Source organism: Streptomyces sp. NPDC050856, from assembly GCF_040653855.1.
Taxonomy (GTDB): Bacteria; Actinomycetota; Actinomycetes; order Streptomycetales; family Streptomycetaceae; genus Streptomyces.
The window spans coordinates 1-90760 of record NZ_JBFAGV010000025.1 but is presented as its reverse complement, the minus strand read 5'-3'; the positions used below and the strand labels follow the sequence as shown (position 1 = coordinate 90760).

Below are 90760 nucleotides of genomic sequence, written 5' to 3'. Positions count from 1 at the left end.
GGTACCCGCTCCGCGGGTACCACATCGCTGCGCGATGTGCAAGCGAACCCCCGCGCTGCGCGCGGGGGTTGCGCTCCCGCTCCGCGGGAGCGCTGGCGGGCGGCTGCGCCGCCCGCTCACCCCCGCCTGCTGCGCAGGCGGGGGTGACGGTCCGTCCGCTGCGCTCCCGGACCGGGCGGGGCGTTGCCCCGCTTCCCGGGCTTCCGCTGCGCTCCATCCCGGGTCGGCTCGTCCGCTTCGCTCCCTCGCCTCAACGCCCCTTTCGGCTGCGCCTCCAGGGGTGCTGGGCCCGCTGACGCGGGCCGGTCTGGCAGCAAGGGTGGGGTGTCGCTCGTTCGTGTCGGGTTCTAGTGTGCGCGTGCATCAGGTTGATGCAGCATGTACCGTTGGCGGAAACACAGGACACCCGCCAACGATCCTGGCCGGGTGTTTTCTTACCAGGAGGGTGGTGGCAGGTCGGGGCGGCATACCTCGCAAGCGCCGAGCCTGGCCTGGACGTCGCTGCGTGGGACGGACTCGATGTCGTGGACATCGTGGCCTTTCCAACGGGCATACCGTTGGCCGTCCTTGAGGCCTTCGCAGTTTGGTGTGCGGTGGTAAACGCTGCCGCCCTTCGTGATGTACACCCTTCGGGGGAGGTTTGATTGTGCTGAACGGCAATGGTCGCACTGGGAGGATGGAAGGAACATGACCTCGCAGAAGTCGTTAGCCATGACCAAAATTCTAATGTGCTGCTCCTCTCGTGACCATGTTCTTTTTGGTCAAGGAAGGTCGTGAACCGATGTTGCACCGAGGTCCTCTGACTGGGTGACAGGTGGAGAGGCAGGCTTTCAGAGTAGATTCTGCTCGCCTCTGTAATAATTATCTTTGAACTCAGGAAATAGGAGACATTGAATGCCGGTGATCCAACTCCGGGAACACCAGGTAGACCAGAAAGCGCGTTTCCGTAAGTGGGTGGGATTCCCTGCAAGGTCGTCCGTGCCCCCGCAGGGTGCCCGGGGCACGATCGTGTCAGCGACCGGATCGGGAAAGACGATCACGGCCGCCGCGTGCGCGCTGGAGTCGTTCGCGGACGGCCGGATCCTCGTCACTGTTCCGACTCTGGACCTGCTGGCGCAGACCGCCCAGGCGTGGCGCCTGGTGGGCCACCGGGCCCCGATGGTGGCGGTGTGCTCCCTGGAGAACGACCCGGTGCTGACCAAGCTGGGCGTGCGCACCACCACCAATCCGATCCAGCTCGCGCTGTGGGCCGGATCCGGGCCGGTCGTCGTGTTCGCTACGTACGCCTCTCTCGTGGACCGCGAGGACCCCGAAGACCCGACGGGTCAGCGGAAGGTTCGCGGGCCGCTGGAGGCCGCTCTGGCGGGCGGGGAGCGGCTCTACGGCCAGCGCATGGACGGCTTCGACCTCGCGATCGTGGATGAGGCCCACGGAACCGCCGGTGATCTTGGTCGACCGTGGGCGGCGATCCACGACAACAGCCGTATCCCCGCTGACTTCCGGCTCTACCTGACCGCGACCCCGCGCATCCTCGCCGCTCCCCAACCGCGCAGGGGCGCGGACGGCCAGGAGGCGGAGATCGCGACCATGGCCGACGACCCGACCGGCACCTACGGCGCGTGGCTCGCAGAGCTCGGGCTCTCGGAGGCGATCGAACGGGAAATCCTCGCCGGGTTCGAGATCGACGTCCTGGAGATCCGCGACCCCTCCCCCGTGATCGGTGAGACGGAGGAGGCCCGGCGCGGCCGGCGCCTGGCGCTGCTGCAGACCGCGCTCCTGGAGCACGCCGCCGCGTACAACCTGCGCACCATCATGACGTTCCACCAGAAGGTCGAGGAGGCCGCCGCGTTCGCGGAGAAGCTCCCCGAGACCGCGGCCGAGCTGTACATGAACGACGCCTCGGACGAGGACCTGGCGAAGGCGGAGAAGCTCCCCGCGTCGTCGATCGACGCGGAGTTCTACGAGCTGGAGGCCGGCCGCCACGTACCCCCGGACCGGGTGTGGTCGGCGTGGCTGTGCGGCGACCACCTCGTCTCCGAGCGGCGCGAGGTGCTGCGCCAGTTCGCAGGCGGCATCGACGCGGCCGGGCGCCGGGTGCACCGCGCCTTCCTCGCCAGCGTTCGCGTGCTCGGGGAAGGCGTGGACATCACCGGCGAACGGGGAGTCGACTCGATCTGCTTCGCCGACACCCGCGGCTCCCAGGTCGAGATCGTGCAGAACATCGGCCGGGCGCTCCGGCTCAACAAGGACGGCCGCACCAAGGTGGCCAGGATCATCGTGCCGGTGTTCCTGGAGCCCGGCGAGGACCCCACCGACATGGTCGCCAGCGCCTCGTTCCGCCCCCTTGTAGCCGTATTGCAGGGGCTGCGTTCGCATGACGAACGTCTGGTCGAGCAGCTCGCTTCCCGGGCGCTCACGAGCGGCAAGCGCAAGGTCCACGTCCGGCGCGACGAGGACGGGCGGATCGTCGGGACCGGCGGCGAGAGCGAGGACCAGGAGCAGGACGACGACATCCAGGCCGCCGCCGAAGCGGCCCTGCTCCACTTCTCCAGTCCGCGCGACGCCGCGACGATCGCGGCGTTCCTGCGTACGCGGGTCTACCGGCCCGAGTCCCTGGTGTGGTTGGAGGGCTACCAGGCGCTGCTGCGGTGGCGGAAGGAGAACGAGATCACCGGTCTCTACGCCGTTCCGTATGACGTCGAGGGCGAGGTCGGCGTCACCAAGGACTTCCCGCTGGGGCGATGGGTGCATCAGCAGCGGAAGGCGCTGCGGGCCGGGGAGCTGGAGGAGCGGCGCAAGACGCTGCTGGACGCGCCGGAGGCCGGGATGGTCTGGGAACCGGGCGAAGAGGCGTGGGAGAACAAGCTCGCCGCGCTGCGGTCCTACCGGCGGGCCATGGGACACCTCGCGCCGCGTCAGGACGCGGTGTGGGGCGAGGGCGAGGCGATGATGCCGGTCGGCCAGCACATGGCCAACCTCCGCCGCAAGGGCGGCCTCGGCAAGGACCCGAAGCGAGCGGCGGAGCGCGCGCAGCAGCTGGCCGCGGTCGATGAGGACTGGAACTGCCCGTGGCCGCTGGACTGGCAGCGGCACTACCGCGTCCTCGCCGACCTCGCCGAGGACGAGCCTGGCGGGGTGCTGCCGGCCATCGAACCCGGAGTGCTGTTCGAAGGCGACGACATCGGACGGTGGCTCCAGCGGCAGAAAAAGCCCGCCACCTGGAAGCTGCTGTCGACCGAGCAGCAGGAACGGCTGTGGAAGCTGGGCGTGCAGCCCGACCAGACTCCTACCGCCCCGGCAGTCGCTCGTACGACGAAAGCCCCGAGCAAAGCCCAGCAGGCATTCCAGCGGGGCCTGACGGCCCTCACGCAGTGGGTAGAGCGGGAAGGCACGGACCGGCCCGTACCAAGGGCCCACAGCGAACACATCACAGTCCACGGCGAGGCAGAGCCGGTGACCGTGAAACTCGGCGTATGGATCTCGAACACACGCGCGAGGCGGGACCGGTTGGGCGCCGAACAGCTCGCCGCCCTGCGGGAGCTCGGCATCAAGTGGGTGTGACACGCCGCCTCGCTCGTTGTTGAGCTGGAAGGTCAACAAAGGCCCCGGGACGTCGTAACCCCGGGGCTTTTGTCTGCTTTCTAGCGCCGGACCCGGTGCCACGTGGGTCGCAACACAGGGCCGCTGATGGCTGTGGGCCAGGGTTTATCCAGGTCAGGGGTACAACACGTCTGGGGAGCGAGGCGGTGGATGCTCCACGGTCCAGCGCCGTTCAATGTTCTGACTGGGCGGAAATACGCCGTACTCCAAGATGTACTGAGGACCAGAGTGCGTCTGCCCGTCCCACGGCTTGGGCTGACCCGGGCTGTTCGGCTCCCAATGCTTCCAGGGATCGTGCTCCGGGTGGTGGATCACGAACTGGTCAGCCACGTCGTACGCCACCTCCACGAGCGCGAAGCCGATGGCGCCCTTCGCGTGCATCAAGTGGTCCACGTGCTTACGCCGGTCGGTGCCCCGAGTAGCAGGGCCAGGCAGGAACAGAAAGCGGTGAGGATCCAGCGGAAGCAGGATGTCGCTCAGTGCGGCGGCGCGCAGCTGGTCTTCGTCGTCGGGGCGGTTCCATATGGCGATCGGGGTATCGCTGGTTAGCAGGCACATGTCGCTGAAGCCCAGCGCCCACGGACGTGCTTCCAAGATGAGCGCCAACCTGACGGTGTTCTCAACGATGTAGCGCAGGTGGGGGTTGTTCTGTGCGAGCGTGTGCACTTCTTGCGGGAGGCCGGTGATGTCCGGTGCTTCGGTCTGCAGGTGGGTAAGCCTTTTCCGCTGGCGCGTTGTGCGCAAGATCTGGGCAGCCATCCACCAGGCGAGGACATGGCGCTGGTCCGGTCTCAACGGCCAGTGCGGTGTGAGCGCCCAGTCCGGATCGTTCAGGAGGACCTTCAGGACTGTTTCGGCGTGTCCCTCAAGGGAGGTAAACAGTTCCTCAACAGCGTGGTGAGGGACCCCTTCGGCACTGATACCCCAGTAGTAGCCGGTCTCAGCGGCTATGCCGGTAGGCGTCACGGGAAACGGCTCATTGATCTTGTCGAGCCGTCGCACTTTCAGCTCGTACTTGCGGCGTGCTACGTGCTGGGCGAAGTGCTTCAGGTACATCTGCGGCACTGTGTGATCCCGGGTGCCGCCTGCCTTGGCCGCACGCTTCCCCGACGACGCCTTACCCACCGGCTGCCCTCCCCTGTTTGGCTTTTCACGCCAGTCATACACGCAACCAAACAGAGAGTGTCAGTGATTTGCGGGCACTGCAGGCTGTCTACTGGCTGGCCTGGTGCTGTGACTCGGCATGCTGGGCGAGCGCGCTGAGTGCGTCACCGGTCAGCGTGAGTACCTGCACGAACTGCTCATCGGGTCTCAATGCGTCAAGGCCGGCGCGCGTGAGGGTGGCGTGCCAGTCCTTCCCGCGCAGATGGGCCGGCCCGGTGGAGCGGAGGCCTTGCAGGACGCGCAACGGGCGGATCAGCGCGTCGCTGTCACCTCCGCTGGAGGAGACCCATGCTTCGAGGCAGTTGATGCTTTGCGCCTTGGAGTCGGTCACTCCGGGAAGGCGCCGGAGGGCCTTGACGTTCAGGTAGTCGATGACGCCTTTGGCGAGCAGCAGTATGAGGGTGTCGGCTTCGTGCTGCTCACTGCTGGTGGGCATGTGCAGGCCCTCGAAAGCGATTTGGTCGGCGGGGTGCCATGGCTTGTAGACCGCTTGTCCCAGAAGCGTTCCCAGGGCGGCGCTGAAGTGCTCTCGTGCGGCGAACAGTCGGCGTAGCGGGTCGGGCGGTCCATCGGTCCACCGGCCGAGGATGTCGCGGTCAAAGCGGCCCTCGTCGCGTCCTCCGGTGGGCGGGACGTTGAAGCTGAGCCAGTGATCGCGTTCTTCGGCTGGCAGGTCACGTCCGAGGTCTCCGAGGTAGACCTCGATGAGACCGTCGGGGTTGGTGCCGATGGAGATGCCCCAGAGTCCCAGGCAGCTCAGGCGGCCGTTCTCGATGCGGTAGCGGGACGGCTGAGAGGTGTACCGGTTGAGGACCTCGCGCCGGAAGTAGACCCGCGTCACGTAGTGCGGGGTGCCGCGGTCGGTGAAGTAGTTGCTCAGCTTGTCGGGCTCGCACGTGGAGGTGATGCGCTCCCCGGTGTTGGGGTCGATGGCGACCGTAAATTCCGGGAACCGGCGTTCGGAGGTGTGAGGGCGGGCCAGGTCGGCCGGTTCTGCCTCGATGGGCAGCACGATCTGCTTTCCGACCAGCCGTACGAAACCCGGGCGGTCCACGGAGTGGATGTCTCCGCTGTGGAAGGCGAAGTGCCGCAGGTCGGAGCGGTCGCTTGCGTCGATCGCCGGGTCGGGGACGTGATCGAGACGGGTGACCCGGTCATGCTGGATCACCAGCAAGCGGCTCCGTGCGGCGAGGTAGCGGCGCAAGGGCATGGCCGCGATGTCGATGCGCAGCTCGGTGTCGGTGCGTCGGGTGCGTACCAGTTCGTGGTCACGACCGGCGTCGTCTAGGTAGTACCAGGAGCCGTCGTTCCTGGGGATGGCGTCGAAGTACCACAGGAACGAGGGGGTGAACTCCAGCGTCGGTTCGGCGAGCCCGTGATGGGTGCGGAGCTGTACGAAGAACTCCGCGTGCTCCTCTTCGTCTCGCAGCCCCTCCTCGAAGACCGTGCGCTCCTCCGAGTAGACGGTGCTGATCCCAGCGGCGCCGATCGCGGCCTGACTCCAGGTGTACTCCTGCAGAGCATGTTCCCTCGCCGCAGGACGGGTCAGATAGCTGCTGACCCCCCAATCAAAACTGTCCTGGACGGGCTTACCGAGGACCGTGACCCACTCGGTGGGCGTGGCGGTGAGCGGAGCCAGGTACCCATCCGGCCTCGCGTATTCGGGAAGGTCATCGCAGCTTCCACTGCTGTAGATCATCGCCACGACCACAAGTGTAGAAAAGAGGAGGTCGGCCCGGCGCGCGGTTTTCGCCCGAGCGGTATCTCAGCGTGGGCTACCACTTGCAGCGGTGCGGCAGCTGGCGAGCGGCCCGGATGTCGCCTCGCCCCTGTCCTTGCTCTTACTGCGTGGACGTTCACGCTACGCACCGTCGTCGATGTGCAGCGTCCAGCGAGACGTGAAGCCGCTGTGGGATCCGAGTCGGGTGGCAAGTCCGCGCAGCGCCGCGTAGCCGTCGTCGCGTTCATCAGTGTTGCCGGCGCTGAGCAGCTGTTCGCAGGGATTAATGAGGTGGGTTTGGACAAGCCCAGGGCCATCGTGGTCCACCGTGCTCGCCCACCAGTCGCAGCCAGTCCGGGTAAACGTGACGAGCTGAGCTACGTCTTCTCCTGCGTGCTGGCAGGTGTCGCGGGCGTGATGGATGGCCAAGCCGGCGCGACGCAGTTCCCGCGCGAGAATGCCGACGCTGTGGGCCGAGGTGTTGGCGAGCCGGTCGCGTGCTGCGCGGGCCATCTCAGAAAAGGCATAGGACTCGTAGCCAGGGAGGTTGGTGGCGAGGAGGCTTCGGACTTCGTCGGTGCCGAAGAGTTCTGCGACCCGATCAGTGCTCGATCTCATGGTGGTCCTTCTTGTCGGCCCCGCGCCGGTCACCACCGTCCTCCGCGAGTGGCTCTCGCACAACACTGAGTCGTGTGACCGTGGTCACAGCGCGGCGGACCTGGGCAGGCCCGTGGTGGCACCGGCTGCGGAGGGGGTCACACGGCCTGGATGGGTGGGGCGTCCAGGCAGTCCAGGCCTCCATCCGGCGGGAGTCTCCCGCCTCACCCGTTGGTGGGACTCCGTACCGAAGGACAGCACCGGGCGCCGGCGACGTCCGTCCTGACGCGCGCCGCCAGCTTGTCGCCAGTGCCCCCCGAGGGGCTCGTAGCCTGCGTCAGCCGACGCCGTCCCGAGAATGCAGAAACTGGCAGGCAGGGGCGGGCGATGCGGGAGAACTGACGCTATGGACTGCGGGGGGCTGGCCCTGCCGACTGGCCACTGGGAGAGGCGGACGTGGGACAGATCGAGCAGGGACTGGAGCGCGCGTTGCGCACCCGTCCCATTCCCTCAAGCACTGAGGCCCGCCTGCGGTTTCTGCTGACGGCGCACCGGGGTTCCACCCGGAAGGTGGCCACGGTGCTGGGCGTCTCGCAGCGCACTGTGCAGCGGTGGATGACGAAGAAGCCAGGCGCGCGTCGCCCCCCGGGTCCGACGCAGGTTCGGGCGATCGAGGAAGCAGTCCTGGCTCGGTGGCAGCCCCGGATACGGGCCCGTCGGCGCGCCCAGGCCGAGAGGGAGGGCTTCGTCTTCCATACCAGGGCGCGGTTCGGGTTCGCGGCTTCAGCAGGCTCCTCGGACGACCCGCGGGTGCGGTGGATTACCCAGGACCTGCCGGGAGAGGTAGCTCGGGAGCTGTTCGCCGCCCGGGATGCCGGCGCGGGCGAGCAGCAGCAGACGGTGATCCTCGCCCGCGCGCTCGGGCACGCCTACTTCCGTGACGGGGGCCGCCGGGCCCACGGTCTGCACATCGCTTTCAGCGATGGCGAGTTCGCCGACTTCTCGATCGGCTGAGCCCGGCCCGTCGCGCGTAACCACGTCAGGGTGTTCAGCGTCGTGAGAGCCTGACGCGACTGGTCGGCACCGCTTGATACCTCTCGGCTTCCTGCCGCTCGCGCCAGTCCCACTCCACACGGCCGACTGGGCCTTTGCGGCGGGCTGCGGGCGGCTGGGGCGGGCGCAGTCTGGCCATCTCCGCCACGCGCAGCAGGTGTCCGCGGTCACCGGGCGCGGCGAGCAGTTCCTGGTCTTCGCCGGAGACGAGCCGGGTGAAGCAGGCCGCGGCCCTAAGGAAGATGCCCGCCCAGGGTGGTACGGGGTAGGCGGCGCAGCCGTCGGTGTAGCGGGCGCGGTCGTGGAGGGCGAGCGTGGCCGCGGCGGTGTCGTAGTCGCGGGGGCGTGCGGTGGCGAGTTGCTGGAGGGAGGCGCCGGTGAACAGCGCGGCGGCGACGGCCGCGGCCAGGCGCGGATGTGCGATCGCCGCGTGCAGGCGGTGGGCGACTCGCTGGGCGGTGTGCTCGGTGAGAGGAGCGGGCGGTGGGCGGTGCCGCCAGGCGATCGGCGGTGGCGTGCACGGGTCGGCGCAGGGGCGGGGGCTGTCGTAGGAGATGAGGCGTTCCAGTGCGGGCAGGGTGAGCCACGGACCGGTCGGCCCGGCAGGCTCGTCTGCGAGTGGGGGTTCGGTGACTGGTGTGCCGTAGTAGTGGCGGCGGGCTGCGTCGAGGTTGCTGGTGAGGGAGTAGTCGGCCGTCTGCAGGGCCTGGTGCAGGGCGGCGGGAAGGTGGGGGCGGTGGCAGACCAGGGTCAGGTGGATACCGGTGAGGGCACGCAGCTCCAGGAGGCGAATTGTGCGGCGGGTGGTGAGGCGGTGGGCGCGTAGGACGGTCAGCCGGGTGAGGGGCAGGGCGGTCATCCATGCGGCAGCGGCTTCCCAGGCGGGCTGGCGCCCGGCGGGGAAGCGCCCGGTGAGCAGGGGCGGTTTGCCCAGGGCGGCGAGAAGGTCGTGGGCGAGGCCGGTCTCGCTGGTGGTGCCCGGGCCGGGGTGCAAAGTGATCCGGCCGGACGGCAGGTGGTGGGCGGCCAGGGCGGTGCGGGTGTGGATGACGTCGTCATGGCGGTCGATGACCACGGTGACGGGCGGCGGTGGCGCGGCCAGGGGCATGGGTGGTGTGGTGGTCAGGCGAGGCGGCTGAAGGCCCAGCGAAGCAGTTCCTGGACCTTGGCGGCCAGATGAGGCCACAGGGTGGTCAGGTCGCGTTGGACTCGTGCGGCCAGGGCTGCGGGATCGTTCGCGGTCCACTGGTGGGCGGTGCCGATCGCATCGGCATCCTTCGCACGCGACGTGCTCTTGCGGGGAAGGCTCCGGAGGTAACCCGCGCGGTGAAGGTCACGGGGCCGGGCGGGCGCGGCAGGAACAGCAGCGGGTGGTGCGGGGTGAAGCCGAAGTGGCCGATCCGGGCCGCGGGCTCCTCGTCGAACAGTTGTGGCTCGGTCCACACCCCGACGCTGACCACCAGCCAGGCGTGCCCGTGGTCGGGGCCGGTGCACAGCCACAGGTCGAAGGTGCCGACACTGCTCGATAAAGCCAAGCGCGGTGAGGTTCCGGCGGGCGACGGTTCCCAACGGGACATGCATCGCCCCGCGATATTTGCTGCCTCAGGACCAACGCGTGAGGTGGGGCAATGCGGCACGCAACAGTGGGCGTGGACATCGGTGGCACGAAGTTGCTCATGCTGGCCGAAGGGCCGGATCTTGAGACACCGATCACGCGGCGCCTAGCCACCGGGCCCTCGACCAGTTCTGGAGACATCGAGGTAGCCGTCCAGGCGTTCCTTGCTGACAACTACCTGAAGCCCACGGCGCTGGGGATCGCAGTCCCTGGGCTTGTGGAGCACGGGCAGGTGAAGATCTCCGACGTCCTGCCACAGCTCAGAGGCTGGCAGGGAATCCTTGACGGCGCCCCTCAGTTGCTCGTCAACGATATTCGGGGCGCTCTCGCCCAGGAAACGGCCGGTCTCCCTCGGACCTCATCCGCCGTGGTGATCGTCTGTGGGACCGCAGTGGGCTCGGCCTACTTGTGTGAGGGACGAGTCGTTCGCGGCTCGCGGGGATGGGCTGGTGAGGTCGGCAGCATGCCCATGTCGACGCCTGAAGGCGTCAAACGGCTCGACGACGTGGCCGGCGGCGCCGCGATCGTGCATGCGCTGGGCAAGCCTCCAGAGCAGATCCATGCCGCGCTCGCCCAGGGCGATCGCCGCGCGAAGCACGTTGTGAAGGCAGCAAGCGAGGCATTCGGACTCGCCATCGCCTCGCTGGTCAACATCCTCAACCCCGACGTAGTACGAATCGCCGGCGGCACCCTTGGCTACTCGGGCTACTGGGACATCGCACTGGAGACAGCCCGGGTCCACAGCCTCCCCGAGTTGTGGGACGTGTGCACCGTCGCCCAAATCCAGGCCACGGAACTGGTCGTCGCCCGAGGCGCCATGCGTCTCGCCATCGCGTCCGCCGACGGCCAAGCGTGGATCCAGCAATACATCTGAGCTTGTTCTTTAACCTAGGGCTGTGCCGTGGCGGGTGCTCGTCAGCGCGTTGCGGCTGAGCTCTGCGAGATGAGCGTCCAGTGGCTGGAGTCGTCCTGGCAAGGGCTCTCGAAGGTCCCACCATCGGATGGCCGCGATCTCGTCGTTGGGCTGGAATAGCGGCGAGACGTCAGCGACCTGGCCGGTGAACAGGGCACCGTATTCGGCACGCTCGTCGGGTGCCAGGGTGAAGCCCGCGAAGCCGACGAAGCAGAGTTGTCCGTGGGGCACGTGACTGGTTTCCTCCAGCAACTCGCGCGCGGCTGCCTGGCGAGCAGTCTCGCCGGGATCGATCCGCCCGCCTGGCAGTTCCCACGTCTCCCGGAACCGGTTGAAGGCCATCAAGACGCGGCTGCCGTGCCACAGGGCCACCAGCGCAACCGGCAGGGGTGCATCACCAGGCGGCTTGTCTTCCGCTCCTCGGACGAAGGTGACCAGGGCGTTGCCGCGGTCGTCAACGGCGAGCGGTGGAGAGTCGGGAGCAGCCACCTCGACATGATGCCCGCCTGCTCTGGTGATACCCCGACTCGTGCGTGCCGATCTCCGAACAGTTTCTCGAACGGGTTCGCTCAGGTGGGTGTTCGCCGGACGCTGAGACGGCCTTCGTCTGATCATGTGCTCCGGCCAAGGGGCACTGATGACGACGGAGGCCGTGAGGGTGAGTCTGCTGCCTGAAGCTGGTGTGGGGAAGGCGTTCGCGGAAGCGTCACGCTTCCGCGACGACTTCTTCGACTGCCTGACCGCGCGCGGGGACACGTTGTTCGAGCTGACCGATGCGCTGTTGTGTGCGGACGGGCCAGTGACCACGCCAGTGGACCTCACGCTGACGGCCGAGCACCGGCGCGGTCATGGCGCGATGTACGACGCGCTGAACAGCGGGAACATCGACGTGTCGCGGCTGCGGCGGGTGCTGGCCGGGCTGCCGCAGCTCCGGGCAGCCGACGGGCGCCTGGTCCTGGCGGTGGACATCACCCACTGGCTCCGGCCGGACGCTCCGACCAGTGCGGACCGACGTGAACGGCTACGGCCGGACACCGGATCGGCGTCTTGCCCGTGAACAGCCGCGCGGGGCCCGGGCGCCGGCGACTCCCGGCCACGCCTTGCGCACTCCCGCCGCGCCTGTGCCGCGGGAGTGCCGCGGACCGCCCCGCCCCTGCTTCACCAGGGGCGGGGCGGCGGTAAGGGACGGGGTGTCGTCCCATGCGGGGCTGGTCCGGTCATTCCCCCGCAGGGTCGGTTCAGCAGGGAAGAGTGGACTTCCCGGCGGCGCCGGTCGCGCCGGTGGTGCCGTCGGTATCGAAAGTGGCGGCGGTGCCGTTGCCGCCGGGCTTGCCGGGACACACCGGGCTGGCGGCACCGCCCGCACCGCCTGTGCCGCCCTTGCGGCCACCGCCCACCGTGGACGCCCCACCGTTACCGCCCTTGCCGCCGGCGATGCCGCTACCCGCGTCGCCGACCCCGCCGACGCCGCCCTTGCCTCCCTTGCCGCCGAGGGTGGCGCCGCCACCCAAGCCGCCGCTGCCGCCGTTGCCGTTGGCGCCCCCGGCGCCCCCGGCGCCGCCCGCACCGCCGACACTGGCGCTGCCGCTCGCGTCGCCGCCGGCGCCGCCGGTGCCTCCGTTTCCGTTCGCGCCGGCGGCACCGCCGGTCCCGCCGAGGCCGCCGATCCCGCCACTGGTGCCCGTGCCGTTCGCTCCGTTGGCCCCGGGAAGGCCCAGGAGGCTGAATCCGCTGAGGGAGCGGGCGCTACCCCTCTCAGCGAAGCCCGCCGCGGAAGCCAGGGCGGGGGTGGCGGTGAGACCGGCCACGGTGATCGCGGCGACCAGAAGGGTCCGGGGAAGAGCAGTCGTGCGCATGAAGCGCATGAGGAAACCTCTCGAAGTGCGCGACCGCAGATGCTCCACGGCCGACATCCTCAACCTACCCGCGAACACACCACCACATATTTCGCATGATGATCCAATGGCGCTAAACAGACCTTCTGGTCGATAATTGACCTTAACGTACCTGCGCTTGGCACTACCCGTGACCACAGGACCTGCCCCGACACCTGCCACAGAGCAACGTCATCAGCTCAGCGACGCCGCCCACGAGCCGCTCGAGCTCCTAGATACGGTGACACCCTCCCGGAGCCGGGTGGCCACCTTCAGGTGCCGACGCCGGCACCCGACCCGGGGCAGTACCCGGAGCGGGGGCCGTGTTCGTTTCTGCGCCCGCGAAGAAGTGACGGCCCCTCGGGGCCACGGAGCGGCGGCGGGGGCTTCTGAGAGGCGATCCAGCCGCCCGCAGCCGGCGCGTACCAAGCGGACGCCGGTTCTTGACGCAGCACACGACCCCCTCCATCGGTGTCGGCCCGGCCCGCAAACAGCGGCGGACAGCCGGGAAGTCGGCGGCTGCCCGACGGCACCCGGCGGGCGAGTCGGCACCCTGCTTGATGATCTGGAACAGCGGCTTGGTGCCCGCGTCCGGGATGCGGTCGCGCAGCACGATCTCCACCGCGATCAGAGAGTGCATGACCGCCACGGTGCTATGCGGCGTCGAAGTGGTGGGCTCGACCCCCGCGCCACTCGACCCAGTGCGGGTCGTCCAGTAGGGCGTCCGGGTCCTGCACGCCAGCAGCCTCAAGGAACACGATCAGGTCGTGGTCGGAGTGCGCCAGCCCGAGGATCTCGTCCCGTCCGTGCCGGTGCACGGTGACGCGCCGACCGCCTGTCTCGGACGGCTGGTGTACGACGATCGGCGCGCTGCCCATGAGCACAAGGGTGCACCGGCTGGCGGGGCGACGCACCCAGGCGGTTGATGCATTCGGCACACTTTTATGTGCCGTTTACATGGCTGATTTGGGGTAGTCGGGGGCTGAGAGCGTTGATCTTGACGCGGCGCTTCCGCGCTCGTGGAGTGCACGAGGTGCTTTGCACGGACTGGATGGACGCATCGCCATGAGCATGGAAAACCCCGCTCGGTAACCCGGCACCAGTACTCGGGCAGCGACCCTGTCGCGCATCGGCCCCGCCGTCTGTCGACCGAGACGAAGTCGGCTCTGAAGACGACCGAATTCTTCACCTACCTCGCCTCCGTGGTCGCGGTACTGATCGCTTCCATGGTCGTGGGCACCGAAGAGGGACACGCCGACTACTTCCGCGCCGACAAGGCATGGCTGTACATCGTGATCCTGACCGTCGGCTGCATGATCAGCCGCGGGCTGGCCAAGTCCGGCAGCCGCGACCCCTACGACGAATCCCACTGACCCGGCGGGGAAAGACAGCATCCGGTGCGCTGCACGCCACCACCCGACGTGTAGCGCCATGGCGGAGCGGATGAGCGCGCGCCGCGACCAGTACGTTGGTCGCGGCGCGCGCTTGGCCATGCCCGCGCCGGCCGCGGCAGAAAGGCCGGGCCGTGCAGTGCTAGCCAGCTGGTAGTGCCGCCCCTTGCGAGCGAGAGGTCTCAGGCGGTGGTGCGGTTGCCTTGGCGTGCGGCAAGCGCGGCGTCGGCGCTGGGATGGGCGGGCAGGAAGGTGTCCACCCCAGTGACGCTGAGCAGGCGGCCCAGCCGGTCGGGGATTGCCGCCAGTGCCAAGGAGCCGTCGGCGTCCTTGGCGCAGCGCCATATGCCGACGAGGGCGCCCAGCCCTGAGGAGTCACAGAAAGTGACGCCCGCCAGGTCGGCGATCAGGTCGGGGTGTCCGGCTGCGATGAGTTCCAGAGCGCGGGCCCGGACGGTGGGTGCGGCGGCGATGTCGAATTCGCCGGACAGTGCGATTACGGCCAGGGTGCCGTCGGTGTGCGGGACGTGGATGTGGAGTGCGTCGGTCATGGGCGTCGGTTCTCCTGCCCGACGGAGGCGTCGGCGGTCGGGGCGGCGGCGCTGCGGGCGGTGGTGGTGACGCCCGCGAGAGCGGTGTCCGCGGTGGGGACGGACAGAGCCAGTAGCGCCACGTCGTCGCGTTCGGTGTCTGGGAGGGTGTCCAGGAGCGCGACGGTGTCGTCGATCAGGGCGCCGGCCTTGACCGGCGTTGGCCGCCGGGCGAGGAAGTCGGTCAGGCCCGTGTCGGCGAGCATGTCGCCATCGGCGGTGCGGGCCTCGGTCAGCCCGTCGGTGTACAGCAGCAGTCCCTGGCCGGGTGCCAGGTGCAGGGTGCGTGAGGCGAAGGCGGCTTCGGCGATCGCGCCGACCAGCATGCCGCCCTTGGCGCGGACCGCCTCCACCCGTACCCCGCCGTCCTCGGCAGGGGTGAGGTGGTAGGCGGGCGGGTGGCCGCCTGTGGCCAGCGTGACCGTGAAACCACCGTCCGGGGTCGGATCGAGCAGGCCGAAGACGGCGGTGCAGAAGCGGGTACCCACCGCCGGGTCCAGCAGCAGCGCGGTATTCAGGGCTTTGAGCGCGGCCGTGGGGTCGGCGTCGACGAGGGCCGCGGCCCGCAGCGTGTAGCGGATCAGTGAGGTGACCGAGGCGGCTTCGGCTCCCTTACCGCATACATCGCCCAGGAAGAACGCCCACCGGCCCCCGCCGATCGGAAAGACGTCGTAGAAGTCGCCGCCCACTTCCTGCGGGGAGGCAGTCTTGTAGTGGCAGGCCAACTCCAGCCCCGGCACCGCGGGCAGCACGGGAGGCACCAAGGTCCGCTGCAGGGTGGAGGCGAACGCGGCGATGGCCACCTTGTCCCGCTCCGCACGCTGCCGGGCCTCCTCCTCCGCCTGGCGCTTCTCCTGCTCCACCTTGCGGCGCTCCTGCTCGGCACGCACCACCTGCAACGCCGACAGCCGCAACTCCAACTGGTCACGCACCACCGCCGCCAGGTCCGCCAGCGTGGCCGAATCCGCCTCGCTGATCTCACGGGGGCGGGTATCCAGGACATTGACCGTGCCCAGCCGGTACCCGTCGGCGGTGATGATCGGAGCGGCGGCGTAGAACCGCACCCCCATCGGGCCGGCGACCAGCGGGTTGGAGCAGGCGACCGGATCGAGCAGGGTGTCAGGGATGACGGTGGTGTCATCCGTCAGGACCGCCGAGGCGCACAGACCCGGATCGCGGCCGATCTCGGTGACACCTTCCAGGCCGTGCGTGGCCTTGAACCAGATCCGGTCCTCATCCACGATCGTCACCGTCGCCACCGGCACCTCGAACAGACGCGCCGCCAGCGCCGCGACCCGGTCGTAAGCGCCGTCCGGAGGCGTATCGAGAATGTCGTAACGGCGCACCGCCGCCAACCGCGCCGCCTCGACCGACGCGGCCAGAGGATCGTGCGGTGCTATCGCAGGCGGACTCGCTTGCTCCGGCATAACCCTCGTCTCGCTCATCCCCCAGGAAGACGCCGACCAGACAGTCAGCACCCCCAGCACTGTACCGACATGCCCCAGCGCACCCGATCCGACGACGAGCTTCGTTGAAACGGCCGCCGAAGCACCGACCGCAAGTGGGCGCAGTGATCACAAACAGGCGAAACGTGACGGCCTTCGTGGCCCGGCGGTTCGCCGACCGCGGCCTGCTGGTCGACCTGAGCGAGAACCCGGACAGAGACGCTGCACCACCCCGGCCAGGTCGACCAGGTCTGCCGCCCCGAGGACCTGGCGGACCTGGTCGCCGCCGACACCCCGCTCGGACCCGAGCAGGCCGCCGCCCGGCTTGGGGTGCGCAGGGTCGAGTGCGACTGGATGGTGCGGCTCGGCCGGGTCCGCTCCCCGCCGTCGATCAAGGTCCGCTTCAGCACGAGCCGGGCCAGGGCCGTCGACGTCGCGCTCTACACCACGGCGTCCGTCGACGCGGTCGTCCCCGCACACCCGGAAATCGACTGGAAGCAGCTGCGCACGATGGAGAAAGGCCGGCGCTCGCCGCGCTGGCGCAGCAGGCCGCCCCGGCCTGACCCGAGCAGCTGCTCGTCGACGCCGCCCCTCTCCGTGTCCGGCGGGAGGGGCGGCGTCGACGTGTGTGGTCAGCCGCGGCGGCGGAACAGCCCGCGGAGTTTGCCCGGCTCCTGGTCGTGCTCCGGCTCCGGTGGCCTGGCGGCCTGGAGGCGGGCGACTTCGACGGCTGCTTCCTTACGGGCGACGTCCTCGGCGTGGCAGGTGCCGCACACCGACAGGTCACCGGCGCTCCAGGCCGTCCTCGCGGTGGTCTCCTCCCAGCGCTGGTCGGTGAACTTCTGTCCGCACCGCTTGCACACCGGCCGCCACGCCTCCCGCTCAGCGGCACGGCGCCGCTCGTCCTCCGCTTCGGCGCGGGCGTACTGGCGGCAGTAGAGAGCGTCGCCGTCGGGGTTGTCGAGCGCATCGGTCAAGGTCTGTTCGTCCGCGCGCCCCAGGCACTGCCACACCGCCGCCTCCACGCCGTGCTCCGCCAGCTGCTCCAGAGCGGTGACGACGACCGGCACGGCCTGGCTGTAGTCCTTCGCCCTGATCGCCCCGCGGTAGTAGCTCTCGTACCGGCGCGGCGCCCAGAAGCGGCGGCCGGCTTCCTCGAGGACCTTCACCGTGTTGTCGACCTTCGCCTCGGTGGTGTCGGCGAACACGAACGCGAGTGGCACCAGGCCCTGCCGGCCGGTGGACGAATAGACCCGCCGCCACAGCCGCTTCTCATGGCCGACATCCTCAATCGCGCCCGGCTGGGAGCGGACATGAGTCACAGTGAGCCTGTCCGCGTCCGGTGCCAGCAGCCGGCCCCACTCCCAGTACCGGCGCAGCTTGGTCACCAGGTCGTGCGCGTCCTCGGTGCGGCGGTCGATCTCTAGCAGCATCACCGGCACCCCCGCCGTCGGTGCCCGCACCACCAGGTCCGCCCGCTGGACGTACCCGTTGCCAAGCCGGTGCGGAATCTCGGTGGCGAAGCCGAGCCTGTACCCGATCCCAGCACGGTGAAGTTCGGCGGCCGTCGAGGTGACCACTGCGGCGTGGTCGTCGTAGCCGGCGCCGAGCAGCTCCCCCGGTGTCCGGGTCGTACTTCTCCTCACGCAGCGCCGAGACCCGTCAGCCGCGCCCACCGATACGACGACCGCTACCAGGGCGATCCAATCTCCTTCGTCCATGGCGGGAAGCTACCTACCGAGAGGGCAGGCAGGCGGCACGACGAAGCCCGGGCGAGGGGACGACGACGGCGACGCGGCACCCGAAAGGACAGCGACTCAACGACCGTTGCCGCCGTACTCACCGGGAAACCGACACAGTCCGCGCGCTCCAGCACGGGACGGGGCCGCGGGCCCCGCAACAGGCCGGCCGGCGGGCAGGAGACGGGCCGTCAGGCGCGGAGAGCGGCGCACCACTGCTGCTGCGGCTTCCCGCATCGTGCGACTGGCTGCCTGCTCAAAAAGCCCTGACCAGGCCGACGTCTCCCCGAGCTCTTCCACGGCGGAGTCTTACCCCGCCGTCCGGTGGGCCGGCCGGTGTGCCACCGGGAGCCAAAGTCCTCGACACCGTGGGCCCGGGTGAGACCTTCACCGTCACGCTCCTGGCCTCGAACACCTGCGCTGAGCCCGCGCCCGTAGCGCAGAGCTCCGCGCCAAGCGCCGACTCTGCGCTACGGGCAGCGCCGTCTCCCTCACCGGCTCTGAACCTTGGTGCGGCGCGCGGCCACCTACATCAGACGGCGCGGACGCTGCGAAGGCATGGGCTCGTAGCTACTCTTTCGACGGGCGGTCGTACACGGCGGCGAGCACCGCGGCAGCCGAGCTCGCCACTACGAGGTCCGAGTCACGGCGGGCCGTCCCGGCACCGAACCGCCGGTTGACCAGGTGCCACCGCAGTCTCCACAGCGGCCGACGGCCGCCAGTCAGCATCGTGTGTACGTCCCCAATTGAACAGCCACCAAGGCACGCCCGGCGTGAACAGCTGGGCACTGTGTTGTCATCGAGCGCGGTGAACTTAACCTGCCGGGTCTGCTGAGCGTCGCTATATGGCTGCCCTCTGGTGACGCCTGGTGCCAGCGAGGGCACCCGGCAGTGACTGCCCCACGCTCGTTTCTACGGCTCCGGACGTACGACGGTCCGCCGATGGAGTCGGCGGACCGTCATGCAGGGCGGGACTAAGGAGCGTCGATACGTGGATACCTGCGGGCCTACGAGCGTTCTTTCCGCCTCCGACGCTTCTTGTGGTGTGCGGTTGCAGTGGAGACGAGTATCACCACGGTAGCCACGCCAGCCATCCAAAGCCAGGAATGCGACTTACTCCAACCGCGCTGCCACGGGTACATGAAGACGAGCGCGACGGCCATCATCACAAGCAGTCCTGCAACTGTCCGCATGATCTTCTTTGGCTTCATGGGCCTCCACCTACGTGGTTATCTCGTGATCGTTGCTGTCAGCCGGCGGAGCCGCCACGGAAGATCGGCATGAAGGGCGATACAAGACCGCTGGCGACGCCTGCCAACGTGGCGCCCTCTGTGTCTGCACCCACTGCGGCAGCAGTTCCGCCAGCGGCTGCACCGCCCCAGAGCCCTGCGGTCACAGCGCCGGCCGCTAGGCAGGCAGCGCCAGCGGTTGCGCCGCATGCCGCGCCAACTACACCGGCTGCCGCCGCAACCCCTGCTGCCGTGCCCACTGCGACAGCCACGCTCTTCCAATCAAGCAAACCTGTGGGGTCAATATTGTTGACAGGATCGCCACTGGCGTAGAGGTAAGGGTTGTCTTCCTGGCCCGACGGGTCGGGTTGGGTGAAGCGGCTGGTGTTGGGGTCGTAGTAGCGGGCGCCCATCTTGTACAGCCCGGTGGGGTCGGCGTAGGTGCCGGCGAAGCGGTAGGGCTGGGGGATGGTTTCGGTGGTGGTGGGGCGGGCGCGGCCGGTGGGGTTGTAGGCGTAGGTGTGGGTGCGTGTGCCCTGCTCGTCGACGAGGCCGAGGACGTTGCCGGTCGCGTCGGTGAGGTAGTAGTAGCTCTTGCCCCCGGTTCGCATGGAGGTGAGTGTGCCCGCGGGTTCGCGGATGAATCCGGTGTCGGCTCCGGCGGTGGTGGTTCCGGTCAGGCCGAGGGCGGTGTGGTGGAACCAGGTGTCGCCGAGTTTGGTGCGTTCGCTGTTGTCGGTGCCGGCGTGGACGGCGTCGCGTGCGGTGCCGGAGGTGGTGATGGTCTTCAGCTGGCTGTGGTCACTCCAGGTTTCGGAGGAGCGGGCGTAGCCGGTGCCGGGGGTGGCGGCGGTTTCGTTTCCGGATTTGTCGTAGGCCCAGCCGTCGGTGGAGCCGCCCTTCGAGATGAGCTGGGAGGCGTCGTTGTAGCCGAAGGTCGCCGTGGTGGGACAACTGGTTGCGGAGGAGTCGTAGTGGGTGAGGTTGCCCGCCTTGTCCCAGCAGTACAGCCAGGACGCCTTGCGGGCACCGGCCGCGTCGGCTTCCTTGGCGTACGACAGCCGCCCCTGGGAGTCGTAGGAGTAGCTGGTGGTCAGCTTGGTGGCGTTGTCGGTGCGGGTGCGGATCTTGGTGCCGTCGGTAGCGCTCCCGGTGCCGTAACCGTAGGTGTAGGACAGGTCGACCAGGGTCGTCGTTCCTGAGACGGCCTTGATGGCCTTGGGGCGGCTGGATTCGTCGAGGGTGACGGTCTGGGTGGTGCCGCCGGGGTAGACGGTCTTGGTGCGCTTGTCGTTGTTGTTGTAGTCGTGGTCGGTCTTCTTACCTGCAGGGTCGGTCAGGAAGTCCAGACGGCCGGCCGCGTCCCAGGTGTAGTCGGTCTTGCCGTTGGGGTCGGTGTAGTAGTCGACCTCCCCGCCGGGCATGTAGGCCAGTACGGTCTGGGCGCCGTTCTGGAGCGTGCGGGTGGCTTCTCGGTTGAGTTTGTCGAACGTCCAGCTCGTGGTGCCGGAGGCGTCGGTGCGGGTGGTGAGGTTGCCGTCCCCGTCGTAGCCGTAGGTGACGGTCATGGTGGTGGAGGACACCTTCCGCACGCGGTCGCGGGTGTCGTATACGTACACGCTCTTGATGCCCCGGCCGTCCGTGACGGTTTCGACCCGCCCGAGCGCGTCATACGTATAGGTGACAGCCCCCAGCGGGGCGGGCGGGGTCACCTTCGACAGGTTGCCCTTGGTGTCGTAGGTGAAGGAGGTGATCTTGCCGTTGGCGTCCTTCGCCGTGCACCGCTGGCCCTCGAACCCGCCGCAGGTCGGTGTGGCCTTGTTGTACGTGTACGACCGCTGACCGCCGGCCGTGCCGGTGGTGGTCACGGTCTGGGTGTTGCCGTTGGTGTCGTAGGTGTAGTCCTCCTTCTGACCGTCCGGGGTGCTGAAGTCCTTGGGCAAGTCGGTACCGGCGATCGTCTGGTAGGCCGAGACGGCTGCCGTCGCTCCGGTGGGAAGCTTGGCGGAGGAGGGGTTGTTACGGGCGTCCCAGCCGTAGGCGGTGACATTCGCTCCCGTTCCGTCGGCGCCGGTACCCATGGCGTCGGTGGCGGTCTGCACCAGGTGGTTCTTGTAGGTCTTCGAGCGGGAGTGGCCGAGCGGGTCGGTGACCTTGGTGATCTCACCGTCCGCGTTGTGCGTGTGGACGGTCTTGTCGCCCTCGGGGTCGGTCACCGTAGTGGTACCCGCGTCCGAGGGGGTGGCGCCGGAGTAGTCGTAGCGCCAGGTCGGGCCCGTGTGGCCCGTGCTGGTCGACTCCGTTGCCCGCTGCACCGAGCGCACCCGGTTGTGGGCGTCGTAGGTGAACAGGGTGATGGTGCCCTCGGGGGTGGTGACCTTGGTCAGGCGGCGGGAGGAGTCGTACTCGTACGACGTCGCCTTGCCCGCCGTGTCGGTGGCCCTCGCGAGGTCGCCGGCCGGGTTGAGGTCGAAGACGGCGGTGCGGCCGGTGTGGTCCTTGGCCTGCCACTGCGAGGCGTCGGTCTTCACCAGGTCGATCCAGCGCCCGGAGCGGGTCTCGGTCAGCTTGAAGCCCTTGTGCTCGGCCGTTTCGTCGTGCTGGTCGACGGTGATCGTGCCGTTGTTCTTGTCCGTGACCTTCGTCAGCGTGCCGTGGGCGTTGTAGGTGTCCTTCGAACCGGACTTGCGGTCGGTCAGCGTGTAGGTGCCGTCCGCGTTCTTCCTCAGGTCCTTGGAGTAGCCGGCCGGCGTGGTGAAGGAGCCGTCGGCGTTCTTCGCGAACCGCACCGCGTCACCGGTCGCGTCGTAGATGACGACCTCGGTCGACAGGATCTGCGCGTAGCGCTCGTACCCCTGCCACCACCGCTGGGAGACCTTCCCCCACGGGGCGTCCAGGGAGTTGTAGGTGCGGGTGAGCTGAAGCTTCTGACCCACGCCGGCGATGCTGAAGTCGGTGGCGGCCAGCATGAGGTTGCCGTTGGACAGGTTCACCCTCGCGACCAGAGCATCGTTGAGGCGCGTGTCGGAGAGCTCGTGCCAGGGGACCTCGCCCTGACCTTCGGGCACGTACGTCGTCTCTGCGGCCGCCGCAGCGACGCCGCTGCGCGCGGCCGGAGCGTTCTGCGTCGCCTTGCCCGTGGCGCGTGCCTTCTGGGCGGCGCGCCAGGCGGCCCGTTCGGCCGACGGTTCGGCTTCCGCCTCCGAGGGCGGGGCCTTCGTCACGCCGGCCGGGACCGGGGGCGCTTCGGCCTTGTTCGGCGTCGTCCACGGGGTCGTCGCCTCGGGCAGCTGCGGCTCGGGCATCGGAGCCGCGAAGGCAGGCGAGGCGGAGACGACCAGCGACACCGCCGTCACGGCCGCGGCCAGGGCCGAGCGAGAGGTTCTGCGGGCACGCCGAAAAGACGTGCCGGAAGCACGTGAACGCATCAACTTCCCCCCACAGGAAGACTCACCACAGCGACCCCAATGGCCACCGGGCGCCCACAAGCTTCCACAAGTCGTTGACCACTCGCGGCGCCATGCCCCCGATATTCGAACGTATGCGCACCGGAATCAGCCCCGCCACTTTCGTCGGGTAAAGGTGAAATAATCCACCCAATCGGGCGCTTGCAAGACCAAGCTGCGGGCTTGGCAGTTCACCGCACTGGAGCAATCTGGCGCGAAGTATTCGATCGCCCGCACCATTTACGGGGCGTCAACAAGCCCCCCGGCACACCCTCGACGCCGCGGCCCGCACGCGAAGAGATGAACCGGTACGAAGGCCCGCGGAACCCTGCGGTCGACGCTGCGGAGAAGGCGGTGCTGCTCCGCCTCGCTGCCGCGCGCCCCAACACGACCGTCACCTACGAGCCCGCCATGTAGCGGCTCGACCCTGGGCCCCCCGAGGGTTCGGGTGCAGGTATCCGTCATGGATCCGGGCCAGGCAGTCGTCAGCCGCCTGACCCAAGTCGGGTCTTCGGCTTGCCGGTTGCGGCATCGAATTGAGTGTCCAGGAGGAACAGCCCGGACTGGGATCAGGTGGTTCGCAGGGCTCCCTCGAGGCGGATCTCGCTGTCAGCCGCTGCTGAGCAGGTGCCGGTCACCTGGCACTTGTTCGCCTCGAGATCGGGGACGGCGATCTGGTACGCCTCGTCAGCGTCTCCGGCGGGGCGTAGCAGCGGCCGCTGTCGATGGCTTCACGGCCTGCCGCTCGCCTGCTTTGCAGCGCGGGTGGCCTGGCGGGCGACGAGCCGGGCCTATCCGCTGACTGACCTCACCAAGCCCTGATCACGACATGGCGTCTGCGGCACGGGCGGGCGCGGTGAGGCGCGGCGGGACTCGTGACGCAGCGCACATAAAGTTTTCGTCAGTTGGCGTACAACCATCCCCGCACGTCGCAGGTCATGCATGCGGAATCTACGGCCACACCCGTGACACCCCGCACCGGGTCGGCCCACACGACACCGTGCCGCTCCAGGCGGCACGCCCGGACTTCACTGAGGTCTTCATGAAGCTTCGCCGCGCCATGGCGGTCGCTGCCGCGACCGCCGTCATAGCCCCTGCCGCCTTCCTGGCGGCTCCGGCCGCGTACGCGACGGACGGCACCACCAGCACGACCTCGACCTCCGGCGCCACGGGCGAGACGGAGAGCGCCACGCCCGACGGCACGACGACCGACGACGCCCCGAAGACGGACGACGGCACGGCGACGACCGAGGACGGCACGGCGACCGAGGACGGTTCGAAGACCGGCGACGGTGCCGCCACCGAGGACGGCACGAAGACCGAGGACGAGCCCAAGACGGACGACGGCTCGAAGACCGAGGACGACACGACCACGGGCGGCGCCGAGGACGGCGCCGAGAAGCCGGGCACCGAGACCGGCAAGGACGAGGGCAAGGGCGAGGGCGAGGTCGGCTCCAAGCCCGGCGACGATGAGTGGTCGCCGTACGACTGCTCGGAGTTCAACCTTGACGAGAACCTCAAGGTGAACCTCACCGGCCTGCCCAGCAAGATCGTGGCCGGCTCCGGCTGGCACGACTTCGAGTTCTCGGTCACGAATGGTTCGGACGCCGACCTGAAGAAGGTCTACGTCGAGACGTTCACCGACTACGACAGCGCTGACGAGACGCTGAACGACGGCCTGGCGGAGGTTCAGTACAAGGACCCCGAGACCGGCGAGTGGACGGACTCCTACCAGGACTCCTACCAGGACGAGGAGGGGAACTTCGTCTACACCGGCTCCTTCGTCGGCATGATCGACAAGATCGAGAAGGGCGCCACGGTCGACATGGACCTGCGTGTCCGCGTCGACGCCAAGGCGCCGGCCGGCTCCTCGTTCGCCTTCAGCAGCGCCATCTACGCCGGTGAGGGCACGGCCTGCTACGGCAATGGCGATGAGTACGTGTTCACCGTCCTGGCAGCGGGCAGCAACGCCGGCGACGTGGACGAGGCCAAGCCGAGCGGCGAGAAGCCGGACGGCAAGAAGCCGGGCGACGCCAAGCCGCAGGGTGGGGCGAAGCCGCTTCCGGTCACCGGCAACCTCGCCGAGACCGGTTCCAACTCGATGCTGCCGACCATCGGTATCGCCGGTGGTATCGCCATCGTCGCCGGTGCCGGTGTCGTCTTCGCGCTGAAGCGCCGTAACAGCGGTGCCACCGCGTAACACGCGCACCACCGCATAGACCAGGCAGCTTTTCACCTGGCCGCAGACGCGGACGACGCCAGGCCGGGGCTTCGGGTGACAGAGGCCCCGGCCGGGGTTGCGATCACATGGTGCGCTTCGGACGGGTTCACCGCGCTGGCCGCTGATCAGTCCGGCGCCTCGGGTGACAGCATGAAGACCATCGTGCAGGCGGCGATCTCGGGCTTGCTGGTGCAGCTGGGACACACGGTCACGCGACCGTCCGACGACGCTGACCTACTTGTTCTTGCCGCGGCCCCCGAAGGGGTGTGGACGATCGCGTATTTCCCCAGGGGTAAGTTCACGTAATTCCCCAGGGCCTGGCGTTGATCTGGGGACTGCTATCCCCGAGCAGCTTCCCCAAGCATGCTGTCCTGAGGCGGAGACTGGGCTTCGACGATGAGTACTGTCATGCCGGTGTCCGCACAGGGACATCCACCGGCGGATACATCAGGGGGACCGGCCCGACTCCCAGGGCTAAACCATCGGAACCTGCGCCACGGATTACGTACCTGCCCGGCTTGAGACTGGCGGCCATAGAGCCTCCCACTGTCAGACGTCATCGACGGTGTCACGGTACGTAATGCTTCAGCCACTTCTGAGACACGGCTGCGAATTTCACCTCGCGAACTGATAACCGATTCGGCCTGGCCATCGACGCGGATCACTGCGTCACCGGGGCTTCCCGACATTACTCGTATGCGGATCGAGAACACCGCCAGCCAGCTGACCGAGGGCCGGTCGTAGGCGATGCCCGGCAGGATGAGTGCGATCGCGTAGCGACGACGCTCACCCCGTCTGCCTGGGGAAGCGCCCTGTGAGCCTTTAGACCTCACAGGGCGGGGTTGACGTGACACAGGTGAGCGGGGGGCATTCGGCTGGCCTGTGGCCTGAGGGTGGGCCGCTGACTGGCATGGAGGCGTCAACGGGATGAGAGCCCGTTTCACTCGCAGGAGCGCGTGTCGTGATGGCTCGGGGTGGGGTTTCAGTCATTCGGCCGCCAGCCCTCCAGTGCCGCGGTCGAGTGTGGGACTGATCCGGCCGTGTGAGCGGCAAGGCCAGGCGACGGCGCGCCGGGTGCTGCCCGGTCGGCCGTGAAGCAAACGGGCTGGCCAGGGTTGTCCTATACACACAACAAGGCACTTTCCGTGTACACATCGCCACGCTTTGCTTTCCCTGTCGGACGCCGCCCGGCCCGCCCGCGCTTCGCGACCGGCCGGCGGCGCATCCCCGTTCGGGAGGGAACCCACCGCATGGCCAATGAGCTGCACTACGGCGACCGCATCCACCTGCAGAACCTCTTCCAGGGAGACGGCGGCTACCTGGACTCCAACGGCAACGCCACAGCCCCCGGCGCGAAGTTCAACGTGTACACCGCCGCCACCCCCAACCGCGGCGAGGGAACCGGCACCTGGGAGATCGTCTCCGGCTCCTGCGCCGCCACCGGCGCCCCGGTCAAAAGCGGCGACATCATCTACCTGCGCAACCTCTACAACGGCAACGGCGGCTACCTCGACATCAACGGCGGCGCCAACCCGGGCCAGAAGAACGCCGGCAGCCTCTACGACGTCACCACCGCCTGGGGCAAGGACCGCGACGAGAACAGCAGCCGCTGGCAGATCTTCGACCAGACCACCAGCCCCCTGGACGGCCTGGTCCGCTTCAACGACACCGTCCTGCTGTGGAACACCTTCAAGGGCCGCGGCGGCTTCCTGGAAACCAACGGCAACGGCACCGTCGCCGGCGCCCGCTACGAAGTGGACACCAACCCCTACTTCAACCGCGCCGCGGACGTCACCCTCTGGAAGATCCTGCGCGCCTAACCCGCCACCGAGGAACCGTGTGCGGGGCTGGCCGTCGCGACCCCGCACACGGACCGCGGCCGCAATTTGCCGGTTCGCCGCGCGTTCGGCTGCGTTCTTCGGGTCCGGAAACGGGTGTGCCGAAGCGCGGTAGTTATCACCACATCGGCTCGCTACATGTCGTCTACAGCACCGGAGGCACGGTTGCTGTCCCCCGACCCGATCGACGCCGGCCAGGTATGGCCCGGGGCTTGGGCGCCGGGACCCTTCGCCCGGCGCGGCGAGCGGGCCCGCGCCGGGCGGCGTCAGTGACGGTCAGCGGGCGCAGAGGGCGCTGGCGGCCCCACGGCCCTTCTGGAAGCGGGCTCCCCATCCGGCACCGTCGCTGGTGGGTCCATTGGCGGCAACGATGTCGGCGACCGCCTCGGAAACCGTGCCGGGTTGTTGAACTCCCCCACCCCCTGGTACCACCGCCGTGGGGCGCCCGGCGCTTGCGTGAGTGAGCGGCGTACACCGCACCGTGCGGTTGCGCCTCAGTGCGCCGCCCGTCGACGTGTGCCGCTCACCAGGCAGCCGGGCTGACCATGGCACTGTCGCGCCAGGTTGCCAGCGGCGCGCCAGGCAGGTGTGCGGCCTCATCCGAGGGAGCACGGAAGTGGAACTGCACCAGACCGTGGAAGCGGGAACGCTGCGGACGCAGGAGGACGCCTACCGGCAAGCCTTCACACGGTTCCTCGCCGGAACGGACGAGAAGACTGTCACCCACGCCTACCTGCAGGACATTGTGGAACAGCTGCCCGCCCGGCGGGTGCTGCTGGGCGTAGGCGCCGCCGACGGCACCACGACCCGGCAACTCGCCCCGCACTTCGAGCGGACCGTCTGTATCGAGCCCAGCGAGCCGATGCGGCGCGCCCTGACACTGGCATGCCCACAGGCCCACGTGCTGGCCGAGCCCGTCCTGGAGGCTCGATCGACGCGCGGGCCGACCTGGCCCTGCTCTCCCACGTGCTGTACTACGTCCCGCGCGCCCAATGGGTGGCGACGGTGTCACGCATCATGGAATGGCTGGCGCCAGGCGGTCTCCTGCTCGTCCTGCTGCAGAACCCCGACGAGGCCTGCATGCGCATGGTGCACCACTTCACCTCACTCCGCTTCGACCTGAGGGAACTGGCCGCCGAACTGACCGCCCTTCGGCCCGGCCTGCTCGGCGGCATCGAACTGGACACCGTGCCCGCCCGATACCGCAGCCGCGACCTGGACGAGACCGTCACCGTCGCCGACTTCCACCTCAGCCACCCCGGCGCAACCTCCCCCACCCGGGACGCCGTCAAAACATACGTCCAACAGCACCTGCACGACGGCGACGGCGGATACGTCCTGCGCCACGACCAGCACGTACTACGCCTCCAACGACCCGGCCCGTAGCGCCCCCGCGCCGACACCCAAGGCGCTACGACAGCGCGGAACCCGGGCGGCAGGCCGGAACCGAACGGACCCCGCTGCGGATCGAGAACACCGCCGCCCCGCTGACCCAAGGCAGGCCATAGGCAGAGCGCCGACCGACGTCAGGACGTGTCGCCGCAGCAGTAGAAGCGGCACGCGACGCCGGACCCCTGCGCGCACGGCTTACCTAGGCGCGGGTCGTACAGGGCGCGCCGCCGGGCTACCGGGAGAGCTCCGCGGTCAGAGCGACGACGTCGTCGACTTCCTCGGTCCGCCACCCCTGGATGTCCAGCAGCAGGCCGTCCAGCGGGCCGCCGACCAGTTCGGCGTAGTCCCGGCCGGGCAGCGGGCCCGGGTGGTCGTGGTCGGTGCCGTAGACCCGGCGGCGCAGCAGCGGCTCGTCATCACGGTCCATCCGTTCAGCCTTGCAGCCGTCACTGACAGCCGGACCCGGTCACGTCACCCCCTGCGGAAGCGGGAAAGCCAGGCGCCGCCGGCTGCTTCGGCGGCGGCTTCCTCGCGGGCGACGTCGCCGGGCGTGGTCGGCCGGGCACCGCGCTCAGTCATGCTGTGTGTCGCCCGGGCCGGTTGGCAGCAGTGTGGCAGTTCAGTGGCTGGTCAGCTTCCGGAGTGTCCCGCCGGCAGCCGGCGGGTTCAGGGGTCGCCCCGCTCAAGCGGTGGTCAGCCGGTGGTGAGGTGACCGTCCCACCATTGGCGTTCACTCTTGCGGGGGTCGCTCACGGCCTGGTGGGTGGTGGTGTCGTTGTCGGCGTAGGCCATGACCTGGCGTGTGGTGGTGTCATAGGGGTCCCAGGAGGCGGTGCCTGTCTTGGCGAAGCTGGCCCAGGCGCTGTGCAGGGCGGTGGCCAGGGTCTGGGGTGCGTGGTTGCCGGTCAGCTTCTTGCTGTCGTCCAGGGCGAGGGTGTCCCAGGCGAAGGGCAGGTCGACGCTGTGACACGCGCCGATCTTTACCCGCCGGTCGTTGGGGGTGACCGGGGAGCGCCATCCGAACTCGTAGAGGTAGGTGGGCGCGGCGCCGGGGGTCGTGGTGCGGGCTTCGGCGACGCGGTAGGTGGGGATGCGGAACATGCGGTCGGTCAGCAGTGCGCAGGCGATGCCGCAGGCGGCGTTGCGGGGGTAGGTGTTGGTGTCGCCCTTTTCGTACTCGTCCCAGGTGCCGGTGGGGATGCTGTAGGCCTTGAGGTGATTGTTGTAGGCCAGCTTGGTGTCCAGAGCGACCAGGACAGTGGTGACGATGAAGAGGCGGAACTCCTCGGTGGTGGTGCCCATCAGCAACGGAATGTTGCTGCCGGCGCCGTCGGCGATGGCGTCGATCGGCCGACTGGACAGTACGTCGGCGTCGATGACGGGCATGAACGACAGGCCGCAGGAGGCCAGAGTGCTGGCACCGTACTTGGTGGCGTCGGGGCTCTGGCTGATGTCGGCGCTGACGGTGTTCTGTGCCGTGAGGAGTTCTTCGGTGTTCACGCCGGCCAGGGCCGCGGTGGTGGCTTGGATGCCGAGTTTGTCGGCGACGGCCTTGAGGACCTTGGTGGCGTCGGTGGTGGTTTGGCCGAGGTGGGCGGTGCCGCTTTGCACGATCGCTTTGTGGAACAGGCCGTCGTCGCGGGACAGGAGTGCCAGGACGCTCATCGCGCCGGCGGACTCGCCAGCCACGGTGACGTTGCCCGGGTCACCGCCGAAGGCCGCGATGTTCTCGCGTACCCAGGTCAGGGCGGCGATCTGGTCGAGCAGCCCGCGGTTGGCCGGCTGGGGTGCGTCGGGGAGGTAGCCGAAGCCGTAGACGCCCAGGCGGTAGTTGATGCTCACGCACACGACGCCGTCGCGGGCGAAGGTGGCGCCGTCGTAGGTGGGCACGGCCGAGGATCCGGTGGTGAACCCGCCGCCGTGGATCCATACCAGGACCGGCAGGGACGCGGTGGTGTCCGGCGTCCAGACGTTCAGGTTCAGCCAGTCCTCCCCCACGATGTCCGGGTCGGAGGTGATCTCGCCGAGGCGCCCTCCCAGGGGCGGCTTCGGCGCGGTGGGACCGTGGGTGTCCGCGACGCGCACACCCTCCCACGGCTCCGGTGCCTGCGGGGCGGCGAAGAGCAGGTCACCGGCGGGCGCGGCGGCGTATGGGATACCCAAGAACGCAGTGATGCCGCCGCTTACCAGGCCGGACACGCTGCCGTAGGCGGTCGGGACCGTAGGGGCAGTCTCCTCGGACATAGGACTCCTTCAGCCGGCCTACCGTGCGCTCACAGGTGCCGGCCCCCATGACAGCGGCCCAACCTTCCCGGCCGAGGCGCCGGGGACGTACCCACCCCACACACCGACACACGCAATGACAGAAAGTAGCCGACCTTGTGCTGATCCGACCGAACCCACAGCTCACCCGGACACGATCCGGTCGGTCCGCATCGGCACACGGGCCCGGATTCGCACCGGCGAAGGCCCAAAAGGCGCCATCACCCACGAGCGGATTGCAGAGCGGCCCATGGGCCTGCGAGCCAAAGCCGGCGAGAACCTTCGCCGAATCGGCCCGCTGCTCGGCCCGACGGATGAGCCCGAGGACTGCCGCCTGTCGGTACAACCCCCTCCCTGCTCTTCGCCGAGCGCGGCAGCGCCGGGGCGGGCCAGGCCGGGTTCCACCGCCAGGCCGTCCACGCGGCGGCGTCGGCGAACGGGCCGGAGCGCTCGGCGAGCATCGCGAGGACCTGGTCGCGGGCGGCGTCCACGGCCTGGTGCTCGGTGTCGGTGACGATGCCGAGCCGCCGCACGTGCGTGTACTCGTCTTCGTCCTTCCACCGCCAGCTGGTCAGGTCGGGGTCGATGACCAGGTCCACGGTGAGGTCGAAGGTGTCGAACCCGTACGTCGTACGGCGGGTGGGGTGCTCGAAGTTCACGTACCAGTTCCGCAGCCCGGCGCTCGTGTAGAAGGCGTTGACGCTGAACCATGCCGCCGGCGGCTTCCACAGCAGCAGCTCGGTCTCCTGCCACACTGCGGCCGCCAGCTCCCACACGCCGGTCGCCATCGCGTCCACGCCTCCGTGCGCACCGACCGGTCGCCGTCGGTGCGGGCCTTGACGTACAGGGCGGGCCAGCGGGTCTCGGCTCCCGGCGGGCAGGCGGCCACCAGGGCCTCGCTGGTGTCGGCGACGACGCGCAGCGCGTGCTCGCTCCACACGCGGCCTGAGCCGTGTACGTCGCGCCGTACGACCGTCTCGCCAGCCTTGAAACTCTCCACCGGCTCCTCCTCCCCGACGGCCCGCCCGGGACGCCTGGCGGGGTGGGCACCACCTCAGCGCGGTCCGGCCGGGTTGGGCAAGCCGCCGTTCGGGGCGGCTTGCCCAGGCTCCCCTTGGGCTTGCCCCAGCCTCCTGTTTCAGGCTTGCCCGGCGGCCGGCTCCCACAGGGGTCGGGCAAACCCAGTGCCGTCGCAGTGGAAGCGCCGGCCGCCCCCGGGGGTGCTGCGGGCACCGATGGTGCCGGCGGCGTGGCGGAAGAGCCGGGTGAGGCCGGTGGTGTGCGCCGCGTGGAACGGGAGTTCCTGCCGTCTGCCGAGCGTGACCTCCAGCGCGACGCCGGGGCCGGTGAAGTGGGCGTGCATGCCCCCGGTGATCGCACGGAGCGTCTCGTTCAGTTCGTGCATCGTCTCCGCGCCGGACAACTGCACGCGGGCCGCGAGGGCGGTGTCGGTGGCTGCGGCGAAGGACAGCAGTCCGACCGGGCGGGCGAGTGGCCCGACGCGGCCCACGGCGGCGGGGTGGGTGTGCTGGAGCTCGGACAGGGCGTGCCACAGGTCGCCCGGCAGATCCTGGGGCGTGGTCTCTTCTCGGCTGCGTCTCATGCGGCCTGTGTAGAGCCTGCGGTGGGCTGGTGCCGTCGGATGGGCCCGTCCGTCCCGCCCGGTGGCGCGGTGACTTCGGGACCGGTCCCGCTGTGCGGCCTGGCGGCTGCCGACCGCACAGCGGGCTCGTGCGGTCAGGTGCGCCGGCGGAACCAGCCGCGGCCCCGATCCGGCTTCTGGTCGTCCTCCGGCCGCCGGGCCGCGTGCCGGCTACCGGCGGCGTCCGAACAGGCCGCGACCCTTCTTCGCTTCCGCTTCGGCCGCCTCCCGAGCCGCGGCTTCCTCAGCCTGGCACTGCGCGGCCCTCTCCGCCTGCACCTGCTCCCAGTGTTCGTGCAGGCACGGTCCGCAGAGCTCGCGGTGCTGCTGCGCCGGGTAGTGCCGGATCGTGTCCCAGCGCTCATCGGTGAACTTCGCTCCGCAGCGTCTGCACACGGGCCGCTGCGCCTCGCGGGCCGCGGCTTCGCGCTCCTTCTGGCGCTTGCGGGCCTGCTCTGCCTGCACCACGTACAGCCGGTCACCGTCGGGGTTGTCCAGGGCCTCCGTCAGCGTCTGCCACTCATCGCGCCCGAGCCTGCGCCACACCTTCCCCGCCGCCCCATCCGGATCGGCCGTGATCCGCTCCAATTCGGTGACGACCACGGGCACCGCCTGGTGGTAGTCGACAGCCGTGATGCCCCCGCCCGCGTACTGGGTGCCGGCGAAGTAGGAACGGGCGGCCTGCTCCAGCCGCCGCATCCTGCTGGCCCGCTGCGCCTTCGTCTTACCCGTGAACACGAACGCGAGGGGCACGTAGCCCTCGCGGCCGGTCGCCGGGTAGACCCGCGACCACAGCCGGAAGTCGTGCACCGCCGCCCCGTCGCGCCGGGCCGCGTGCGCCTTGACCTTGTCGGCCTTCGGCGCCAGGAGCTCGAACCATTCGGTGTAGCGGCGCACCTTGTCCACCAGGACGTCGACGGGCTCGGTCACGCGGTCGACCTCCAGGAGCATCGCGGGCACACCCGCGTCCGGGGCGCGCATCGTCAGGTCGGCGTACTGGGTGTAGCGGTACGGGAGGCGGTGGGCGATCTCGGTCTGCCAGGACAGCGGCGTGCCGAACCCGGCCCCGGTGAGGACCGCGGCGGTCATCGTGACGGCGGCGGCGTGTTCGTCGTAGCCCTCGCCGGTGACCGGCTCTCCGTCGTCGTCGACCTCGAGCTTGCGCAGCGCGGAGACCCGGACGTTCCCCGGCAGCAGCTGCTTGGCTTCCTTGTGTCCTCGCTCAGTGAGCACCCACAGCTGGTGGTTCGACTCCAGCCGCGTCTCCACCCGGACCTTCCCGTCGTCCTTGAGGGCGTTGAGGGTGTCCCTCGTGCACCGGTCGTGCGAGTCACCGGGGCGCAGCATCCGCCATAGGTGTTCAGCGGTAGCCCTCTGGAAGATCCCGAGAGCCTTCAGCACTTCCTTCTTCCTGGTGTGGGTTGGCTTCCATGTCTGCTTCAAAGACTTAGAAGAGTTGTCGAACGTGCCGGGGGTCCTGTTATGCCGGGGCTGACCTGCGGGTACGCGCCTGGCAGGCGAAGAGGCCGTGGAGGGGGCAATGGAGGGGCCCGTGGAGGGGGCTGGCGGCACCTGGTCCAGGTCCTCGCCGGGCGCCTGGTCGTCGGTCTCCTGCGGTTCGCGGGCGGGGTCGGGCGTGAAGTCGGCGGGCACAGTGTCCTCGATTCCTCCGGCCGGCTGGCCGGGACGGTGAGCGTCCGGCCCGCACGCCGATGTGCGCACGGGCCGGAGCCACCGTCGGGAAGACCCCCTTGTCCGCTGTCTGACGCTCAACACCGATCGGTGTCTTCTATGCCTCAGAAACGCCTTGTCCGGGGCGATTTGTTCGTGACCAGCACCACACGCGCCCCTTGAAGTTGCCGGGTCCGGCGGGGAGGGAGAGCTCTCCCTCCCGAGCACCGGCCTCTGTCCACAAGGCCACCGCTGGAGGCTCCTCTTGAGGCCGCCGCGATCAGCGAGGCGGCCCGTACGTGAGGAGCTGTCATGCCCGAGAACACCGTCACCACGCCGCTCGCTCCGATGGAGCTGGACGACGTCGCCGCCGCCTTCGCCTACATCCGGGCGATGCATGCCGACGACATCGACACCGCCTGCGCGATTGCCGACGACACGGGCCCGGAGCTGCACCGGCTGCTCCTGGACGTCGCCGCGCGCGTCTTCATCCCCGTCACCGCCGCGGACGACCACGACGGGGAGCCGTGCGCGCACTCCTTCCTGGCCGCAGCGCTCGGACGCCTGCTGCTGGAGCTCCTGTGCCACAGCGTGTGCCTGGCCAATGCGCCGGGCATCGCCGACACCATCGTCCGCTTCACCGAGAACATCCTCACCGAGGACCACGGCGACGTCGCCGACGTCCTGCGCCAGCCGGAGGCCGCGGGGATGAAGCAGGCGATGGAGGCGCACCCGGCGCACCGCACCACCGCGTAGCCGCACCTCCGGGACGGCGGTGGTGCGGTGCGGCGCGCATCCCCGGCGCACCGCACCACCGTGGTGCGCTCCATCGGAACCACCGCACTGCACCGCTCCACCGTGGTGCGCTCCACCGCGCCATGGCACCGCACCGCCGGGAGCCGGCGGTTTGGTCCCCCGGCGTCGCCGCACCGCGCCGGGGCGCGCCACGGCCGGGCGGGCTCCTCTATCACACGCCCCCTTGACCGTGGCCTGATCGCGTGCCGAAACCGGCGATGTCAAGGGGAATCGTCGCGGTAGCAGAGCTGGACAAGGGGGTCGCGCGCGTCCGATCGCACCCGGACAAGGGGTCGCCGGCGGCGGGCGCACCGGTGCGGTGCGGAGCGTCGGGTGCGGCGCACCGGCGCGCGAGAGAGTGCCGGGCATCGTCGGAGTGGTGCGGTGCCGGACGCGGTGGCGCACCATCGCGGTGCGCACCACGGTGGGGTCCATCGTCGTCCGGCGCACCGGAGTGGGCTCCACTCGGTGGGGTCCACTCCGGTGGGGCCCATCGGGTGGAGTCCACTGAGTGGAGCCCACTCGATGTTCTGCATCCGGTGGCGATGCGCGACATCGGGTGGACTCCACTCAGTGGACGGTGTGCCCGACCTCCTCACCACAGCCAGGCGTTTGAGTGCCTCACCCGGGACAGGGCGCGGGCATCGCGGCGCGCGGCAGCGTTGCCGATCCGGTTCTGCCGAGAGCGAGGCCGGCGCGAGTTCCCCGCGGCGAGGCGGCGCTTGGCGGCTTCCTGGAGTCGCTTCCGCTGCTTGCGCAGCTCCGCCTTCTTCGCCGCCTTCGATTTCGGCTTCCGGGGGCGCTTCCAGATCGGCTGCCACCCCACGGGCTCGTCGACTTCGGGCTCCTGGTCCTCGGTGAGCGCGGCGGCCATCTGCTCGCGGGCGGCACGGGCGCGGGCGAGTGCGTCGTCGGGGTTGGGGCGTTCTTCCGGGGTGCTCACGTGACTCCTCCTGTGGTTCGGCCCGGTGTGTGCTGGGTGCCGGGTTGCTGGGTGTGCTGCGGCGGGACCGCCGCCGGGGCGGGCTGTGGACGCAGGCCGTGGGTGGCTTCGCGTGCCCGCTTGCTGTCCTGGAGCGTGGCGGCCACCTGTGCGGCGGCGGCTTCGAGGGTCTGGCGGGTCTGTTCCACCGTGTCGATGCCGGTCTCCGGCTCCAGGAGGCGGCCGTTCTTCGGGCCGGTGCGGAACGGCCGCGGGTGTGACCTCGAGGCGGCGGGCACCGCGACGGTGTACGGGCGGGGGCGGGAGCCCAGGCGCTCCGCTCGCCGCGCGGCGCGGACCCGGGCGGCCAGGGCGTCGGCGGCGAGGCGGGCCCGTTCGTACGGGGCCGCCGTGCGGCTGCGGGTCAGCGGGCGCAGCACGGCCTGGTCCTCAGTGTCGCCCGGGTAGAGGGCGCGCAGATCGGCGGTCATCCTCCGGCCGCGCCCGACGGGGCGGGTGTAGCCGTCGACGACCCTCTGCACGATTCGTTCGTCCAGGCCCGCCTGGTGGGGTCGGCCGCGCAGGACGTAGGAGAGGTGACGGCGGGCTTCGGCGAGCAGGTGGTGGCGCGCGAAGGCGCCGCGCATCACGTACACCACGGCGACGACGTCGACGGCCGCCAGGACGACGTCGACCACCGGCCGCACCCGCGCCCACACCGCCGCGGCCGCCGCCCGCGCCCGCTCTGCGAGCCGGTAGACGGTGCAGGCGCCGAACGCCCGGATCGCCGAGTCCCGCCATCGCGTCCGCAGCTCGGTCAGCGACAGCAGCTCGGTGCGCTTGGGCGGGCGGGTCTGGTCGGCGGCCTGGCAGGCCAGCGCGTAGGCGGCCCGCTCCCCCGGCGCGTGCCCTTGGCGTTCCTCGTACTTGGCCGTCAGGACCGGCAGCGCGTCCTCAATCTGCTGGCGGCGGGTCGACTGCCAGCCGATCAGCCGCCGGTCGATCCCGGCGATGTCCATGACGGGCCGGCGGCCGGGTGTCACCTCGCGCGGCTCCCACGCCCACCCGAGCCGGGCGGACACCTCCTCCATGAAGTACAGGATGTAGAGAGTGTCGGCCGCGACGATGTGGGCCAGCGTCGAGTCCGCCGACAGGTTGCCCCACGTCCCCTTGGCATCCGGCCGCCGGGCACGGATCGACACAAGCGCATGATCGTGAAGAAGGGGCTTCGACTCGGCAGCTCTGGACTCGTAGTGCCGGAAGACCGCGACGATCAGCCCGTCCTTGACCCGGGCGCGCTGCTTGCCACCGCCTTTCCAGCGGATCTGCGCGACCGCATCCTCCAGCCACGCCAGCGTCTTGTCCCGGGCGATGTCCTGGCACAGCTCCAGCACCAGGCGGGTCTCGTAGTCAGCCAGCGCCCACGCGATGTGTGCCGTCGGAGGGGGCCGGAACACCAGGTGCATGCCGAGCCAGGGGACGCGCTCCTTGGCCTTGTCGGTCTCGGGCGAGCGGTTGTGCTCGATGGGCCTGCCCAGCACGGTCGCCCGCCGGGCGCGGGCCGGGCTCTTGCCCTGCGCCAGGAGCTCGCGCTCGATCCGGTCGGCGTCCGGGTGCCGGCCCTCCCCCAGGAGCAGCTCGGCCTGCCGCTCGCTCACCACGTCCCCGGCCCTGAGACCGACCGCGGCCAGGCCCCGGCCCTTCCAGATCCCGGGCGGGACACCGGCTTCGTCCTGGGCGGCGCGCAGCGACGTGCCCGCGGCACGGTGGCCGTCGCCGACCATCACACCGCGGAAGAGATAGCGCCCGTCTCCCGGGCGGATCTTCGTTTGGCTGATCATCGGGCCATGGAACCCCGGTACTGACGTGTGAAGAAGCGCGATCCGGGGTCCTTCCCGCCGGGCGGGAGGGCATCACCAAGTCTTTACCGAAGCGCCCGCCAGGCGGGCCGTTCGATCAGCCCGAGACGGTAAGCCGCCGGTGTGTGCACTCTCCCGCCCATGCATACGACAAGAACCGGAATCGCCTGCGCTCTCTGCCACACGCCCACCACGGAGTTGGTGTACCTGGTCCTCAGTGCCCAGTGGTCCTTCCCTCAGCGAGAGGTCGTCCAGGACCGCTGGTGCCCCGCCGGCTGCCACCAGCTCCACCCCGTCGAGTGGAAGGAGGCGATGCCGCTACTGCCCGGCGACGACGCCTGACGGTGCCGTGCGAATACTGCGCACGCGCCCCTGCAGGTCCTGTCCGACACAGGTACACAGAGCTGGTGCCGCCAAAAACACGGGACTTCCCCAATTGAGGAAGTCCCGCTCAACGGCTGGGGCCGCCCTCAACGAGAGCTGTCCGTGCCCTGCGAATGCTGCGTCCGGACCACACGAGCCCCACCCACCCCGAAATCGCACTCCAACCGACTCCACCGTCGTCGAGCGCACACCAGCGCACAACTCCCCCGACAGCCCACCACCGCTGAGCGCACCACGTCACCCCGTAATCGTTCTCGGCACCACCCAGCGGGACGTTGGGAGCAAATGCGATCAAAGTGCCCAAGGGGGAAAGTGGGTGAATGGCACCCACGATCGCCGCTGCCGCTGGCGACCCATTTGAGCCCAGCTCTGGGCTCAGGGCGTTGCTGGCCTCCATCGCTCGGACTCAGCGACAGCTGGAACCGTTGATGCAGACCCAGCGCCAGCTGGGGCCCGTTCTTGCGCACCAACGCCGCATCGCGGCTCTGGCGGCGTCGTCGGCTGGGATTCAGTCATTGGGCCGGGTGCTTGGCGCGATAGATCGCTCAGGCTTCCAGCAAATCGCGGAACGGATGTCTGCGATCAGGCAGCTGACGGACAGCACGCAATCTTGGCAGCAGCAGAGCGCGCAACTACGAAGCGGGCTGAACCTGATCAAGACCCAGGCGCCAGCTGGGCTGTGGTTCTCCGCCCAGACATACCAGCACGCGGAGCATCTGCTTGATCACATAGCCCAGAGCCCTCCGGATCAGTGGCCGGAGAGCGTTGAGGACGACCTTCTTCCGGAGGCGGAACCTGAGCTGGAGGAGATGGTCCGAGCCTTCCAGCCAGCCGTCCGAGGCATGGCTGCGGAGACGGCGAGAAGTGTCGTGATCGGATATGTCGCGACTGTGGTCTTCCTGCTCGTCATCCAGCTTTCAATAACCCATCCCGAAATGGCTGAGCTGCTGATCGGCAGTTCCGGGCTCGACGCTCTGACCAGTGCCGCCGCAGCAGGTTGGGCCACTGGCAAGGTTTGGGATCGGCTTCATCCCAGTGAGGGCGAGACCCCGTCCTCGGGCGACTAGGCCCAGGAGGGAGCCAGGCACCCGAGAGCCGCTAGTTCAGAGAAGGCCAGCGATACGCCCCGGCGTACACCACGTCATCTGGCGCCGCATCGGCACCCACGACATTCCACCGGCCCCTGACACTGCCCGGACCGCGTCGTGAGCAGCGGGAAGGCGGTCAGCCGCTGGCGGGCTCGGCGCCCGCACCGAAAGGCGGGACATCCGTGACCGCGACGTCCAACCGGACCCGCGCGAAGCGCACCGGATGCCGCCACGAGCCGCGCTCCTGCGCCGTGTCCACCATGATCTCAGCGACCAGCGCCGGTTCGACCAGCACGACGTCCAGCGGCGTACGCGACCTCCAGGAGGTCGTGAACCGCACGCCCTCCCACGGGTGCCAGGACCCTGCCGGTGTCAGCCGCTCGGCAAGGTCGCGAGCCGCGTCCGGCCGCAGCGGCGTACTGCGGCCGACCGGACGGAGCGCTCCCTTCGCGTCGAGGCGGCCCAGCACGAGCGTCTGCGGCCGCCGCACGGTGCCGGTGATCGCGCCGACCACGGCTTCGGTGGTGTCGCGGCGGCGCACCTTGTAGAGGGCGCGGGCTCCCGGCAGATACCGCTGGCCACTCCCCCGGATCACCAGACCTTCGACGCCGGGCACCTGCGTCCAGGACGTCAGCCACTCCCGTGCCGTCACCACCTCCGTCGTGTCCGGGCAGAGCGTCCACGGGGCGCTCAACCCGCGCTCGGTGAACAGCTCCTCCAGCTGCGCGCGCCGCTCGCCGTACGGGACATGCAGCAGCTCCTGGCCGTCGATCTGGAGAAGGTCGAAGGCGATGAAATGCGCCGGCATCTCCTGGGCGAGGCGCGCGGCGGTCCTGCCGCCGGAGACCGCGCGCCGCTGCAGCGCCTCGAACGACATCTGGCCCTCCACCCACACGACCAGCTCGCCATCGAGGACCAGGCCGGCGGGCAGGTGCGCGGCCGCGGCCACGAGTTCCGGGAACCGGCTCTGCAGAAGGCTGCCCCGGCGGGACTGCACCAGCAGCGGGCCGGGCGCCGGCCACGGCGTGAAGACAAGCGCCCGGTAACCGTCGAACTTCGGCTGGAACCGCAGCTCACCGGGCAGCGCGCCCGGCGCGGGCACCGTGTCACGGGCCTGCGCCAGCATCGGTTCCACCGGCGGCCGAAGGACCATACGCCCGGTCTACTGGCTGACCGGGGGGATGACACGGCTCCCCGACAAAGGGGGTGCGGCCCGCCCGGTCCTGTCAGCGAAGCGCGGCTGCCTCCTCCTGTTTACGGCCGGGCCACGGTCCGCGCGACCGGCCCAGATCGAGTCGGCGGCTCGAGTCCCTCGTACGGGTTGTCTGCCCGTTGATCGGCGAACCGGTCGGTTGGGTGGAGCCGTCAGTCGGGGCATGGAGATGGATGATCAGCACATCGCGGAGCCCGGGCTCGTGGTCCTGGACGTTGCCGCTGCGGACGAGGACACCGTCCGTACGGTGATGGAGGGCCTCCAGCGAAAGTGGGCGACCTCCGGCATCACGCCGGTGTGGCGTACGCCGGGCGAGGCCGGTGTCCGGGCGCGGGTGTACGCGGACGTACACCGTTCCGGCACCACTCACTAGCAGAACGAGGGCCGCTCGTACGGCCCGAGCAGCTCATGATCGTCCTCCCCATTTCGCGGAGCGCTCGTCGGGTGCGATGAACGCCCCCGTTTCGATACCCCATTCCACCTTCTGCAGAAAGGCCCTTGGTGAGCCGTACCGTACGCACCACCGCACTCGCTTCCACCGCCCTCGCGCTGGTGGCCCTGGCCACGCCCAGCCAGGCCGCCTCCACCACCGGTGCCCTGATGCTCACGCACGTGCGGCCCAACGCCGCCGGAGCCGACACCCGCGACGGCGCACAGCTGAACCTCAACGGCGAGTACTTCATCATCAAGAACGTCACCACCAGGACCGTCAACACCGGCGGCTACGTTCCTGACATCACCACCAACTCTTACGGGCGGGCGCTGCCCTCCTACAGCCTGGCGGCCGGAGCGAGGGCGTACGTGCACACCGGCAGCGGCCGCCACTACCGCGACAGCAGCGGCGCGCACCACATCTACCGCGGCTACGCCCGCCACGTCCTGCTCAACACCAGCACCGTCAAGAACCCGGACCTTCGGCTGAAGAAGCCCGGCAGCCCGGACAACAACACAAGCACCGGCAGCATCACCACCTGCAACTGGAACACCGCCGCCGACGACACCACCTACGCCTGCTGACACCGCCGCAGGCCCCGTGCCGCGGCAGTTTCGGGGCTGGGCGCAGGTCGACTCGGCGTAGTCGATGTCGGTGACCGCACCCAGCCCTTGTGCTCGGCGGCCGCCTATCACCATGGGCGCGTTCCGGAGGTGCCGGCTACAGCTCGGTCCTCCAGCGGGGCGACAGCGGTTCGCCGTGATCCGACGCCGCCATGCCGAGGACCCTACTGATTCGGTTCCTCGCCCGCGCCCGCGCCGGTGCGCAGCTGGAGCGCTGTGCTGGTCACCCGATCGTGCCTTTCTGGCGAGGCGCCGTTGGCGGCCGAGGTGTTGAGGTTTAGGGTCGGCATCGTGCCGGTCAGCGAAGGCCCGGCGAGCCACCCCGTTATCCCCGGACTGGCGAGTGGTGTGTGTAGAGGGTGTGGGGCGCCCACTTCGTTCTCATGGAACCGTCATCGCGATATGCGTGCGACCGTCTGCTGACCGGGCAGCTCAAGGACGAAGCATCATGTCTCATTCCTCACGCCGGTCCCTCGCCAGCCTGCGGGCGCGCTACACCGGTGAAAGCTCCTGCGCAGCGGCACTCGGCGTTGCGCGAGGGGCTGGCAGCATCGGTCTGGATCACTGCACGTCAGCACAGCGCCGTCTGCGCTTCCTCTTGGCTCTCGGAATGCTCAACGAGGGGCTGTGGCAGGCATGGCCTGGCGAGTGGGCTATTAACGGGATCGTCAGGTATGAACTCGTGATCGCCCCGCAGAACGAACACCTGGCCTTCGTGTGTGCCACTCCGTACAACGCTGTCCGCTGGTTGGTGACGACCGGCCCGGAGGGCACGGTGAGAAGGCTGCCTGGGCTGCGCCTTGAGGAACAGATCGGTGACACCTACCGGCTGCGCCACCTGCCGACCGGAGCCACGATGTCAGTCACCGCCCAGACGAGTACACGCCCCGACTCTGACTCTGGTCATGAAGTGCGAGACCGGCGCATGTGGCGTACGGACACACCTCTGAATGATGCCGAGCGGGACGCGTTGGCTGACCTGCCTTCCGCTTGCCCCGCCAGCGAGGTCCTTCTTGCCGGACTGCTCGTGCGTCTTTGCCTGCGGGATCCGGGCCGGGCCTGGGCGGTGGGCACCTTCTTCGACGACCCCCTCAACCGGGAGAAGGCTTTGCTCCCGGGCGCAGTCTCGCGCCGGCTGTGGGGCAACGGCACCCGCTGGGAGCTCGAATGGAGCTCCTACCCCTACGAAGAGGACCTGGTGTCGGCCCTGACGGACCCCGTCGCCGGCCTGAGCGGTGCAAAGGCGGCCAAGGTGCGGCGGGGGTGGGACATCACGTTCGATGACGCGCTGCTCGCCCTTAGGCCACGCCGGTAGCTCCATTCCGGGCTGTTCCGGGGGTGTTGCCTTGTCACCGCACGGAAGGTGAGTAAGGTACCCGCATGACCGCCCCTTACAGTCCCGACGATCGGGAAAAGGTAGTTGCCAAGTTGCCTGCCGCTCTTCGGCAGGAACTCAAGATCCGCGCAGCCGAGTTGGGCGTGGACATCAAGGATGCCGTCACCGAAGGTGTCCACGCCTGGCGAACCGAAGAGTCGCCCCGTGCACAGGTCGATACCGCAGGCGGGGCCTCGTTCGCCACATACCTTCCTACCGGGCTGTACGGGGAGTTCAAGGAGGACTGCAAGTCGCGTGGCATTGCCTTCAACCAGGGCATCGCCCAGTCGATCCGCCTGTGGCTCGACTCCCACCCGTCTCCCAGGCGCGTCCCCCGCACGACCGGCGCCCGTCGCCTGATCTTCGGCAACCAGAAGGGAGGCGTCGGCAAGACTGCAACGTCCGCCGGCGTCGCAGAAGCACTCGCCGAAGCCGGTCAGCGCGTGCTGCTGATCGACTTCGACCCCCAGTGTCACCTGACGAAGCAGCTCGGTTTCCCGATGCTCGACATCGACGACCCCAGCCTGGCCAAGCACATGCTGGGTGACAGCAACGGCAAGCTGCGCGACCTCCTCGTCCCGATAGAGGAAGGGAGCTTCGGCGGCCGGCTCTTCCTTCTGCCCGGCTGCAAGGACGCGTTCCTGCTGGACGCCAAGCTGGCCACCACCCGACACGTGCGGATCAAGGAAACAGCCCTGGAGAAGGCACTCGAACCGCTGGAGAGCGAGTTCGACTACATCGTCATCGACTGCCCACCCAGCCTCGGCTACTCCATGGACACCGCCCTGTACTACGGGCGCACCCGCGACGGCGAAGAGCCCAACGCCTCCGGCGTGCTGATCCCCGTCCTGGCCGAGGACTCCTCCGCTGACGCCTACGACATGCTCTTCGACCAGATCGAGGACCTGACCGCCGACCTCGATATCGACATCGCCAAGCTCGGATTCATCGTGAACATGTACGACAGCCGCAAGGGCTACATCGCCACCTCCTCCCTCGACAGCTGGAAAGCCATCGGGGACCCACCGGTCCTCGGCGTCGTCCCAGAGCGCAAGGAACAGCGTGAAGCTGCCCGCCTCAAGCAACCGCTGCTGACCTCTGCACCTGACTGCGAACAATCCGAAGTCATGCGCACGATCGCCCGGACGGTGAACGGATGAAAGCCGCCGACCGCCTTGGCACCGGAGTGTCATTCGGAAACGTGCCGCGCGGCCGCAGCGCCCGTGGCCGCGCCAAAGCCATCGCTCAAGGCGACATGCCGACATACGAGCTGGTGCGCCTGCGCTTGAGCGATGTTGCCCCGACTCCGCTCAACCCGCGCCGGAACTTCGGCACGGACGAAGAACTCACCCGCTTCGGCGAGGAACTGCGCTCCGCGCAGCTCGCTGCCTGCGTCGCCGTCACACGACCTAAGTACCTCACACTGTGGCCAGACCACGCGGACCATATCGGTGACGCCGAGTACGTCCTGATCAACGGTGAGCGTCGCTACCGCAGCGCTGAGCATGTCGGGCTGGAAGCTCTGGACTTCGTAGTCCGTGATGACCTCGCGTCGTCTCGCGAGGGGTTCATCGACCACCTCCTCAAGGAGAACCTTGAGCGGGAAGACTTCGACGTCATCGAGCGGGCACGGGGTGTCCAGCAACTAGTGAACGTCTGCGCCGAAGAGTCGGAGAAGGGCGCCAGGACTAGGGCAGCGGAACGGCTCGGCAAGGACCGCTCATGGGTGACGAACCAGCTGGCGCTGTTGGAACTGCCTGACGAAATTCAAGCAATGCTCAGCTCTGGTGATATGCCCGAACGGGATGGCCGTGCTCTGGCCCGCCACCGCAGGGAACATCCCGAACTGGACGCCGCTGGGCTGATCACTCACCTCAAGGAGACGAAGGAGAAGGAGGCTCAGGCCAAGGCGCAGGAGAAGGCCATACTCCAGGCCGTACGGCAGAAGGCGGTCGACAGCCGGCCTGCCTTGGCGCTGCCTACGGACAACGGCAGCGAGCCCTCAGGCACCACCCCTCCGGACGAGAACGCGTTGTCCGCGGACAACGAAGGTGACTCCCCCGGCACACCACTGCGCACTGGGGCTGCAGCGTTGTCCAGGGACAACAATGAGCCGAGCAGCAGGGCGTCGACAGACGGACCTCAGGAGCAGAAGTCGAGTGTGTTGTCCGCGGACAACACAAAGCGTTCCGAGCAGGAGCACAACTCAGACGGGCCGTTGTCCACGGACAACGACTCTCTCGTCGCGTCGGCGAACGCACACTCAAAGGAACCTGGCGGCCAAGAAACGTCCCTGCCCTGGGACGACCCGCAGGCCGTCTTCGAGACGCTGATGCAGAACATGCGACGCGCCCACCGCGTCGAACTGACCCGACTGCTCATCAGCGCTCACAAGCCCCCAGCTCCGTAGCCAACGGCCGCTCACTGTTGTCCACGGACAACGCCTGACAGTAAAAGGAAGGGTCCGGTTCCTCCAGCTAGGAACCGGGTCTTCCCGGTTGTCGGCCAGGGACCCCCGGGTGAGGAGATGACCGCCCCGGTTGTTGACCAAGTCCATGAACCGACATCAGAGACGGTCAAAGTGCGCTGCCCATCGCAGCGGAAGTGCTGTCATCGAACGGACGCGGGGTGTCCAGCGCTCGTGGATGTCTGCGCTAAGGAGTCGGAGCAGGAGCCAGGGCTCGGGCAGCCGAGCGGCTCGGCAAGGACCGCTCATGGGTGACGAACCAGCCGGTCCTGTTGGAGCTGCCTGACGAGCTCCCGGCCATGCTCAGTTCCGGCGATATGCCCGAGCGGGATGGTCGCGCTCCGGCCCGCCATCGCAAGAAACACCCGAGCTGGACGCTGCTGGGCAGATCACTCACCTGAAGGAAGTGAAGGAGAAGGGGCCCAGGCCAAGGTGCAGGAGAAGGCCGTACGGCAGAAGACAGCCGATAAACCCGCTGGGGCGCCGCCTGGACAGGACGGCAGCGAGCCAACGGAGGCCGCTCCACCGGACAAGAAGGCGTTGTCCACCGACAACAACAGCGACTCCCCCAGCACATCGCCGCCTGCAAAAGCTGCGGCGTTGTCCACGGGCAACACCGGTCCGGGCAGCAGTACGTCGGCAGACGGGCCTCAGGAACAAGAGGCCAGTCCGTTGTCCGCGGACAACACAGGACGTCCCGAGCAAGAGCAGAACTCAGACAGGCCGTTGTCCACGGACAACGAACCGCCCATCGCGTCGTCGAACGCGTAGCCGAAGGGGACGGTGGGCGAGGACACGTCTCTGCCCTGGGACGATCCCCGAGCCGTCTTCGAGGCGCCGATGCGGAACGCAGCGTGCCCACAGGGTCGAGCTGACCCGGTTGCTCGTCAGCGCTCACACGCCCCCGGCTCCATAATCAGCGACCGGTTGTTGTTGTCCGCGGACAACAACAACCGGAAAGGGCAAGGCCCGGCTCCTGGAGCACTAGGAGCCGGACCTCCCTGGCGCCGCCGAGGCCCTGTCTGGCAGCTGCCTCTCCTAGGCGCTGCCTTGGATCCGATGGCGTGTACACCCGGGGTGTCTCCACCCGGATGACGCATCGCCGCACCGGCCGACCGCGAGCTGCGGAGCGGTGATCGACTGCTCCGATCGAGTCCAGGAGGTCGACGTCGGCGAAGCTAAAGTACGCCGCCAATGGCGGTGGAGGACTAACCTGCGGACACCGGTCCCGCGAAGGCCCGGACAGAGTGGCTCGTCTGCTGCAGCCACCAACAGAGGGTGTGGTGCGCCCGCTTCGCAAGAACCGTCCGACAGACCTCTTCCCGAGGTCATCCTCGGCTGCCCGAGCCTGAACGAAAGCACCTGCCATGCCACACTCCCGACACCGATCACTGGCGCTCGAGCGCAGCGCGTACACGCGCGAATCAACATCCGCTGCCGCCCGGGGAACAACCAGAGACGGGCAACTCGGCCTCGATCACTGCACTACGGCTCAGCGCCGACTCCGCGCACTGCTAGCACTCTCGGTCCTGAACTGCGGACCCCGAGCCGCGTGGCTGGCCGAGACATCCTTGTACGAGCTCAGCCTGTACACCTTTGCCCTATCCCCCCGATACGACGATCTCGTCGTCATCTCACAGGCCGGCATCAACATCGGTAACCGTCTCCTGCCGGCACGAAAACCTGAAGAGCTCTGCCTGCCGGGCATGCGGCTCCAGCAGTACACAGGCGACAGCCTCCACATGCTGCATCTGCCGTCCGGAGCCCGCATGACCGCGACCACCCACCCTGACGGGCATTCGCGCCAACGCCCCGTGGACCAGGACTGGTGGTGGGACGCGTCGGTACCGCTGACTATGCGTGAACGGCAGACCTTGGCCGCCCTGCCCGCCATGACTCCTGACGCCGAAACTCTGCTCGCGGCCCTCGCCGTGCGCTTTTGTCTGCGCGACCCTAACGGCCGGTGGGACGTCGGGATGTGGTTCAACGATCCCCTGTCGCATCTCCGCACGAGCAAGCGCAGCGGCGGCCACTCCCGGCGTCTGGATGGCGAGGGGGACCACTGGACACTCCAGTGGACCTCCCTCCCCTACCCGGAAGACCTCCTGCAAGCGCTCACCGACACCCAAGCCGGTCTCAACGGTGCCACAGCCATGCACAGGGGCGACGTGTGCGAGATCCGCTTCGGGAGCGCTGTCCTCACCCTGCGACCATCGGCGCCCCGTTGTTCGCACCTGCCTATCCCCGAGGGTCGCGACGAGCGTGGTCGCGCTGCTGCCGCGCGGCCAAGCGATCCGCCACGGCCTTAACCGGCAAGGCCAGCGCTCGGCACCGCAGCAGGCCGGACCCAGACCTTCCGATTCCCGAAACGCAGAAAGGCCCGTACTCCCCCGCAGCTTCCGGGGGAGTACGGGCCTCTTCGGCTCGCTGGCAGGCGTCAGAGCACCCATGTTGCGTGCACACCGTGGTCGTTCCATTCGCATCCGCAGGGGGTGATCCGGGCGGGGATGGCTCAGGATCACGGCGTGCGTGTGGACGGCGCGTGGGATGTGGGGGATGAGCTCCGTCGGGTCGTCACCGGGGTAGAGGTGGAGGTTCTTCTAGCCGTGGATGCGGTCCATGTATGCGGCGGCGACCTCGATGACGGCCAGCCACGGCTCGTGTTCGAGGGCGACGAACGCGGACGGGTAGACGCCTTCGTCGTCGTGCGGGCCACCGATGCCGGTGATGTGCAGGCCGCCGTGAGCGAGGAAGCGGTCTGCCCCGCGTCCGTGTCCCCGGGGGTCAGGGTGGGCGGTGCCGTCGGCTTCTTCGTGCGTCTCGATCTCGTACCAGGCCGTGGTCATGCGGTGGCCAGCCCTTCGACGGCAGCGTCCAGGAGCGCGACAGCATCGGTCTCGTAGGGGTCGGCGAACAACTGATGGTCGCTCACGTCGAACAGGGCCGGCCGCGCCAAGACCCTGTAACCGTGCACGATGGTGGTCTCCCGCCCGTCAAGCGCGGCGGCGAGTCGGTCGGCGTCCCGGGAGGCGTGGCGGGCCTGGGTGTACGGGCCGATGCGCAGCATCGTGTAGCCCTTCCCGTCGGCCTTCCTGGCCTCGATGTAGATGGCGTAGTGCGCGGGGTCCATGCCGACGTCGTCCGGAAGGTCAAGGCCCGCCGCGGCGTGGGTGAGCGGCGCGTAGACCGGGTTCCACACGCCGAGGATCTTGCTGGTGTCGCAGCGCAGCCAGCCCAGCTTCCGGTAGCGGTCACCGTAGGGCGTGTACGGGGCGCCGGGATGTTGCAGGGCAACGGCGATGAGGTCGGGGCCGTGGTCGTCACCGGTCCGGGGGTGGGCTCGCTCGATGAACGGCCCGACCCGCACGGCGACGTCCTGGTTGCGGCCTGGGGTCCAGGGCTCGGGGGAGCGGAGGGCGGCGACGGCGTCGAGGTGCGCGCGGAACGCGTCGACGGCGGCCTGGTCCTCGGGGGTGAGGGTGCCGGGGGCGTTGCCGCAGCGGCGGAAGAAGGAGGGGTGCTTCATCGTGCGGGGTCCTGTTCGCGGGCGGGGTGGGTCCAGGGCAGGGCGAGGCCGTCGCCAGCGCGGCGAGGCACGAGGTGGCCGTGGAGGTGGAGGACGGTCTGGGTGGCGTCGGGGCCGCAGCTGGTGAGGTAGTTCCACTGGCCGCCGAGCTCCTGGGCGAGTTCGGCGGCGCGCAGCTGCACAGTGGCGGAGACGACCGGGTCGGTCGTGAAGTCGGCGACGTGGCCGCGGGGGAGGACCAGGAGGTGGCCCTCGGTGCAGCCGCCGCTGCGGGGCACGATCGCGAGGGCGTCGGCCCACTCGCGGACGATCTGCGCCGGTGCGCCGTCGTGGATGATCCGGCAGAACGGGCAGTCCGGCCGCGGGTGCTTGCGGGGCACCGGCGGCCGGTTGATGTGGTGGTGGGTCACCTGGACACGGGCGCCGGCCTCCTGCATCCGGTGACCGATGGCGTCGGCGATGGCGGGTGCCCTGTGCCTCCCGTACCAACAGTTCACCAGGAGCTGGACCGGGCGGCCGTGCGCGGCACCGCGGAGCGCGGTCAGTTCGTGGACGGCGTCGTTGATGATGCGGGTCGCGCCCGGGGTGTTTAGGACGTAGTCGCGTACGCCGGCGTCCCGTCCGGTCTGCTGGGCGACGACGTCGGCCAGGGCCGGGTCGTCCGGCGGGTTCAGCAGCTCGTTCGTCAGGTTGATGCCGAGGACGGCGGCGCGGTAGCGGGGCGGGGGCGGGTCCTGCCAGCGGGCGCCGAAGGAGTCTATGAACACGTCAGGGATCGTCACGGAGCCTCCAGGCTCGATATCGGGTGAGACACGGGAGCGCCGCCCCGGCCGGGAAGGTCGGGGCGGCGCTCCTGTGTCGTGGGTCAGTGAGTGGTGGTGTCGGTGACCACGAGGAACTGGTCGCTGCCGAGGTCCATGACGACCCGGGCGTCGGTGCCCTGGGCTCGCTGGGCGGCGGCGAACTCGTCGGCGGGCCAGGAGCCGCGGGGGTGGCCGGCGGGGAACCGTTCGAGAACGGTGCGCTGCGCGGGGAGGGTGGTCGTCATCGGGTGTCACCTTCCTCGTAGGCGTCGATGAGGTCGCTGATCGCGTCGGGGTTGGCGGCCTCGCCGACCCAGCGGCCGGACGCGGTGAACACCGGGACCTGGTCGCGGTCGACGTCGAAGACGACGAGGTAGCTCCCGAACCGCTCCAGTACGAGGCCGTAGACCACGGGGGCCGGGGCGGCCTCGAGGACCTCCAGGCCGTCGACGGTGAAGTGGGCCGGAGCCTGGGGGACGTCGGGCTGGACGAGGGTGCCGGTGACGCGCAGGAGGTCGCCGGGCTGGATCTCGCGCAGCAGTACGTCGGCGAGGTCGGGGTCGGCGGTGGTGCAGGCGTACACGGTGTCCGGGGTGTCGGGGGTGATCCGGTCCGCGTCGGCGGGGGAGTGGGTCAGGTCGAAGCGGGCGGTGCCCCAGCCGGTGCCGGGGGCCGGGATCGCGTCGACGTAGCCGTCTATGGCCAGGTGCGTCTGGGGGTTCATCAGCGGGCCTCCGCCAGAGTCTCGGTGGAGCGAGGGGAGCGGGGTCGGGGGGAGCGCTGTGCCAGAACGAGCAGCTCGCGGTTGCGGCGCTGCTGCTCGGGGGTGAGGGGCCGGACCGGCGGGCCGGACCGGTGCCAGAGCGGCGAGGCCGGCGGCTCCGGGTAGGCGAGGGCGTTGTCGACGTCGGGCTGGGTGCTGCTCATGGGGGCCTCCGTCTGGAGGAGAGGTCAGGCGTGGTCGGTCGTCTGGCCGCCTTTGGCCGGGTCGGAGACGAACCGGGTCTCGCCGGGGTGCCGCGAGTTCCAGAGCTCCGCGCAGACCTTGTGCACGGGCTCTTTGGCGTGGGACCTCAGCGGGGTGGTGGTGCCGCACAGCACGCACGGGGCGGGCGGCCCGAAGTGCGAGGAGTGGCGCCAGTTCAGGAGCTGGACCGGCGCCACGGGCTGCTCCGGCGGCGTGGGCACCGCGTGCGGGTGGCGGCGCCGGGCGGTCACGGCCGCAGGTCGGGCAGCTGCTGGAGGACCAAGGCGACGAGTTCCGGCGTCGGTCTCCACGCGGGGAGCGCGCCCGCGGCGGGCACGGGCAGGGGCAGCTCGCGGACGTCGTCGAGGACCAGGTGGTGCGCGCCGCGCTGTGCCCAGAGGCTGGTGCAGCGCTCGGGCCCCTGGTCGAGGTGGCAGTCGGTGAGCCGGGCGACGCCGATGACCGCGCCGCGGTGGAGCTCGCGGCCGCGGATGGCGGTGGCCACCAGCGGGTCACGCAGCAGGGCGGGGTCCGGCTTCGCCTTCCCGGCATGGATGAGGACCCAGCCCCGCCACGGCCAGTTAGCGGGCCTGTTCTCAGGGCACTTCCCGGCGAGGATGCAGGTCGCCCAGGGCTGGCGGATCGTGATGCCGCGGATCCAGTCGCCGCCCTCCAGTCCGGCGGCGCTCACGCGGCACGCGCCAGGAGGTGCGTACCACGGCGGCCGACGCGGCGGCCGTTGACGGTCTCCGCGTACGCGTCGGCCCGCGTCGCGAGATAGGGGAACGTCTCCCGCCCCTTCTTGACCTTGTACATGGCGGCGTCCGCGCCGCGCAGGATCGTGCGGGCCGTCTCGCCGGGCAGGTCGACGGCGCGGGCGATGCCGAAGGAGACGTCCAGGCGCAGCGTGTGCTGTTCGTGCTGAAAGGGTTGTTGCAGCTGCTCGCGCAGTCCGGCGATCTCGGTGAGCGCGGTCGCCGGAGGGAGCACGACGGAGACGGCGAATTCGTCGCCGCCCAGCCGGGCCGCGACCGCTTGGCGGCTCGCGCTCCAATGGGCGAGGCGTCGGCCGATGGTCTGGATGACGGCGTCGCCCGCGGCGTGCCCGTAGGTGTCGTTGACGGCCTTGAAGCCGACCCCGTCCAGCATCAGGACGTGCAGGGCGTCGCGGCGCCGGGTGCGCAGGAGCCGCTCGCCGTGCGCGAGGAGCTCGGGCCGTTTGGGCAGGCCGGTGAGCTGGTCGCGGCGGGCGTCGGCCAGGCGCCGGTGGAGCGTCAGGGCGTGGACGGTCCAGCCGGTCAGCGGGAGAGCGGCGGTGGTCAGCAAGAGCGCGCGCTGCCCGATGCGGGCCTGAACGCGCAGGAGGGAGGACATACTTGGGTTCTCCGTCTCGTCTCGTACGGGATGGATGGGCCCGGGACAGCCGTCCAAGCTGGCCAGCGTGCGCGGCTGTCCCGGGGCAGAGCTACAGCTCGAAGTCGTCTTCGTCGGCGACGCGGATCCAGCTGTAGGGGTCGTTCCAGCGGCCGGCGGTCGCCGCCTTCCAGTCGAGCTCCCAGCCGGGCCGGTAGCCGCAAGCTCCCCAGCCGTCCGGCCGCCCGTGGGGAATCTCGAGTCCGGCCTCCGCCGCAGCGCGCGCCGCGTCGTAGACCTCATGCGCGATCCGCACGGCGGCGCTGCGGCTGTCGGCCCGGCCGGTGAAGACGTGTACGCCTTCCAGGCCGGGCGTCTCAGTGCTCCGTATCGGGATGTCGACCTCGTAGTGCGGGTGGGGGGCCATGACGTCATCTCCTCTCTCGTGCTCGCAGGTGGTGAGGGGCCACCGCGACCGCCCCGGCCCCGGCGGGTGCGGGGTCGGGGCGGCACGGAGGGCGCTCACAACGGGCGGGTCAGCCAGCGGATCTCGATGGCTCGATGGCAGCCCGCAGGTGCGTACGGGCCTGGGCCATCAGGACCTTCCGCGTGGGGGGCCGGTCAGGTGAGAGCGCTGGCGGCGGCCAGCAGGAGCAGGGCGAGGGCGGCGAGGCTCAGATCGACCGCGCGGCGCAGGAGCTGGTACTTGCGGACCGCGAGGACGGACAGCACCCGGATGCGTGCGGCGCGGGTGTCGCCGTGCATGCAGGCGCGGATCTCGTCCTCGTCGAGGCGGGCCCAGTACGGGAAGGACGCGTTGTCGTCGCCGCGCAGGCGCGGGCGGACCACCAGGAGCAGCAGACCGGCGGCCGCGGCCAGGGCGAGGACAGCGGTCGCGCCGAAGACCTTGGTGAGCAGCGGCAGGTCCTTGTCCGCGGCGGATGCGAGGCCGGCGAGGACGGCACCGTTGAAGGCCAGCAGTAAGGACGACTTGCTGTCCGTGCGGGCGATCTCTCCGGCGACGGTCGCGCAGCCGGTGTCCAGGTTCTTGTCGGTGTCGGAGACGGGGGCGGGGAAGGTCATGTGTGCGGTACTCCTTGTCACGGGAAGTGCCTGGCGGCCCGCACCGGGGGCGCGGGCCGCCAAGGGGCAGGCTTCGGGTTCAGAAGGGTGGTTGAGGGGTCGCTGAATCACGCGGCCAGCAGGTGGGCGGGCGCAGGAGCGATGTAGGTGGCCGGGTCGGCCGGGGTGCCGTCGTGACACTCCAAGCAGCTGTCGAGCGAGGTCGGTACTGGCGGAGATCACTTGTTCCCGAGCGGTCGTATTCCTTGTCGACGCGGTGTTCGTGGTGTCTGAGGGAGTACACGGGCTGAGCGAGATGGAGCGGACGGTGGCACCGGAGCGGTAGGGCTCGGGCTTGGTGCTGCACCAATGCTGGCGTCGCCAACCGATGCCCTTCCTGCGGCCCACGGTCAGAGTCGTCCTGCCTGGCCGAAGGGTGGACACTGAGAAAGGGGCCTTGACCGATGACCTCCAACGTCGGTAGGTAGTGATGCAGCTCGAATCAGCTAGAACCCTCAAAGAGGAAATGCTTGACTTCGTAAGAGGAGAAAAGCTATTTGAGAGTCGGGAAGCATTCTGGTGGAGTCAGGGAGCTGCTGACGGTCAGCACCCGGAACCGGTAACATCTGGAATCATCCTTGGCGTCACGTTGGGGCATGGCGATTACCGCCTCGGCGTAAGAACTCAGAATGAGACCCCGGAGACGTGGCGCACCGTAGACGCCATCTGCGAAAAGGCCTGCGGTGAGGTAGATGTCAGGCCACTGGGCCCTGTTTATGCGCAGTGCGAGTGTGGACCGCTTCGCTACGGCATTTCAGTCGGACATCCGGAAGGCCCAGACGGCACGATTGGACCGTTTGTCGTTCCGCGCGAAAATGGAAAGCTTCACCTCCTATCAAATAACCACGTGCTCGCCGCAAGCAATATTGGCGTACGCGGGGACGTGATTACACACCCCGGGAAGAAGGATGGCGGCAGCCCCGAGGAAGATCGAATAGGCACCTTGGCCTGGTGCGAACGCCTTGAACCTCACGGGGTTCCGAATGATCTAGACGCTGCGGCTTGCCTGCTGGATGAGGGCCTCGATGTGGACTTGACAGTGCGAGGTATGCCTGTATCTGGGCCGGTCGACGTCACAGTTCCTCTTGAGGTGGAGAAGGTTGGCAAGAGGACGGGGCCGACAACAGGGCATGTGATCATGGCCGACATGGAGCCGGTGGAGATTGGAGGGTACGGAAACAATCTTGGAAAGATCGCACTCAGGGGGCAGATGGAGGTCAGGCGACCTGACGGCTCTCCATTCAGCCTGCCCGGGGACAGCGGGGCCCTGGTCTACGAAAAGGGCACAGGGGTTGCCATTGGCCTTCTGGTTGGCGGTAGCGTAAGAGGTGGCGCTCATGCCACACTCGTGACCCCGCTCAAGAGGGTTCTTGATCGCCTAAGCGCCCGGCTCGCTACCTGACCGTTGGAGTACATATGACCACGCTGGATGGTGTGCGTACTGCGAAGCAGGAGCTCTCCGCGAACCTCGCCAATGATCCACGAGTCAGGTATCTCGGAGTGGGCTTCGAGGGCGACGAGTACGTAATCATGGTCGCCGTTGCGGATCCCGAGGCGCGGCCTGATCTCCCGGACGTCTTCCACGGGGTGCCGGTCAGAGTTATCGAGGCGGCTGAGTTCACAGCTCAGGCCGGTTGAGCGGCCGCGGTCCCATACCGCGCTTCCTCGTATGACCTAGTCCCGCTGGCGTGAGCATCACTCGGCAGGCACCGTAGATAGCATGCCAAGCAATCGCGCGGATCGCCCGGGCCGAACGCCAAGCCAGCAGCGCACCCCCGGAAAAGCGGAGCGACGCTCGATCGTACTCAGCTCGGTGATCATCGTAGGTTTGATCATCGCTTTGGCGGGAGTCGTCTTTGCAGCGCTCGGAATCGGGCATGTCGGCGTAATCGACGGCGAAGCAGAAGGGGTCAAGCTTAAAACCACCAGCCTGGGTGTCTTCATGATCTTGACGGGCGCGCTTCTTGCCGGCTTTGTGGCTACAAATTTGCCCGAGGGCTACGTGATTCATGGAGATACTCCGGAAACTAAGGCCCAGAAGGTATTGCGCCTGCTGACTAGCCGGGGAGTTAAGCCGTACCTGGTCTTGTGCGCTTTTGGCGTACTACTGCTGCTGATTTCCATTCTCCTTACCGGGTGACACTAGTCGTTACAAGCAGCGGTTCAGGCCCACACGCGCTGAACGCGACAGCACCAGCTGATTGATTAAACAGCCTCATCAACAGTCGGCGATCTCCGTGATGCACATGGCACAGCGCGGCGAGCAGTGCCAGCCGCCGCAGCGGATTCATCCGCGCCAGCTCACCAGCGGCGGTGGCAATTCCGGCCGAATCCTGCAGCACGAAGTAGTAGCGGCGGCGGCAGATGCCGCATGTCTGTCTGGCGGCCATGGCCTTGTCGAGCGCGTACTCCTTGGCGAGCGTCATCGGCCTCACCGGCAGGGCCTTCGCGATCTCGTACAGCAGGCCGTTCTTGGGGCCGCGGGTTTCGACTTCCGCGACCGGGGCCTGGCCTCCGGGCCGCAGGCCCATGGCCCGCAGCTGGCGTTTCGTGGCAAGCCCGGAGGGAGCGCACAGACGCTTGAACACCGGGATCGTCGATGCGGGTTCGGCCGGGGCGTACGGATCGACGTCGACCAGGTCCTCGTCCTGGCCGTCCATCACGCGCCCCAGGCACCGGGAAGTCGGCGGGGCGGCAGCGGATAGCGGGGGCCGGGACGGGAGGGGCGCGGGCGTCCGATCCTGCGGCGCGGCCGGGGGATGATCACGGTGTGTCCTCCAACGGGTCGGTGGCGGGCAGTGCTGCGCCCCGCCGACGGCTGGTCCGTCGACGGGGCGATGGGTGAGGCGGGTGGCCGGTCGGCCTGTCCGGTCCTCGCCGACCCGGGATGGGTGGGCGAGGACCAGGCGGAGCGACCGGAGGTCAGCGCTTCTGGAGCGGATGGACGTTGTCGGGCTCGTCGTCGCCGGGGTTGGTGGGGGCCGTGATGGTGGCGTGGATGTGGAGCTCGGGGCGGAAGTCGGGCTGGAAGACCGGGGCGGCGGGCGGGTAGTTGTGGATGACGGGCCGCAGGCTCAGGCCGCACAGGGCGAAGAAGCTGGCCAGGGCCCAGATGAGGACAGCCAGGCCCGTGGCGAGGGGACGACCGTCAACCGGGGACGCAGCCCACACCATGGCCGCAGAACTACCGCCCCACAGCACCCAGGTGATCCGAGCCCCGGCGTTGCCGACGAATCCGCCGACGAGCCCGAACAGCCCGGCGAGCTCCCAGAAGGTGTAGACGGCGGAGCCGGTGACGCCAAGGCCGACGGTGTGCTGGCCGATGTAGGAGCGGACCGGGTTGTCGACCACGCCCCACAACTCACTGGAGGCGCTGGCGCCGGCCTGGGTGGCAGGGACCGTGTCGGCCAGGCGATGCAGGGCGGCGTCGAAGATACCGCCCGCGGTGTCGAGCAAAACGATGAGCGCGCACATCCCCGCGAGGGCGAGCAGCGCCTTGATCCAGTTCTTCATGTCGTGCCATCCCGCCGTCGGAGCCTGGCGCAGTTCCTCCCACCGCTCGTACAGGAAGCCGCCCTCCTCCCAAGAGGCGTCCCACCAGTCGCGCAGGTCGGCGAGGCGGGAGGCGGCGGGCTGGGTGGCGGGGTCGGTCGGGTTGTTCTGCGGGGTCTGGTCGCTGGTGTGCACGGTCGACGAGCTCCTTCGGCTGGAGGGTTGGGTTGTGCGGGGAACGGGCTGGTCCGGCTCCCTGCCCGCGCCCGGCCCCCGGTGGGGTGCGGGAGGGGACAGGCAGACGTCAGCGTCAGCAGTTGTCGTGCGGGAGCTGGTTGGTGGTGCGGCCGAACCAGCGGGTGTCGGTGTGCAGCTCGTTGTGCTGCAGGTAGGTCGGCCCGTGGTGCTCGTGGATGGTGGTGCTGGGCAGAGCGGAGGCGCCGTCGCGCACAGCACGCCCGATCATCCGGGCGGCGATGCCGATGGTGCCGACAAGTCCGGCCGGTGCGGCGGCTGCGATGGCGAGGGTGGTGGCGTCGACGCTGGAGAGCGACCACAGCACCAGGGAGAAGGCGGCACCGACGGGCAGGGAGCCGATCGAGTAGGCCAGGACGAGCGAGGCGTGGTCGGTGGCCTTCTGGGACATCGGCGGCCGTCCGGGCTGGACGTACGGCATGGCGTGTCCTCGGGTCGGCTCGGTGACGATGTCGCGGTAGCTGGTGGCGGTGGGGGTGTTGCTGCTGTACGCCTCGGCCAGCAGGCGGGCCGCTTCGAACGCTTCCTGTGCTGTCACCGGGGCCTGTTCCGCGCTGTCGCGCTGGTCGGCCATGACGTGGCTCCTTCCTGCCTCGGTCATGAGCACGCCCAGAGGCGGCCCGCGGGGGTGCGGGCCGCCTCTGGGCGTGCGGGTGGGGCTACTTGCTCGAGACGGAGTTGACGGTGTCGCTTGCGGTCTTGGCGCCGGTGCCGATGACGTCCTGGACCTTGGCGACGGCGGTGGCACCCCAGGGGGTGGCGACCACGAGGATCCAGAACACGGAGACGGCGAGGAACTCCCGCTTGCGGAAGGAGGAGTCCTTCTTGAACCAGATACCGAGGCCGATCGCGGCGATGGTGAACAGGCCGGTGAGGGTGAGCGTCATGGGTGTACTCCCGATTCGGTGAGACGGGGTGATGGGTGGGGTGCGGTCAGGCGTCGAGGCGTTCGGCGGTGTGCCAGTCGCGTTCGATCTTGTGGAGCTTGCCGAGGCGCTCCAGGCGCTTGGTGGCGCCTGCGACGTTGGTCGGCTTGAGTTCGGTGACCTCGGCGATCTGCTTGTTGCGGCGGGCGCCGGAGTCGACCGCTTCCCACACGAGCTGGGAGCGGGTCGGGGGGACGAGCTCGTCCAGGTCCTCGTCGTCGACGTCTGCGTCAGCCGGGCCGTGCGCATGCTTCAGGTCGATGACCTTCGCCTTGCCGGGGTTCTTGGCTTGCTCCTCCTTGACGAGTTCGCGCAGGAACTGCTCCTCGTCGGCGGCGTCCAGGTGCCGGTACTCCTCCCGGCGCAGGTAGGCCGCTCCGGCGACGTCTGCTTCGCGGTCGGTGAGTGTGGGGAGCGGGAACTGGCGGCTGACGCGGGCGGGGTTGGTGTGGAACATGGCCCTGGACTGGGTGTACTGGGCCTTGCCGTCGGCGATGTAGAACAGGCCGGCGGTCTCCGATCCGTCCGGGAACCGCTCCGGGAGCGGGGAGAGCCGGTACTCGGGGGTGCGTGAGCCGAGCGACATGATGTCCACGTCCGACCTCGCGGTGCGGAAGAGGGCGATGTTGCCGGACTGGAGCATGTCGCGGATCGCGTTCGCGCTGGCGTCCGCGCCGATGGAGTCCAGGTTCGGGATCTGGACCCAGATCCGGGCGGCCATCCCGGCCGCGCGGGAGAGTCGGCCGACGCTGGACACCGACCGCAGGAGCGGCTTGACGTGGTCGGCCTGGGGGTCCTTGAGGATCATCTCGTTGAACTCGTCCCAGGTGATGACCACCGGCGCGAACGGCTCGAACGGCACGAAGAAGCTCCGGCCGTTCTCGGTGTAGCCCTCCGCGTCGAGCCACTGCATGGTCATCTGCTCGGAGTAGCGGAACTCCGAGACGGCGTTGGCGGCCTGCCCCATGAGCATCGCGCCGTAGAACGACTTGACGATCCAGTCCAGGTCGTTCATCCACGGGGCGTAGCCGGCGCCGCCCTTGCCGTCGGCGAGCCAGGAGACGAACCCGTTCATCCGCTGGGCGATCTGCAGGTCCTCCTCCAGCGAGGTCTTGCCCGCGCCGGTGGTGCCCGAGCCGAAGGAGTGGACCGCGGACGCCGACGCCCCGCCGCTGAGGCCCCGGCGCTTGGGGTCGAACTTCAGCAGCCGCCACTTCGCCGGGGCGCCGTACAGGTCGCGGCCGACGGTGACGTAGCCCTGGTCGTCCATGCGCAGGGCGTCCAGGTCCAGCGGCACCCCGCCGGCGAGCGGGTTGATCGACATGTCGTTGACCTCGATCCTGCGGGCGTCGAGCACCCGCAGGTGCAGCCGGGCCGCGCTGTCCTCTCCTTCCATGTCGAGGGCCTGGGCGATGCTGCGCGGCTGGACCTCGGAGACACCGGCGCCACGCCGGGGCAGCAGGATCTTGAACTTCCGGCCGAACGGCGTGTCCTCCACGTCGTACAGCTGGCTGCCCGGGTAGGGGCTGAACTCCTTCCACACCGACGGGAGGTCGTCCTCGTCCAGCTCGGTGACCTTGGCGCGCAGGCGGACGGTGAGCTTGGCGCGGGAGGCCGGCATGTCGTCGGGCCGGTAGATGTTGACCGCGCGCGGCGGTACGTCGAACGCGATCGACACCGCGTCTTGCGCGAGCGACGTGGCGGGTTTGGCGGTGGTGGAGACGATGACGGCGGTCAGCTTGTCGTCGTCCAGGTGGACGCTGGCGAGCTTGGAGGCGGGCAGCGGGCCGCGGTCGCAGGCGATCCATTCCGCCCACCGGGCCAGGTACCAGTCCTCGCCCACGGCCTGCTGGTCCTCAGCGGGGTTGGCGGGGTCGGGCTTCGCCCACACCCGTGCGCCCCAGGTCGCCGCGATCGAGCCGACGACCAGGTGCGCCCACCAGGGCATGTCCACGAATCCCGTGGCGGGGATCGCAGCGAGGGGCCCAGCCCGCAGGGCCATCTCCGCCGGGCTGTAGCGGCGCCACCAGCCGGTGTTCCAGTCGGGCAGCGCTTTCTCCCACGCGGCCCGCAGCAGCTCGCAGCGGGCCCGGCGGGCGTCGGCGGTGACCTCGCGGACCAGTGCGGGCCGCTGGGCGTGCGCGTACCACCCGTCGCCGACACCGATCGTGTCGACGAGCAGGCCGTCCGCTCCGACCGTCGGCGGCAGGCTGTGGTCCTGGGCGAGGCGGGTACGCATGCGGCGCAGGGTGCGCCGGTAGCCGCGGCGGCTGGAGCGGCACATCCACTCCCACGGCTCGCCGTTGCCCGGAAGCCACCGCCAGGGGCCGGGCAGCATGCCCAGCGCCGCCCAGCCCGCCGCCACCCCGGTCGCACCGAAGGTCGTGACGAGCAGCTGCCCGTCGGTCATGAGCGTGGGCGCGAGGCCGAGCGCGGCCCCGGCATACAGGCCGGGGGAGCGCTGCAGTTCGGCGACCCGCGCCCGGATGCCGGTCAGCTCCTGGGTGGTGTCGTCGTCCTTGTCTTGTGTCTGGGGCGCGGTCGTGGTCGCCATCGGCCTTCTCCCTAGGCGCGAAGGAGCGGCCGGGACCGCCCGCGGCGGCCCCGGCCGCTGCGGGTGGGGTGGGGTGCGCCTAGCGGCGCTGGATGAACTCGCGGTCGGCCATCTGCACGTTGTGCGTGCGGTTGGCCTCCGCCATACGGCCGTGCTGGGCTCGCGTCTCGCCGTCCAGGCCCTGCGCGGCGGTGGACAGGGAGTCGGAGGCGGAGACGATCTGGCCGACGTTGCCCGCCATGGCGTTCGACAGGGTCGCGATCTCCATGTAGGCGGTGGTGGTCGGCTCGTCGACGTTGAGGACGGTCATCGCCTCGGACAGGTAGCGGGCCGAGTCGGCCCGCTCGCTGAACCGGGCCTCGAGCCGCTCGACCGCGGCCCGGGTGCGGGCGGCGCGCACACCGTAGGCGGTGGCGCGGGCGAGGACGGCGACGTAGGCGACGGCCGCCCCGGCCTTCTGGGTGACGCTCATGCGTTGGCTCCTCGGGTCTCGTAGGTCTCGGCGTGGGCGCTGGTGTCCTCGCCGTCGACCTGGTCGGAGATGTAGAAGTCGCGGTCGGCGACGGACTCCATGTCGGCGGCGATGTCGGCGTAGAGGCCCTGGCCGGCCTCCAGCAGGGCCTTGGCCTTCACGACGGCCTCGCCCTGGGAGATCGTGTTGCGCTCCAGCTCGTCGAGCTGGGTGAGCAGCACCTGGTACTGCTCGCGGCAGCGGGTGACCCAGCCGGTGACGGTCGTACCGGCGCCGACGCTCTCCAGTTGCGCGACGAGGTCGTCGGCGCGGCCGATCTCGCGCTCGCAGCGCTGCCGGATCCGGCCGTAGACCTGCACGTCGTCCTCGCACATGAGCGACAGTTCGTCGCTCTCGTCCATGACGGAGTCGTAGCTCACTTCTGCTGCCATTCGGCCAACCCCTCCTCGGGTGTCCATGGTTGTTTTTGAGCCACCGGAACTGGTGGGCTCCGGGACTGATTCGGGCCCCGCCGCAGGGACCGGCTCCGGCGCGGGTTCGGGAGCCGCCGGTTCGGGAGCGCGGGGCCCCGGCACGGACGCGGGGGCTTCTGCCGCCCTCTCAGGGGCTGTTGGAGCCTCGGAGGCCCCGGTGGTGCCCGCGCCGTCTGCAGCGGGCTCTGTGGCCCCTTCTGGCGGTTTCTCGGCGGCCTCGGGCTCCGGGGCCGTCTCGGGCTTCACCAGCGTCACGCCCGACGGTGCGCCGCTGCCCGCCGTGGGCGGGGATGTCGGCATGGGCGGATGGGCGGGCATCGGTGGTGCGTCCGGCGCAGTGAGCACTGGTGCGGGGTCGGGCTCGCCGGCGGCCTGGCGGCGCTTGCGGTACTCCCGCAGAGCGCCGCGGCCGGTGTCCTTGCCCCAGGCGACGCTGCGGGCGGCCCAGCCGCCCACGCTTCGGCCCACCGGGGTCGCGATGCGGGCGACCGGGGTGTGGCCGCGGTAGCCCGCCCGGAACGCCTCCGGCACTGTGAGCGGGCCTGCTGTCGTGGCCGGCTCCTTCCACGGCGAGGCGCCCGTGGTGGTCCTCGGCGGGGCGGTGGTGCCGTGCTTGTCGGCGATCTTCCGCACGGCCTTCTCGTGACGGACCTGCTCACGGATCAGGTCGCGCTGCGCCGGGCTGATGCCCAGCTTCGCTTGTTCGCTCTGCGCCCCTGCGGCCCATGCCAGCAGGCAGGCGGCGAGCAGAATCTCCATCGCGTTCCCTTCACGGTCTGCGACCGGGGAGGGTGAACGCGGCCCTCGTACGCGTACGTACGCGTGTAGGGCCGGGGAACGTTCACCTTCCCCGCGGGTGAATGAATGAGTGAACGATCACCGTGTGTAGCGTTCGGTGATCTTCTGGACGGCGTCGCCGACCTCGCGCCAGGCGCGGTTGGCGACGGCCGGGTCGACGTCGCGCAGCACGCCGCGCAGCCGGTCCAGGCGCTTGATCGCGCCCTCCTTCGGGGAGCGGCCGTCGGCCTTGCGGATCTCTTTGTTCCAGTACGCGGAGCCGCTCATCGTGCGGTGTCTCCTCCCGTCGTTCGGGGGGTGGTTCGGTGGGGCTGGGCGGTGCTCACCGGAGGGCTCGCCGGGTCTGCGTTCCGGGTCTGCGGCCGGGGCCGCTCGTCGGGTCGCTCGTCGGGTCTGCCGGGCGGGTCTGCTGCCGCCGGTCGACTGCGTGAAGCGGTTCCGGCAGTCGCGGCGAGGGTCAGTCCGGCGGGTGGCCGGGCTGACCCTCACCGGTGGTGCCGGAGAGGGGTTCAGGGGCGGGTGCGGCGGTGCGGGAGGCGCGGGTGGCACCACCAGCAGCCGGGGCCGTGGTCGTGCTCGGTGCGGGAGTGGACGGCCAGAAACGGCGTCGCCACCACGACGGCCAGGGCCGCCAGGGCGAGGACCACGCCCATCGCGAACTGCCAGGTGCTCATGCCGGACTCCTCGGGTCGGTGCGGGTGGGTTCGACTGCTCCGGCAGTCGCGGCGAAAGCCGGACCGGCGGGTGCCGGGCCGGCCTTCACCGGTGGTGCCGGAGAGGGGGGTTTCAGGACTTCGGACCGGCCTCCTCCTCGTCCTCTTCGTCCGCATTCGCGTCCTCGTCGGAGTGGCTGGATTCCGCCTCTTCGGTCTTCTTGGCGGCCTGGTTGGCGTCGCTCTCCTCGCGCGACATCAGCTCGCCCCAAGTACGGCGGATGCGCTCCTCGCCTCCGACGAAGCCAGCGTCGCGGAAGTCGGCGACGGCCTGGCGGTAGGAGGTAGGCGGGTCGTCGCGGTAGCGCAGGTGCCGCAGGACGACGAGCAGCTGCTCGTCGGTGAGGCGCTCGCCGGTCTCGGGGACCGGGACACCCGCGACGACCGCGACCTCCTCAAGGGTCACGGTCGTCTTCGGCGCCACCGGGGGCGTGACGGACTCGGCCGCGGCGGCGCCGTCCGTGACGGTTTCCGTCACAGGGCCCGTGCCGGACACCGGGTTCGTCGCGCTGCCCGTGACGGAATCCGTCGCGGGGGGCGCGACGGCGGCGCCGTCCGTGCCTGTGACGGTTCCGGCCGGGTGCGACGGTTCGGCGGGCGCCGGGCCGCTGACCTGCGTGACGACGTCCCTGGAGGCCGTGGCGGCGCCGTGACGGGCTGCCGATTCCGTCACGGCGGGCGCCCCGGCCGGTGCGACGGACGCATCGTTCCGTGCCCCCGGTTCGAGGGCGGGCGTGACGGATGCGGTCAGTTCCGGGGTGGCCGGTGTGACGGGCAGGCCGAACATCTTGGCCAGGGCCGTGTCGGCTCCCTCGCCCAGCCTGTCGCGCTGCACGCTCACCAGGCCGGCGCCCAGGTCGTCATCACCGACGCCGACCTTGCGCACCAGCCGCCACGAGGCGAGCTCCGACATCTTGCGGTACCAGCCCCAGGGGTGACCGGCCGCCAGTGCCCGCAGCACCGCCAGGCGCTGCATCGTGGAGGCGTTGCGGCGCCGGGCCTCGGCGTCGACGCCTGTGCAGTAGACGACGACCCGGCGGGCGATCAGGCCCAGGCCCTCGGAGGCCGCGATCATCGCGAGCGGCGTGACGGCGTAGACCATCCGCTCCTCGCCCGTGTCGGCGACGACCGCGCCGGTCGCGGCGGCGACCATGGGCAGCAGCCACAGGCCCAGGCGGACCATGCGGGGCGAGGACTGCCCCAGCAGGGTCACCAGGACCATGACCAGGGCCAGGATGAGCGTGCCGCCCTCGCCGGCCACCACGACGCCGAGCGCCGTGGCGTTACGGGGGAACTCGGTCTTGATGTTGGTGAACGTGCCCCAGGCGCCCAGGCCGCCGACGACGAGCATCGGCACGGTGGCGGCGATCAGGATGCCGGTGCGCAGCGTGCCCAGCTCCCGGGTGGGCGGGTCTCCGTTCTTCTCGGCGGGTTCGGTGTTCTCCGTGGTCTGCACGGTGTCTCCTTCGAAGGGGTCTGTCAGACGGTCTGGGAGTCGCCGGCGAGCCGGGCGACCTCCCTCAGGCGATCGCGCTGCTGCTCGATCTCGGTGGTGAGCGCGCGGACCGTCGGGGTCTGGTGCTGCCAGGAGTAGGAGCGGGGCGTGTAGTCGTCGGGCCAGTGGATGTCCCAGCCGGAGGCGTCCAGGCCGAGCTCCTTGGCGACCGTGGTCAGCTCCAGTTCGTGCTCCTCGGTCGCGGCGCGGCGCTGCTCGGCGGCGAGCAGGGACAGCTCCTCGGCGACCGCGTCCCACGCCGACGCCGCCGCGAGCGCGGTCTGCTCGGCCTCGGTGAGCCGGAGCAGCTGCGCGCGCCACATCCCGTCCGGGGAGTGACGGAACGCCTCGAACGTCTCGCGCAGCAGGGCCTCGGCTTCCTTCCACGCCTGCCACAGCGGGGCGGCCCGGCGCATCACCGGCGCGGCCTGGATCCGCAGCCGCCCCTGCGACCACAGCGACTCGGCCACGGTGTACTGGGCGTCCAGCTCGCGCTTCTGCTCGTACGTCAGCGCCGGGTCGTTCCACGCTTCACGCGGCATCTCCGGACGCGGCTCGCGGCCGGTGAAGGTGCGGAAGTAGAAGGTGACGGAGCCGAACGTCGACGGCTCGGCCCGCAGGTAGTGGGGGTGGGCGTAGCGGGCGATGTCGACGGCCGGGGAGAGGACCGGCTTCGCGGACGCGGCCGCCACGGCGGCGGCGTCGCGGATGTCCTGGGGGAGCCGGCTGGTCTCGTCGAGCAGCAAGCGCGGCAGGCGGCCGTGGTCGTCGAGGGGGTGCTTGAGCGGGATCGTGCGCGTCATCGCGTTCCTCCAGCGAGCGGGGTTCGTCCAGGGCCTTCCCGGACGGGGCAGTACGACAAGACCGGCGGCCCGTCAGGCGGGCGGCCGGTCTCGGTTGGTGCGGTCAGGCGGACACGGACTTCGGTCTCGCTCCCGGCAGGCGGGAACGACAGCCGGGCCCTCGGTGTCAGGCGGCGTCCGTGAACTGGTCGCGGGCCGTGCGGCGGCGCAGGGCGCGGCGCTCGTCCTCGGACAGCCCGCCCCACACGCCGTACTCCTCGCCGCGCTCCAGGGCGTCGTTGCCGCACTGGATCAGCTGGGGGCAGACCGCGCACAGGCGCTTGGCCTCGGCGATCTGCAGGAGCGCGGGCCCGGTGTTGCCGTTCGGGAAGAAGAGGTCGGGGTCGTCCGAGTTCTCGCAGGCCGGGCGGGGCTGGGCGGGCGCCTCCTTCGTGGAGGTGGGCGCGTAGTGGCGGGTGGGTACGACGTACTTCATCAAGGGCCTCCAGGTCAGGTCCTGTGCAAGAAGCAGCCCCGGGGTGTCGCCCCCGGGGCTGTTGCTGTGTCGACGGCCGTACCGGCCGGAGCGAGGTGGTTTCCCGGCGCTCTCCACCGGCCCCGCCCGAGGGGGCGCGGGACCGATGGGCAATGCCGGGTGGCACTACTTCTGGTGGTTCTCCGAGCGCTTGTTCGTCTCGGCCAGCTTGCGCAGCATCTCCGCGCGCTGTTCGTCGGTCATGCCGCCCACTCCCCCCAGGCCGATCCGGCGCCGACCAGGGCCAGGACCGGCGTGAGCGAGGTGGCGCACCGGCACTGCCAGTACTCGCAGATCGGGCAGCGGTCCTCGGCGGCCCGCGCCGGACTGGCCAGCTTGACGAGCTCGTGGGGCCGGTGCAGCTCCTCGGGCTCGTAGCCCTGGGCCTCGTCCTCCTCGTGGACGTCGTCGATGACTCCGGCCCGGACGGACAGGCCGGTGCGGACAGCGGGCCGCTCGCCGCAGCGGCAGGTCTCGAACGTGCCGGTGCAGCGGGGGCAGTTGCCGGTCAGGCGCGGGAGGGTGTGTGGGATGCTGGAGGGGTTCAAGAGGGCCTCCTAACAGGTCCTGCGATCGGCCTCCGGATGCACCCCGGGGGCCGATCTGTGTTTCGGGTGACTGCCGGACGAGCAGCCACGGCCCCGGCCGTCCCCAGTCGGGGACGGCCGAGGCCGTGGTCAATCGCCCAGATCTGCGGGTCAGGCGGCGAGTGCGGACCTGTTGCAGCGGGTGGTGTACGCGGCGGCGGTCTCGCCCGGGGCCGGGGCGGGCAGCGTGGCCCTGACCTCAGCCACCAGGGCGGTGTGCGCGGGCTGGTCTGCCGGGGTCAGGGGGCGGCGCCAAACCGTGGCCAGGTGCGTGTAGGCGGCGCGGGTGAGGTGCTCCTCGAGGACGTCGCTCGCGCACCGGTGCTGGGCGGCGTTGGCCAGGGCGCGAAGGGTGCCGGTGGCCAGGGCGCGGACGGAGCGGCGGTCCCCGGCGGTCTGGGGGGCCATGGCCAGCGAGGCGCCGACGGGTCCGTCGACGGCCGCACCGCGAGCCGTGGGGATCGCGTCGGCCGGGACCCTGCGAGCGGCGTCGGCCCGGCGGGCAGCGGGCACCGCACGCTCCCACTGGGCTCGCCGATCGGCGGGGCGCTCCTGCGGCCGGGCGACCTTGAGGGTCTGGACGGTGGCGCGGCGGTGGCGAGTGAGATCGACGGCGAGGCGCTCCTCTCGCGCCCAGTCCCTGTACTGGCGGCGCCAGGCGTAGTCGGTGATGTCCACGTCGACGAGGCGGTTGCTGGAGCGGCAGCGGATCGCGTCGGCGACGCCGGCCTTGCCGGTGTGGTGCGGGACCGTCTTGAGCAGGTAGGTGCCACGGTGGGGGGTCACGGCCACCCAGGTGCCGCAGTCCGGGCACACCACCGAGATGCGGCGGGTCTGCGTGGACTCCACCGTTCGCATGTCGATGTGTCCGGGCGACAGGGTCGAGAGGACGATCGCGTCGAGGGGGCTGACGCGGGAAGTACGGGTGCGGCCCTTGCGCTTAGCGGCCTTGGGCATGGCGAACTCAGGCATGGCGACTCCTCGTCAAGGAGAGAGGGAGGGGTGTTCGCGGGGGGCGGATGCTCTCTCCACCCACCAGGTCCGCGAGCCAGCGGCCCGAGTCCCGGCGGATAGACAGCGCATCAGCGCTGAGGTCGTGCAAGCAGTCCTGCCGGCCGGGGGGTTTGATCGTGCTACCGCCTCCGACCACCTGCCCGCCTCCGAAGAGACGAGCCGCAAACTGCGGCGGTGCTGGGCGCTTGACAAGCCGATATAGCGAACGCAACCAAGCGATTTAGCGCCCTAAACCGCTCGACTACCGAAACCATAGGCCTCGTCACGGCGCGCGTCAACCACCTTGAACCCGTGAGGTTTAATGGGGTAAACATGACCCTACGAAGGGAGGCACGTATGGAAGCGCACGATGTAGCTCCAGCCGCGCTGAGAGACCAGCTCGATGCGGCTTTCGACGTCGCCTTGTCCCAGCTGAAGGAGCTCCCTGACCCTCTGGAGCGCGCGAAGGTCGCACATGGTCTCGCTGGCCGTGTACAGGACTACGGCAACGAGTTTCAGGCGGTCCGCAACGAGGCGATGAACGAGACGCTGCGTGTGGGCCGGTTGAACAGCACTCAGCTGGCGTCCGAACTCGGCATCAGCAAGGGACGCGTAAGCCAGCTCGCCAAGGGAGCTCCGCCGGAGAGGCTCTTCCTCGGCTCGGGCAAGGTCATCGTGGCGCTGGCCGAGAAGCTGGAAGACGGCAACGACAAGGATGGCAAGAAGAAGGCCATCCAGGGCCCCGTGATCGCCACCGAAGACGTCCAGACCTACGAACGTCTGCGGGAGCTGGCCGAAGAGGTCGGGTTGGAAGTCAGCTTCGAGCGGATCCCGCTCGGCGGCAACGTCCGGCTCAACCGCAACAACCTCGTGGTCATCTGCGGCCCTCGGCTGTCGCCCCTCATCGAACAGATCCTTGAAGGGGATCCCCACCTGCGGTTCGGCAAGGATGATAACGGCTGGTACCTCACCGACCGCAACACCGGCCAGATCTACCGCTCACCGATGGACCGGGGCGAGAACAGCGACATCGCATACTTCGGCCGGCTCCCGCGCCCCGACGGCAAGGGAACCTTCCTTTATGTCGCCGGCATCCACGCGCGCGGCTCCGGTGGCGTCGTTCACTGGCTCAACCAGGAGCTGGCCACCGTGCACCGCGAGCTCAAGGCGCGACGGTTCTCGACCCTCATCTCCAGCCGCTTTGACCCGGAGACCCTCGAGATCGTCGCGAGCGAGCAAATCACGCCGTTCTACCGCCCGGAAGGGGCCTGACGTGCAGGTATCCATGGCTTCGACCCAAGGTGTGGGCACCGCGAACGAGGACACTGTCCACGTCAGCCCTACCGGGGTCGTCGTGCTGGACGGCCTGTCCGCGCCCAAGGACTTGCCCATGGGGTGTATCCACGGCACCCCATGGTTCGTGCGGCAGCTCGGCACATGCTTGATCAACCTGATCGGCGACGACGCGGTGTCGCTGCGCGAGGCGCTGCGAAGCGCTATCTCCGAGGTCAATGACCTCCATCGTGACACCTGCGCGTTGGACCAGGAAGCCGTCCCGGCATCGACCGTCGTGATGATCCGTGAGCGGGGGGACGTCCTCGACTACCTCGTGCTCTCCGACAACGTGCTAGTGCTTGACCTCGGCGACGAGGGCATCCGGACCATCACCGACAAGCGAGTCGAAGAGGTGGCCGGCGCGGAGATGGAGGCCGCGCTCCAAGGGCCGACGGGTACTCCCGAGCACGCCGCTCGTGTCTCCGCGCTCGTCACCGTCCAACGGCATCTCCGGAACCGGCCTGGCGGATACTGGGTCGCGGCAACCGACCCGGCTGCGGCTGACGAAGCGATTACCGGGAGCATCGACCTTGCCCAGGTCCGTCAGGCCGCTCTACTCACGGACGGCGCGAGTCGACTCGTTGACAGCTTCGGCGCTCTGAGCTGGGAGCAACTCCTCGATCTGCTGCGCGTCGAGGGGCCGGCGGCCCTGATCGCGCGCACTCGGGAAGTCGAGCTTGCTGACCCGGCGGGCGAGCGCTGGCCGCGGTTCAAGCGATCCGATGACGCGACCGCCGCGTACGCGCGCATCGGTCGGCCCGTGTCGCTCTCCTCTGGAGGCCAGCGCCTGGAACGCGGGCGCCGTACTGGTTCTTCATGGGGTGCGGGAGAACGCTCCGACGGACACACCGCCGCCGTCGTCTCCGCCCCGCAGAACGTTGCTGCGGCACTGGGGGTGGAAGCTGGCGACGACGTCATCCGGCGAACCCGCGTCTACCGTGACCGGCACGGCGTCGTTGCACACTCGACCTCGTGGATCCAGCTCGAGTTCGCCCAGGCCGTGCCCGCGCTCCTCCGCAACGAACGCCTGATCGGCGGCACGTCCCTCGACCTCATCGCCCAGGAAACGGGTCGGCAGGCTGTGAAGCGTACGGACGAAACCACGGCCCGCATCGCCACCGCCGAGGACGCCCAGCTCCTGGAGCTCCAGCCCGATACGAACGAAGCGATCCTCGTCCTCTCCGCTCGGTTCGTCGACCGCGAAGGCCGGCCTCTGGAGTACGGCGTGGATCTGGGCGCTCCCGGCCGTACGCGCGTCGAAACGGCGGACATGACGTGCTGACCTCGACTTGTACCTCGGCTATGGGCGGAGACGTGCCGCGCAAGTCACGTGTCGTTCTGATGGCGGGGATGCCGGGCGCCGGTAAGACGACGTTGGCAAGAGCCCTCGTAGCCGCGGGGTTCACACGGCTGTGTCCTGATGAGGAGATGTTCCGTCGCTACGGCCGGTACGGCGTCGACTTCCCCAGGGGGCAATTCCGGGTTCGGGAAGCTCCCGTCCTTGAAGATGTCGCTGGTGAACTCCGAGGACTGGTGGAGTCCGGTGATGACGTCGTGGTCGACCACGGCTTCTGGACACCAGAAGAGCGGGCCGAATGGCAGGCTCTAGTCGTAGGGGCCGGTGGCGTCCCCACCCTGGTGTACCTGCCGGTGCCGCATGAAGTGCGATGGTCACGAATCCGCGAGCGGAACCAGCTCGCTGATGTCGACGCCAACTCCATCGAGTTCAGCGAGCAGGACCTGTTGCGCTTCGCCACGCGCTTCCATCCTCCGACTGAGGATGAGCCGCATGTTGTATATGACGAGCGACCCGAAGCCCTGCTTGCACAGCTCCGCTACGGCCTGCCTTCCGCGAAGGAGGACCGACAGTGACCTGCCTTCAAACCGGTCGGGCTTATCTGATCAACTTTCTCGGACCGCGTCTCCCGTTCGACGGACGCGGTAATTCGGGCACGCAGCGTTTCCCCCTTATCCCTATGTCGTCACAGGGGGTTAGGGTGATCGCAGATGTGACCGCTGGCAACAAAGAGTCCTCCGTGGCCGGGCGCGGCCTTGGAGGACTCCTGGACGGGATTCCCGTCCGCACGATGCACCTAATAGGAGGTGATCGCGGGATGCAGCGTACCCGCGCGCGGAAACTCCACCGCGCAACTACGCCGTTTACAGCCGTGATCGCTTCCACCCTGCAGGTGTGCGGGCACGCCGACTCCGCCTCTGTTGTCGAGGGGGTCGGCGTGACGTAACCGCCATGGCCGCGCTGCTTCGGCGGACTAACCATCCGCTCGGCCGCGCCGGCCTCGTCCTGACCGGACTCACTGTCCAGGTCAACGCTCAGTCCCGGTCTCACCCCGGTCCTGAGCTTCGGCTCATCGAGCCAGATACCCATCGCACCACCAGGCCACTAACCACGGCCACCACAGCCGCGCAGCACCCGCTGTGCGTGTCACACAGGGCCCCCACCACAGGGGCTCTGCAGACCCAAGGAGAGGAGGTCGCCCCACTGCCCTTGGTGTCACCCGCCTCGCTTCACGAAGAAGCGGGGCCTCCATCCACTCGCTGACTATCCCGTTCGCACGGGGCGGTCCGGCTCGCATATGAGAGTTGGTGTCTTCGCCATAGTGCCCGATCTGGTGTCCCCTGAAAAGTCGAGCGCCGTCCGTTTCGGTGCGATTCGCGTGGTTCGCGCGTTTCAAGTGACGGAACAGACGTCCGCGATCCCCCCCTTCGCGCCTTTTGGTCAGGAAGAGGGTCTTCCTGCAGGAAGCCACAACCCGGCCGGGTCTGTCCGGTCAGTGTCCGCCCGCGTCCGCAACAGCTCCGTCGGGGTCGTCATCGAGGGGGTCGTCCCGTGTGGCGGGACGCGATCCGAGGTTTCTGCCCGCCGTGCGGGAGCGCTGGGGGCAATCGGGGCTCGACGGTCTCTGTCCACAGGGCGGCCGGTCCAGGCTGCCGAGGTGATCACTTCTCGCGCCGCTGTACCCAGCCCTCGCTTCGCCCCCCAGGGGGGTGTCCGCTCTGACGCGTACACCTGCCCCATGACTCAGACGAGCAGTTCCTATGCCCGGCAGCGCCAACGGCGCGCGCGCCGTTTCCAGCCGCGGCCACTGGCGGTGCGTCGTTCAGTCGGCGGGTGCGTCCGCTTTCATTTCCACGAAGGTCCACTGGCCGTCAGTGGCCGAGAGTGGTGTGCCTGGAGGCACGGTCGTCCACAGGGAGCCGTCGTCAGCGATCAGGAGCAGTCCCTGCGCGTGGAGGGAGTGCAGAGTGTCGCGGGCCTCGGTCTGTGCGGAGCCCATGGACTGGGCCAGGTCAGTGGCCAGGCTGGTGTCCTCGAGAATCAGGTCGAGATGGCCTGCGGCGCCAAGCGGGATGTACGGCCCGTAGATGCGGCGGTAGTCCAAAAGGAGCTGCATGGTGCGGGCTTCGCCCGACTCAGGCCCGAATGCTGTGGCGATTGTGCTCATCACCTCGTTGTCGGAGCCGACCGGGCGTTCCCAGTCCTCGTAGAAGACGCCGGGCGGCTTCATGTCGTACAGGGTCTTGGGCTGTCGGGGGCGGGGAGTTCGAACGGGGCGGGGGCCGATCCGCTGTGTGGCGGCCGCTCTCCGGGCGGACTCTCGGGCTCGGCGGGCTGCAGGGTCCTTCTTCTTGGCTGCCATGTCCCGCACAACGATCGGTTCGGCAGCAGGTTCCCGTTCACCTCGGTGTGCTGCGTGGACGGGGGTGCGTCCCTGTGATGTCGAGGGCGACGCGCGTCGCGATGCAGCCCGACCCGGCCAACGACCGTGGGAACGACTCTGCAATCCTTCCGCGGCAGCGGGCCGCGCTGCGGTCGGTGCAGGCCTTCGGCAAGCCGGGTGACGGCGGCTTGGACGACCCGCTGCGCCTTGGTCGCGCGATGCGGCTGCGGTTGCTCGCCGCGGTCCAGGCGCTGCTGGCGGACCCGTCGATCGCCGGGCAGTCGGACGTGGCGAAGTTGGCGGCCGTGGTGCTGTACGCGAAGTCGCGGGCGCCGAAGGGTGCGAAGAACGACAACCAGACGTCGATCTGGGTTGCGGAGCTGGGCCGGTGGATGGGCGTGGGCGAGTCCACGGTCAACCGCCGGGTGCTGGTGCCGCTGCGTGCGTCCGACGGGCTGCACACGCAGGTGGTACGGGACGCGAAGGGGCACCCGACCGGGCTGGACTGCCTCGTCATGCCGCTGTGGAACGCCCGCAAGAACGGCGGAGCCGCGCACCCTCTGGCGCTGTCGAAGGCGGAGCTGGCGACGCTGCTGCACCTCATCGAGGCGCTGTTCGGGCCCGGCTGGACGCCGGAGGACAAGGAGCCGACGCCGCCGGGGCTGCTGGCCGGCCGTACGGGCAAGGGCGCGGCAACCGACCGGCTCGGGCTGCTGCTGATGGTGCTGAACACGCGGGCGTCGGGCTGGCTGCAGCTGTGCGGCGGGTCGGTGAAGGCGAAGGAGGGGCGCGGGGCAGCGACGCTGGCCCGGCTGCTGGGCTGCTCGCCGTCGGGGGCCCGGAAGGTCTTGGCGCGGCTGACGGAGGCCGGTGTCGTGGCGCGGGAGCACCGGGACACGGCGACGCGTATGCGCGGCAAGGGCAGGGTCATGTTCCTGCCGGTCGCCCACGCCTACGGCCGCCGCCCCCGCTTCCTGGAGGCCGTTCAGGAGCCCAAGCCCTCATTTTCGGTGCGTCCCGATAGTGCAGTCGGAGATCATGGTCAGGCCGATGAGGCTGCCGCCCTTGGTACGTCTGGGATCGGCGGTGTTGAGGGCACCGGGGATGCGGCGGTTCAGGAGCGTCCCGATGGTGCAGAGCTCCACGCAGTCCACGCTTATGTGGTTACTCCTGTAGTTCCTCCGCAGCTTGATTGTGGTTTTTCCGGCGAAGGCCGTGGGGGTGAAGGCCGTCGGCCGGAGCGCGCGGGCGCGGGCGAGGACCAGGCCGCCGACGGCGAGGACGCCGCTGCCGGTTCGACGTCGCCGGTGGCTGAGGGCGGCCCGCTTCGCGGGGAACAGCCGAAGGAGTCCCCGGTCGATGAGCAGGATGGGCAGCGTGCTGCCGGGGCTGGTGCCGGTGGCCGGCCGAAGGCCGTGGGTTGGGAAAAGGCGCAGCAGCAGCGGAGGGTGGGCCTTCCGGCTGATCTTGGTCTGCGGGTGGCTCTGGGGCCGGTCTCCGGGCTGTGGGAGCGGCTGAGTGGTTGGCAGCAGGACCAGGTCGAGGCTGCGGTCAAGGCGGAGGTGAAGCGGCTGGCGGGCATGCTGGAGCAGCCGGAGGCCGCGCCGCGGCTGCTGGCCGACCGGCTCACCGACCGGCTGAAGGAGACCGGTGGCGAGGCCATGGTCGACAAGCCGTACCCGTGGCTTATCCGGCGTGGCCTGGTGCAGCGTCAGGCGTGCTCGGACCGCCGGTGCGATGACGGGATCCGGCTGGACACCGACGGGGAGTGCGAGAACTGCGGCAACGTGATCCACATCCGCCGGGCCCGCCGCGCTCGGATCGCGGCGGAGGTCGACCGGGAACTGCCCGGTCTGAGCGAGGGCGAGCGCCGCCGGGTCCTCGAGGAGCGGCTGCGCGAGCAGGCGGCCATCGAGGCGGAGGACTTCGTGTGGCGCCGTGAGCAGGCCCGCGCGGAGCAGGCCCGCCGGGATGCGGACCGTGCGGCTGCCCAGGAGCAGGCGGAGCGCGAGCGGCAGGCCGCGGCCGCCGCTGACGCGGTCCGTCAGGCCCTGCCGTGTGAAGACTGCGGGCTCCAGCGGTCGGCCGGGCTGTGCGAGGCATGCGGCTACCGGCGTCGGACCGAGGCCCTGATCGTGGAGGCCGGACTGGTCGCAGCCACCTGGTCCGCCGACCTGGACGACCCGGCCAGTGTCGCGGCCGCCACCGCCGAAGTCCGCACGACCATCGGTCAGAGCATTGCCACCGAATGGCAGGACTTCCTGCAGATCACCGACGTGGCCGCCCTGGAAGCCAATCCGAAGGCAGCTGAGGACGCGTACGCATTCGCCGCGCTCCAGACCGCACAGCAGGCCGTCCAGGAGCACCGGCAGTACGCCCTGGCGATGCTGGGTCGGACCGAGGAGGCCAAAGCGGAGGTCCGGCGGGCGTACAAGACCGAGCAGGGCCGCCACTGGTTCAAGCACAACCCCACCGGCGCGGACGCCGTCGCGGCGGCGACGAAGGCCGCCGACTCCGCCCGGGAGCGCACTGCCGAGTGCTTGCTGGCGACCCGGCTGGAGCAGCTGCGCGAGCAGCTGGCGGCGCGCACCGAGCAGGCCGCGGCCGCGCCGTGGACGGACCGGCTGCACGAGCTCGCCGCGCGCACGCTGGACGGCGAGGCGGCAGGGGCGGTGATCGCGTGAGCACCGAGCTGAGCGGCGTCGACCTCGCGCGCCAAGCCCTGGTCGCGGCCCGGGAGGCGGCGAAGAAGAACGGCGCCACCCGTACGGCGAAGACGAAGCGGCGCACCGGCACCGTCGTACGCCGCGACGGCCGTGAACCGCTCGGGCTCGGTGCGGCGATCGGCATGATGATGACCGAGCGCGGCATGGTCGCCCCGACCGCCGGCGGCAGCGTCATCGCCCAGTGGGAGGCCACCCTCTCCGCGGCCGCGCCCGAGCTCACTGGGCACGTCCAGGCCGTGGCATTCGACGCGGACACCGGCCGCCTGGACGTCGTCCCCGACGCCCCGGCGTACGGCACGAAGCTGCGCTGGAGCGCACCGAAGCTGATCGCGGCGGCCAACGCCAAGGTGCCCGGCGCGAACGTCCGCGCCCTGCGCGTCCTGCCGCCCGGCCTCGGGAAGGCCGGCCCCGCCACGGCGGCCGCCGATCCGGCCCCGCCATCGCCCCTGCCCACCGTCCCCGCGCGCCGCTCCGCTCCGTCTGACGGCTACCGCCGCGCGATCGAGGCACACCGTCAGGCGGCGCCGCTGTCCCGCGTGGACCCGGCCATCGCCCAGGCGATGGAGCGGCAGAACACCGCGCTGCGCGAGCTGTCCCGCCGCGCGTTTCCCGAGCCCGACGTCGTCCCGGACGATGCGCCGGCCCCGATCGAGCAGGCCCGCGTACAGCGCCGCCGCCAAACCGCGGCGACCGAGGCAGCCGCCCTGCGCCGGGCCCGCGCCGAACGAGTGGGAACGCTGTCCCCCGAGACCTCGCTCCGGTCGTGGGGTAGGACGGCATGAGTGGTCACCGAGCGCGTCGGCCGGAACGTACCCGAGTGGGCGCCGCTCGGGCACACGGCTATACGCGCAGGTTAGAGGTCATTGTCAGTGGTGGCCTGTACGGTCCTGGGCTAGTTGATGGGTTGCCAGGTCAAGGCCGGGGAGGTGGGTTGGTGGAGCAGGAGGTGCTTCGGGCGTTCAAGTTCGCGCTGGACCCGACCCCCTCGCAGGCCGAGGTGCTGGCCCGACATGCGGGTGCCGCGCGGTGGGCGTTCAACTACGCGCTCGCGGCGAAGGTGTCCGCGCATCAGCGGTGGCGCGCCGAAGTGGCTGAGCTCGTCGAGCAGGGTGCGCCGGAGGTGGAGGCGCGGCGGCGGGTGAAGGTGCCGGTGCCGTCGAAGCCGGCGATTCAGAAGCGGTTGAACGAGGTCAAGGGTGATTCCCGGATTGATGGCCGGTTGCCGGAGGGGGTGGCGGGGCCGGAGCGGCCGTGTCCGTGGTGGCATGAGGTCAACACGTACGCGTTCCAGTCGGCGTTCATCGACGCGGACCGGGCGTGGCAGAACTGGCTCGACTCCCTGCGCGGCGCCCGGGCCGGGCGGAAGGTCGGCTACCCGCGGTTCAAGAAGAAGGGTCGCTCACGCGACTCCTTCCGCCTTCACCACGACGTGAAGAAGCCGGGCATCCGCCTGGCGACGTATCGGCGGCTGCGCTTGCCGAAGATCGGCGAGGTGCGGCTGCACGAGTCCGGCAAACGCCTGGGCCGGCTCGTCGAGCGCGGGCAGGCGATCGTACAGTCCGTGACTATCTCCCGGGCCGGACACCGCTGGTACGCCTCCGTGCTGTGCAAGCTCACCATGACCATCCCCGAGCGGCCGTCGCGCCGACAGCGCGACCGCGGGACCGTCGGCGTCGACCTCGGCGTCAAAACCCTCGCAGCCCTCTCCCAGCCCCTCGACCCCGACGTTCCGGCCAGTGCCCTGATCGCGAACCCGCGCCACCTCGCCCGCGTCGAGCACCGCCTGGTGAAGGCGCAGCGGGCTCTTGCCCGGACCGAGAAGGGCTCGAGCCGCCGGGAGAAGGCACGGCGACGGGTCGCCCGACTGCACCACGAGGTCGCCGTACGGCGCGAAGGCGCGCTGCACGCGCTCACCAAGCGGCTCGCCACCGGGTTCGCCGTCGTCGCCGTCGAGGACCTCAACGTCGCCGGGATGACGGCGAGCGCCCGCGGCACCCTTCAAGCGCCCGGGCGGCGGGTGCGGCAGAAAGCCGGCCTGAACCGGGCCGTCCTCGACGCCTCCCCAGGCGAGTTCCGCCGCCAGCTCACCTACAAAATGAGCTGGTACGGATCCAAGCTGGCGGTCCTGGACCGCTGGTTCCCCTCCAGCAAGACCTGCTCGGCCTGCGGATGGCAAAACCCACGCCTCACGCTCGCCGACAGGACGTTCCACTGCCCCGACTGCGGGCTGACAATCGACCGGGACCTCAACGCCGCCCGGAACATCGCCCAGCACGCCGTCCAGGCAGACGCACCACCCGTCGCCCCCGGTAAAGGGGAGACGCAAAACGCCCGCCGAGCCCCCGCAAGACCACCCAGCCCACGGGCCGGGCGGCAGGAGGCGATGAAACGGGAAGACACCGGCCCACCCCGGCCGGTGCCACCTCAGCGGAGCGATCCACTGACGCTCTTCACCCTCAACGACCCAGGACACGAAACGGCAAAGCGGCCCTAACGCCGCAGGTCAGGAAGTGTCCCGGACGTACGGGCGAGGAGCGACCGTAGTACCGGCAGTAGAAGAACCATCAGCACCAGTCCCGGCCGTACGCGCGAGGAGCGACCGAAGTCGGCCTTCCACGGGCGTGCCCCGGTCGGACTGGCCGGCGCCTTCCAGAGTCTGCTGGCCGACCGGGGCTGGGACGTCCCGGCCGCCGGCGGCAGCATCGTGGACCGCTGGCCCGACATCGCCACCTCTGTCGCCCCCAAGCTGGCCGCACACACCACCGGCGTCGCCTTCGACCCGGAGACCGGGCAGCTCGACCTGCTCCCCGACTCGCCCGCCTACGCCACACAGCTGCGCCTGATGACACCCCGGATCATCACCGCCGCCAACGAGCAGGCGAGCGCGGCCGCCGTTCGCACGATCCGGGTCCGGCAGCCAGGCACGCTCCCCGCCACCCTGGCCCCCGCGCCCGCCACCGGTACGGCGCCCGCACCCGCCGGGCCGGTCAGGACACGTGAGACCGCCTCCGAGGGCTTCCGGCGTACGCTCGCCGCCCACCACGAGGTGTGGACGCCGTTCCAGCAGGACCCCGCCCTCGCCGCCGCCGTGACGCGCCAGGAACAGGTCCGCCGCGACCTCGCCGCCACCGTCTTCCCCGACCCCGAGGACGATCAAGAGGACGAAGCGCCGACGTCGCTCGAGGACGTCCGTGCCCAGCAGCGCCAGGCCGCCGAAACCGTCCGCATCGCCGCGATCCTGCGTGCCCGCGCCGAGCGGGCCGGACGGCCGGTGCCAGCCACGTCTCCCGCCCTGCGCCATGCCGGGTGAGGCACCGATCCGTACAGCGCACCACCCAATCGAGGACAGCACCCCCGGTCGACCAGACCCGATCACAACGCTAGGTTCCTGAACGGAGGTTCGACACGTGAGGTTACAAATTGCGATCGAGTGGATGCCGATGCCGGCGTACTGGCCCGGGTGTCCCGACTCGGCGGGCATCGTTAGGCAGCACACCGCAACCGTCCGGGACGGGGCGGCCGTGCGCGCGAGGGCAGGAGAAGACCGGTGAGCGACCGCAGCGCCATCGAGTGGACCGAGGCGACCTGGAACCCGACGACCGGCTGCGACCGCGTCTCCTCAGGATGCGACAACTGTTACGCCCTGACCCTGGCCAAGCGCCTGAAGGCCATGGGCGCCGCGAAGTACCAGAATGACGGGGATCCCCGCACCTCTGGGCCGGGCTTCGACGTGACGTTGCACCCGGACGCCCTGGACGTGCCCTACGGGTGGAAGAGCCCGCGGACGGTGTTCGTCAATTCGATGTCCGACCTGTTCCATGCCCGGGTGCCGCTCGCCTACGTCCGGCAGGTCTTCCAGGTCATCGCCGACACCCCGCAGCACACCTACCAGGTCCTCACCAAACGCGCCCGGCGCCTGCGCCAGGTCGCCCCGCGGCTGGAGTGGCCGGACAACTTGTGGATGGGCGTCTCTGTCGAGACGGAGAAGGAATTGGTCCGCATCGACGACCTGCGGGGCGTGCCGGCAGCCGTGCGGTTTCTGTCCTGCGAGCCGCTGCTGGGCCCGCTGCCCGGTCTGAACCTGAACGGCATCCACTGGGTGATTGCCGGCGGCGAGTCCGGCCCTGGCCACCGGCCCATCGACCCGGCCTGGGTCACCCAGATCCGCGACGCCTGCCAAGACGCTGGCGTCGCCTTCTTCTTCAAACAATGGGGCGGCCGGACGCCTAAGGCCGGCGGCCGCCTTCTTGAGGGCCAGACCTGGGACCAGATGCCGTTGCCCGTCGCCGCCTAATGGGACCGAACGGTTGTGGCAGGGTCATCAGGCCCTGCCACAACGTCAGGCTGCGAGGTTTCCGGGGTAGAGGGTGATCTCCCGGATCTTCTTCACGCCCACTCCATCGCTCGGCGTCTTTCCCTGCTCGTGCAGGAGTCGTACAGCCTTGCGCACTACTGGTTCGGTGACCTGTCCGTAGAAAGACCCGAAGACCTCCAGGGTGTGGTCGACCAGCTTCACCGGCCGACGCGTCCGCGCCAGCAGCTTCGCCAGGTTCTCGGCGATCTCCGGCACTGCCTTCGTCTCGACCTCCTGTGGGTCCGGACGCGTAACCGAGGCCAGCGAGAACAACGCGTCGTCAGCCTCCTCTCGCGTCTCCAGCGTCTCCCACCATGTCGCCCGGGCACGGGCGACGGTGTCGCCGAACACCCACAAGCCGTACGGGCTGCGGGTGGCGAACACCAGCCGGTACACGGCCCGCTTCCGCGGCGAGTGCGACACCGGCACCGACTGCACGAGCATCCCGGTACGCCGCTCCAGACGCCGGGCGTACTCGGCCGCCACCGCCTCGATCGCATCCTCCGCGGCGCCGTCCTTGCCTCGGGAGGCCACAGCGTCGGCGAAGTACTCGCGCCACCATGTCCCGCCGCACACGTCGTCGAACCGCTGCAGCGACCTCTCGTTGCCCTTCGGAGAGCGGACGTGCCCGCCCAGACGCCAAACAGCCATCATGCTGAAGTTCATCAGCAGCTCCGTCGCTGGCCGCTTGTGTGGCCGCTTGCGCGCAAGCACCTCCACGAGCCGGTCCTGCGGCAGAGCCAGCCCACACGGATCCAGGAACAGAAACAGCGGCTCCCGCACCGCCCGCTCGACGACCTGGTCAAGGACGCCGTCCACCTCGCCGCGGTGGGCATGCGCCCGGACCCCGCGAGCCAGGTACTGCTGGACGACCTCGTGTAACCGGTCGAACGACTTCGCCTGAGGCTCCGAGAAGTAGCACTCCAGCGTCAGTCCGGGCTTGGCGCGCAAGTACGAGGCGACTCTCAGCGCAATCTCCGCGGACGCCGGCTCACCGTTCTCGTAGCGGCCTTCGCCCGCGTACCCGTCCAGATAGACCACGCGCTTGTCGTGCGACTGCGTGCCCGTCATCCCGCCGAACTGCGGCAGATACCGCTTGAGCAGATCGTGCTTGAACACGCTGGGCAGCGCCTTGTCCGCCCAGTAGTCCCCACCCGTCCCTGACGACATCCCCACCCCCGACTTCGCAGTGTCCGCCTGATCACAGATGGTGAAGCACAGCGTGGAACCCGGCAAGACCATGTGCGGAGCAAGCACGAGGGCAGCGCCGCAGCGGTACCGCACGTCACCCTTTGGCCCTCACCAGCGATAAATGCTTCTATCCCACCGACCAGATACCTGTGGTGGGGCGAAGGACGGGGGGCACCTTCGCGGGCCTGGCTGCCGCCCGCGCTTACAAGAATCGACAACAGGCTCCTGGCCGGCTTCCCCCCTCTACTGCACGGTCAGCAAGCTGGTGGTGTCGTGTAGGGGTCGGCTCTTCGCGCCTACGGGTCGGTACATCCTCGGCCCCTGGGGGCCTCCGGTGCACCGACGGGGCGCTCAGGTAATCGGGCGACCGCGGCCTGTTGGGGGAGTTAAGGAGCAGCGTGGCGAAGGCCGGTGTGGGCTGACGGAGGCACACGTGGCGGGTATGTCGTCGGCTGCGGTCGCGTCGTGGCGGGCTTTCGTCGGCTGAGGACGGGGCGAGTGGGCGAGGCTTTTTGTCGACCAGTGGGTAGGGAGTGCGGTGGTGAGCGCGCCGCGGGGGCACTGAGCGATGCCTCGCGCGACTGCCTTCGCGGGACATGGTGTGTGGGGTGGGCCCGTCGCAGGCAGTGGCCTGTCCTAATGCTGAAGAGAGCGCAGGCATCAAAAGTACCCTGACCTGCAAGAATGTCCGTCTTCCTCAGGATCTGACGATCTGGCACCCAGTCCCCACCACCGTGCACCCGGTTTTGAAGAGCGGGGCAGGCAGTTCGTGGAGCCCTGGTGCCCATGTCGTGGAAACCGTGACTGCGGCTGCAGGATCTGACCAGATTGACGTCAGGTTCATCAGTGTCCGCTACGTCCCCGCCACACGGAGGAGGGATGGGGCGATGCCGGGTTGAGTGACACGCCCTGGAGGCGGAGTTCATGAACTCCGTGCTCATGTACGTTAAGTTCATCTGGTCGGCCTGAGGTCGCCGTTCATGCACGGTGAGGCAATGCCCGCTTTGGAGGGCCCATTGGGAGCAGTACGCAGACTCGTTGACGCGGACACGGGCGAGGCCATCCCGTATGCGCCCTACGCCTTCTCCGGTGAGCACATCCAGGTCGACAAGGCGAGAGTCGCAGCGATCACGGAGAGCAAGGAATTCACCCCGAGCCAGAAGTACCTGGTGCTCTGGTGGATCGGCGTCTCTCCCCAGGGCATGGCACCGTTGAGGGCTACCGGCGCGGACATCGCAAGGAAGGTCGGGATGACCGCCGACGCTGTCGGCAAGATCAACCGGAAGCTGCTCAAGCGGCGCATCCTGATCGAGCGCGGGCGGATCGGTAACTACAGGCTCTACCGGATCAGCCCCTACATTGCCTTTCACGGGACCGGGATCGAGCAACGGGAAGCGATCAAGACCTGCAACCCGCCGGACATCCCCGGCTTCGACAACACGACCGCTTCACGGTGGGAGGCCCAGTGAACAACGACGACAAGCGAAAGCTCCTGGACATCCTCCACCGCACCGCCGGCATGACCGCCAACCAACGCCTGGTCGTCATGCTCTACGCCATGCACCCCACCGACCGCGCCGGCGCCGTCATCGAGACCGGCGCCAACCTCGCCGAGCTCGTCGGCATGTCCCCCACCGTGTTCTCGCGCACCCGGCGCCAAGTCGTGAAGGCCGGATGGCTCGAGGAATCCGAGCGGCTCGCACACATCAGTTACTACCGGCTCAGCGCGAAGAGCACCGGCGAGCATGTTGTCGTCCCCCTGCGCCGCGCAACCTGAACGGCACCCGAGGGCAAGAGCTCATGTACGTGGGGTCAATGAGTACCGATCCCGGGATCGGTACTCATTGACCCCACGTACATGAGCCTTCTCCGCTTCAGGCACGAACCCTGCGAGGCCGCGATCGCTCGGGTGGTGACGGGCTGGGCTGGTGAGCGCGTCGGGCACCGGTTCGGGTGGTGCGCACCTCGGCCTGTGCAGGCTGGCGTACTGTACGAGGTAAGAAGGAGGCCACCGTGGACGCCACCCTCAAAACCGTCATCGACGGAAAACTCGTGGAGCTTCCCGGCACCATCGCAGCCATCCGCGCCACGATGGACGCAGGCCAGGCAGCTGAGTTCGACCGTGAGATCGAGCATGTTCCCGCAGCCGAGCTTCCCGCAGCCCTGGTCCGATGGGCGCTCGTCGGTACCGGCGCCGACAACGAGGATGACGTCCTCTTCGAGCGCCTGGCCTGCGGCGAGGACATTGGCGCCATCGAAGCCACTCCCGGCTCGGAGGTAGCGTGAGCCGCTACCGCCTCCAGTACGCCCCGCCCGCCGACCAGGCACGCCGCGCGATGCCCCAGACATTACGGATCGCCTTCGACGCCGGAATGCAGCGCTTGGCTTCCGATCCGTACGGACATCACTCCACGCCGGTCAAAGATGACAGCGACCGGCGCGAAGCCACCATCAGTGGGGTCGTCGTCCGCTACTACGTCAGCGCCGCCGTAATGACCGTTACCGTCGTCCGCGTCGTCTTTGTCTAACCCCGCATGGTGGCGGCCAACGCACCCCGTGGGCGGATCAGCAGGCCGAACTTGCCGTCCGACCGTTGCCCGCGAGATCCCAGCGATGATCGCGAAAGCAAGCAGCAGCCCGCTGCGTTGATCGTTCCCCAAGCCGAAGCGCCGGAGCCGGGCGTCGGCATGGCACCTGCTCTCTCGCACTGCTGCGGAAGCCATAGCGTACTGATGCCCTGGCTAGTCGCGGTCGTCAATTCGCCGAAGCTGCGAGCTGGCCAGACGGTGCCGCCGAGTATCAGGGCGTCTGCACTTTCGCGGGCATGACCTCCAGGGAGTCGAGGAGCTGACCGAAGGTGATCTTCTCGTCGTCGTAGTCGAAGGTCATGGCCGCGGCGAGGGCCTCCCACCGCTGCGGGCTGCGCCCGCAGTGCTCCAGCAGGATCGTCAGGGCGACTTCGGGCTCGTGGCGGGCGAGGACCTCGTCGGCGGGGATCTGACGCAGGTGCTCCAGGGTGCGGTAGCGGGACTTCACCACGGCGCGGTAGACCTCGGAGCGGGAGAGGATCTCACCGGCGGCGGGGGAGTCGAGCCAGGACTGCAGGACGGCTGCGGGGTCGGGGTGCTTGCCGAGTTCCTCGTCGTCCACCAGCCGCACCACACCGTCGTCCTCGTCTTCGGGCACCGGGACGGCGGCCGCCGCGGCCAGGAACCAGTCGGGGCCGCCGGCCTTCTCGGCGATCCAGGCCAGTTCGGCCGGGTGCAGCCCGCCCAGGACGTCCGCGACGGCGGCGTGCGGGGTGTGCGGATTGGCCGCGAGGACGGTCAGGGCCTGGACCCGGCGATGCTCGGAGTGGCGTTCCAGGAACCGGGCCGGGCGGTCGTGGTCCGGATCGACGTTGTCAAGGACGCGGATCAAAGTCCGGCTCGGCGTGGGGGAGACGACGGCCGGCTGATCCAGCCGGGCGAGCTGGGCACAGGCCCCGGCGAGGTGGTCGGGATTGGCGCTGAGGAGGGCCAGGTCCTCGGCGAGACGCAGGACGCGGCCGTCGAACTCGTAGTCGCCCTCCTGCTTGTCGGACCAGCTGAGCAGCCGGCCGCGGGTGACGAGAGCGTCGGCGGCCGCGTGCAGCTGGTCGGCGGCGAGGTCGGCCAGGCGCGGGTTGTTGCGGACGCGGTTTGCGATGTGGTGCAGGGTCCGGCGGGCGGTCACCTGCGGGTTGGGCAGGTCGGCCAGTTCGGGCAGGCACAAGGCCGGAAGGCAGGCGAGCAGCAGATCCTCGCTAAGGGCGGGAGCCGGGTCGGCGGGCAGTTCCTCGCCATCCGGGTCGGCGGCGCGATACCGGGCGTCCTCGAGGGCCTGCGTCTCGGCCTGGTCCAGCAGCAGGTGCTGGACAGCCGCCCCGAACACGGGGTGCGCGGTGAGCTGCGCCCACCGCTCAGGACACCGGGCCAGCATCGCCCAGCCGGCGCGGCCGCCCAGCTCCAGCGACCAGTCCTTCGAGAACGCGGACACCGCCTCCCAGCCCTCTTCGGGCTCCGGGTGAAGCAGGTACGCGGCGAGCGGGGTGAGGCAGGCTTCCAGGACGGCGTTGAACAGTTCCGGCGGCACGGGCGGGGCCGGCGCGGCGCCCTTGGTGCGGGTGTAGCGGTCGGGGTCCCAGTCCCGGACGACCTGCTCCACCTCATGGTCGGACAGGCGGGGCAGGAGCGCGATGGCCGCCTCGACCTGGTCGGGGTGCCGTGCCAGAGCGGAGAGCAGCCCGGCCCAGGCCCGGCGGTGCCGCAGGATGGCGGGCACGTCGGCGGCGGTCACGGTGCCGTCGGCCGCCAGGGCGGCCAGCGTCTTCTCATCGGCGTGCACCAGGAGCCGGCCGCGCAGCCGCTTGGCAGAGGTCCGGGCCAGCAGCGCAGGTAGCGCGGCCTTGAGGGCTTCCTCCCGCCACCGGTCGGCCTGGTCGTCGAAGCCGTCCGGCGTCGCCGCCGGGGCACACAAGGCCCCGATCACTGTCTTGAGGGCTTCCCTAGGGAGGTCCTCGCTCATCGCGAGATCCCGCCACAGCGGGTATGTACGGGCGTTGACCATCCTCGTATCCCCTCCCACGACTGACCGGGCGTCACTGCCTGGTCGCGATCCGTGGAACGACCGTACGGTGCACCCGGGCCCGAGCGGGCGCGATCCTTGAAGTCGCCTCGCCTTCATGCACTGCCCCGGGCCATGTGAGGGCGCTACGGTCAAAAGCGCGGGATGAGTACGGGCATGGAGGAGACGGCGGTGTGCAGCCCCATCACCGCGTCACGGCCCCTGCCTTCAACAGACCCGGCGCACGGACGGACACCGACGTTTCCCCCAGTTGGCATACCGCGTCCAGCTGGCCGGCTCCATCCCAGGCGGTGCCTTACGGCGTAAGGAACACATCGCGGCAGCGCGTGCAGGGCGCGCACGTTCGGCGTCCCAGCCTCCGCCCCTGAGCGTGTCCCGCTTGCCGGCCGCAGCCCCGCCGGGCCCGCAGTCAAGGCGGCACGTGCCGCTCCAGGATGTCGTCCCACTGGTGAAACCCGACAGCACAGTCCAAGACGTCGGGCACGACCGCTGCCGCTGCCCCAGCCGGCGGCTTCCAGACGCACCGGCCACCGGCGCCCCGACACCCGCTCGCTCACCGCGCGGCCTGCGTCCCCCGACCTACGTCCCTGATAGCCACCGCCCCTTCCCGGCACTGAACGTGCACGGACGCGGCGAACCCACCGTACGCGGCACGACGGCTCCGACCGGTGAAGTCGCCTCGCTCGCCACCCTGGAACGGTATTCGGCCAGGTCCGATGGCTTTGTGCCATTCGTCGGCAACCCGCCACCAACATCACCAAGGCACCGCTACACAAGAAGGCTGGGGTGGCGCACTGCCGTCCCGACGTGAGGGCCGGTCGTTGGGGGAGGTCTGGACGGTTGGTGACCATCAACGTGGCCGTGCTGCTCGCGGTCATCGTCTTCTTCCGGTTGCGGCGCCGTACGCAGGCCCGCAGCCGAAACGAGGAGAGGACCACTGCCGTCATCGTCCTGGCGCTGGGCGTCCTGCTCGCTCCCACCCCGGTCGGTCAGGGAATCGCGGACGTCCTGGGTCAGCTCGTGAGCGGCGTCGCGCAGGCCGGCCGATGAGCCCCCGCACACGCAAGGGCCGGTCGGCGCCAGCCGGCCCACACCGCGCGGTCACGGGTTGGGGGAGTGGGGGAGTGATGGCAGCACGTCGACGGCGCCGGCGCTTGAAGAAGAGCACGCGCAGGCAGTTGCAGGGCTGGGGTGCGGTGGTGGCAGTGGCCGCCGCGGTGTGGGTGGCCGGGAACTGGTCGGTGGTGTGGCCCGTCCTGGTGGCCGTGCTCGCCGCGGCCTTGGCGGGCGGGGCCGGCTGGGCGCTGCTGCGGGCGCACCGTCGCACGGTCAGCCAGGACCGCGCGTGGCGGGCGCGGGAGGAGGCCCGTGCGCGGGAGTTGTCGATGGCCGAGGTCGACGCGTTGTCGTGGCAGGAATTCGAGACGTACGTCGCCGACCTGTGCCGGCGGGACGGCTGCACGAAGGTCGTCGTCAGCGGCAAGAGCGGCGACCTGGGCGCGGATGTCGTCGGCTACCTGGCCGACGGCCGCAAGCTGGTCATACAGTGCAAAAAGTATGCGGCGCACCGGAGCGTGTCCTCGCAGGACATGCAGAAATTCGTCGGCACCGCCCGTCTCGAGCACGGCGCGGACGTCGCCTTGTTCGTCACCACCTGCCGCGCGTTCACGAAGGACGCGCTGGGCCTGGCGCTGCGCCAGGACATCGTGGCCCTGCACCGCGATTTGCTGGGCTCCTGGGTCAAGGGCGCTCACCTGGAGAACCTGATCCCGCTGAACGGCAGCGGCGGCGGCACCAGGCGGCGCCCCTCTGCCTGACCGTGGCACCCGGTTATGGCCGCCTGAAGAAGGACGGAAGGCCGGGCCAAGGAAGACAGTGGCCCCGGTGGCGGGTCACACTGGGACCGTCCCCGGAGGAGGTGAAAGGACCGTGAGTGTCGCGCACTGCCACGTCGGGCCTTGGACACTGTACGAAGTCCTGGCCCTGCCCGAGGACAGCACGCAGCGCGTCGAGCTGGTCGGAGGGCAGCTGATGATGGGCCCCGCCCCCGGGCTGGCGCACCAGCGCGCCTCACACCGGCTGCACAACCTCCTGGAGCAGGCCGCCGCAGCCACCGGCGCGAACGTGGAAATCTTCGAGGGGATCAACGTCATCGTCCTCGACGGGCTGCTCATCCCGGACCTGGCGATCGTCGACGCCGCGGCCGCCGAGGAAGCAGGTGTGGCCGTCTCCGCGCACGACGTGCTGGCCGTGGTGGAAATCGCCTCGCCCTCGACCCGGGTCACCGACCGCAAACTCAAGCCCGCGCTGTACGCGGCCGCCGGCATCGAGCATTACCGGCGCATCGAGCTGGACCCTGCCCCGCAGCTCCTGGTCGGCCGCCGCCAGGGCGGCCCCTACACCGACCACGAATTCCTGGCAGGCACCACCGCCCGGATCGAGGAGCCATTCCCGCTCGGCTTCGACCCTGGAACCCTCATCCGCAGGTAGTTCCGGCCGCCATATGGGCGATGGCCAGCAAGAAGCACGCTCGGATGATCGTGATGCCGGGACTCTGCACCGGCTTTCCGCTGGATCTGACCACGCACGACGGCCGACTCGGCTTGGATGGTGCCTCGTATCGATCACCAGGTGGAGTGAGAGGGACCCTGTTCGTGGTGTTCAAACGTTCCGGGAGCGCGACGCGGCTGTTGTGGAACGCGGTGGCCACCAGGCCGTCCCAGTTCCTGGGAGCGCAGCGGCGCCAGGGCTGGGTGCTGTACCGCTGGGAGACGGAGTTCGGGATCGTCGTGCTCGCCCATGCGGTGGGCGGTGAGATGGGGATGACGTTCCCGGGCCTCGCCCTGCTGCACGAGCTGGCCCATGACGCCGTGGCCCTGGCCGTGGTCGAACCCGACTACAGCCCTCCCGACGGACCGAGCCTGGAGGCGATCGACGCCGCCGGCCCGGACAAGCACTACGGCACCACCTGGCACCGCCTGGAACGGGTACTCGGCATGCCCGCCCCCTACTGGCATACGAATCTGCGCGACCCCGAGCTGATGATGGCCTGGAAGCCCGGCGCGCCAACCTTGCACGTACCGGCCGTCGCCACTCCGAACCCGGCGCCGCTGCTGCGCCTGGCCGCGGACGAACGCGACGACTCCCACGCGGCCGCGGCCGCGCTCGAGGTCGCACGGCGCGCCCTGTGGATCTGCGCGGACTCCGCACACAAGGAGATCACCAACTATGTCGATGCCAGCGACGGCATCGCGGTGGCCGCCCGCCCCGTCATGCCGCACCCGCCGCAGCCAGTCGCCGAGGAGGTCCTGCGTGACGGCTGGAGGAGCATCCTGCACCGCACCGACTTCCTCGCCGTCGAATGCGCCCGCCTGGGACACGTCCTGGGCGCCACCCGGTACTTCCCCGGCTCATGCAAGGTCACTGTGGACCCGTCCTCCTGCGCTCAGGCCGAGCAGTGGGCGTCCCGGCTGCAGCCCAGCCCTCGTACCGCGCTCGCCACCTACCTCGGCGACGAACGGGAGCAGGACATCCTCATCGACCCGGTGACCGACATGCCCGCCGTGCGCACCACCGACGGGATGATCGAGACCGTCGCCCCGCAGCGGCTGTCGGCGCACTCACCGCTCGCCGCGCTGACCATCGGCCGCGGCTCGGTGTGGGTGACCACCCAGGACGGAACGGTGTTTCTCGCGCCGCAGGTCGGCGGCGGTTACACCTACGGCTACAGCGGCGGCGGACCGATGGCACTGGCCAGACTCATCGACCTGCTCCTGGACGACATCACTCACCGCGCCCCCGGCTACGACGGACCATGGCCGTCGGCCGGCCTGCGCCACGCCACCGGAGAAGGCTGGAAGGGCCGCACCCCTCCTTTCACCCTGACCCGGGCGGAGCTCGAAGCACTGCGCGACGGATGATCCACGAGCGCTGACGGACGGGTGCTGTACCTCAAGCCCGGAGGGGACATGATGACGCAGTGAGTCTGGATCTGAGCAACTACGAACTCCGCTGGCCTACCTCGCTGTTCGTGTCCGAAGGTGAGCGGGTCCTTCGGTCGTCGAGCACCTCATGGCAGGAGCAGACGATATGGCTGCTGACGGAGGCCCTGGCCGGCACCACAGCGGTGGCCGACTTCGAGGACCTGTCCAATCGCCCCGCGCCCTCGGACGACCCTTGGGCCAGCACTACCCCCGGCTGGGAGAAGCGGGGCGGGATGGACAAGCGGGACTGGCTGACGGAGCTGGTCAGCCGCGCAGCCGAACTGCGCCATGCAGCCGATCCGCGACCGTACTGGCCACAACGGCAAGGCCGCGGCCTCTCACACGACGGCAGCACCCCGCGCGACACCCGCCGTGACTTCGCCCGGATCATCAGCGACTTCGCCGACAACGGCTACCTGGTGGAGGTCTTCGGCGAGGAATGCGTCGACGACCCCAACGATCTGCCGGACGCCTCGCAAGTGATCGAACGGCGACTCGGCATCCCCGACCTGTGGCCGCTGGCCCCTGAGACGTGGGACGAGGACACCTTCTTCGGTCTGATCGAGGTCTTCCACGACCTGGTCAGCCGGCCCCGCACCCGCCGCTTCCACCCCTGGAACAGCTGTGGGTGGCACCACTCGGAGTTCCACAACGGCCCCGCCCGCATCCTGTACCGAGGCAAAGTCAACGAGCTGCTGCGCGAGGCCGGCATCGACTACGAGCTGGCTGCCGAAGGCGAGGACCTCGGGCGCCTAGTCGCCGTCACCGACGACGCCCGCAGCACCCTGGTGCACCAGGCGCTCAACGACAGCGCCCCGGACATCACCACCCGGGTCCGCCACGCGATCGCCCTGTTCCGCGGACGGGACACAACGGTGGAGAGCAAGCGGTCGGCCATCGTCACCCTCGCGGGCATCCTCGAGGAACGCCGCGCCCTGCTCAAAGACCAGCTCGGTAAGGACGAGGGAGCGCTGTTCGAGATCGCCAACCGCTACGACCTGCGCCACCGCAAGGCAGACCAGCGCGGTGACTACGACGAAGCGTTCCTGGACTGGATCTTCTGGTGGTACCTCGGAACGGTGGAGCTGACCAACCGGCTCATCGCGTCACGGACCGCTCACTGATCCCTGCGCACCATCACCCGAATCCGTGGTCGAAGCCCTTCAGGACCGGGTCAAGCTCGGCGGCCGCGCCGCACAGCGAGCACAGCCGGACACCCGGCTGCGCGGCTGCGTCCAGCGCCCGGTCCAGCGGCAGCACCGGCGCCCCGGCCGGGACCTCTTCGCAGTCGACGGCGCCGGCTCTCGGAGGTGGCAGCCCGCCATGGCGTCACCGTCCCGCAGGTGGCGCTTGCCTGGTTGCTGGCTCGTTCGGACAACATCCTGCTCATCCCCGGCACCGGGTCGCTAGTGACCTGAGTCGGAGATTCATCGTTGGTTCGGTATGAGTCGTCCGGGTCCCACCGATGCAGGTCGGGAGGACACGTCGAGGTGAATGCGTCGCATGGAGTCCCCTTGGATAGATGCTGACTCCATGGAGACCTCCCCTCCGCCGGAGAATGATCGTGAGCCGGGGCGCACGTCTACGCCGTGGTGGAAGCACTTGTGGGTGTGGCTTGCAGGGCTCGTAGGCGCCGTTGTCACAGGGGTCGTGGTGTCGCTGGTCACCGGTCTGATCGGTGACGACGGCTCTGGGACGGGCCCACCAGAGAAGCCGGCGCTCACCGAGGAGAGGTACGTCAGGCCCTTCACCGAGGAAGGCAAGCTGCGAAAGCCGTACACGGTGGCAAAACGGATGACCGGGGGCTGCCCCATGAATTCGTACTACTCATCCGACCCCGAAGCACTGCGCTGCACCACCGACGAGAGTCATTTCGACCCGTGTTGGGCTGAAGGATCGAGCGCGGCTTGTTTGCAAAGTCCATGGGACAACGACGTCGCGGTAATCGACAACCCTGTTGTTACCGCAACACCTCAGTCTACGGTTACCAATGGACTGCCCTGGGCCATGGAGATTCGTGACCCGACCAGCCCATCCAGCATCTTGCGGTGCGTTTTCGCAGGTGGTGCCACCGAAACGGTAGCCGGGATGCGCGTCAACTGGCGTTGCCACAAGTCCGGCTCTCGCGATACGTGGGCGGGAGACGCTCTTGGTGAGCCCTCACGCTCCTCGACCGAGCCATGGACTGTCGACTACTCTTCGGAAAACAGCGCCGAAGTGCGGAAATCTACCATCGTTACTGTCTGGCACTAAAGGACCCGGCGAATGCTTCTGCCTCGCTTGGAACTCGCGGTGGCATGGGCCCCCGGGCGCCTTCGCCAGCCGGGGTGGGGGACATCGGCGCCACCGAAGCGGTCAACGAGGTCATCCAGGGGTCCGAGGCACTAGTCTTCTGAGTCAGGAATTCTGTTTAGATATGAGGCGAGGCGTTCGAGGATCTCGTCCGCCGTCTTGGTCCAGACGTAGGGCTTGGGGTCGG

85 protein-coding genes and 5 pseudogenes are annotated in these 90760 nt (G+C 69.5%); 41 read left to right on the top strand and 49 right to left on the bottom strand.

The genetic code is table 11. The annotated features are described in order from the left end of the window. Positions 1-894 precede the first annotated feature (894 nt). Entirely contained in the window at positions 895-3561 is a 2667-nt protein-coding gene (locus tag AB0H53_RS21735) for a Helicase associated domain protein (protein WP_362115678.1), read from the top strand. 153 nt (positions 3562-3714) lie between these two features. Here the strand turns inward: AB0H53_RS21735 and AB0H53_RS21730 are convergent, their stop codons facing one another. From AB0H53_RS21730 to AB0H53_RS21720, 3 genes are all read right to left on the bottom strand, one after another. Beyond that, positions 3715-4665, bottom strand: coding sequence for a DUF4238 domain-containing protein (locus tag AB0H53_RS21730; RefSeq protein WP_362115693.1), 951 nt, complete (start codon positions 4663-4665; stop codon positions 3715-3717). Positions 4666-4813: 148 nt separating this feature from the next. Beyond that, entirely contained in the window at positions 4814-6463 is a 1650-nt protein-coding gene (locus tag AB0H53_RS21725; RefSeq protein ID WP_362115690.1) for a hypothetical protein, read from the bottom strand. 162 nt (positions 6464-6625) lie between these two features. Then, positions 6626-7102, bottom strand: coding sequence for a hypothetical protein (locus AB0H53_RS21720; protein WP_362115675.1), 477 nt, complete (start codon positions 7100-7102; stop codon positions 6626-6628). A gap of 435 nt (positions 7103-7537) precedes the next feature. On the opposite strand from AB0H53_RS21720, the gene AB0H53_RS21715 reads away from it, so the two are divergent. Continuing rightward, positions 7538-8095 (top strand): helix-turn-helix domain-containing protein, encoded by a 558-nt coding sequence (locus AB0H53_RS21715; RefSeq protein WP_362115672.1) that lies wholly within the window; start codon positions 7538-7540, stop codon positions 8093-8095. 34 nt (positions 8096-8129) lie between these two features. Here the strand turns inward: AB0H53_RS21715 and AB0H53_RS21710 are convergent, their stop codons facing one another. Continuing rightward, positions 8130-9242: a hypothetical protein gene (locus tag AB0H53_RS21710; protein WP_362115669.1), complete on the bottom strand. Its 1113-nt coding sequence runs from the start codon at positions 9240-9242 to the stop codon at positions 8130-8132. Positions 9243-9327: 85 nt separating this feature from the next. Next, positions 9328-9669 carry a hypothetical protein gene (locus AB0H53_RS21705; protein ID WP_362115666.1) on the bottom strand — a complete coding sequence of 114 codons (342 nt, stop codon included), beginning with the start codon at positions 9667-9669 and terminating at the stop codon, positions 9328-9330. A gap of 93 nt (positions 9670-9762) precedes the next feature. Here AB0H53_RS21705 and AB0H53_RS21700 point away from each other — a divergent pair, with 93 nt between their 5' ends. Next, on the top strand, positions 9763-10623 hold the full coding sequence (locus tag AB0H53_RS21700) for an ROK family protein (protein ID WP_362115663.1): 861 nt from the start codon (positions 9763-9765) through the stop codon (positions 10621-10623). Positions 10624-10632: 9 nt separating this feature from the next. Here the strand turns inward: AB0H53_RS21700 and AB0H53_RS21695 are convergent, their stop codons facing one another. Beyond that, a complete protein-coding gene (locus AB0H53_RS21695) occupies positions 10633-11151 on the bottom strand; it encodes an NUDIX hydrolase (RefSeq protein ID WP_362115660.1) in 519 nt (172 codons plus the stop codon). Between the two features lie 148 nt (positions 11152-11299). Between AB0H53_RS21695 and AB0H53_RS21690 the strand changes: the two are divergent. After that, positions 11300-11674, top strand: a pseudogene (locus AB0H53_RS21690) (transposase); the annotation flags it as partial. Between the two features lie 226 nt (positions 11675-11900). Here the strand turns inward: AB0H53_RS21690 and AB0H53_RS21685 are convergent. Both AB0H53_RS21685 and AB0H53_RS21680 read right to left on the bottom strand, forming a co-directional pair. Beyond that, positions 11901-12518, bottom strand: a complete 618-nt coding sequence (locus AB0H53_RS21685) for a hypothetical protein (RefSeq protein ID WP_344366988.1) — start codon at positions 12516-12518, stop codon at positions 11901-11903. 671 nt (positions 12519-13189) lie between these two features. Next, the gene (locus AB0H53_RS21680) at positions 13190-13414 is read right to left on the bottom strand and encodes a hypothetical protein (protein ID WP_362115656.1); all 225 of its coding nucleotides are present in this window, start codon (positions 13412-13414) and stop codon (positions 13190-13192) included. A gap of 324 nt (positions 13415-13738) precedes the next feature. On the opposite strand from AB0H53_RS21680, the gene AB0H53_RS21675 reads away from it, so the two are divergent. Then, positions 13739-13909 (top strand): hypothetical protein, encoded by a 171-nt coding sequence (locus tag AB0H53_RS21675; protein WP_362115653.1) that lies wholly within the window; start codon positions 13739-13741, stop codon positions 13907-13909. A 200-nt stretch (positions 13910-14109) separates the two neighbouring features. Here the strand turns inward: AB0H53_RS21675 and AB0H53_RS21670 are convergent, their stop codons facing one another. After that, positions 14110-14478, bottom strand: coding sequence for an STAS domain-containing protein (locus AB0H53_RS21670; RefSeq protein ID WP_362115650.1), 369 nt, complete (start codon positions 14476-14478; stop codon positions 14110-14112). Next, the gene (locus AB0H53_RS21665; protein ID WP_362115647.1) at positions 14475-15863 is read right to left on the bottom strand and encodes a SpoIIE family protein phosphatase; all 1389 of its coding nucleotides are present in this window, start codon (positions 15861-15863) and stop codon (positions 14475-14477) included. Before AB0H53_RS21665 ends, AB0H53_RS21670 begins: the two co-directional genes overlap by 4 nt. A gap of 224 nt (positions 15864-16087) precedes the next feature. Here AB0H53_RS21665 and AB0H53_RS21660 point away from each other — a divergent pair. Continuing rightward, positions 16088-16525, top strand: a pseudogene (locus tag AB0H53_RS21660) (hypothetical protein); the annotation flags it as partial. A gap of 69 nt (positions 16526-16594) precedes the next feature. Here the strand turns inward: AB0H53_RS21660 and AB0H53_RS21655 are convergent. Beyond that, positions 16595-17683, bottom strand: coding sequence for a hypothetical protein (locus AB0H53_RS21655; protein ID WP_362115644.1), 1089 nt, complete (start codon positions 17681-17683; stop codon positions 16595-16597). 1267 nt (positions 17684-18950) lie between these two features. Further along, on the bottom strand, positions 18951-22235 hold the full coding sequence (locus tag AB0H53_RS21650; RefSeq protein WP_362115641.1) for an RHS repeat-associated core domain-containing protein: 3285 nt from the start codon (positions 22233-22235) through the stop codon (positions 18951-18953). Positions 22236-23418: 1183 nt separating this feature from the next. Here AB0H53_RS21650 and AB0H53_RS21645 point away from each other — a divergent pair. From AB0H53_RS21645 to AB0H53_RS21630, 4 genes are all read left to right on the top strand, one after another. Next, entirely contained in the window at positions 23419-24576 is a 1158-nt protein-coding gene (locus tag AB0H53_RS21645; RefSeq protein ID WP_362115638.1) for an LPXTG cell wall anchor domain-containing protein, read from the top strand. A 171-nt stretch (positions 24577-24747) separates the two neighbouring features. Beyond that, positions 24748-24903, top strand: coding sequence for a hypothetical protein (locus AB0H53_RS21640; RefSeq protein WP_362115635.1), 156 nt, complete (start codon positions 24748-24750; stop codon positions 24901-24903). A 944-nt stretch (positions 24904-25847) separates the two neighbouring features. Continuing rightward, entirely contained in the window at positions 25848-26417 is a 570-nt protein-coding gene (locus AB0H53_RS21635; RefSeq protein WP_362115632.1) for a hypothetical protein, read from the top strand. A 903-nt stretch (positions 26418-27320) separates the two neighbouring features. After that, positions 27321-27821: a class I SAM-dependent methyltransferase gene (locus tag AB0H53_RS21630; RefSeq protein ID WP_362115629.1), complete on the top strand. Its 501-nt coding sequence runs from the start codon at positions 27321-27323 to the stop codon at positions 27819-27821. 140 nt (positions 27822-27961) lie between these two features. Here AB0H53_RS21630 and AB0H53_RS21625 read toward each other — a convergent pair. The 5 genes and pseudogenes from AB0H53_RS21625 to AB0H53_RS21605 all read right to left on the bottom strand — a co-directional run bounded on the left by AB0H53_RS21625 (position 27962) and on the right by AB0H53_RS21605 (position 33078). Further along, positions 27962-28254, bottom strand: a pseudogene (locus AB0H53_RS21625) (hypothetical protein). A 266-nt stretch (positions 28255-28520) separates the two neighbouring features. Further along, complete coding sequence (locus tag AB0H53_RS21620; RefSeq protein WP_362115626.1) at positions 28521-30071, bottom strand: carboxylesterase family protein; 1551 nt, start codon at positions 30069-30071, stop codon at positions 28521-28523. 239 nt (positions 30072-30310) lie between these two features. Next, entirely contained in the window at positions 30311-30877 is a 567-nt protein-coding gene (locus AB0H53_RS21615; RefSeq protein WP_362115623.1) for a DUF402 domain-containing protein, read from the bottom strand. A 350-nt stretch (positions 30878-31227) separates the two neighbouring features. After that, a complete protein-coding gene (locus AB0H53_RS21610; protein ID WP_362115621.1) occupies positions 31228-31692 on the bottom strand; it encodes a hypothetical protein in 465 nt (154 codons plus the stop codon). Between the two features lie 210 nt (positions 31693-31902). Then, complete coding sequence (locus AB0H53_RS21605; protein WP_362115618.1) at positions 31903-33078, bottom strand: replication-relaxation family protein; 1176 nt, start codon at positions 33076-33078, stop codon at positions 31903-31905. Between the two features lie 636 nt (positions 33079-33714). Here AB0H53_RS21605 and AB0H53_RS21600 point away from each other — a divergent pair. Beyond that, complete coding sequence (locus tag AB0H53_RS21600) at positions 33715-34158, top strand: hypothetical protein (protein ID WP_362115615.1); 444 nt, start codon at positions 33715-33717, stop codon at positions 34156-34158. Positions 34159-34792: 634 nt separating this feature from the next. Here AB0H53_RS21600 and AB0H53_RS21595 read toward each other — a convergent pair. Beyond that, positions 34793-35140 carry a hypothetical protein gene (locus AB0H53_RS21595; RefSeq protein ID WP_362115613.1) on the bottom strand — a complete coding sequence of 116 codons (348 nt, stop codon included), beginning with the start codon at positions 35138-35140 and terminating at the stop codon, positions 34793-34795. After that, complete coding sequence (gene mobF, locus AB0H53_RS21590; protein WP_362115610.1) at positions 35137-36960, bottom strand: MobF family relaxase; 1824 nt, start codon at positions 36958-36960, stop codon at positions 35137-35139. The genes AB0H53_RS21595 and mobF overlap by 4 nt, the downstream gene beginning before the upstream one ends. 159 nt (positions 36961-37119) lie before the next feature. On the opposite strand from mobF, the gene AB0H53_RS21585 reads away from it, so the two are divergent. Both AB0H53_RS21585 and AB0H53_RS21580 read left to right on the top strand, forming a co-directional pair. Continuing rightward, positions 37120-37320 (top strand): hypothetical protein, encoded by a 201-nt coding sequence (locus tag AB0H53_RS21585; protein WP_362115607.1) that lies wholly within the window; start codon positions 37120-37122, stop codon positions 37318-37320. A 470-nt stretch (positions 37321-37790) separates the two neighbouring features. Next, the gene (locus AB0H53_RS21580; RefSeq protein ID WP_362115604.1) at positions 37791-38429 is read left to right on the top strand and encodes a hypothetical protein; all 639 of its coding nucleotides are present in this window, start codon (positions 37791-37793) and stop codon (positions 38427-38429) included. 157 nt (positions 38430-38586) lie between these two features. On the opposite strand, the gene AB0H53_RS21575 is transcribed toward AB0H53_RS21580, so the two are convergent. Then, entirely contained in the window at positions 38587-39603 is a 1017-nt protein-coding gene (locus tag AB0H53_RS21575) for an ATP-dependent DNA ligase (protein WP_362115601.1), read from the bottom strand. A gap of 223 nt (positions 39604-39826) precedes the next feature. Here AB0H53_RS21575 and AB0H53_RS21570 point away from each other — a divergent pair, with 223 nt between their 5' ends. The 7 genes from AB0H53_RS21570 (at position 39827) to AB0H53_RS21540 (ending at position 46870) form a co-directional block, all read left to right on the top strand. Then, positions 39827-40036 carry a DUF6207 family protein gene (locus AB0H53_RS21570; RefSeq protein WP_362115598.1) on the top strand — a complete coding sequence of 70 codons (210 nt, stop codon included), beginning with the start codon at positions 39827-39829 and terminating at the stop codon, positions 40034-40036. Between the two features lie 128 nt (positions 40037-40164). Beyond that, positions 40165-40680, top strand: a complete 516-nt coding sequence (locus AB0H53_RS21565) for a hypothetical protein (protein WP_362115595.1) — start codon at positions 40165-40167, stop codon at positions 40678-40680. A 649-nt stretch (positions 40681-41329) separates the two neighbouring features. Continuing rightward, on the top strand, positions 41330-42034 hold the full coding sequence (locus AB0H53_RS21560; protein WP_362115592.1) for a hypothetical protein: 705 nt from the start codon (positions 41330-41332) through the stop codon (positions 42032-42034). 65 nt (positions 42035-42099) lie between these two features. Then, complete coding sequence (locus AB0H53_RS21555; protein WP_362115589.1) at positions 42100-43254, top strand: ParA family protein; 1155 nt, start codon at positions 42100-42102, stop codon at positions 43252-43254. Beyond that, positions 43251-44504 (top strand): ParB/RepB/Spo0J family partition protein, encoded by a 1254-nt coding sequence (locus AB0H53_RS21550; RefSeq protein ID WP_362115586.1) that lies wholly within the window; start codon positions 43251-43253, stop codon positions 44502-44504. Before AB0H53_RS21555 ends, AB0H53_RS21550 begins: the two co-directional genes overlap by 4 nt. A gap of 308 nt (positions 44505-44812) precedes the next feature. Then, entirely contained in the window at positions 44813-44962 is a 150-nt protein-coding gene (locus AB0H53_RS21545) for a hypothetical protein (protein ID WP_362115583.1), read from the top strand. Between the two features lie 1170 nt (positions 44963-46132). After that, on the top strand, positions 46133-46870 hold the full coding sequence (locus AB0H53_RS21540; protein WP_362115580.1) for a hypothetical protein: 738 nt from the start codon (positions 46133-46135) through the stop codon (positions 46868-46870). 291 nt (positions 46871-47161) lie between these two features. Here the strand turns inward: AB0H53_RS21540 and AB0H53_RS21535 are convergent, their stop codons facing one another. From AB0H53_RS21535 to AB0H53_RS21485, 11 genes are all read right to left on the bottom strand, one after another. Further along, positions 47162-47407 (bottom strand): hypothetical protein, encoded by a 246-nt coding sequence (locus tag AB0H53_RS21535; RefSeq protein ID WP_362115577.1) that lies wholly within the window; start codon positions 47405-47407, stop codon positions 47162-47164. Then, positions 47404-48087 carry a hypothetical protein gene (locus tag AB0H53_RS21530; RefSeq protein ID WP_362115574.1) on the bottom strand — a complete coding sequence of 228 codons (684 nt, stop codon included), beginning with the start codon at positions 48085-48087 and terminating at the stop codon, positions 47404-47406. Before AB0H53_RS21530 ends, AB0H53_RS21535 begins: the two co-directional genes overlap by 4 nt. Next, positions 48084-48869: an HIT domain-containing protein gene (locus tag AB0H53_RS21525; protein WP_362115571.1), complete on the bottom strand. Its 786-nt coding sequence runs from the start codon at positions 48867-48869 to the stop codon at positions 48084-48086. The genes AB0H53_RS21530 and AB0H53_RS21525 overlap by 4 nt, the downstream gene beginning before the upstream one ends. A gap of 83 nt (positions 48870-48952) precedes the next feature. Then, positions 48953-49135, bottom strand: a complete 183-nt coding sequence (locus tag AB0H53_RS21520; RefSeq protein ID WP_362115568.1) for a hypothetical protein — start codon at positions 49133-49135, stop codon at positions 48953-48955. After that, the gene (locus AB0H53_RS21515) at positions 49132-49614 is read right to left on the bottom strand and encodes a hypothetical protein (RefSeq protein ID WP_362115565.1); all 483 of its coding nucleotides are present in this window, start codon (positions 49612-49614) and stop codon (positions 49132-49134) included. Before AB0H53_RS21515 ends, AB0H53_RS21520 begins: the two co-directional genes overlap by 4 nt. After that, positions 49614-49817, bottom strand: coding sequence for a hypothetical protein (locus tag AB0H53_RS21510; protein WP_362115562.1), 204 nt, complete (start codon positions 49815-49817; stop codon positions 49614-49616). Before AB0H53_RS21510 ends, AB0H53_RS21515 begins: the two co-directional genes overlap by 1 nt. Positions 49818-49841: 24 nt before the next feature. After that, positions 49842-50078: a hypothetical protein gene (locus tag AB0H53_RS21505; protein WP_362115559.1), complete on the bottom strand. Its 237-nt coding sequence runs from the start codon at positions 50076-50078 to the stop codon at positions 49842-49844. Between the two features lie 26 nt (positions 50079-50104). Beyond that, complete coding sequence (locus AB0H53_RS21500; RefSeq protein WP_362115556.1) at positions 50105-50548, bottom strand: hypothetical protein; 444 nt, start codon at positions 50546-50548, stop codon at positions 50105-50107. Next, a complete protein-coding gene (locus AB0H53_RS21495; protein ID WP_362115553.1) occupies positions 50545-51231 on the bottom strand; it encodes a GGDEF domain-containing protein in 687 nt (228 codons plus the stop codon). Before AB0H53_RS21495 ends, AB0H53_RS21500 begins: the two co-directional genes overlap by 4 nt. Before the next feature lie 91 nt (positions 51232-51322). Further along, on the bottom strand, positions 51323-51637 hold the full coding sequence (locus AB0H53_RS21490; protein ID WP_362115550.1) for a hypothetical protein: 315 nt from the start codon (positions 51635-51637) through the stop codon (positions 51323-51325). A 194-nt stretch (positions 51638-51831) separates the two neighbouring features. After that, a complete protein-coding gene (locus AB0H53_RS21485; protein WP_362115547.1) occupies positions 51832-52293 on the bottom strand; it encodes a Pycsar system effector family protein in 462 nt (153 codons plus the stop codon). Positions 52294-52762: 469 nt separating this feature from the next. On the opposite strand from AB0H53_RS21485, the gene AB0H53_RS21480 reads away from it, so the two are divergent. From AB0H53_RS21480 to AB0H53_RS21470, 3 genes are all read left to right on the top strand, one after another. Further along, the gene (locus AB0H53_RS21480; RefSeq protein WP_362115544.1) at positions 52763-53734 is read left to right on the top strand and encodes a hypothetical protein; all 972 of its coding nucleotides are present in this window, start codon (positions 52763-52765) and stop codon (positions 53732-53734) included. Between the two features lie 14 nt (positions 53735-53748). Next, positions 53749-53970 carry a hypothetical protein gene (locus tag AB0H53_RS21475; protein ID WP_362115541.1) on the top strand — a complete coding sequence of 74 codons (222 nt, stop codon included), beginning with the start codon at positions 53749-53751 and terminating at the stop codon, positions 53968-53970. Positions 53971-54052: 82 nt separating this feature from the next. Continuing rightward, positions 54053-54472: a hypothetical protein gene (locus AB0H53_RS21470; RefSeq protein ID WP_362115538.1), complete on the top strand. Its 420-nt coding sequence runs from the start codon at positions 54053-54055 to the stop codon at positions 54470-54472. On the opposite strand, the gene AB0H53_RS21465 is transcribed toward AB0H53_RS21470, so the two are convergent. The 14 genes from AB0H53_RS21465 to AB0H53_RS21400 all read right to left on the bottom strand — a co-directional run bounded on the left by AB0H53_RS21465 (position 54462) and on the right by AB0H53_RS21400 (position 66386). Beyond that, the gene (locus AB0H53_RS21465) at positions 54462-54992 is read right to left on the bottom strand and encodes an RRQRL motif-containing zinc-binding protein (RefSeq protein ID WP_362115535.1); all 531 of its coding nucleotides are present in this window, start codon (positions 54990-54992) and stop codon (positions 54462-54464) included. The two genes, AB0H53_RS21470 and AB0H53_RS21465, sit on opposite strands and share 11 nt — an antisense overlap. Before the next feature lie 262 nt (positions 54993-55254). Then, on the bottom strand, positions 55255-56019 hold the full coding sequence (locus tag AB0H53_RS21460; protein ID WP_362115532.1) for a hypothetical protein: 765 nt from the start codon (positions 56017-56019) through the stop codon (positions 55255-55257). Between the two features lie 115 nt (positions 56020-56134). Further along, positions 56135-56653, bottom strand: coding sequence for a hypothetical protein (locus tag AB0H53_RS21455; protein ID WP_362115529.1), 519 nt, complete (start codon positions 56651-56653; stop codon positions 56135-56137). Between the two features lie 85 nt (positions 56654-56738). Continuing rightward, entirely contained in the window at positions 56739-56966 is a 228-nt protein-coding gene (locus AB0H53_RS21450) for a hypothetical protein (protein ID WP_362115526.1), read from the bottom strand. Between the two features lie 46 nt (positions 56967-57012). Next, entirely contained in the window at positions 57013-59559 is a 2547-nt protein-coding gene (locus tag AB0H53_RS21445) for a hypothetical protein (protein WP_362115523.1), read from the bottom strand. A gap of 79 nt (positions 59560-59638) precedes the next feature. Then, complete coding sequence (locus tag AB0H53_RS21440) at positions 59639-60031, bottom strand: hypothetical protein (RefSeq protein WP_362115520.1); 393 nt, start codon at positions 60029-60031, stop codon at positions 59639-59641. Beyond that, positions 60028-60462, bottom strand: a complete 435-nt coding sequence (locus tag AB0H53_RS21435) for a hypothetical protein (RefSeq protein ID WP_362115517.1) — start codon at positions 60460-60462, stop codon at positions 60028-60030. The genes AB0H53_RS21440 and AB0H53_RS21435 overlap by 4 nt, the downstream gene beginning before the upstream one ends. Positions 60463-61380: 918 nt before the next feature. Beyond that, a complete protein-coding gene (locus tag AB0H53_RS21430) occupies positions 61381-61569 on the bottom strand; it encodes a hypothetical protein (RefSeq protein WP_362115515.1) in 189 nt (62 codons plus the stop codon). A 242-nt stretch (positions 61570-61811) separates the two neighbouring features. Then, positions 61812-61976, bottom strand: coding sequence for a hypothetical protein (locus tag AB0H53_RS21425; RefSeq protein ID WP_362115513.1), 165 nt, complete (start codon positions 61974-61976; stop codon positions 61812-61814). 112 nt (positions 61977-62088) lie between these two features. Continuing rightward, positions 62089-63471 carry a hypothetical protein gene (locus AB0H53_RS21420; RefSeq protein ID WP_362115510.1) on the bottom strand — a complete coding sequence of 461 codons (1383 nt, stop codon included), beginning with the start codon at positions 63469-63471 and terminating at the stop codon, positions 62089-62091. Positions 63472-63494: 23 nt separating this feature from the next. Beyond that, positions 63495-64313, bottom strand: coding sequence for a hypothetical protein (locus AB0H53_RS21415; protein ID WP_362115507.1), 819 nt, complete (start codon positions 64311-64313; stop codon positions 63495-63497). A 166-nt stretch (positions 64314-64479) separates the two neighbouring features. Further along, the gene (locus AB0H53_RS21410) at positions 64480-64788 is read right to left on the bottom strand and encodes a WhiB family transcriptional regulator (RefSeq protein WP_362115504.1); all 309 of its coding nucleotides are present in this window, start codon (positions 64786-64788) and stop codon (positions 64480-64482) included. 239 nt (positions 64789-65027) lie between these two features. Continuing rightward, entirely contained in the window at positions 65028-65375 is a 348-nt protein-coding gene (locus tag AB0H53_RS21405) for a hypothetical protein (protein ID WP_362115501.1), read from the bottom strand. Between the two features lie 150 nt (positions 65376-65525). Beyond that, positions 65526-66386 carry a hypothetical protein gene (locus tag AB0H53_RS21400; protein ID WP_362115498.1) on the bottom strand — a complete coding sequence of 287 codons (861 nt, stop codon included), beginning with the start codon at positions 66384-66386 and terminating at the stop codon, positions 65526-65528. 378 nt (positions 66387-66764) lie between these two features. Here AB0H53_RS21400 and AB0H53_RS21395 point away from each other — a divergent pair, with 378 nt between their 5' ends. From AB0H53_RS21395 to AB0H53_RS21385, 3 genes are read left to right on the top strand one after another with little or no spacing between them, the layout of a single operon-like run. Continuing rightward, the gene (locus tag AB0H53_RS21395) at positions 66765-67679 is read left to right on the top strand and encodes a sigma-70 family RNA polymerase sigma factor (RefSeq protein ID WP_362115495.1); all 915 of its coding nucleotides are present in this window, start codon (positions 66765-66767) and stop codon (positions 67677-67679) included. A 1-nt stretch (position 67680) separates the two neighbouring features. Beyond that, positions 67681-69024, top strand: a complete 1344-nt coding sequence (locus AB0H53_RS21390; RefSeq protein ID WP_362115492.1) for a UTRA domain-containing protein — start codon at positions 67681-67683, stop codon at positions 69022-69024. Between the two features lie 20 nt (positions 69025-69044). Continuing rightward, entirely contained in the window at positions 69045-69614 is a 570-nt protein-coding gene (locus tag AB0H53_RS21385) for an ATP-binding protein (protein ID WP_362115489.1), read from the top strand. A 1247-nt stretch (positions 69615-70861) separates the two neighbouring features. On the opposite strand, the gene AB0H53_RS21380 is transcribed toward AB0H53_RS21385, so the two are convergent. Next, complete coding sequence (locus tag AB0H53_RS21380) at positions 70862-71269, bottom strand: hypothetical protein (RefSeq protein WP_362115486.1); 408 nt, start codon at positions 71267-71269, stop codon at positions 70862-70864. Positions 71270-71502: 233 nt separating this feature from the next. On the opposite strand from AB0H53_RS21380, the gene AB0H53_RS21375 reads away from it, so the two are divergent. The 5 genes from AB0H53_RS21375 (at position 71503) to AB0H53_RS21355 (ending at position 78442) form a co-directional block, all read left to right on the top strand. Then, positions 71503-74106: a hypothetical protein gene (locus AB0H53_RS21375; protein WP_362115483.1), complete on the top strand. Its 2604-nt coding sequence runs from the start codon at positions 71503-71505 to the stop codon at positions 74104-74106. Continuing rightward, a complete protein-coding gene (locus AB0H53_RS21370) occupies positions 74103-74930 on the top strand; it encodes a DUF721 domain-containing protein (protein ID WP_362115480.1) in 828 nt (275 codons plus the stop codon). Before AB0H53_RS21375 ends, AB0H53_RS21370 begins: the two co-directional genes overlap by 4 nt. Positions 74931-75082: 152 nt before the next feature. Next, on the top strand, positions 75083-76642 hold the full coding sequence (locus tag AB0H53_RS21365) for an RNA-guided endonuclease TnpB family protein (protein ID WP_362115477.1): 1560 nt from the start codon (positions 75083-75085) through the stop codon (positions 76640-76642). A gap of 69 nt (positions 76643-76711) precedes the next feature. After that, positions 76712-77458 (top strand): DUF721 domain-containing protein, encoded by a 747-nt coding sequence (locus AB0H53_RS21360; protein ID WP_362115687.1) that lies wholly within the window; start codon positions 76712-76714, stop codon positions 77456-77458. 237 nt (positions 77459-77695) lie between these two features. Next, positions 77696-78442 (top strand): phage Gp37/Gp68 family protein, encoded by a 747-nt coding sequence (locus AB0H53_RS21355; protein ID WP_362115474.1) that lies wholly within the window; start codon positions 77696-77698, stop codon positions 78440-78442. A 45-nt stretch (positions 78443-78487) separates the two neighbouring features. Here the strand turns inward: AB0H53_RS21355 and tcmP are convergent, their stop codons facing one another. Beyond that, positions 78488-79621, bottom strand: a complete 1134-nt coding sequence (gene tcmP, locus AB0H53_RS21350) for a three-Cys-motif partner protein TcmP (protein ID WP_362115471.1) — start codon at positions 79619-79621, stop codon at positions 78488-78490. A gap of 1088 nt (positions 79622-80709) precedes the next feature. Between tcmP and AB0H53_RS21345 the strand changes: the two genes are divergently transcribed. From AB0H53_RS21345 to AB0H53_RS21330, 4 genes are all read left to right on the top strand, one after another. Beyond that, the gene (locus AB0H53_RS21345; protein ID WP_362115684.1) at positions 80710-81162 is read left to right on the top strand and encodes a MarR family transcriptional regulator; all 453 of its coding nucleotides are present in this window, start codon (positions 80710-80712) and stop codon (positions 81160-81162) included. Continuing rightward, positions 81159-81470: a replication initiation protein, RepL2 gene (locus tag AB0H53_RS21340; protein WP_362115468.1), complete on the top strand. Its 312-nt coding sequence runs from the start codon at positions 81159-81161 to the stop codon at positions 81468-81470. Before AB0H53_RS21345 ends, AB0H53_RS21340 begins: the two co-directional genes overlap by 4 nt. A gap of 236 nt (positions 81471-81706) precedes the next feature. Then, on the top strand, positions 81707-81979 hold the full coding sequence (locus AB0H53_RS21335) for a hypothetical protein (RefSeq protein ID WP_362115465.1): 273 nt from the start codon (positions 81707-81709) through the stop codon (positions 81977-81979). Between the two features lie 50 nt (positions 81980-82029). Further along, positions 82030-82221, top strand: coding sequence for a hypothetical protein (locus AB0H53_RS21330; protein ID WP_362115681.1), 192 nt, complete (start codon positions 82030-82032; stop codon positions 82219-82221). Between the two features lie 271 nt (positions 82222-82492). On the opposite strand, the gene AB0H53_RS21325 is transcribed toward AB0H53_RS21330, so the two are convergent. After that, the gene (locus AB0H53_RS21325) at positions 82493-84238 is read right to left on the bottom strand and encodes a hypothetical protein (RefSeq protein ID WP_362115462.1); all 1746 of its coding nucleotides are present in this window, start codon (positions 84236-84238) and stop codon (positions 82493-82495) included. Between the two features lie 900 nt (positions 84239-85138). Here AB0H53_RS21325 and AB0H53_RS21320 point away from each other — a divergent pair. The 5 genes from AB0H53_RS21320 (at position 85139) to AB0H53_RS21300 (ending at position 89405) form a co-directional block, all read left to right on the top strand. Then, on the top strand, positions 85139-85348 hold the full coding sequence (locus tag AB0H53_RS21320) for a hypothetical protein (protein ID WP_362115459.1): 210 nt from the start codon (positions 85139-85141) through the stop codon (positions 85346-85348). Positions 85349-85425: 77 nt separating this feature from the next. Beyond that, positions 85426-86115, top strand: a complete 690-nt coding sequence (locus AB0H53_RS21315) for a restriction endonuclease (protein WP_362115456.1) — start codon at positions 85426-85428, stop codon at positions 86113-86115. Positions 86116-86227: 112 nt separating this feature from the next. Beyond that, positions 86228-86788, top strand: a complete 561-nt coding sequence (locus tag AB0H53_RS21310) for a Uma2 family endonuclease (protein WP_362115453.1) — start codon at positions 86228-86230, stop codon at positions 86786-86788. Between the two features lie 167 nt (positions 86789-86955). After that, positions 86956-88218 (top strand): hypothetical protein, encoded by a 1263-nt coding sequence (locus tag AB0H53_RS21305; RefSeq protein WP_362115450.1) that lies wholly within the window; start codon positions 86956-86958, stop codon positions 88216-88218. A gap of 59 nt (positions 88219-88277) precedes the next feature. Further along, a complete protein-coding gene (locus AB0H53_RS21300) occupies positions 88278-89405 on the top strand; it encodes a hypothetical protein (RefSeq protein ID WP_362115447.1) in 1128 nt (375 codons plus the stop codon). A gap of 13 nt (positions 89406-89418) precedes the next feature. On the opposite strand, the pseudogene AB0H53_RS21295 reads toward AB0H53_RS21300, so the two are convergent. Further along, positions 89419-89577 (bottom strand): annotated as a pseudogene (locus tag AB0H53_RS21295) (DUF6233 domain-containing protein); the annotation flags it as partial. A 2-nt stretch (positions 89578-89579) separates the two neighbouring features. Here AB0H53_RS21295 and AB0H53_RS21290 point away from each other — a divergent pair. Next, positions 89580-89690, top strand: a pseudogene (locus tag AB0H53_RS21290) (aldo/keto reductase); the annotation flags it as partial. Positions 89691-90760 lie beyond the last annotated feature (1070 nt).

What these genes read in the sequence shown, in the direction of transcription:
- AB0H53_RS21735 (WP_362115678.1), top strand. Translation starts at nt 895, where the DNA reads ATGCCGGTGATCCAACTCCGGGAACACCAGGTAGACCAGAAAGCGCGT.
- AB0H53_RS21725 (WP_362115690.1), bottom strand. Translation starts at nt 6,463, where the DNA reads ATGATCTACAGCAGTGGAAGCTGCGATGACCTTCCCGAATACGCGAGG.
- AB0H53_RS21720 (WP_362115675.1), bottom strand. Translation starts at nt 7,102, where the DNA reads ATGAGATCGAGCACTGATCGGGTCGCAGAACTCTTCGGCACCGACGAA.
- AB0H53_RS21710 (WP_362115669.1), bottom strand. Translation starts at nt 9,242, where the DNA reads ATGCCCCTGGCCGCGCCACCGCCGCCCGTCACCGTGGTCATCGACCGC.
- AB0H53_RS21700 (WP_362115663.1), top strand. Translation starts at nt 9,763, where the DNA reads ATGCGGCACGCAACAGTGGGCGTGGACATCGGTGGCACGAAGTTGCTC.
- AB0H53_RS21685 (WP_344366988.1), bottom strand. Translation starts at nt 12,518, where the DNA reads ATGCGCACGACTGCTCTTCCCCGGACCCTTCTGGTCGCCGCGATCACC.
- AB0H53_RS21680 (WP_362115656.1), bottom strand. Translation starts at nt 13,414, where the DNA reads ATGGGCAGCGCGCCGATCGTCGTACACCAGCCGTCCGAGACAGGCGGT.
- AB0H53_RS21670 (WP_362115650.1), bottom strand. Translation starts at nt 14,478, where the DNA reads ATGACCGACGCACTCCACATCCACGTCCCGCACACCGACGGCACCCTG.
- AB0H53_RS21655 (WP_362115644.1), bottom strand. Translation starts at nt 17,683, where the DNA reads ATGGACGAAGGAGATTGGATCGCCCTGGTAGCGGTCGTCGTATCGGTG.
- AB0H53_RS21650 (WP_362115641.1), bottom strand. Translation starts at nt 22,235, where the DNA reads ATGCCCGAGCCGCAGCTGCCCGAGGCGACGACCCCGTGGACGACGCCG.
- AB0H53_RS21645 (WP_362115638.1), top strand. Translation starts at nt 23,419, where the DNA reads ATGAAGCTTCGCCGCGCCATGGCGGTCGCTGCCGCGACCGCCGTCATA.
- AB0H53_RS21640 (WP_362115635.1), top strand. Translation starts at nt 24,748, where the DNA reads ATGAAGACCATCGTGCAGGCGGCGATCTCGGGCTTGCTGGTGCAGCTG.
- AB0H53_RS21635 (WP_362115632.1), top strand. Translation starts at nt 25,848, where the DNA reads ATGGCCAATGAGCTGCACTACGGCGACCGCATCCACCTGCAGAACCTC.
- AB0H53_RS21630 (WP_362115629.1), top strand. Translation starts at nt 27,321, where the DNA reads ATGCCCACAGGCCCACGTGCTGGCCGAGCCCGTCCTGGAGGCTCGATC.
- AB0H53_RS21620 (WP_362115626.1), bottom strand. Translation starts at nt 30,071, where the DNA reads ATGTCCGAGGAGACTGCCCCTACGGTCCCGACCGCCTACGGCAGCGTG.
- AB0H53_RS21615 (WP_362115623.1), bottom strand. Translation starts at nt 30,877, where the DNA reads ATGGCGACCGGCGTGTGGGAGCTGGCGGCCGCAGTGTGGCAGGAGACC.
- AB0H53_RS21610 (WP_362115621.1), bottom strand. Translation starts at nt 31,692, where the DNA reads ATGAGACGCAGCCGAGAAGAGACCACGCCCCAGGATCTGCCGGGCGAC.
- AB0H53_RS21605 (WP_362115618.1), bottom strand. Translation starts at nt 33,078, where the DNA reads ATGCTGCGCCCCGGTGACTCGCACGACCGGTGCACGAGGGACACCCTC.
- AB0H53_RS21600 (WP_362115615.1), top strand. Translation starts at nt 33,715, where the DNA reads ATGCCCGAGAACACCGTCACCACGCCGCTCGCTCCGATGGAGCTGGAC.
- mobF (WP_362115610.1), bottom strand. Translation starts at nt 36,960, where the DNA reads ATGATCAGCCAAACGAAGATCCGCCCGGGAGACGGGCGCTATCTCTTC.
- AB0H53_RS21585 (WP_362115607.1), top strand. Translation starts at nt 37,120, where the DNA reads ATGCATACGACAAGAACCGGAATCGCCTGCGCTCTCTGCCACACGCCC.
- AB0H53_RS21580 (WP_362115604.1), top strand. Translation starts at nt 37,791, where the DNA reads ATGCAGACCCAGCGCCAGCTGGGGCCCGTTCTTGCGCACCAACGCCGC.
- AB0H53_RS21575 (WP_362115601.1), bottom strand. Translation starts at nt 39,603, where the DNA reads ATGGTCCTTCGGCCGCCGGTGGAACCGATGCTGGCGCAGGCCCGTGAC.
- AB0H53_RS21570 (WP_362115598.1), top strand. Translation starts at nt 39,827, where the DNA reads ATGGAGATGGATGATCAGCACATCGCGGAGCCCGGGCTCGTGGTCCTG.
- AB0H53_RS21560 (WP_362115592.1), top strand. Translation starts at nt 41,330, where the DNA reads ATGCTCAACGAGGGGCTGTGGCAGGCATGGCCTGGCGAGTGGGCTATT.
- AB0H53_RS21555 (WP_362115589.1), top strand. Translation starts at nt 42,100, where the DNA reads ATGACCGCCCCTTACAGTCCCGACGATCGGGAAAAGGTAGTTGCCAAG.
- AB0H53_RS21550 (WP_362115586.1), top strand. Translation starts at nt 43,251, where the DNA reads ATGAAAGCCGCCGACCGCCTTGGCACCGGAGTGTCATTCGGAAACGTG.
- AB0H53_RS21535 (WP_362115577.1), bottom strand. Translation starts at nt 47,407, where the DNA reads ATGACCACGGCCTGGTACGAGATCGAGACGCACGAAGAAGCCGACGGC.
- AB0H53_RS21530 (WP_362115574.1), bottom strand. Translation starts at nt 48,087, where the DNA reads ATGAAGCACCCCTCCTTCTTCCGCCGCTGCGGCAACGCCCCCGGCACC.
- AB0H53_RS21520 (WP_362115568.1), bottom strand. Translation starts at nt 49,135, where the DNA reads ATGACGACCACCCTCCCCGCGCAGCGCACCGTTCTCGAACGGTTCCCC.
- AB0H53_RS21515 (WP_362115565.1), bottom strand. Translation starts at nt 49,614, where the DNA reads ATGAACCCCCAGACGCACCTGGCCATAGACGGCTACGTCGACGCGATC.
- AB0H53_RS21510 (WP_362115562.1), bottom strand. Translation starts at nt 49,817, where the DNA reads ATGAGCAGCACCCAGCCCGACGTCGACAACGCCCTCGCCTACCCGGAG.
- AB0H53_RS21495 (WP_362115553.1), bottom strand. Translation starts at nt 51,231, where the DNA reads ATGTCCTCCCTCCTGCGCGTTCAGGCCCGCATCGGGCAGCGCGCGCTC.
- AB0H53_RS21490 (WP_362115550.1), bottom strand. Translation starts at nt 51,637, where the DNA reads ATGGCCCCCCACCCGCACTACGAGGTCGACATCCCGATACGGAGCACT.
- AB0H53_RS21485 (WP_362115547.1), bottom strand. Translation starts at nt 52,293, where the DNA reads ATGACCTTCCCCGCCCCCGTCTCCGACACCGACAAGAACCTGGACACC.
- AB0H53_RS21480 (WP_362115544.1), top strand. Translation starts at nt 52,763, where the DNA reads ATGCAGCTCGAATCAGCTAGAACCCTCAAAGAGGAAATGCTTGACTTC.
- AB0H53_RS21475 (WP_362115541.1), top strand. Translation starts at nt 53,749, where the DNA reads ATGACCACGCTGGATGGTGTGCGTACTGCGAAGCAGGAGCTCTCCGCG.
- AB0H53_RS21470 (WP_362115538.1), top strand. Translation starts at nt 54,053, where the DNA reads ATGCCAAGCAATCGCGCGGATCGCCCGGGCCGAACGCCAAGCCAGCAG.
- AB0H53_RS21465 (WP_362115535.1), bottom strand. Translation starts at nt 54,992, where the DNA reads ATGGACGGCCAGGACGAGGACCTGGTCGACGTCGATCCGTACGCCCCG.
- AB0H53_RS21455 (WP_362115529.1), bottom strand. Translation starts at nt 56,653, where the DNA reads ATGGCCGACCAGCGCGACAGCGCGGAACAGGCCCCGGTGACAGCACAG.
- AB0H53_RS21450 (WP_362115526.1), bottom strand. Translation starts at nt 56,966, where the DNA reads ATGACGCTCACCCTCACCGGCCTGTTCACCATCGCCGCGATCGGCCTC.
- AB0H53_RS21445 (WP_362115523.1), bottom strand. Translation starts at nt 59,559, where the DNA reads ATGGCGACCACGACCGCGCCCCAGACACAAGACAAGGACGACGACACC.
- AB0H53_RS21440 (WP_362115520.1), bottom strand. Translation starts at nt 60,031, where the DNA reads ATGAGCGTCACCCAGAAGGCCGGGGCGGCCGTCGCCTACGTCGCCGTC.
- AB0H53_RS21435 (WP_362115517.1), bottom strand. Translation starts at nt 60,462, where the DNA reads ATGGCAGCAGAAGTGAGCTACGACTCCGTCATGGACGAGAGCGACGAA.
- AB0H53_RS21430 (WP_362115515.1), bottom strand. Translation starts at nt 61,569, where the DNA reads ATGAGCGGCTCCGCGTACTGGAACAAAGAGATCCGCAAGGCCGACGGC.
- AB0H53_RS21425 (WP_362115513.1), bottom strand. Translation starts at nt 61,976, where the DNA reads ATGAGCACCTGGCAGTTCGCGATGGGCGTGGTCCTCGCCCTGGCGGCC.
- AB0H53_RS21415 (WP_362115507.1), bottom strand. Translation starts at nt 64,313, where the DNA reads ATGACGCGCACGATCCCGCTCAAGCACCCCCTCGACGACCACGGCCGC.
- AB0H53_RS21410 (WP_362115504.1), bottom strand. Translation starts at nt 64,788, where the DNA reads ATGAAGTACGTCGTACCCACCCGCCACTACGCGCCCACCTCCACGAAG.
- AB0H53_RS21400 (WP_362115498.1), bottom strand. Translation starts at nt 66,386, where the DNA reads ATGCCTGAGTTCGCCATGCCCAAGGCCGCTAAGCGCAAGGGCCGCACC.
- AB0H53_RS21395 (WP_362115495.1), top strand. Translation starts at nt 66,765, where the DNA reads ATGGAAGCGCACGATGTAGCTCCAGCCGCGCTGAGAGACCAGCTCGAT.
- AB0H53_RS21385 (WP_362115489.1), top strand. Translation starts at nt 69,045, where the DNA reads ATGGGCGGAGACGTGCCGCGCAAGTCACGTGTCGTTCTGATGGCGGGG.
- AB0H53_RS21380 (WP_362115486.1), bottom strand. Translation starts at nt 71,269, where the DNA reads ATGAAGCCGCCCGGCGTCTTCTACGAGGACTGGGAACGCCCGGTCGGC.
- AB0H53_RS21375 (WP_362115483.1), top strand. Translation starts at nt 71,503, where the DNA reads ATGCAGCCCGACCCGGCCAACGACCGTGGGAACGACTCTGCAATCCTT.
- AB0H53_RS21330 (WP_362115681.1), top strand. Translation starts at nt 82,030, where the DNA reads ATGCCCCAGACATTACGGATCGCCTTCGACGCCGGAATGCAGCGCTTG.
- AB0H53_RS21325 (WP_362115462.1), bottom strand. Translation starts at nt 84,238, where the DNA reads ATGAGCGAGGACCTCCCTAGGGAAGCCCTCAAGACAGTGATCGGGGCC.
- AB0H53_RS21315 (WP_362115456.1), top strand. Translation starts at nt 85,426, where the DNA reads ATGGCAGCACGTCGACGGCGCCGGCGCTTGAAGAAGAGCACGCGCAGG.